The sequence below is a fragment of the Pseudomonas sp. Pse1 genome (assembly GCF_024519635.1).
GTDB lineage: Bacteria > Pseudomonadota > Gammaproteobacteria > Pseudomonadales > Pseudomonadaceae > Aquipseudomonas.
The window spans coordinates 170,750-285,083 of sequence record NZ_JALJRO010000006.1; the positions used below are offsets into that span (position 1 = coordinate 170,750).

The following is a 114,334-nucleotide window of genomic DNA, read 5'->3' on the forward strand; positions in this document are numbered from 1 at the left end:
CAACGCGATCAGCGGCGAAACGACCACCGCCAGGCCGTTGCGCAACAGCGCCGGCACCTGGAAGCACAGGGACTTGCCGCCGCCGGTAGGCATCAACACCAAGGCGTCGCCGCCGCTGGCCACGCGCTCAATGATGGCACCCTGGCGACCACGGAAACTGTCGTAGCCGAAGATGTCCTTGAGGACGCGTTGAGCCTGTTCGAGCATGAAAAACTCCCAATGGTGCTGAAAATCCCGGTGTGCAGGCTGGCTCAAAACCGCGCGATGTTCACGGCCAGATCCGTTAGCGGATTTGTCCGGGGCATGCGCCAAACCTGCCGGGCATAACAAAACGCGCGAGTATACCCGAGCGCTGCCCGGCAATGGACTTCACTGACGAATAGTCCCTGCTTGCCGGACAACCTGTGCAATTACCGGCAAATCCGCTGCGCGGCTGGCCTGGGCGCTCAAGAACGCCTAAACTTGCTCATCGTATATTCCCAAGGTAGCCCTCCCAATGTCCTTCGCTGAGCAATTAACCCGCCTGCAAGTCTTCCTCGACGCCGATGAACTGCATGACGAGGCGCTGGACTACGTGGCCGCCCATGGCTACCTCACCGCCCTGTCGATCTGTGCCGAAACCGTGCCGGAGCGCGAGTGGATCGACGCCCTGTTCGCGGAAGAGCCGCACTACACCAGCGACGCCCAGCGTGAGGAAATCGAAGCCACGCTGATCGGCCTCAAGGCCCACATCGCACGCCAACTGGCTTCCGATGAGGAATTCGAGTTGCCATGCGACCTCGACCTCGGCGATGACCCGGACGACTCCGAACTGCGCGGCTGGTGCATCGGCTTCATGGAGGGCGTGTTCCTGCGTGAAGAAGCCTGGTTCGAAACCGCCGAAGACGAAGTCAGCGAAATGCTGCTGCCGATCATGGTCGGTTCCGGCCTGTTCGACGAGCAACCGGAATTCTCCGACATCGCCTCGGACGCCAATCTGATGGACGACATGATCGTACAGATCCCGGAAGCCCTGACTGCGCTGTACCTGCTGTGCAACGCACCGGACGAAAAACCGGCGATTCTCAAGCCTCGTCACCACTGAGTTCCTGCCTGTGGCTGATCCCATAGGCAACCGCTCCCTGATGCTGCGCTACGCACTCCTGACCATTGGCTGGTTGAGCGTAGCGTTGGGAGTGATCGGCATCTTCCTGCCCGTCCTGCCTACTACCCCCTTCCTGCTGCTGGCCGCCGCCTGTTTTGCCCGCAGTTCGCCGCGCTTCTATCAATGGCTGGTGGAGCATCCGCGCCTCGGCCCGTGGATTCGCGACTACCTGGACGGCAACGGCATTCCGCTCAAGGGCAAGGTCTACGCCATTGGCCTGATGTGGGCGAGCATCCTGTTTTCCTGCTACCTGGTCCCCCTGCCCTGGGCTCGTGGCTTCATGTTGACCAGCGCAGTGCTGGTGACGGTCTACATCCTGCGCCAGAAGACCCTCGAAAAGCCCTGAGCCGACCACTCGATAATTGGCCCGGCCTTTTGCCCAACAACGCCTAGACTCCACAGATCTGCATGTGAGCCGCCCGGCATGCCTCGTCGCCCGCGAAGTCCAGGATGGTCAACGCCCCGACGCCGGCTCGGCGGATGGCTGCTTCTCGGGTTTTTCCTGCTGCCAGGGTTGGAGGCTGTTCGGGCGAACTGGAATTTCGCTGACATCCTGACCACTGCCGAACAACGCTATGGCCCATTGGGCAGTGCGCAGGGACGGATTGAGGCGTGGAACCAAATGCTGCAAAGCCAGGCCGGACTGCCCGAGCGCGACCAACTGACAGCGGTCAATCGCTTCTTCAACCAGCAACTGAGTTTTCGCGACGACAGCCGCGTCTGGCAGCAAATCGATTACTGGGCAACGCCAGTCGAAGCGCTGGTCAAGGGCGCCGGTGACTGCGAAGACTACGCCCTGGGCAAATACTTCAGCCTTCGCCAATTGGGCGTGCCCGCCGAAAAACTGCGCATCACCTACGTCAAGGCGCTGACCCGCAATCAGGCCCACATGGTCCTGACGTATTACCCGAGCCCCACAGCCGACCCGCTGGTCCTCGATAACCTGATCAGCGACATCCGCCCCGCCTCGCAACGCAAGGACCTGCTGCCGGTATACGCCTTCAATGCCGAAGGCCTGTACACGCCGGGGGCCAATGGCGGCCAGCGCAAGGGCGACGCTAAGCGCCTGTCACGCTGGCAGGACCTGCTGCGCAAGATGCAGGCAGAGGGTTTTGCCGTGGGCGATGGCTGAGACTGACGAGCAAAGGAGCGTCACATGTCCCTACTCAAACAATTATTCCTGGCCATCTGCCTGTTCCTCCTGGTGGCGTTCAGCGGCAGTTTTTTTGTCAGCCTGGAGAGCTCCCGTGAACAGATGCTCGGCCAGTTGCGCTCCCATGCCCAGGACGCTGCGACGGCCTTGGGCTTGTCATTGACCACGCAACTGGACGATCCGGCGATGGTTGAGTTAATGGTCAGCTCGATTTTCGACAGCGGCTACTTCTCCAGCATCCGGGTGATCGCTATCGAAGATGAGCGCCTGCTGGTGGAACGCAGCACACGGGCCACCGCTGAGGGCATTCCCGCCTGGTTCGTCAGACTGGTGAATCTGCGCCCGCAAGGTGGCGATGCGCTGATCATGCGCGGCTGGGAACAGGCGGCCCGGGTCGAGGTGCAGAGCAATCCCCAATTCGCCCTCGCCAAACTCTGGGACAGCAGCGTCGGCAGCCTGCTCTGGCTGCTGCTCTGCGGTCTGCTCAGCGCGGTGTTCGGCGGCTGGTTGCTGCGTCGCCAATTGCGCCCCCTCGACAGTCTGGTCAAGCAGGCCCAAGCCATCAGCCAACGAGAATTTCGCAGCGTGAAGAAACTGCCGAGGACGCCTGAGCTGAAACGGGTGGTGCTGGCAATGAACCAGATGGTCGAAAAGCTCAAGGCATTATTCGTCGAAGAGGCCGCGCGCAGCGAAACATTGCGCGCGGCGTCCTATCAGGATGAGCTGACCGGGCTGGCCAACCGACGCCTGCTCGACGAACAATTGACCGACCAACTGTTACCCGGCGAACAGAACAGCGCCGGGCATTTGCTGATGTTCCGGATCAATGACCTGAACGGCCTCAACCAGCGCCACGGCGGACAGGCCACTGACACCCTGATCAGCCAGATCGGCCAGTTGCTCAAGCGCCTGACCCAGCTACCCGAACGTCATGCCTGGCTGGCGGCACGCAACCGTGGCGGCGAGTTCAGCCTGCTGACCCCGGGCCTCGATATCCAGGAAGCGAGCCGTCTGGGCGCGGAGATCAGCGCCACCCTGGAGAACCTGCGCTTGACCGGCGCCAGCGACTGCATGCCGGTCGCCCATCTGGGCATAGTGCCCTACGTTCCCGGAGAAACCCCAAACCAGGTACTGATGCGCCTCGACCAGGCCCTGGCCCAGGCGCAACTGCAACCGGAGCGACCGTGGGTCTACCTCGATCAGTCACGATCCGCCCCCACGCAGACCGCCCACGACTGGCGCGCCTGGATCGACGATGCCCTGACCCACGGCAAGCTGCAGCTGTATTTTCAACCGGTGGTGCAATGCGCCGACACCGGGCGACTGCTACACCACAAGGTTCTGGCGCGCCTGCTAGACCCTCAGGGCGAGGCGATCGCCGCCGGGCATTTCCTGCCCTGGATCGAACGCCTGGGCTGGTCGGCGCGATTCGACCTGGCGATGCTCGAGCACACCCTCGACTACCTCGCCGAGCATCGCCAGCCGCTGGCCCTGAGCCTGTCCGGCAGCACCCTGCGCGACACCACGCAACGGCGGATCATCCTCGACACGCTGAACGCGCTGCCGGAACTGGCACCGCTACTGACCCTGGAAATCGATGAGCATCAATTACCGCCCCCCGAGGACCTGCGTCAGCTAAGCCTGAGCCTGCGCGACACCGGTTACCGCATCGGCCTGCAGCACTTCGGCGGCAGCTTCAGCCAGATCGGCAACTTTACCCAGCTCGGCCTGGCCTACCTGAAAATCGACGGCAGTTACATTCGCGGCATCGACACGCAAAGCCACAAGAGGCTGTTTATCGAAGCGATCTACCGCGCCACCCACAGCATCGACCTGCCGCTGATTGCGGAAATGGTCGAGACCGCCGGCGAGTTGGAGGCGCTCAAGGAGTTGGGGATTTTTGGCGCAATGGGACGCTTGATCGGTGCGCCGCAGCCGGTGCCTGGCGAGCAGTGAAGGTGTGGCGCGGGAGAAGTCTCCCGCGCCAGGGACTACTGATCCTCAGACCGTGTCCACCTTCAACGAATGATCATTGAGCATGCCGTTGATGATGGTCGCGGTGTCGTGACCGCCGGCGATCACCCCGCCCGCCCCCGGCGTCACACCGTAGTGATCGGCCAGGTTGACCCCCGCCAGGTCGATGGTCTGGGTCGACGGCGCGCCGACCGTGGCCTTGATATCGATGCTGGTGACCAGCGACGCGCCGCTGCCGCTGACGCTGAAGTGCAGGTAGTCGTCCAGCGAGGTTGACGAGGCATGCTCGCCCTGCAGCAGTTGCGACAGGTCGAGTTTGTCGGTGCCGGGGGTGAAGTCGGTGACCACATCATGCCCGCTGTTGCCGGCCAGCCACTTGAAGGTGTCGGAGCCACCACCGCCGGTCAGGGTGTTGTTGCCCAGGCCGCCGATGATCAGGTTGTCCTGGTCATTGCCGATCAACGTGTCGTTCCAGTTCGAGCCGGTCAGGTTCTCGATGCTGACCAGGGTATCGACACCCGCCCCCACCGTGTTCTGCCCCCCTTGCAGGCCGAGGTTGACGGTCACGCCGGCAGTCGCATGGGCATAGCTGGCGGTGTCAATGCCGTCGCCGCCGTCCAGCAGATCGCTGCCCAGGCCACTGAACAACAGGTCGTTGCCCGCGCCGCCATGCAGCTCGTTGTTACCGTTGCCCGCCGTCAGCACGTCGTTGCCGTCACCGCCGTTAAGCACGTTGTCACCATTGCCGGCCAACAGCACGTCGTCACCAGCGGTGCCGGTCAAGATCTGGCCTTGCTGGTAGCTGATGCTCACCGCTGCCGCGTCGCTGCCGCCGTGGTTGTCGTTGGCACTGTAGCTGCCGACAAAGTCCGGCGAGCTCTCGTGGGCGCCGGCGTAGTTGATGGTCATGCTCAACTGGTAGCTCTCGGCGGCATTCGGTTGGCTGCCGTCGGGGTTGTGCAGGTTGCTGATGTGGATCCGGTAAGTGCCGTCTTCGTTGGCGGTCAGGGTGCTGTCGTTGCCGATGTCGAGGAAGCCGCCACCGTTAAGCGAATACTCCATGCCGATATGACCGGCCGCCAGGTTGTGATCGAGGTTGAGGGTTTCGCCTTTTTTCAGGTTGACGGTAATCATGTCCTCGTCGTTGGCGCCGCTGTGGCTGACCTGGCCGAGGAATCCGCTGATCACCAACAGCGCAGTCATGGCGGCCGCATCGGCGGCAAAGGCGCCACGAACGTCCGCCAGATTGCGGTTGGCGGAAATGTTCTGAGGCGCACTGAAATCAATCGCGCCGCTGCCGGTGAAATCCGCGCCCTTAACGATCCAGCCGGTGTTGAAGGTAGTCGGGGTGGCTGTCAACGGATCGCCATTGGCATCGCTGTCGTTGGCCAGCAGCGCCGCACCCGGCACGCTGATATGGCTCGAGAGAATGTTGGTGATGACATGGTCATCCGCTGCCAGCGGCGCCGTATTCGGCACCACCTTGATGTTCAGGGTGCGGCTGGCCAGGTCACCGTCGTAGTCACTGGCAGTAAAAGCGATCTGTTCGGTCAGTTCGACCGCCGTGGCTTTCAACGAGGTGTAGGTGAACTCACCGGTGTCGAGGTTGATCACCAGCACGCCGCCCTTGAGGGTGCTGATGATCAGGCTGTTGTCGAGGGTGTTGAACACCCCGCGATTGAAGCCCTCGATGACCGACAGCGTGCCGTGATTATTGTCGCCATGGGGATCGAAGCTGTAGGTGGTGCCTTCGACGATGACGGTTTTGATAAAGCCGCCATCGGCGCCGAAACCACCGCCGTCGCCCATCAGCAAGCCGGTGATCGGCACGCCGACCACGGTACCGGTCAGCACCGAATTGAGCTGGTTGAGGTCGGTGACCAGATGGGCATCGGTGTCGACGTGGTTGCTGCCGTCGTAGGCCAGCGGATTGAGATGGGAGGCATCGACGCCACCGCCGAGGCCGATCGCGTAGTTCTTGATCCCGTTGGCAACGAGGAAGGCTTTCCACGCCGCCTCGTCCGCCGGGTCGATCTGCCCGCCCACGTTGGGCTTGCCGTCGGAGAAGAAGTAGCCGACGTTCTGCGCGCCGACCAGTTTGCCCTCAGTACCGAAGGCCAGCTTGGCCGCCGCCAAAGCGTCGTCGTAGTGGGTGCCGCCACCAGCGGTCAGCGAGGCGAGGATCGCCTTGGCCGTGGCCACGTCGACCCAGAATGCGCTCTGCCCGCTGGCATCGCCGTTGAACGTGACCAACTGCACTTTGACGTCGCCCAGTGCATCGTACTTGTCGAGCAAGGCGCTGATCGCTTGCTGGGCCAACTCAAGGCGCGACAGTGAGCCGACACCCGAGCAGTCGGCCATGCTGCCGGACACATCGATCACCAGCAGCAGGTTGGTATCAATTTCCCCCGCCGGGGCAAAGCGTTCGGAGTGCTGGGCTTGGGGTACGTCGTCGACGACGTTCACCACAATGCTGCTGGTGGTGCTGTTGCCCAAGGCATCGGTGACCTTGTAGTTGAAGGTCTCGGTGATGAGGTTGGCGCCGTCATTGCCGCCGGGCGCAGTTTTCGGCGCCGAGGTCAGGGTGTAAGTGTAAGTGCCGTCCGGGTTGAGCAGGATTTGCCCGTAAGCGCCGGTGGCGCTGCCGAGCAGGGTAAAGGTCAGCGGGCCACTGCCGCCGCCGACGGAACCGGCCAGGTTGCCGTGGGCGGTTTCGCTGGTGGAGGTTGGATCGCTGCCGATCACCGTGCCGGCGGCCAGATCCTGGCCGTCCTTGCTGAGGTCCAGGCCTTTCTCGAACACCGTCAGACAAGAGTCGACGCAGGCGTGCAGGCCGCTGTCGGTGACATTGATGGTGATGGTAGTGGTGCTCTCGTCACCGTCGCCGTCGCGGATGGTGTAGGTGAAGATATCGGTCGCCCCCGGCGGGCAAACGCCGTTGGCGGTGCTGTGATAGATCGCGTTGCCGGCGGCATCCAGGGTCAGGTAGCCGTAGGCGCCCTGGATCGGATCGCCGAGGCCGCCAATCACCGAAGTCGAGGTGTTACCACCGGCGCGCACGCCGACCACCGCGCCGCCCTCGGCAGCACCATCAGCGCCGTTGCTGTCATTGCCGAGCACCGCGATGTTTACGGTCGCGCCTTCGAATACCGTGGCGCAATCGGCGTTAGCGGTCGGCAGGTCGTCGATGATGTTGACGTCCAGCGAGTCGCTGGCGGTGCTGCCGTTGCTGTCGGTCACCGTGACCGCGAAGTGTTCGCTGAGGCTGTTGGCGCCGTTGGCGGTGGGGTGATTTTCGTTGTCATTGAGGGTGTAGCTGTAGCTGACCACGCCAGTCGCCGAGTCATAGCCGGTGATGGTCAGGGTGTTGCCGAGGAAGGTGGTCAGGGTTTGCGGGAAGCCAGCAGTCACGCCGGCTGTCACCACATTCAACCCGCCGACGCTCAGGTTCTGCACACCGTCGAGTGCGGTGACGGTGAAGGTGCCGCTCTGGGTCAACGCCGGAGTGCCCGGGGTCGAGCCATCACTCAAGGCGCGCTCGTAGACCGTCAGTTCGCCACCACAAACGTTCAGACCATCAATCAGCACCGGGTCGTCGTTATTGTGCACCGTCAGGGTCAGGGTGGCGCTGCTGCTGTCGCCGTCCGAGTCGGTGATGGTGTAGGTGAAGACTTCGTGGGCATCGGCCTTCAGTGTAAGGAACGCCGGATTGCTGGTGTCAACCGTGTAGGTGTAAGTACCGTCCGCCGCCAGCACCAAATGACCGTAGGTGCCCGTCAACGTGCCCGGAGTGACTGGGCCGTCGGTCACGCGGTCGGCGCCCAATTGATCGTTGTCGAGCACGTTGCCGACCAGGGTCAGTTGGTTTTCCGAGGCCACGCCTGGGTTGCTGTCGTCGGCCGCGCTGGGCAGATCATCGACCACGTTGACGTCCAGCGAGGCACTGTTGGTGCTGCCATCGACGTCGGTGGCGGTGACCGTGAAATGCTCGCTCAGGCTGTTGGCGCCGTTGGCATTCGGGTGGGCATCGTTGCCGTTGAGGGTGTAGCTGTAGCTGACTACGCCACTGGCAGAATCGTAGCCGGTGATGGTCAGGGTGTTGCCCAAGGCGGTGGTCAGGGTTTGCGGGAAGCCGGCAGTGATGCCGCCGGTCATCACGTTGAGCGTACCAACGCTCAGGCTGTGCAACCCGTCGAGGGCGGTGACGGTAAACGTACCGTTGACCGTCAGTGCGCTTGACGTGGGATCGCTGCCGGTGCCCAGGTGTTTTTCGTAGACGGTCAGTTCACCGCCTTCGATTGCCAAGCCGTTGAGGCTCACCGGATCGTCGTTGTTGTGAATGTTCAGCACCAGCTTGGCGCTGCTGCTGTCGCCGTCGGCATCGGTCAGGGTGTAGGTAAACGTCTCGCTGCCATTGCCACCGCCCTTGAGCCCGAGAAATGCCGGATCGCTACTGTGCAAGGTGTAGGTGTAGGAACCGTCGGCCGCCAGCACCAGGGTGCCGTAGGTGCCGGTGAAGGTACCGGGGGTGATCGGCCCGCTGGGCACCCGGTCGGCGCCTTGAGTGTCGTTGTCCAGCACGTTGCCGGTCAGGGTCAGGCGGGTTTCCGAGGCGACGCCATGGCTGTCGTCGTAGGCCTGGGGCACATCGTCAGTGATGTTGATATCCAGGGTATTGCTGGCCGAATCGCCATTGGTATCACTGGCGATCACGCTGAAGTGTTCGCTCAGGTTGTTCAGGCCATCGCCGGCGGCATGGCTTTCATTGCCAACCAGGGTGTAGCTGTAGCTGACGATGCCGGTGGCCGGATCGTAGCCGGTGATGATCAAGGTGTTGCCCAGACCGGTGGTGATCGACTGTGGCAAGCCGGTAGCGGTGCCGCCACTGACGATGTTCATCCCGCCGATACTCAAGTTGAGCAGACCGTCCGGCGCCGTCACCCTGAAGGTGCCGTTCTGGGTCAGGGCAGCGGCATTGCTCGCCGAACCGTTGGCCAGGTTGGCCTCGTTGAGAGTCAACTCACCACCTGCCACCGACAGGCCGGTCAGGGTGACCGGGTGATTTTCCGGGACGATCGGCGGGAATGGCGGGCCTGGAGGGTTGGGCGTTTCAGGAGACAGCGGGTTTACCGAAGGTGTCCCTGGAGTACCGGGAGCACCGGCGTTGTCACCGCCATCGCTATCCGGCGTGCCGTCGCGCCAGCCGAAGACGAACTCGGGAATACCATTAAACCCGGCCGTAGGGAAACCGATCACCGGATCCACCCGCCCCGCCGTCTCCTGCAGCAGCACGAATGAATGACCGCCACCGGCGTCGCCGGGTGCGCCGCTACCGTTGGGGCCAGCCGCGGTGGCTTCAGCGGTCTGGGTCGGATCGACGCCGGAGGCGATGGCTTTTTGCAGTTGCTCGACATCGGTCAACTGCGCCTGGCTGGGTGCCGTGTCTGCGGAGCTGTCGACATGGGCCGGCTGGCTGGCCAGCAATGAATCATTCATGTGCAGGCTGCTGCCACGCCCCAGCGTCAGGTCCTGGCCATTTTGCAGGTGCACGGCGACGGCACCGGCGGTGCCTGTCACCAGTTGCTCACCGGCGTACAACCGGTCCCCCTCGGTCAGGACGCGACGGGTGCCATTACCCGCCTCCGCGAACACCTGACCCACGACCTTGCTGACGATTCCGATGAGCCTTGCCATGTGAAGTCCTCCGCCGCCGACATCCATCGGCACCTGGGTTGCGCGCAGAAACTGGCAGGGCACTACCGGGTCGCCTCGCCGACCTTCGGCCTGGCAGCACTTGCGCTTCAAGGTGCAAGCCCTTGCCTGACGACGATCGGGTCGCGCGTGCCCTACGCAGACGGGGTCCTGATTGCGGGACAAACTTGAATGAAATCATTCACTCAGCGCAGTTCAGGTTGCCTGCGAGGGTGGCTGCCGGCGAGTGACAATATTTTGTCGCCCAAAAACCGCTCAGCCTCCTTCCCCTCCAACGTTTCTCCACCCTCTGTTGCAAAAGTGTTGGAACTTGTTCGGGCCTTGCAAAGCTCCCTAAAGCTCGTGAATACAAGGCTTGTGCACTGAACAATGTGCTGGATCGAGCGAAGCGCATAAGTTTTTTTCGGCATAACGCATATGAGAAATTCTTCTTAGCTTCTGCCTCAGATGTTCTTAGCTCTGTTGTTACAAGGCTGAAACGGTTTTAGCCAAAAATAACGCCAAATTATTGGCGACAGACAGGCACCATTGGTGAACAGGGAGATGTCCTTCATGCGCGTCCTTACCCCCCTCTGCAGCGCGGTTTTACTGGCCATCGCCTGTGTCCAGCAGGCTCAGGCCATGTCTCTGACCGAGGCCATTCAGAGCACGCTGGACTACCACCCGGAGCTGCTGGCCAGTGAGAACAACCGTCTGTCGGCGGATGAGGACGTGAAGGTCGCCAAGGGTGGTTACTACCCCGCCGTGGATTTGTTCGGCGGCTATGGCCGTGGCTACAGCGATAACTCCAGCACCCGCGCCCTGGGTAACCACAACACCCAGACGCAGTGGTACACCCAGTCGGAACTGCGCTTGCGGCAGATGCTCTTCGACGGCTTCAACACCGCCAACGAAGTCGGGCGCACCCAGGGGATCGTCAATTCGCGCGCGTACTTCACCCGCGGCACGGCCGAAAGCCTGGCCCTGCGCACCATTGAGGTGTACCTGGAAGTGCTCAAGCGCCGCGAGCTGGTGACCCTGGCCACCAACAACCTGCAAGCGCATTTACGAGTCAACGACCAGATCGGCCTGCGCACCGAGCGTGGAGTTGGCAGCAATGCCGACCTCGACCAGTCCAAGGCCCGCCGCGCCCTGGCGGAAAACAACCTGGACACCGCCCAGGTCGACCTCGCCGATGCCGAGGCGAATTTCTTCAGTGCCGTGGGGCGCATGCCCGATGAGCTGGAAACCCTGCCGTCGATTCGCGGGGAAGTTCCGCAGACCCTGGGCGAGGCCCGGCAGTCGATGATGGAAAACAACCCCTACCTGAAGTCCGCCCAGGCCGACGTGATGTCCGCCGAGAGTCAGTACGAAGTGGCCAAGTCGCCGTTCTACCCGCGCTTCGACGCCGAGGCCGCCGTCGGTGCCAACGACAACATCCAGGGCGATATCGGCCACGATAATCAATGGCGCGTGGGCATCGTGATGAACTACAACCTGTTCCGCGGCGGCAGCGACAAGGCGCGCCTGCAGTCCGACGCGCACAAGATCAACCAGGCCATGGACATCCGCAACAACGCCCTGCGCACCCTCAACGAGAACATCACCCTGGCCTGGAACGCCATGGTCAACGCGAAGAAACAAACCCCGACCGCCCGCGAATACGCCGACACCACCATGCGCGTACGTGCCGCCTATCAGGATCAGTTCGGCCTCGGCCAACGCACCCTGCTCGACGTGCTGGACAGTGAAAACGAGCTGTACAACGCCAATCGCCGCTACACCGAAGTGCGCTACACCGAGGAATTCTCGATGTACCGGATCCTGGCGAACATGGGCGAGTTGCTCAACAAATCGAAAGTCGTGGTACCGGCCGAAGCGATTGCCCAGAGCGAAGTGAAAAGCCAGGCGCGCCTGCCCGACATGCGCTAACCCACGAGGGAACTGCAGTTGACCAGCATGGCACCCGGCAACACTGGCGCCGATCCGCGCCTGAGCTTCGACGACCCGCTGCTCGATGGCCTGCTGATCCTGTGCAAGCTGCACGACTGCGCCGTCAGCCGGGCCAGCCTGAGTGCCGGTCTGCCGCTGGACAAGCAACGCCTGAGCCTCGACCTGCTGCCGCGCGCCGCCGCCCGGGCCAACCTGCAGGCGCGGGTGCTGCGCCGCGAACTGGAGTCGATTTCGGCGCTCAACCTGCCGCTGCTGTTGCTGCTGCACAACGGTCGCTGCGCGGTATTGCGGCGCTGGGGCGACGATGGCAAGGCACTGATCCTGCCCAGTGAAGCCGAGGGCGGCGAGCAATGGGTCAGCCGCGAAGAACTGGCCGCCGAGTACAGCGGCCAGGCGCTGTTCGCCCGGCCCCGGCACGAGCTCGAAGAACTGCGCGCGCCGCTGGTGCCTCGGGTCAAGGCGTGGTTTCGCGACACCGTCAAGCTGTCGCGCTGGCTGTACAGCGACGCGATCCTCGCCAGTCTGCTGATCAACCTGCTGGGCCTGATGGTGCCGCTGTTCGTCATGCAGACCTACGACCGGGTGGTGCCGAACCAGGCCACTTCGACCCTGTGGGTGCTGGCCATCGGGCTGTTGATCGGCACCGCCTTCGAGCTGGTGCTGCGGCTGGTGCGCGCGCACTTGCTGGACAGCGCCGGGCGCAAAACCGACGTGATCCTTTCCGCGACCCTGTTCGAACGCATCACCGGCATGTCGATGAAGGCCCGGCCCGCGACCGTCGGTGGCTTTGCCCAGAGCATCCATGACTTCCAGGGCCTGCGTGAATTCCTTACCGCAGTGACCCTGACCAGCCTGATCGACCTGCCGTTTGCCGCGCTGATGCTGCTGGTGATCGGCCTGCTCGGCGGCTGGCTGGTGGTGATCCCGCTGCTGGCGTTCCCGATCACCATTGCCTTCGCGTTGCTGATCCAGACACGCCTGCGCGACACCGTGCAGAAGAGCCTGGCCCTCGGCGCCGAACGCCAGGCGCTGTTGATCGAAACCCTCGGCGGCCTGGAAACCCTCAAGGCCTGCAGCGCCGAAAGCGAACGCCAGCATCGCTGGGAAAGCACCCACGGAGCCTTAACCCGCCTCGACAGCCATGCGCGCAACCTCTCGGCGCTGGCCAGCAACGGCACCCTGTTCATCCAGCAGTTCAGCGGCATGGCGACCATCGTCGCCGGGGTCTACAGCATCATCGCCGGCAACCTCAGCGTCGGCGCGCTGGTGGCGACGTACATGCTCGGCAGCCGCGTCCTCGCACCATTGGGGCAGATCGCCGGACTGATCACCCGCTACCAGCAAGCGCAACTGACGATGAAAAGCACCGACGCGCTGATGTCCCTGCCCCAGGAGCGCGAAACCGGGCAACGGCCACTGGAGCGCACGCAGTTACACGGCGCGCTGGATGTCAGCGGGGTGACCTTCCACTACCAGGGACAAAACGCACCGGCCCTGGCCAATGTCAGTTTCAGCCTCAAGGCCGGCGAGCGGATCGGCATCATCGGTCGCAGCGGATCTGGCAAAAGCACCCTGGCCCGATTGGTGATGGGCTTCTACGCGCCCGACGAAGGCCAATTGCTGCTCGACGGCCTCGACCTGCGGCAACTGGATGTCGCCGACCTGCGCCAGCAGATCGGCTACGTCGCCCATGACCTGCCGCTGCTGGCCGGTAGCCTGCGCGACAACCTGACCCTCGGCGCGCGCTACGTCAGCGATGCACGCATGCTCGAAGTGGCCGAACTGACCGGCGTCACCGAACTGGCGCGCCAGCACCCCCAGGGCTTCGACCGCCCGGTGGGTGAACGCGGCCAACTGCTCTCCGGCGGTCAGCGCCAGGCGGTGCTGCTGGCGCGAGCCTTGCTGCTCGACCCGCCGATCCTGGTGCTCGACGAGCCCACCAGCGCTATGGACAACAGCAGCGAAGACGTCCTGCGCCAGAAACTGCAGGGCTGGGTCCAGGGCAAGACCCTGCTGCTGGTCACTCACCGCACCTCCATGCTCAGCCTGGTCGACCGGCTGCTGGTGCTCGATAACGGGCGAATCGTCGCCGACGGCCCGAAAGAAGCGGTCATTGATGCATTGCGCAAGGGCCGGGTCGGCTCTGCGGCCGATTAGGAGTCGCTTATGTCCGGTCCAACAGGTGAGCGCGGCTACTTTGGCAGCTTCGGCAAAAGCGCGGAAAGCGAGTTCATGCCGGAAACCGCCAGCGCTTCGCTGCAGGATTCGCCGCGCTGGTCGCGGATCACCGTGTGGCTGGCCGCCGCGCTGATTGTCACGGCGGTGGTCTGGGCCAAGTTCGCGGTGCTGCAGGAAGTCACCATGGGCGAAGGCAAGGCGATTCCGTCGAGCAAGGTTCAGGTGATCCAGAACCTTGAAGGCGGGATCGTCACCGAGATTTTCGTCCGCGAAGGGCAGATGGTGAACAAGGGCGACACCCTGCTACGCCTTGATGACACGCGTTTTCTATCGAACAAGGGCGAAAGCGAGGCTGATCGCTACGCGCTGACCGCGCAGGTCGAGCGCCTGTCCGCCGAGGCCGAGGGGCGGCCGTTCAAGCTTTCCGACGAAGTCATCGCCAAGGCCCCGCAGGTGGCCGAAGACGAACGCGCGCTGTTTGACCAACGGCAGCGCCGATTGGCCAGCGAACAACGGACGCTGAGTGAACAACTTCGGCAAAAGACCCAGGAACTGGCGGAATTTCGTTCCAAGCAGGGGCAATACAGTTCCAGCCTGGCGCTGCTCAACCAGGAGATGAACATGTCGGCGCCATTGGTGGGCACCGGCGCGGTGTCACCGGTGGAAATCCTGCGGTTGAAACGCAGCGCCGTGGAAGTTCGCGGCTCGTTGAACGCGACGACATTGGCGATCCCACGAGCTGAATCGGCGATCGACGAGATCAAGAGCAAGCTCGACGAATCGGTGCAGAGCTTTCGCTCGGACGCCGCCAAGGAGCTCAACGAGAAGCGCACCGAACTGTCGAAAATCACCGCCACCAGCATTGCCATCGACGACCGGGTGACCCGCACCACCGTGGTCTCGCCGGTGCGCGGAATCATCAAGGTGCTCAAGGTCAACACCATCGGCGGCGTGGTCCAGCCCGGCAGCGATATGCTGGAGATCGTGCCGCTGGAAGACAACCTGCTGATCGAAGCCAAGGTCCGCCCGCAAGACGTGGCGTTCCTGCATCCCGGGCAGAAAGCCATGGTCAAATTCAGCGCCTACGACTACACCATCTACGGCGGCCTCAGCGCCAAGCTGGAGCTGATCGGCGCCGACACCATCACCGATGACAAGGGCAACAGCTTCTACCTGATCCAGGTCCGTACCGACAAAAACCACCTGGGCGGCGACATCAAACCGCTGCTGATCATCCCCGGCATGGTCGCCACCGTGGACATCATCACCGGCGAGAAAAGTGTGCTCGATTATTTGCTCAAGCCAGTGCTCAAGGCACGGACCGAGGCGATGCGCGAGCGCTGATCGCATACCCCCTGAAGGAGGGTGGTCATTTACAAATGATTCCTCTGATAAGTCTCCTGCCCCATCGCCGCAATCTGCCCCTCGATCAACGCCTCGAAGGGTTGCAGCAAGGCATCGAATGATTGCGGGGCTTCCAGCACCTGCAGCGCTTGGGCAATCGCCTCCACTGTCGACAACGCCCCCGGCCCTGGTGCCTTGCGCAGGCGATAGCGTGAAACCCCGCCATTGGCCAGGGTCACTCGTGGCAAGGCCGCCAACAGCGGGTTGAGGTGCAGCAGTTTGCGCGCCTTGCGCCAGGTGCCATCAGGTACCACCAGCAACATCGGTTGCTCACCGGGTGAGTAGGCTTGCAGCGGCTGGGCGTCATCCGCCGGAAACAGCAGGCGCGCGGTATAGCCCGGCGGGTTCAGTAATTCGGACAAATCCTCGAACACCTCCCCCACCACCAGTTGGCTGTTGCTCAGCCCCAATGCCGCCAGACGCGCGGTGTTCAGCGCGTGGTTGACCTCGCTGGGATGCTGCAACAGCAGCACTCGGGTGCGGCTATCGAGATCGGGGATCAGCGGGCACAAACAGTGGGTTTGTGGGCGCAGGCAGCGCGGGCATTGGATTCTCGACATGGTCTTCAAGCCTGGTTGAGTTGCGCTTTGAGCAAGTCGCGGAAGGTCTGGATCAGCGGTTCGCGGCTGCGTCCCCGGCGCACGATCATCGAGAACGGCGCCTGGTAGCCGAAGGTCGCCGGCAACAATACCCGCAAGTCGCCCTTGTCAGCCCAGGCCTGGGCGTAGTGCTCGGGCAGGTAGCCGATGTAGGCGCCTGACAGCACCAGGATCAGCTGCGCCTCCATACTGTCGACGGTCGCCGCGCTGTGCTTGAAGCCGTGGCGAGCCAGTTCGGCCTGGCTCCAGTAACCACGGCCGACCATGCGCTGCTGGGTGATCAATTGCTCGGGGATCCGCCGTTCGCTGAACAGCGGGTGGCGGTTACTGCAATACAGCCAGTGCTGCTCACGGTACAGCGGCATGTAGACCAGCCCGCTCATGCGGTTGGAGAAGGCGCCGATGGCCAGGTCCAGGCGGTTGTCCTGTACCCCGAGTTGCAGCTCGTAGGGGCTCATCACCGACAAATGCAAATGCACCGCCGGGTGCTCCAGGGTGTAGGCGCCGATGGCTTCGGCGAACGGCAGGGCCTTGTCGCTGACCGTGGAGTCGATCACCCCGAGGTTGAGGGTGCCGCGCAACTCGCCCTTGAGCGCAGCGGCGTATTGCTCGAAACCTTCCAGCTCGCCGAGCAGGCGCAAAGTCTCCTGATGGAACAACTCGCCCTTGCTGGTCAGGCTGAAACCACCGCGCCCGCGATGGCACAACACCAGGCCCAGGGCGGTTTCCAGCTGGCTCATGTAAGTGCTGATGGCCGAGGTGGAGAGGTTGAGCTCGTGCTGGGCATTGGCGAACCCCTGATGGCGCACCACGCTGACGAAGATGCGCAATAGTTTCAGGTCGGGTAACGGGTTGGCCATGAGGGTGTACTCGCTGGTGCCAGATGAATCTTCGCAGGCATTGCGGGCCGAAAGCGTCCGCCAACACACCACATCAACAAAGGCGAAGATTCTATCCCCCCCCCCCCCCTTAGTTTAGAAATTTCTGAACTAAGTATTTGCCCGTAGCGATTCTCCCCCGCCACTACATTTCGCAGAATCCGCCCAACAGGTGCCCGTGCATTCCCGATGCGCTGCGCAACCCCATAAATAAAACAAAGACGATGAGGCCCTACCCGTGGACAAAATTCTTCACCAACCACTGGGCGGCAACGAAATGCCGCGCTTCGGCGGCATCGCCACCATGATGCGACTCCCTCACCTGCCTACCGCTGCCGGCCTCGACGCTGCCTTCGTCGGCGTACCGCTGGACATTGGCACCTCGCTGCGCGCCGGCACCCGTTTCGGGCCCCGTGAAATCCGCGCCGAGTCGGTAATGATCCGCCCTTACAACATGGCCACCGGCGCCGCTCCGTTCGACTCGCTGTCGGTTGCCGACATCGGCGACGTGGCGATCAACACCTTCAACCTGCTGGACGCCGTGCGCATCATCGAAGAGTCCTACGACGAGATTCTCGAACACGACGTGATCCCGCTGACCCTCGGCGGCGACCACACCATCACTCTGCCGATCCTGCGCGCCATTCATAAGAAGCACGGCAAGGTCGGCCTGGTCCACATCGACGCCCACGCCGACGTCAACGACCACATGTTCGGCGAGAAAATCGCTCACGGCACCACCTTCCGCCGCGCTGTCGAAGAAGGCCTGCTGGATTGCGACCGCGTCGTGCAAATCGGCCTGCGCGCCCAGGGCTACACCGCCGAAGACTTCAACTGGAGCCGCAAACAGGGCTTCCGCGTGGTCCAGGCCGAGGAGTGCTGGCATAAATCCCTGGCGCCGCTGATGGCCGAAGTCCGCGAGAAAGTCGGCAACGGCCCGGTGTACCTGAGCTTCGACATCGACGGCATCGACCCGGCCTGGGCGCCTGGTACCGGCACCCCGGAAATCGGCGGCCTGACCACCATTCAAGCGATTGAAATCGTCCGTGGCTGCCAGGGCCTCGATCTGGTCGGTTGCGACCTGGTGGAAGTCTCGCCGCCGTACGACACCACCGGCAACACCTCGCTGCTGGGCGCCAACCTGCTGTACGAAATGCTCTGCGTACTGCCGGGCGTGGCCCACCGCTGAGGGCAGGACCATGAACCCACAGGATCAGGTCCTGCAAGCCGCCGCCGATTTGGTGGCGGCCTTTGCCCGCAACGACCGCGAAGCCTACTTCGGCGCCTTCAGTGCCGACGCCAGCTTTGTCTTTTACACCCTCGACAAGCCCTTGCTGAGCCGCGACGCCTACCAGGTGTTGTGGGACAACTGGCGCAATGAAGAAGGCTTCGAGGTGCTGTCGTGCGCCTCGAGCAACGCGTTCGTCAGCCTGCAGGGTGACGTCGCGGTGTTTGTGCATGACGTGGCGACACGGCTGCGCATGCAAGGGGAGCAACACTTTAGCCAGGAACGCGAAACCATTGTGTTTCGCAAACAACAAGAAGGCCACTGGCTGGCCTGCCACGAACATTTATCCGCGATGCCGGAAGGGCTGCCCTCCCCTTAGCCAAGACAGGTGACGCTCACGGACGATGAGCGCGCCTTTATGATCGGAGCAGATCATGAATAACAACAACAAAGAACACAGCCTTAGCATTGAAACCAACGGGGTCGAACAGATCCCCGACCACGAACGCACCGCCCGGCCCAGCGACCTGTTTCGCCTGATCTTCGGCGGCGCCAACACCTTTGCCACCGCCGTGCTCGGCAGTTTCCCGGTGCTGTTCGGTCTGTCGTTCCAGGCCGGCGTCTGGGCGATTGTCCTGGGCGTGCTGCTGGGTGCGCTGATTCTGGCGCCGATGGGCCTCTTCGGCCCGATCAACGGCACCAACAACGCTGTGTCTTCCGGTGCACACTTCGGCGTGCACGGGCGAATCGTCGGTTCGTTCCTGTCGCTGCTGACCGCCATCGCGTTTTTCTCGCTGTCGGTCTGGAGTTCCGGGGATGCGCTGATCGGTGGCGCCAAACGCCTGATCGACCTGCCGGAAACCGACCTGACCCTGGGCCTGGCCTACGGTCTGTTCGCGATCCTGGTGCTGACCGTGTGCATCTACGGCTTCCGCTTCATGCTGTGGGTCAACCGCATTGCCGTGTGGGCCGCGAGCCTGTTGTTCCTGCTGGGGATCTTCGCCTTCGCCCCGGCCTTCGACAGCCAGTACGCCGGCAGCGTCGGCCTCGGTCAGGCCGGGTTCTGGGCAGCCTTTATCGGTGCCGCACTGGTGGCCATGAGCAACCCGATTTCCTTCGGTGCGTTCCTCGGCGACTGGTCGCGTTACATCCCGCGTGAAACGCCGAAGGGCCGGATCATGCTGGCGGTGATCCTGGCGCAGATGGCGACGTTGATCCCGTTCCTGTTCGGCCTGGCCACCGCCACCATCGTGGCGATCAAGGCGCCGGACTACATCGCGGCGAACAACTACGTCGGCGGCCTGCTGGCCGTGTCACCGAGCTGGTTCTTCCTGCCGGTGTGCCTGATTGCGGTGATCGGCGGCATGTCCACCGGAACCACCTCGCTGTATGGCACCGGATTGGACATGTCCAGCGTGTTCCCACGGGTGCTGTCGCGGGTTAAGGCAACGCTGCTGATCGGCGTGATGTCGATCGCCTTCATCTTCATCGGGCGCTTTGCGGCGAACCTGGTGCAGAGCGTGTCGACCTTCGCGGTGCTGATCATCACCTGCACCACCCCGTGGATGGTGATCATGATCATCGGCCTACTCAAGCGCCGCGGCTTCTACTGCCCGGATGACCTGCAAGTGTTCACCCGCGGCGAACAAGGCGGTCGCTACTGGTTCAGCCACGGCTGGAACTGGCGCGGTCTCGGGGCCTGGATCCCCAGCGCACTGGTCGGCCTGTGTTTCGTCAACCTGCCGGGGCAATTCGTCGGCGTACTCGGCGAGCTGGCGGGCGGCATCGACATCAGCCTGCCAGTGACCCTGGGGTTGGCCTCGCTGGTGTACCTGGCGTTGCTCAGCCTGTTCCCGGAATCGGCCAGTGTCTACGAGCCCAAGGATTCACGCAGCAAGAGCACGGCAACACCGGTCATGCGCCAGATGGCATGACCCTGTAGGAGCGAGCCTGCTCGCGATGACGGCGGCACATTCAACCTTGATGTGACAAGCCAATCGCAATCGCGAGCAGGCTCGCTCCTACAAAAAAGCAGCACCCACAAAATCGCTTTGGCTTCACCATAAAAAAGACAATCGGAGACACGCCATCATGGCTTTAGATTTATTCGTCGTACTCATCTACGCCGCCGCAATGCTGCTACTCGGCTACTACGGCATGCGCAAAGCCAAGACCAACGAAGACTTCCTGGTGGCCGGTCGCAACCTCGGGCCAAGCCTGTACATGGGCACCATGGCCGCCACCGTCCTCGGCGGTGCGTCCACCGTCGGCACCGTGCGCCTGGGCTATGTGCATGGCATCTCCGGTTTCTGGCTGTGCGCCGCGCTGGGTTGCGGGATCGTCGCGCTGAACCTGTTCCTCGCCAAGCCGCTGCTGAAGCTGAAGATCTACACCGTTACTCAGGTCCTGGAAAAACGCTACAACCCGATGGCCCGCTCGGCGAGCGCGGTGATCATGCTGGCGTACGCGCTGATGATCGGCGTGACCTCTATCCTGGCAATCGGCACCGTGCTGCAAGTGCTGTTCGGCCTGCCGTTCTGGATCTCGGTATTGCTCGGTGGTGGCGTGGTGGTGGTCTATTCGGCCATTGGCGGCATGTGGTCACTGACCCTGACCGACATCGTCCAGTTCGTGATCAAGACCGTTGGCCTGATGTTTATCCTGTTGCCAATCTGCCTGTACCGCGTCGGAGGCTGGGATGAGCTGGTGAGCAAACTGCCGGCGTCGAACTTCAGCTTCACCACGATCGGCTGGGACACGATCATCACCTACTTCATGATCTACTTCTTCGGCATCCTGATCGGCCAGGACATCTGGCAGCGCGTATTCACCGTGCGCACACCCAAGATCGCCCAGTACGCCGGTACCCTGGCTGGCTTCTACTGCATCCTTTACGGCCTGGCCTGCGCCCTGATCGGCATGGCCGCCCATGTGCTGATTCCCGATCTGGACAACGTCAACAACGCCTTCGCCGCCATCGTCAAACTGTCTCTGCCTGACGGTATTCGTGGCCTGGTGATCGCCGCAGCCCTGGCCGCCATGATGTCCACCGCCAGCGCCGGCCTGTTGGCGGCTGCCACCACCCTGACCGAAGACCTGCTGCCGAAACTGCGCGGCGGCAAACCGTCGAGCCTGAAAATCAACCGCCTGTTCACCGCACTGACCGGCATCGCCGTACTGGGCATCGCCCTGGTGGTGAACGACGTGATCAGCGCCCTGACCCTGGCCTACAACCTGTTGGTGGGCGGCATGCTGATCCCGCTGATCGGTGCAATCTTCTGGAAACGCGCAACCACCGCCGGCGCCATCGCCAGCATGGGCCTGGGCTTTGTCACCGCGCTGGTGTTCATGTTCAAGGATGGGTTGGATGCGAATACGCCGATCTACTACAGCCTGGCGGTTGGCCTGGTGAGCTTCGTCGTGGTGAGTCTGGCGTCGCGTCGCCCGGCCATTGCGGCCAGCGCGATCTGATTTAGAGTCAGACGCCGTCTTACTTTCTTCGGCGGGTGCAGCGTCGGTTGCTGCACCCGTTTTTTTTCGCCTGCTGGAAAGTGCTTAGCGGCGGCGCTGCTGGCGTCGACGTTGCTCATCATCGGTGCGAATCGGCACCGGCTGCAGCGGCGGTTCAATCAAACCAAGCGCGACACCGAGGTCATGGAGCCAGTTTTGCAATTTCTCTTTCATGGTGCCCCCCTTCAGGGTAATGCCGAGCGACCGGGCTCATAAGAAGACGCTTCATACAGATAGTAGTCCTATCTCCTACGCAATGCTCGCCTCAGTACGCAAAGATCTGTTACCGGATTGATCTGAATCAAGGCCGTCGGTCCGGCCCGTAACGTCGGCGTCGCGCTGCAGTTGAATCCACGCCGTCAGGTTGGCGCCAACCATGCCTTTGCGCCACATCAGCCAGGTGGCGGTACTGGCGAACGGTTCAGCCAGGGGATGGACCGCCACACTCTCGCGTCCCGGCAAGCTCGCCAGCATCGACTCGGACATCAGCGCCACCCCGGAACCGGCTATCACACAGGCCAGCATGCCCTGATAGGACTCGATTTCCATCGCCCGGCCCATGGCCGCGTGGGAATGCGCGAACCAGGCCTCCAGGCGCATGCGATAGGAACAGCCCTGGCGAAACGTAAACACCGCCCTCCCCTGCACATCCAGCGCACTGCGCACCGGTGGGTGATCGGCCTCGCTGATCAGCACCAGTTTCTCGTCGCACAACGGCACACCGTCGAGCCCCGCCAACTGCAACGGACCGTCCACCAGTGCGGCGTCGAGGCGCCCGCTGAGCAAGCCTTCAAGCAACTCGCCACTGGGCGCCGACTGCACCTGCAGGTTCACCGCCGGGTAGCTGCGGTGATAACGCGCCAGCAACGGTGGCAATTGAATCGCGGCGGTGCTGTACATGGTGCCGAGGACAAAATTGCCCGCCGGCTGACCACCCTGCACCGCGGCCTCGGCCTCGTCATGCAGGGCGAATAGCCTAGCGCTGTAGTCCAGCAGCACTTTTCCGGCAGGAGAAAGCTGCAAGCGTTGCCGCTCGCGCAAGAACAACTCGACGCCCAGTTGCTCTTCCAACTGCTTGAGCCGGGTCGACAAATTGGAAGGCACCCGATGCAGACGCTCGGCGGCGCGCGTGATCGAACCTTCTTCGGCGACCGCACGAAAAATCCGCAGTTGACTCAGCTCCACAGCAATTCTCCAAAACTGAACAAGTTACTCACTATTATTCAATTTTAAAGAAAGTCAATCAGTCCTAGCCTGACGGTCATTGCTCCTTGCAGGAAATCTGACCATGTCGCCCTTCGTTCGCTTGTCCGCCTGTTTTATCGCCTTGATGATGGCCATGGGCATTGGCCGCTTCGCCCTCACCCCGCAACTGCCGCATTTGCTCAGCGAAGGCCAGATCGACCTGACGGCCGCCGGCCTGATTGCCGCCGCCAACTACCTGGGGTATTTCATCGGCGCCCTGGACGCGATGTTCGCCCGTCGTCCCGCCCAGGTGAAGCGCCGCCTGCTCGGCGGGCTGTGGCTGTGCGTGTTGCTGACCCTGGCCTCGTTCTGCGCCAACGGTTTCTGGGCCCATCTGCTGCTGCGTTTTGGCACTGGCGTGGCCAGTGCCTGGGTGCTGGTGATGATTACCACAGTGAGTCAGCCACTGGCCGTGGCCGCTAATCGGCCACGCTTGGGGGCGCTGGTATTTGCCGGACCCGGACTGGGGATTTTTCTCACCGGGCTGCTGGCACTCGGCGCCAACCTGCTGCAGCAGAGTTCTGCTGTCCTGTGGTTGATCTACGCGGCGGTCGGCCTGTTGATGCTCATGCTGATCCTGCCTTTTCTGCCGCAACCCTCACCGAGTGCAAGCGCCACCCAACCCGCGAATGGGTCAAGCAACGCTGGCATCGCCCGCCTGGGCTGGACCTACGCGTTGTACGGATTGGGCTACATCATCCCGGCGACTTTTCTCTCGCAGATGGCCAGCGCACGGTTTCATGGCCTGTGGCAGGCCGACCTGTTCTGGCCGTGCTTTGGTCTGGCGGCAGCACTTGGCGTGGTGTTGGTGAGCTTGCGTCGGCCAGGGCCGGACTCGTCACGCCGGTGGTTGATCGCCACCTTGTGGTTGCAGGCCGCCGGTGTATTTGCCTGCCTGCTGGGTAGCGGTTTCGGTCTGGCGCTGGGTGTGCTGCTCTGCGGCACGCCGTTTCTGGCCTGCATGCAACTGGTGATGCAGCGCTCGCGAGAGTTGGCCCCCGCGGCGACCCAACGCAACGCCGGCCTGTTGACCGCCTGCTTCGCCCTGGGTCAGCTCAGCGGGCCATTGCTGGCGGCAGTCAGCAGCCATTTCAGTGGAGGTTTGCAGCCGGCGCTGCTGGTGGCGGGCAGCGGCCTGATACTGGCCGGCGGGTTATTGCTGGGTCCGTTCAGCGCTGCCCCAGCAGTGTGCGCAAACGCCGGCGAACCCACTGTTCAGCGCTGACAAAGGTGATGCCGAGCAACACCAGCACGGCGCCGATGATGAAGTTCAGGGTCAGTTCTTCGCCCAGCAGCAACACGCCGAAGGTCACGCCGAACAGCGGCGTCATGAACGAGAACACCGCGAGGTTCGCCGCAAGGTAGCGTCTCAGTAACCAGAACCACACCAGATAGCTGATAAAGGACACCACCAATCCCTGGAACAGCACGCTGCCGATTGCCACCGGGGTCAGGCTGACATGGGACACCTGGCCACTGAAGATCGCAATCAGCAGCAGGCCGACAAAACCGACGATCAGCTGATAGAACAAGGTCAGGGTCACCGGCGCTTCCGACAGCCGCGATGCACGCACCACCACCGTGGTAGCCCCCCATGCCGCGCCGGCCAGTACGCCGAGGGCATCGCCGAGCAGCATGCGCCGGTCCAGGTTGTCCCACGACACGCCGCCGGCAAATGCGACGCCGATGCCGATGAAGGCCAGCAGGATGCCCAGCCATTGCACCGCCCGCAGTCGCTCGCTGGGCAGCAACCAGTGCACCCCCAGCGCGGTGAAAATCGGCGCGGTATAGAGGAACACCGACATGTGCGCGGCGGTGGTCAGTTGCAGGCCTTCGGAGATAAACAGGAATTCCAGGCCGAACAGCGCGCCCGCGAGCAAGCCGCCGCGCCAGGTGGTGCCAACCTGGGTCCAGCCACCCTTCCAGCAGATCAACAGCCCGACCAGCAGCGCAGAGATGCCGGAGCGTCCGGCGGCCTGCATCACCGGAGCGATGTCCGCCGCCGCCCACTTGATCATCACCTGCTGGATGCCCCAGACCAGGCACAGACCCACCATGATTTGCAAAGCAAAACCATCGACGCTGCGCCGGGTGGCGATCATCAGGAAACCTCGCGGACAGAGAACGACAAGACATTCAATCAGCAAAAAAACCAACGTCCCGGCACTCGGCCGGGGCGAAAAGCAATCAACTCAGTTCGATGCGATCGGCATGAATGACAATCTGGCCGTTCTTGTACAACGCGCCGATGGCCTTCTTGAAGTTGCCCTTGCTGACGCCGAACAGGCTGCTGATCAACGCCGGATCGCTCTTGTCGCTGACCGCCAGGGTGCCGTTGTTGTCGCGCAACTTGGCGAGAATCTTCGAGTTCAGGCTGGTGGCCGCTTCTTCGCCAACCGGCTGCAGGCTCAGGCTGATCTTGCCGTCGGCGCGCACTTCCTTGATGAAGCCCTTCTCTTGTTTGCCGGCGCGCATGAACTTGAAGATTTCGTTCTTGTGAATCAAACCCCAGTGCTTGTTGTTGATGATCGCCTTGAAACCCATGTCGGTCGCTTCGGCCACCAGCAAGTCGACTTCCTGGCCTGGCTTGTAGCTGTGCGGGGTTTTGTCCAGGTAGCGATCCAGGCGCGTGGTCGCGGTGATACGGCGGGTGTGCTTGTCGAGGTAGACGTGCACCACGCAGTATTCACCGGCGGCCATCTGGCGCTTTTCTTCGGAGAACGGCAGCAGCAGGTCCTTCGGCAGGCCCCAGTCGAGGAACACACCGATGCTGTTGACTTCAACAACTTTCAAACTGGCAAATTCACCGACTTGAACTTTCGGTTTTTCAGTAGTTGCGATGAGTTTGTCAGTGCTGTCGAGATAAACAAATACGTTCAGCCAATCTTCATCTTCACTGGGAATATCTTTCGGGATATAGCGGTTGGGCAAAAGAATTTCGCCATCCGCACCACCGTCCAGATATAAACCGAAGTTAGTGTGTTTAACCACTTGCAAACTGTTGTAGCGCCCGACTAAAGCCATTTCCAAATACCCTCATTGCGTGGGCGGCATTCTACCCGTTTTTGCTGCCGCCGTTGGGTGACTGCGGATTTTCCGCTGCAAGGCGCGAATTTTGCGGGTTTCACCATGACCGGCGTCCCGCTCGTCAGGCCGTTTGCAGCACCAGCGGCCCCCTCACTACGGCGGTCACCACCTTGGTCGATACCGAGGTTCTTAATTAAAACAGTAGCTTAGGTCGAATTCCGAAAGATGGGAAAAAATACCCAGGCCGTGGTTAAAGATAAACAGAGAGATATTTACCAAGCAATTGTCAAGCATTTCATGTACGATAGCTGGCCAAATTAATTTTCTACAGGTTAATGGCCGCCATGCGCGTAAAAGCATCCACCAGCAAAGCAAAGCCAGCTCCAGCCGTTGAAACCAGCGAATCGATCAACGACCAGATTGCTGCGTTCCTCAAGTCCGGCGGCGAGATCCAGCAAATTGCCAAAGGCGTCAGCGGCCAGACGTTCGCCCCGTCCAAACAGATTACCCTGGGCAAAAAGTAATACCCCCCGCAACACCCTGGTCCCCAAGCGCTTTGAGCATCAAAGCGCCAGGACTGGACACCTCCCGCGAACTCCGCGCCTGAACTTCCCCGCATGCTCAAACTGACAATTGCGCTGATCAGCCTGCTAGCCTGCACTGCCGCCCAAGGGCAAATCTTCCAGCGCGAACTGGGCGACTACGACCTCAAGCTGGGCACCAGCCCCAGTCGCAGCATGGCCCAAGGCCTGGTCAAACCTTCGAGCAGCGGCTCCTTCCATGGCGGCCTGGATCTCAGTCACGACAGCGGCTGGTACGCCGGACAGTGGGCGCCGAGCATGGGCCTGTCGCCTGACAGCAATCTGGAAGTCGATTCCTACCTCGGTTTCAAGCGCCCCTTCGACCAGACCCTCGGCTACGAAGTGGGCATGATCCACTACAGCTACCCGCAGCTGGAGACCCTCGACAGCCAGGAGTTCTTTGCCGGCCTGACCTTGCTCGGCAGTCGCTTCGGCGCCGCCTTCAGCCTTGATCCGGACCGTCAGAACAGCACCCTGTTCGCCAATCTCAGCGGCAACGAGCCGTTCGGCGTCGGCCTCAGCGTCAAATACACCACCTATCGCCTGAACACCCCGGCGGCAATCACCGACGGCGGCTATGTGTCCAGTTTCAATGATTGGTCGGTCAAGCTCTCGCGGCCGTGGATGGGCATCGACCTGAACCTGATCTACAGTGACTCCAACCTCAGCGGCAACGGGTGCAGCGCCTATTCCGGGCATAACAGCCAATGTGATGGCTCGCTGACCTTCCGCGCCGAGCGCTCGTTCTACTGACAAGCTGAACTGCCGGGCAGTTTCCGCGTTCAGATGGCAGACACCGTCTACGCAAGGACTCGCCCATGTCGCGCTGGTTGTATCACCTGAGCCTGACCCTGATCCTCAGCCTTGCTCTGACGGCCTGTAACCGCGTCGACCTGGCCTATCGCAACCTCGATGTGATCATTCCGTGGACGCTCAACGACTACCTGGACATGAACAGCGAGCAAAAGGACTGGCTCGACCAGCGCCTCCAGCAACACCTCAGTTGGCATTGCAGCACCCAGTTGCCCGGCTACCTCGACTGGCTCGACCGCCTGCAACAGATGGTCGCCAACAATCAGGTCGACGATGCCGCCTTGCAAGCCCGGACCGCTGAAGCGCGGCAGGCAATCGCCGTCAGCGCGCGGCAAATCACCCCATCCGCCGTCCAGCTGCTGCAAGGCATGAGCGATCAACAGGTGAGCGAGATGAATCAGGCCTTCGCCAAGGACTTGCGCGAACGCCAGGACAAATACCTGAAACCGCCGCTGGCGCAGCAGGTCAAACAACGGGCCGAGCGCATGGACAAGCGCCTGCGCGATTGGCTGGGGGCGCTGAATCAAACGCAGGAACAGCGAGTGACGGCCTGGTCCACGGCGCTCGGCGAGCAGAACCAGCAATGGATCGCCAACCGCGCGCACTGGCAGTCACAATTCAGCGCCGCCATGGCCCAACGCCAGGCGCCCGACTTCGGCAAGCGTATCGAAACCCTGCTGGTGGACCGCGAAAGCCTGTGGACCCCGGCCTACCGTCAGGCGTTCAGCGACACCGAGGCACAGGCTCGCAACCTGATCGTCGACCTGATGGCCGACAGCAGCGCCGACCAGCGCCAGCGCGTACTGCAGAAGATCGACAAGCTGCGCAGTAACTTCGAAAGTCTCAAGTGCCTGAAAACTGCCCGAGCGTCGTAAGTCTCAGGCAATCTGCGCCTTGGCCGCGACCTCTTCAAAGGTTATCGGGTCCAACCCATCGGCCTGCTCATCCAGCACCTGGCGCGGATGATCGTTTCCCGGGATGCTGCTATCGATCAGCGACAACAGGCGCGAACCGAGCGCCGTCAGAATGAAGTTCTCGCCGTTACCGCCCTGATCCTCCGGACGCGACTCGATATAGCCCCGATCCAGCAGCAGTTTTTCGTATTCCGTAGCGGTCACTTTCAGCTCGTCCAGATTGCCGGTCGGTTCACCCTGCGCCGCCTTGTCCGCCGCGTGTTGCTCGGCGTAAGGACGCGGAGTAAAGCTGTGTCCGGCACCGTTCTGCACTTCGTGCAACAGCCGTTCGATCAAATCCCAGTCGTAATAAGTAGTCATCCTGATTCAACCTCCAAAGCCTGCAAATGAGAGGGTCTACCCAAGGTGTGACCCCTGGCTTCGTGCTGTCGTTCAGCCGGGATGAGGTCATGCACTGACCAGCGGTATGTCGAAGATCAGACGTGCCGCACGACTAGTGTCTGTAAGAGCACACTCCACGCACGCAGGAGAACAGCACATGCAGATCGACAATCATCCGGTGGTGTCGCGCGAAGAATGGCTCGTCGCCCGCCGCCAACACCTGGACCACGAAAAAGCCTTCACCCGCGAGCGCGACAAGCTCAGCGCCGAGCGCCGCGCCCTGCCCTGGGTGAAAATCGACAAGGACTACCATTTCCAGGGCGCCAACGGCGAATTGAAGCTGGCCGACCTGTTCGGCGGACGCAGCCAGCTGATCATTTACCATTTCATGTTCGCCGTTGGCTGGGACGAAGGCTGCCCGGGCTGCTCGTTTATGTCGGACCACATCGACGGCGCCAACCAGCACCTGGCCCATCACGACGTGGCGCTGGTGGCGGTTTCCCACGCACCATTCGCCGAGTTCCAGACGTTCAAGCGGCGCATGGGCTGGAAATTTGAATGGGTATCGTCAGAAGGTTGCGACTTCAACTATGACTTTGGCGTCACCGCCCGAGCCGAAGACGTTGCGGCTGGCACCGCGACCTACAACTACGAAAAAACCGACGACGCCGAGCAGGAACTCCCCGGCCTCAGCGTGTTTTATCGCAATCAAGCCGGCGAGATTTTCCACACCTACTCCACTTACGCCCGTGGCCTGGACTTGCTGGTGGGCACCTATAACTACCTCGACCTGATGCCCAAGGGGCGCAACGAGGACCAGATCATGGAATGGGTGCGCCATCACGACCGTTATGAGGAAAAGGCTGCTGGCAGTTGCTGTCACTCCGGCTGAACTATTGTGCGTCTGTGGCCCTCAACCGGTTAACTCCGCCAACCGAGGCCACGCCCATGAACAGCCTATTGAAACTGACCCTCGTCGCCACCCTGTGCAGCGCCCTGCCCGCCTGGGCTTGCACGCCGGAGGAAGCCACCGGCAAACGTGAAGAACTGGCGCAACGGGTCGCCAAGCTCACCGAACAGAATCCGGTGAAGGCCAAGGAAATGAATGAGGAATTGCAGAAGATGGACCTGGGTACTGCGGCGGCAGATCTGCCGGACAAGTGCCAGTTGATCGATCAGCGGCTCAAGGAGCTGGATGCGGCGGAGCAGAAGGCCGAGGGTTGATCGTCGAGATCATTGTAGGAGCAGCCGGGCTGCTCCTACAAATTGCGAAGAGGTTTACTCAGCCGCTGGCGCTTCCGGCTTACGACGCTTGAGCGGCGCCATGCCGTCATTGCTGACCAGCGACGGAGCCTCGGCCTTCGGCCGGTTGGCGCTCTTGCGCTTGGTTGGGGTCTTGGCCACTGACTTCTTCTTGTCACCCTTGGCGTCGGTCTTTTTCTTCTTCACGCCAACGGCTTTACCCGAAGCCTTGACCTTTTTCGGTCCGCCATAGGTGCCTTTGACTTCCTTGATGGTGCGGCGCTCGAAGCTCTGCTTGAGGTAGCGCTCGATGCTCGACATCAGGTTCCAGTCGCCGTGGCAGATCAGCGAGATCGCCAGGCCATCGTTGCCGGCACGCCCGGTACGACCGATACGGTGTACGTACTCGTCGCCGCTGCGTGGCATGTCGAAGTTGATCACCAGGTCCAGGCCGTCGACGTCCAGGCCGCGGGCGGCAACGTCGGTGGCAACGAGGATTTTCACCCCGCCCTGCTTCAGGCGATCGATCGCCAGTTTGCGATCCTTCTGGTCTTTCTCGCCATGCAGCACGAACGCCTTGTATTCCTGCGCCACCAGGCGACCGTAGATGCGGTCAGCCATGGCTCGGGTGTTGGTGAAGACGATGGCCTTCTGGTAGGTCTCGTTGGCCAGCAGCCAGTTGACGATCTGCTCTTTGTGCTGGTTATGGTCGGCAGTGATGATCTGCTGACGCGTAGTGTCGTTCAGTTGGCTGACCGCGTTGAGCTGCAGGTGCTCGGGGTTGTTCAGCACCTTGGCGATCATCTCGCGCAGGCCCGAACCACCGGTGGTGGCGGAGAACAGCATGGTTTGCTGACGGTTCGGGCATTCGTCAACCAGACGCTGGACGTCTTCGGCAAAGCCCATGTCGAGCATGCGGTCGGCTTCGTCCAGCACCAGCACTTCAACTTCTTTCAGGTCGAGATTACCGGCGTTCAGTTGCTCGATCATCCGCCCCGGCGTGCCGATCAGGATGTCCGGCACCTTGCGCAGCATCGCGGCCTGGACCTTGAAGTCTTCGCCGCCAGTGATCAGGCCGGACTTGATGAAAGTGAACTGCGAAAAGCGCTCGACTTCCTTCAGAGTCTGCTGGGCCAGCTCGCGGGTCGGCAACAGGATCAGGGTCTTGATGCTGACGCGGATCTTCGCCGGACCGATCAGGCGATTGAGGATCGGCAGGACGAATGCAGCGGTCTTACCGCTACCGGTTTGCGCCGTCACCCGCAGGTCACGCCCTTGCAGCGCCAGCGGGATAGCCGCTGCTTGCACTGGCGTTGGCTCGACAAATTTAAGCTCGGCCACGGCTTTGAGCAGGCGTTCGTGCAGGGCGAATTGGGAAAACACGGGTGCTACCTCGAGGAAATACAAAAAATCAGCTGCATAGGGTAACAATTTCGAGCGCTCAGGCCGAGTTTCTTTGTGCAAACGGACACAAAGACTGGGTATTTTCTTCGCAGACTTGACCCAGGACCTGACCTGTCAGCCCGTAAATGCTCTAATCGAGCCCGCCCTGCCCTATAGAAGAATCGTTTTAGCTTATGGATCTCAAACAGCTTTGGCTCAACACCCAGGAACTCTGGACAACCCTGGAGCAGCACCCGCGTCTGTACTCCGCCCTGGCCCTGCTGGCCTTGCTGGCGGTGGCACTGATCGTTGGACGAGTGGCGCGCTACCTGATCCTGCAAGGCGTCAAGTTACTTGGCCGGCAGCCGACCCTGCACTGGGTCAATGACCTGTTGCACAACAAAGTCTTCCATCGCCTGGCACAGATGACGCCATCGCTGGTGGTGCAGTTCGGCCTGAACCTGATTCCCGAACTGAACAAAATCACCCTGAACTTCCTCGACAATCTCGCCCTGGCGTTCACCATCCTGTTCCTGACGCTGGCCATCAGCGCCCTGCTCAGCGCCCTGCTCGACATCTATGCCCGCACCGAACACGCGCGCACCCGCTCGATCAAGGGCTACGTGCAGCTGGCGAAGATGGTGTTGTTCGTGTTTGGCGCGATCATCATCGTCGCCACCCTGATCGACCGTTCGCCGCTATTACTGCTGTCCGGTCTCGGCGCCATGTCGGCGGTGATTCTGTTGGTCTACAAGGACACCCTGCTGTCCTTCGTCGCCAGCGTACAACTGACCAGCAACGACATGCTGCGGGTCGGCGACTGGATCGAAATGCCACAAGTCGGTGCCGATGGCGACGTGGTCGACATCACCCTGCACACGGTCAAAGTGCAGAATTTCGACAAGACCATCGTCTCGATCCCCACCTGGCGCCTGATGTCCGAATCCTTCAAGAACTGGCGCGGCATGCAGGCCTCCGGTGGTCGGCGGATCAAGCGCAGCCTGTTTATCGATGCCAGCGGCGTGCGTTTCATCACCGATGACGAAGAGCAGCGCCTGACCCAGGTGCGCCTGCTCACCGACTACATGGGCCGCAAACAAGCCGAGCTCAGGGCCTGGAACGAAGCCCAGGGCAATGTCGCGGCAATGTCCGCCAACCGCCGGCGCATGACCAACATCGGCACCTTCCGCGCCTACGCCCTGGCCTACCTGAAGAGCCACCCGGAAATCCAGCCGAACATGACCTGCATGGTCCGCCAGATGCAGACCACTGCCCAGGGCATCCCGCTGGAAATCTACTGCTTCACCCGCACCACCGCCTGGGCCGACTACGAACGTATTCAGGGCGACATTTTCGACTACCTGTTGGCGGTGCTGCCGGAGTTTGGCTTGAGCTTGTATCAGCAGCCGAGCGGTAATGATCTGCGCGCCGGGATTCTGCCGGCGGTGTTGGGGGCCAGCTCTGTAGCGCAGTTGGAGAAGCACACGGGCTGATCAGGCTGCATCACCGCGAAGCAATGCAAGATGGCCCCCTTGGAAAAACGCGACGCTTCAGTTGAGGACGAGCGTCGCGCAACCTTTGCGCAAAGGTGCTAACCCTGATGAAGGTCCATCTTGTAGCCAGCCCCGGGCGCCCCCTCGTGCAGTGCGGTTTGAATCCGCTGGTACACCGCATTGGCCTCGGCGGCGGTGATCGAGCGGGAACAATCGCGCAGAACCACCCGCAGCAAGAGGTTTTCCTGGCCCGGCAACAACCCCAATCGCTCGATGGCCTGCACAGGAAGTTGCGCTTCGCCCCAGCGCCCGATTATCTGCATCTCTTCGATCCAGCCTGAACACTCTCCAGCCGCCAGTAGCATTTTTTCCGTCAATAGTTCCTCGCTTTGCCCCGGGGTGACCGCCAGGGATATGTCCCGGGTAATCGACGGCAACCGTGAAACCGCGCGCCAGGGCAGCAGGTCATGCATCTGTGCTTGCACTCGCTCGTTGGTGTCGCGCAGCAAACGAATGTCAGGGATACCTTTGCGCAACATGGTCAGGCGATCCAGCCCCATGCCCAGGGCCAGTCCGCCATGGCGGGCGGGATCGATCTGCAACCGTTGCAACAACGACTTCGCGATGCAGCCGCACTCCAGCACCTCCACCGGTTGCCCATCGTTGAGCACATTGATTTCGATTCCACCCTCGGTGTAATGGTGCGGGCTATCGCTATGGACCCAGGCAGCGTCAGGCACCGCCAATTGGAGAATGTCGCCGACCAGCCGCAGCAAGTGCTCACGCGTCGCCAGTTCCGGCTCGCCCAGGACCCAGATGTCCATCTGATGGGGTTCGGCGCAATGCCACCGATCGCGACTGTCACGCCGGAACGTAATCCCGGGCGCCGCCAGCAGAACGATTTCACCCGCTCGACGCTGCTCCGCCGCCCGCTGCAGTGCCGCCGGGATCTGACTGGTGGTCTGGGTGCGCAGCAACGAACACTCGTCGACCCAACGGGTGTGTTCGCTGCCCAGGGTGATTTCAGCCGGGTCGTAGCCCAGTAGCCCATAGTTCTCCTGGGCGGAGACGATTCGTGGGCCGGTCTGGATTTGCGCAGTCGGCCAGCCTTTGCTGGCGAGCCCGTCGAGGATTTGCGTGAGCAACAGCCGAATGGCGTGATCGGGGGAAGAAGGCTCGGTCAGGTCAATCTGCGATAGGGCCTGTTGGACGGCGGGAGTTGCCAGGCAGGTTTTCGACGCATGCATTCGTAGGTTTTCCTCATGTGCAGACCTGACAAATTGCCAACCCTCATGAGGCCAAACCTACGTATACATTTTGGGCACTACAACCGATAAAGCGGCCGGTTTGAATTTTCAGAACAGGACTACAGAGCCCTCTTACGCCAGGGATTTTCGGCGCACGCCCAACCGACTGATCCACACCGCGCCGATGATCACCAAGCCCCCCAACAACAACCGGCCCAGCTCTTCATCCTCATTCCAGATCAGCAGGTTCAACAACAGCCCCACCGGCACATGCAGGTTGTTCATCACCGCCAGGGTGCCGCCGTTGACCAGGCACGCGCCTTTGTTCCACCAGTACAGGCCAAGGGCTGTCGAGACCAGCCCGAGGAACAGCAGCACGGCCCATTGCAGCGGCGCTTCGGGGAGGAAGTTGCTTTTGCCGAACAGCAGGAACGCCGGCAACACCACCAGCAAGGCGCCGAGGTAGAAGTAGCCAAAGCGCCGATAATGCGGCAGGTCGCTGGGGTGGCGGGCGACCAGGTGTTTGTACATGACTTGCCCGGCGGCGTAGGTGAAGTTGGCCAGTTGCAGCAGCAGGAAGCCCATCAGGAAGTCGGGGCTGATGCGGTCGTAGCGGATCACCGCGGCGCCGAGCACGGCGACCAATGCGGCGACCAGGGCCCAGGGATTGAAGCGGCGGTTCAGCGCGTCTTCGATCAGGGTCACGTGCAGCGGGGTGAGGATGGTGAACAACAGCACTTCCGGCACTGTCAGTACGCGGAAGCTCAGGTACAGGCAGACATAGGTCACGCCGAACTGCAGGGCGCCGATCACCAGCATGCCGCGCATGAACGAAGGCTCCACCGAGCGCCAGCGGGTCAGTGGGATGAACACCAACCCGGCCAGCAGCACCCGCACCAGCACCGCGAAGTAACTGTCGACATGACCCGCAAGGTATTCGCCGATCAAACTGAAGGAAAACGCCTGGATCAGCGTGACAACAAGTAGATAGCCCATATTCGCCTCATTTTCGATGGCGGCGACGATAACGGGTTTTGCCCTTGATCGCGAGGTCACGTCCTCTGTAGGAGCTGGCTTGCCAGCGAAAAACGCCAGGACACCGCGACTATTCAGACAGCCCACGTCATCGTTGACGACCATCGCTAGCAGGGCTAGCTCCCACGAGGATCCGGATCACTCAGAGAAATTGTGCGCACCGCAAAAACTATGTGGGAGCGAGCCTGCTCGCGATGGGGCCAGCCCAGTCGATACATTTGCTGGCTGATCCACCGCTATCGCCAGCAGGCTGGCTCCTACAAAGGAGGCATGGTCACTGACAAAAATCGAGGCAAAAAAAAGCCCGATCTCGCTAAAGCGTGCAATCGGGCTAGAGCACTCAGGAGCAACAAGTGCAAAGGGAGGTTCGATGCGCGTGGAACCTTGAAGGGGTGCGCCAGATCACTAGACCATCCAGGGATTATCTGGCGATTAACATATCAAGCCACCTGGGACAGCTGGGCGTTGGCCTGATTCAGGCCTTTTTCGTGGAAGTCGCCGCCCAGGTTCAGGCCTTCGGCATGGATGAAGGTCACGTCGTGGATGCCGATGAAGCCCATGACCTGACGCAGGTACGGTTCCTGGTGGTCGCTGTTACTGCCGGCGTAGATGCCGCCTCGAGCGGTCAGGACGTAGGCACGCTTGCCGCTGAGCAGGCCTTGCGGGCCGGTTGCGGTGTACTTGAAGGTCACACCGGCACGCAGCACGTGGTCGAGCCAGGCTTTAAGGGTGCTGGGGATCGCGAAGTTGTACATCGGCGCGGCCATCACCAGCACGTCGGCGGCGAGCAGTTCGTCAGTTAGCAGGTTGGAACGTTCCAGCGAAGCCTGTTCGATCTCGGTGCGCTGCTCGGCAGGCTTCATCCAGCCGCCCAACAGGTTAGCGTCGAGGTGCGGCACCGGCTGGGTGGCCAAGTCACGCACGGTGATCTGGTCGGCGGGGTGCGCGGCTTGCCATTGCGCAATGAAGGTCTGGGTCAGTTGACGAGAGACCGAGTCTTGCTGGCGGGCGCTGCTTTCGATGATCAGAACACGGGACATGGCTTGTAAGCTCCATCGGTGAATGCGGTAAGTCGATGGAGTGAAGATTAAACCGAGTCATATCGATGAAAAAGCGCAAATAACTGCTATAACCCATCAAGAAATTCGTTTATAAGCGAAGCAGGCTCAACGACGCGCTCCGCTTGAACTCATTTCGGACTGCAGTTCACCGTCAGGTACAGCTTGATGATCTTGCGACTGAACTTGGCCGACAGCTCGGCGTTTTTCCCCGGTTCCAGGCTGACTCGTCGGGTGCGCGGTGATTCCGGGCCGTTGCGAAAGACCACCTTGCAGTCGGCGGCCTTGTCCCCATAGTTGCTCAGGGTGATCGAACCCATGTCGTAGTCGGTGGCGTAGGTGGTGTAGTCGATTTTCAGGCCGTTAAGCTGCTTTTCGACATCGATGGGATAGGCAAACGCACTCAACGGCAAGATCGCCAGGACCAGACAACAGATTTTTTTCATTCGGCAGCCTCCAATGGGAGGCGCCAGCTTAGGACAAGAGGAGCCCCTCATGAAAGCGCCCCGCGTGACCCTTGATCAATGGCGCACGCTGCAAGCCGTGGTCGACCATGGCGGTTTCGCTCAGGCCGCCGAGGCACTGCACCGCTCGCAATCGTCGGTGAGCTACACCGTGGCGCGCATGCAGGACCAACTTGGCGTGCCGCTGTTGCGCATCGACGGGCGCAAGGCGGTGCTGACCGAAGCCGGTGGCGTGCTACTGCGGCGCTCGCGTCAACTGGTCAAACAAGCCAGCCAGTTGGAAGATCTGGCGCACCATATGGAACAGGGTTGGGAGGCTGAGGTGCGTCTGGTGGTCGACGCCGCCTACCCCAGCGCCCGCCTGGTCCGTGCCCTCACCGCCTTCATGCCGCAAAGCCGTGGCTGCAGGGTGCGCCTGCGCGAGGAAGTGCTGTCCGGGGTCGAAGAGGTACTGCACGAAGGGGTGGCGGACCTGGCCATCAGCAGTTTCAGCATCCCCGGCTACCTGGGCGCGGAACTCAGCGACGTCGAGTTCGTCGCGGTCGCCCATCCTGAACACGCGTTGCACCGGCTCAATCGCGAATTGAATTTCCAGGACCTGGAAAGCCAGTTGCAAGTGGTGATCCGCGACTCCGGCCGGCAGCAGCCACGCGACGTCGGCTGGCTCGGCGCCGAGCAACGCTGGACCGTCGGCAGCCTGGCCACCGCCGCGACATTCGTCGGCAGCGGCCTGGGCTTTGCCTGGCTGCCACGGCACATGATCGAGCGCGAATTGAAAGAAGGCGTGCTCAAGCCGCTGCCACTGGATCAGGGTGGCAGTCGAAATCCCAGCTTCTATCTTTACTCGAACAAGGACAAACCCCTGGGCCCGGCCACGCAGATTCTCGTCGAGCTGCTTCGCACTTTCGACACCGCTCCGCTGGACGCCCCGTTCGCCGCCCCCGAACAAGCCTGACAAGGAATTGCACCGTGGCCTACTTCGAGCATGAAGGTTGCACCCTGCATTACGAGGAATACGGCCACGGCACCCCGCTGCTGCTGGTCCACGGCCTGGGGTCAAGCACCCTGGATTGGGAAAAACAGATTGCCGAGTTGTCGGCGTACTACCGTGTGATCGTTCCCGACGTGCGCGGTCACGGCCGCTCCGACAAACCCCGAGAGCGCTATAGCATTGCCGGTTTCAGCGCCGATCTGGTGGCCCTGATCGAACACCTGAACCTCGGTCCGGCCCATCTGGTGGGGCTGTCCATGGGCGGGATGATCGGTTTCCAGTTGGCGGTGGATCAACCGGCCCTGCTCAAGAGCCTGACCATCGTCAACAGCGGGCCGCAGGTCAAGCTGCGCACGGTTGACGACTATTGGCAGTGGTTCAAGCGCTGGAGCCTGATGCATGTGCTCAGCCTCGGCGCTATCGGCAAGGCCCTCGGCGGCAAACTGTTCCCCCATCCGGATCAAGCCGAGTTGCGGCAGAAAATGGCCGAACGCTGGGCAAAAAACGACAAACGTGCTTATCTCGCCAGCTTCAATGCCATTGTTGGCTGGGGCGTTCAGGAACGACTGGCGAAAGTCACCTGTCCAACCCTGATCATTAGCGCCGACCGCGACTACACGCCGGTGGCGCTGAAAGAGGCCTATGTCAAACTGCTGCCCGATGCGCGGCTGGTGGTGATCGAGAACTCCCGTCACGCCACCCCACTGGACCAGCCGCAACGCTTCAACCAGACCTTGCTCGAATTTTTAACCACCATTGACACACCCAACCAGGATCACTGACCCATGCTGAAAAAAATCGCCCTTGTGGCCGGCTCCGTGCTGTTCGCCGCCAACCTGATGGCCGCCGAACCGGCCAAGGCACCCCACGTATTGATCGACACCACCAACGGCCAGATCGAAATCGAACTGGATCCGGTCAAGGCACCGATCAGTACCAAGAACTTCCTTGAGTACGTCGACAGCGGCTTCTACACCAACACCATTTTCCACCGGGTGATCCCGGGATTCATGGTCCAGGGCGGTGGCTTCACCCAGCAGATGTCGCAGAAAGACACCAAGGACCCGATCAAGAACGAAGCCAGCAACGGCCTGCATAACGTCCGTGGCACGCTGTCGATGGCCCGTACTTCCGATCCGAACTCGGCCACCAGCCAATTCTTCATCAACGTCGCCGACAATGATTTCCTGAACCCGGGTCGTGATGCCGGTTATGCGGTGTTCGCCAAAGTGGTCAAGGGCATGGACGTGGTCGACGTCATCGTCAACTCGCAAACCACCACCAAACAAGGCATGCAGAACGTGCCGGTTGACCCAGTCATCATCAAGTCCGCCAAGCGCATCAACTAAGCTGTACCAGGCGTCCTGAGCGGCAGCGACGGGTTGATCGCGCCGCTCGCATCAATGACAAGGAGAGCCCGCACGCGGGCGTTAGACTGATGCTTTATCGCCGCTTCGAACGACTCATCGATATTTTCCGTGAAGCCCCGACAGCGGCCCCGCCGAATCGGGTCCTGCCTTTCTATATTTACTACCTGCGCCAGGTCTGGCCGAGTTTCGTCGCGTTGCTGGTGGTCGGCCTGTTCGCCGCACTGGTCGAAGTGGCGCTGTTCAGTTACCTGAGCCGGATCATCGACCTCGCCCAGGGCACACCCAATCCGGATTTTTTCGCGCAGCATGGCTGGGAGCTGGCGTGGATGGCGGTGGTGGCGCTGATCTTGCGCCCGGTGTTCGTCGGCCTGCATGACCTGCTGGTGCACCAGACCCTGAGCCCGGGCATGACCAGCCTGATCCGCTGGCAGAACCACAGCTACGTGCTCAAGCAGAGCCTGAATTTCTTCCAGAACGATTTCGCCGGACGCATCGCCCAACGCATCATGCAGACCGGCAACTCCCTGCGCGACTCCGCCGTGCAGGCGGTGGACGCGCTATGGCATGTGCTGATCTACGCGATCAGCTCGCTGGTGCTGTTCGCCGAGGCCGACTGGCGCCTGATGATCCCGCTGCTGAGCTGGATCGCCGCCTACATCGCCGCCCTCTGCTACTTCGTACCCCGGGTCAAGGAACGCTCGGTGGTGTCCTCCGATGCCCGCTCGAAACTGATGGGGCGGATCGTCGACGGCTACACCAACATCACCACCCTCAAGCTGTTCGCCCATACCAACTTCGAGCAGCAGTACGCCCGCGAAGCGATTGCCGAGCAGACCGAGAAATCCCAGCTGGCCGGGCGCGTGGTCACCAGCATGGACGTGGTCATCACCAGCATGAACGGCCTGCTGATCGTCGGCACCACCGGCCTGGCGCTGTGGCTGTGGACCCAGTCGCTGATCTCGGTGGGGGCGATTGCCCTGGCCACCGGCCTGGTGATCCGCATCGTCAACATGTCGGGCTGGATCATGTGGGTGGTCAACGGCATCTTCGAAAATATCGGCATGGTTCAGGACGGCCTGCAGACCATCGCCCAGCCCATCAGCGTCACCGACCACGAAGCGGCGCCGCGTCTGGAAGTCAGCCGTGGCGAGGTGCGTTTCGAACACGTGGCCTTCCATTACGGCAAGCGCAGCGGGGTCATCAGCGACCTCAACCTGACCATCAAGCCCGGCGAAAAGATTGGCTTGATCGGTCCGTCCGGCGCCGGCAAATCGACCCTGGTGAATCTGCTACTGCGCCTGTACGACGTGCAGGAAGGGCAGATTCTGATCGACGGCCAGAACATTGCCCACGTCGCCCAGGAAAGCCTGCGCGAACGCATCGGCATGATCACTCAGGACACTTCACTGCTGCACCGCTCGATCCGCGACAACCTGCTGTACGGCAAACCCGACGCCAGCGACGCCGAACTCTGGGAAGCGGTACACAAAGCCCGTGCCGATGAGTTCATCCCGCAGCTGTCGGACGCCGAAGGCCGAACCGGTTTCGATGCCCATGTCGGTGAGCGCGGGGTGAAACTCTCCGGCGGCCAGCGGCAACGCATCGCGATTGCCCGGGTGCTGCTCAAGGACGCGCCGATCCTGATCATGGACGAAGCGACCTCGGCGCTGGATTCGGAAGTCGAAGCAGCGATCCAGGAAAGCCTGGAAACCCTGATGCAAGGCAAGACCGTGATCGCCATCGCCCACCGCCTGTCGACCATTGCGCGCATGGACCGGCTGGTGGTGCTGGAGCACGGACGGATCGCCGAAAGCGGCACCCATGCCGAACTGCTGGCCCACGGCGGCTTGTATGCGCGACTGTGGCAGCATCAGACAGGCGGGTTCGTCGGCATCGATTGACCCCGCACGCGCCCCGCCATCAAGCGCCAGAGCCCGGACACAGGGGCTCTGGCGTTTTTTTGTGCGAGTGGAATTTCGCAAAAAGCCTGCTGTACTCAGCACAATGTTTTCAGTGGAGGCTTGTGTAGGAGCGAGCCTGCTCGCTCCTACACGATCATCGTATTGGCTGAAAGCAGCACAGGTTCTGGAGATGGTTCTGTAGTACATCTACGCAGGCACACGGCAGCGTTAACTCGAAAGGGTACTCTCAAATGTCTCTGTTAAAACGTTCGGCTACAGAGTTGGTAGGTACGTTCTGGCTGGTGTTGGGTGGTTGCGGTAGCGCGGTGCTGGCGGCCGCGTTTCCGGAGGTGGGAATCGGCCTACTGGGGGTCGCCCTGGCATTTGGCTTGACGGTGCTGACCATGGCCTTTGCCATCGGCCATATTTCCGGCTGTCACCTGAACCCGGCGGTGTCGTTGGGACTGGTGGTCGGCGGGCGCTTTCCGGCCAGTGAGCTACCGGCCTACATCATTGCCCAGGTGCTCGGCGGGGTCATTGCCGCAGCCCTGCTGTACTTCATTGCCAGCGGCAAGCCCGGTTTCGAATTGGCCAGCGGCCTGGCGTCGAACGGCTATGGCGATCACTCCCCCGGCGGTTACTCGATGGCTTCGGGCTTTGTCACCGAACTGGTGATGACCGCGATGTTCATCCTGATCATCCTCGGTGCCACCGACAAACGCGCCCCGGCCGGCTTTGCACCGATTGCCATTGGCCTGGCGCTGACCCTGATTCACCTGATCTCGATTCCCGTCACCAACACCTCGGTCAACCCGGCGCGCAGCACCGGGCCGGCGCTGATTGTCGGCGGCTGGGCGATCCAGCAGTTGTGGCTATTCTGGGTCGCACCCCTGCTCGGCGCAGTGGTCGGTGGCGTGCTGTATCGCTGGTTGGGCAAAGAGTCCGACTGAATTGCAGTATGGGGATCAGCCTTGCCGATAAGGCAAGGCGTTCCTCGCTTCCTGCGCATAACCCAACACGCCCTCGCGCTCACGCTGCAAAAAGTCGCTGACCGCCGCTTTCAGCCCGGGATGGCGCAGGTAATGCCAAGAATGAGTGATCACCGGTTCGAAACCGCGAATCAGTTTGTGCTCGCCTTGGGCGCCAGCGTCGAAGCGTTGGAAACCATGAGCGATCGCATAATCCATGCCCTGATAAAAACAGGTCTCGAAATGCAGCCGATCGAACTCCGCCAGGCAACCCCAATAACGCCCATAGAAGCTGTCACCGCCCACCAGGCTGAACGCCATGGCCACCGGCCGCGTGCCCTGGCGAGCCAGCACCACACGAATCGCCTCTGGCATGCGCTCGGCCAGCAGGCTGAAAAACTCCCGCGTCAGATAGGGTGACTGCCGACGCACCGCATAGGTATTGGCGTAGCAGGCATAGACGAAATCCCACTGCGCCTGATCCAGTTGCTCACCGCTCAGCCACTCGAACTCGATGCCCTGCCCCGCCACCTGCTCGCGCTCCTTGCGCATCTGTTTGCGCTTGCGCGAACTGAGGGCGTCGAGAAAGTCCTGGAAGTCCCGATAGCCACGGTTCTGCCAGTGATATTGGCAGCCAATGCGTTGCAGCCAACCGGCTTGCCCAGCCAGCGCGGCATCGGTGAAGGGGTCGGTGAAGTTGATATGGGCACTGGAAAGCTCTTCGATCTCCAGGTATCCGGGCAGGCTATTGAGCAGTTCAAAACCGTTCTCGATACTTGCGGCCAGCAAACGCGGTCCACTGACCGGACTGAACGGCACGGCGCTGAGCAACTTTGGGTAGTAGACAATGCCGGCCCGCTCGCAGGCGTCAGCCCAGCCATGGTCGAACACGTACTCGCCGTAGGAATGCCATTTTCGGTAGCTGGGCAATGCCGCCAACAGGCGGCCGTCTTCGATGTGCAGCAGGTGCTCCGGCTGCCAGCCGCTGTGGGCAGCGAGGCTGCCACTGTCTTCCAGGGCGCTGAGGAAGGCATGGCGCAGGAACGGTTGCGAGTCGGGCACCAGGGCATCCCACTCGTGCGCGGCAATGGCGGACAAACTGTCCAAAACGTGTAACGGCATGCTGTTCCCCGCGGGTGCAACCTCAAGACCCGCCGAGTATCGCCCATCCCTGACGCTTGCCGAAATAAAAAAAACCCCGCCGAGGCGGGGTGAAACGAAAGGAGCTTTAACGGATGAAGAAAGAGCTCTTGCAACGGGTTACTGCGTTTTAGAACACGTATTGCGCGCGAACCACGAAACCGTCGCCGCTGTCGTCGCCGGTACGCTGGGCCGGGGTGCCGCCACTGGCTGCGGTGGCGTTGGTGACTTTTTCGGTCTTGGCGTTCAGGTAGGCGGCGGAAATCTTCACCGCTTCGTTGGCGTACCAGTTGACGCCCAGGGTGTGCACCTTGGCTTCGGCATCGCCGACGTCACGGGTCAGGGTCGGAGCGGTGATGTTGTCGTCTTCGACAGTCAGGCTGTCGTAGCGATAGAACACTTCCCACGCGCCGATCGACTTGTTCTGCGGCTTGATCGCGTCAAATTTGCCGACCTTGTAGCCACGGGATTCGCCGGTCAGGGTGTAGGCGCCCTGGACATAGAAGCCGTGACCCTTGATGTCGTCGAACGCGTTGTCGTCAGCCTTGGTCTTGCGGGTGATGTATTCACCCTGGATCGACGCCGGGCCCATGGCGAAGGCGGCTTCCAGGCCGAACGCGGTGTCGGTGTCATAGGAACCGGCCGGCGATGCCGAGTTGCCACCCAGTACCGGACGGTTGCCGTTGCTGCCGGCATCGTTGCCGCCCAGGGTTTCCACGCCGCGCATGCCCATACGGGTGCGGTAGCGGGAGTCGAAGGTGGTGTCGGAAACGTCACGGGAAGCGACGTTCACACCGAAGTGCAGCACGTTGCCAGCTTCGTGCATCGGGGCGAAGACGAAGCGACCGTTGACCTGCTTGACGCTGTTGCCGTCGGTGTCGTCGGTGTCCTTGCTGAACACGCCGGCGGAGGCGTAGAACGACTCGGCGAAGGTGCTCGAGGCTTGCAGGCCCAGGCCGTTCTGGTGGCCGTTGGCCCAGTCGACCATGTCGTAGGCCATGTTGCGCTCAGGCGCGGTGACCCACTTGGAGCTGGTGGCTTTTTCCAGGCCGAAATCCGGGTCGAAACGACCGACTTTGATCGATACCGGTTTGAACCCGTTGTAGGCCAGCGACGCTTCGTCGAAGTAGCCGTTATCGGAGTCGCCGGTGTTGTGCGAGAAATCGTAGTTGATGGTGTAGGCCCAGTCGGTGTAGAGCACGCCGGACAACTCGAGGAACGCACGACGGAAGTAAGCTGCGTCTGCCGTGTCACCGTTCTTGGTGTAGATGCCGTCGAACTGGCTGTAGTCAGCCTGCAGACGACCGCCGAGCTTGAAGCTGAATTCTTTATCGGTGGTTGCGACCTCAAGGCCGCCCTTGGTCTTGACTACGATATCGGCGCCATCGGATGTGACGGTGCCTGCGAAAGCCTGGGCGGTCACTGCCATGGCCAGTGCGCTGGCAGCAAAACCGGCGAAGTGCTTACGGATCATCGAAGAGTTCCCCTAATTGGTGGTCTTAAGCTGAAACACGCGGTTCAGGCCCGCTTGTGTTGGGAGGGAATCTTGGCGAGGGGGTATTGCAGGCAAGTTGCCATTAGATAAAGATTTGATGACAACGGAACTTTTTTACTTCGATTCGAAATAAATCTGCTACGCGTCGGGGGATGGGCTGGGAGGGGCGAGATAGAGGGGTTTTACGGGGTGTCAGAGGAATCGTAGGAGCTGGCTTGCCAGCGAAGACGTCCGCAATGGCGCTAAATGATTGGAGGCTGTCTTCGCTGGCACGTCGCAAGCGAAGACAGCCCCGGCAAGTCGATCAACGCTTGCGCAAAATCACACTACCAATCGAATACCCAGCGCCAAACGAGCTGAGCACCGCCAGAGAACCGGCCGGCAGGTCGTCCTGGTATTTGTGGAAGGCAATCACCGAACCGGCCGAGCTGGTGTTGGCGTAGGTGTCGAGGATCACCGGCGCTTCTTCTTCGCTGGCTTCGCGACCCAGCAGTTTCTTGACGATCAGGTGGTTCATGCTCAGGTTGGCCTGGTGCAACCAGAAGCGTTTCACGTCACTGACATTCAGGCTGTTTTCTTCCAGGTGGGCGCCAACCAGTTCTGCAACCATCGGGCAGACGTCACGGAACACCTTGCGCCCTTCCTGCACGAACAACTTGTCGCGAGCACCGATGCCCTCTTCCGCCGCACGGTTGAGGAAGCCGAAGTTGTTGCGGATGTTGTTGGAGAACTTGGTCAGCAGCTTGGTGCTGACCACGTCGAACTGGTACGCGGACGTCGCCAGGTCGGCGCGCTCGATGATGACCGCCGTGGCGGCGTCGCCGAAGATGAAGTGGCTGTCACGGTCACGAAAGTTCAGGTGGCCGGTGCAGACTTCCGGGTTGACCATCAGGATCGCCCGGGCCTGGCCCAGTTGCACGCTGTTGGCGGCGGCCTGGATGCCGAAGGTGGCCGAGGAACAGGCGACGTTCATGTCGAAACCGAAACCCTGGATGCCCATGGCCTCCTGGACTTCGATGGCAATGGCCGGGTAGGCGCGTTGCAGGTTGGAGCAGGCGACGATCACCCCGTCGATGTCCGCAGCCGTCTTGCCGGCGCGTTGCAGGGCCTGTTCGGCAGCGCCGACGGCCATCTGGCAGAGCACAGACCATTCGTCGTTGGAACGCTCCGGCAGGCGCGGCGCCATGCGCGTCGGGTCGAGGATGCCTTCTTTGTCCATGACGAAGCGGCTCTTGATCCCGGAAGCTTTTTCGATGAACGCCGCACTGGATTCGGTCAGCGCCTCGACTTCACCACGGGCGATGGCCTCGGCGTTGTCGGCATTGAACTGCGCGACGTAGGTATTGAAAGACTGCACCAGCTCTTCGTTGGAGATGCTGTTGGCCGGGGTGTACAGGCCGGTGCCGCTGATGACGACGTTATGCATGGTCGCTTCTCTAATCTGTTCAGGCAGAAAGTATTGGCACCGACGTACCAACACGTAAAGGGTCCAAGCCCATCCAGGGACGCAGACCGGGGCGTCGCTTTATTCCGCGTTTCGACCCGAGCGCAGGCTCTGGGTCGCGAAAACGGCATTTATGGTGGCGAAGTTTGCCATAAAGCGCGGGAGTTGGCGTGGTTTGCTGGATAACACCGCCTGGAAGCCACCACGCCCCCTGTAGGAGCGAGCCTGCTCGCGATGGCGATCTATCAATCAACATTAATGCTGAATCAAAGGGCCCCATCGCGAGCAGGCTCGCTCCTACAGGTATTGCGCAAGCCTTGGCTTTACGGCTCTACCTGCGCCCACTGCTTATTCAGACGCTTGTCCGAGATCGGCACCTTGGTCCCCAACTGCTGGGCGAACAGCGACACCCGGTATTCCTCCAGCCACCAGCGATACAGCTCCAGCTGCGGATCGCGCTTGCCTTCTTGGGCATGTTTGTTGGCGCGGGTCTGGTATTGCGTCCACAGGCCAGACAATTCGCCGCTCCACACCCGGTCGCGCTGGACCTGGGCACCGATTTTCTCGAAACGTTGCTCGACCGCCTTCAAATACCGTGGCAGTTCCTTGAGCCATTGCATCGGCGTCTCGCGGACAAAGCCCGGGTATACCAGATGGCTGAGTTGCTGCTTGATGTCATTGAGGGCCACGGCTTGCGCCAGATCGATCTTGCCCTTGAAGCGTTTTTGCAGACCGTGCCAGAGCTTGAGGATTTCCAGGGTCAGCTTCGCCACCCGCTCGGCGTGCTCGGTCCAGGCACCGCGCTTGCGCTCGGCCAGCGAAGCCAACCCGGCACCGTCGCGGGGCAATGGGTCTTCGCCGTCGAGAATGCAGCTGTCGAGGCTGGCCAGCAGGATGTCTTCGACCAACGCATCGACTCGGCCCAGATCGCGGTACAACAAGCCCAGCTCGGTCAGGCCCGGCAACTTGCCCCGGAGAAACTTCGCCGGCTCCGCCAGTTGTTGCAGCAACAAGCGCTGCAAGGCCCGACGATGCTGAAACTCGGCTTCGGCCGGCGTTGAGAAGCGCCCCTCCTTGACCGTCCCCGCCTCTTCCACCAGTGCCGGATACACCGTCATCGACAGCCCGGCGATTTTCTGTTGGGTTTTCTCGGCGACGGGGGCGAAGGCTTTCGGCTGCACCGGCTCCTGGCTTTTCGCGGTTTGCGGCACCGCCAATGCAGCCTGGCTGGCTTCGGCAAAACGTGCCGTGAGCTCGGCCAGATCACGGCCTTCACCGAGGAACTTGCCCTGAGCGTCGACGATTTCCAGGTTCATCCGCAGGTGGTTTTCAACCTGCTGCGCGGCCTCACTCCAGGCTTCATCGCTGACCCGAGCACCGGTCATGCGCAACAACTCACGGCCCAGCGCCTGGGGCAGCGAGCCCTCGGCGAAGGTCATGCGCTGCAGGGCGGCCTTGACGAAGTCCGGCACCGGCACGAAGTTCTTGCGCAGTGCCTTGGGCAGGTTACGCACCAGGGCAATGCACTTGGCCTCGATCACTCCCGGCACCAGCCATTCCAGGCGCTCCGGTGGCAGCATCGGCAACAACGGCGCCGGCACCCGTAGCGTCACGCCGTCCCGCGGATGATTGGGTTCGAAGTGGTAACTCAGGGCCAATTCCAGATCACCGATGTGCAAGGTGTCCGGGTAATGCTGCGCAGTGATTTCACTGGCTTCACGGGCCAGCACATCCTCTTCGCGCATGATCAGCAACTGCGGATTCTTCTGGCTGTTGACCTTGTACCAACTGTCGAACGTCGCGGTCTGGTGAATCTCCGCCGGCAGCCGCGCGTCGTAGAAGGCGAACAGGGTTTCTTCGTCGGCAAGAATGTCGCGACGGCGGGCCTTGGCCTCCAGCTCATCGAGCTGCTCGAGCAACTGTGCATTGGCGGTCAGGCACTTGGCCCGGGACTGGATTTCGCCGCGCACCAGCGCTTCACGGATAAACAGCTCACGGGACACCAGCGGGTCGACCGGACCGTAATGCACCGGCCGACGCCCGACCACGATCAGCCCGAACAAGGTGATCTGCTCGTAGGCCACCACCTGCCCGCGCTTCTTCTCCCAATGCGGTTCGAAGTGATTTTTCTTGATCAGGTGCCCGGCCAGCGGCTCGATCCAGTCGGCATCGATCTTCGCCACCATGCGCGCGTAGAGCTTGGTGGTTTCCACCAGTTCGGCGGTCATCAGCCACTGCGGGCGCTTCTTGCCCAGGCCCGATGACGGGTGAATCCAGAAGCGTCGCTGACGCGCACCGAGGTAGTCGCCGTCCTCGGTCTTCTGCCCGATCTGGCTGAGCAGCCCCACCAACACCGCCTTGTGCAGTTTCGGGTAATCCGCTGGCTCTTTGTTCAAGCTCAACTGCATGTCGCGGCAGATCAGGCTCAACTGGCGATGGGAGTCACGCCACTCGCGCAGGCGCAGGTAATTGAGGAAATGCTTCCGGCACCAGTTGCGCAGCGGGCTGGCGGTCAACGCCTGGCGCTGCTCCTCGAAGCCCCGCCACAGATTGACCAGCGCGGCGAAATCAGAGTCGACGTCTTTCCATTGCGCGTGGGCCTGATCGGCGGCTTGCTGGCGTTCCGGTGGGCGTTCCCGAGGGTCCTGGATCGACATCGCACTGGCGACGATCAGCACTTCCTGGAGGCTGCCGAGCTTGGCCGCTTCGAGCAGCATGCGGCCCATGCGCGGGTCGACTGGCAAGCGCGCCAACTGCCGACCGAGCGGCGTCAGCTGGCTGTTGCGGTCCACCGCCGACAGCTCTTGCAGCAGGTTGAAGCCGTCGCTGATGGCCTTGCCGTCCGGCGGCTCGATAAACGGGAAGTCGGTAATTTCACCCAGTCGCAGATGGAGCATCTGCAGGATCACCGCCGCCAGGTTGGTACGCAGGATTTCCGGATCGGTAAATTCCGGGCGGCCAATAAAGTCTTCTTCGCTGTACAAGCGAATGCAGATCCCCGGCTCGACCCGTCCGCAACGGCCCTTGCGCTGGTTGGCGCTGGCCTGGGAAATGGCTTCGATCGGCAAGCGCTGGACCTTGGCCCGGTAGCTGTAGCGACTGATGCGCGCGGTGCCGCTGTCGATCACGTAGCGAATGCCCGGCACGGTCAGCGAGGTTTCCGCGACGTTGGTTGCCAGCACCACGCGCCGTCCAGGGTGCGACTGGAAAATCCGCTGCTGTTCGGCCGGTGACAGGCGCGCGTACAACGGCAGGATTTCAGTGTGCTTGAGCTGGGCCTTGCGCAACAGTTCGGCGGCGTCGCGAATCTCGCGCTCGCCGGGCAAGAACACCAGCACGTCACCGGGGCTGCGGCGCTCGCTGCGCTCGTGGGCGGCGATTTCGTCGAGGGCGGCGAGAATCGCCTGGTCCACCGTCAAGTCGTCCTCGACGCGGTTGCCCTCCTCGTCCTGCTCCAGGGTCAGCGGGCGATACCAGGTGTCCACCGGGAAGGTCCGGCCGGAGACCTCGACAATCGGCGCATCGTCGAAGTGCTTGGAGAAGCGCTCCAGGTCGATGGTCGCCGAGGTGATGATCACCTTCAGGTCGGGACGCCGTGGCAGCAGGGTTTTCAGGTAGCCCAGCAGAAAGTCGATGTTGAGGCTGCGCTCGTGGGCTTCGTCGACGATGATCGTGTCGTAACGCTCGAGGTAGCGGTCGTTCTGGGTTTCCGCCAGCAGGATGCCGTCGGTCATCAGTTTGATCAGGGTGTTGGAATCGCTCTGGTCCTCGAACCGCACCTGATAGCCGACCAGTGCCCCCAGCGGCGTGGCCAACTCTTCGGCAACCCGGCTGGCAACGCTGCGCGCGGCAATTCGGCGTGGCTGGGTGTGGCCAATCAGGCCGTGTTGGCCGCGACCGATTTCCAGGCAGATTTTCGGCAACTGGGTGGTTTTACCAGAACCGGTTTCGCCGGCGATGATCAGCACCTGATGCTGTTCCAGCGCCTTCTTGATCTCGTCACGCTTGGCCGCGATCGGCAGGCTGTCGTCGTAACGGATCAGCGGCAGGCTGGCTTTACGCGCCAGCACCTGATCACAGGACGCCTGCATCCGCGCCACCCATTGGGCCAGCTTGGCCTCATCGGGTTTCTTGCGCAGCTCAAGCAACTGCCGCCGCAGCCGGTGGCGGTCGGCGAGCATGGCGTGATCGAGGTTTTTCAGCAGTTTGTCGATGGAGGGCGATTCGTCGGTCATCGGGTACGCAATTCAGTCGTCTAGTGGCGCAGGTCGGCGATTGTCGCAGATTTACAGGGTGAACGAGATCCCTTGTAGGAGCCGGCTTGCCGGCTCCTACAGAGGTTCGTGTCGGATGGACGACTATTCGTTGTCCAACCCCTTGCGCCGATACGGAAACACATCAATCACCTTCCCCGCCCGAATCGCCTCCTGCAGGCTCTTCCAGTAATCGGCGTTGTACAACTCGCCATGCAGTTGATCGAACAACTTGCGCTGCCCGGCATCGGCGAACAGAAACGGCGGGAACTCCTCGGGAAACACATCCAGCGGGCCGATCGAATACCAGGGCTCGGAGGCCATTTCGTCCTCTGGGGTACGCGGTTCAGGAATGTGGCGGAAGTTGGCTTCGGTGAGGAAGCAGATCTCGTCGTAGTCGTAGAACACCACACGACCATGGCGGGTGACGCCGAAGTTTTTCAGCAGCATGTCGCCGGGAAAAATGTTCGCCGCTGCCAGTTGCTTGATCGCCAGCCCGTAGTCTTCCAGCGCCTCATGCACCTGGGCGTCGTTGGCGTTTTCCAGGTATAGGTTCAGCGGCGTCATCCGCCGTTCGGTCCAACAGTGGCGGATCAGCACCGTGTCGCCTTCGACGGCCACGGTCGACGGCGCCACTTCCAGCAGTTCGGCAAGGCAGGCTGGGTCGAACTTGCTCAGTGGAAAACGGAAGTCGGCGAATTCCTGGGTATCGGCCATGCGCCCGACCCGGTCGACGCTTTTCACCAATCGGTACTTCTCGATCACCGTGGCGCGGTCGACGTTTTTCGACGGCGAGAAGCGGTCCTTAATGATCTTGAACACGGTATTGAAGCCCGGCAGGGTAAACACGCTCATGACCATGCCGCGCACGCCGGGGGCCATGATGAACGGGTCGTTGGTGTTGGCCAGGTGGTTGATCAGCGCGCGGTAGAACTCCGACTTGCCGTGTTTGTAAAAGCCGATCGAGGTGTACAGCTCGGCGATGTGCTTGCCCGGCAGGATCCGCCGCAGGAAACCGATGAACTCGGCGGGCACCGGCACATCCACCATGAAATACGAACGGGTGAAGGAGAAGATGATCGACACTTCGGCTTCGTCGGTGATCAACGCATCGATCTGGATCCCCCGGCCTTCGCGGTGCAGCAGCGGGATCACCAGCGGCCATTGCTCGTCGGCGGTGTAAATGCGCCCCACCAGGTAAGCGCCCTTGTTGCGGTACAGCACCGAGGAAAACAGTTCGACCGCCAGGTTCGGGTCCTTGCAAACCCAGTCCGGCAGGTTCTCGCGCAGTTGCGCTTCGAGCCGGCGCAGGTCACCGGCCAGGTCCGCGTAGTCTTCGCTGAAACGGAAGTCGGCAAAGATGCTCGCGAGCATCCCCGGCAACTGGCCTTGCGGCTTGTAGGTGCGAGTCTGCGCCGCCCGCGCCCGGCGCAGGCTCGGGCGGGTGGTGTGGATGAACATGCAGCCGTCGCTGATCAGGTCGTGGCTGAACAGGCCGCAGAAAATCGAGTTGTACCAGGTCTCGGACAGCTCATCGTCGAAGCGCAGGTCGATCAGGCTGATGTACGCGCTTTTGACCAGCGGCCAGCAACTGACATCCAGGGTCTGCTCGTCGAAGGCGATGCGCAGCCGACCCACGGTTTCACTGACTTTCTCTTCGTAGAGGTTGATCCTCGCCGCCGAGGCGACCTGGGTTTCCTGCCACTGCGCCTGTTCGAAGCGCGCGCGGGCGCCATCGGTGATCTGGCGGAAATGCTCGCGGTAGTCGTCGAAACCGTCGAGGACCATACGGGCGATGTCGGCGGCGGGCCAGGGCTGCGGCATGGGAAGACCTCTGCGGGAAGATTCTTGTCGTTGGAGGCTGAGCTTAGAGGTCAATTGTTACGCAACGCAACCATTGCCTTGACCGGGACGGACGGCGACACTGGCGCGCTGATTAAGGAAGGAACGCGCTGTGAACCCCGTCGATATTCTGCGTTTGTTGTCGCTTGCCGCCATCTGGGGCGCGAGCTTTCTGTTCATGCGCATCGTCGCTCCGGAGATTGGCACTATTCCCACCGCGTTCTTCCGGGTCTCGATTGCCGCCGCCGGCCTGCTGGTGATCCTGGTGCTGATGCGCACCTCGTGGGATTTTCGCGGCAAGTTCAAAACCGTGCTGTTGCTCGGGGTGATCAACTCGGGGATACCCGCGACCATGTATTCAGTGGCCGCCCAGGTGCTGCCCGCCGGTTACTCGGCGATTTTCAACGCGACCACCCCATTGATGGGGGTACTGATCGGTGGCCTGTTTTTCCATGAACGGCTGAGCCTGTCGAAACTCGCCGGGCTCGCTCTCGGCCTGTTTGGCGTGGCGATCCTCACCCGTGCCGGGCCGGTGGCCTTCGACGCAGAACTGTTGATGGGTGCCCTCGCCTGCCTGCTGGCGACCACCTGCTATGGCTTTGCCGGCTTCCTCGCACGGCGCTGGCTCGACCAGCAAGGCGGTCTCGACAGCCGCCTCTCGGCCCTGGGCAGCATGCTCGGCGCCACCTTGTTGCTGCTGCCGTTGTTCACCTACAGCGCCATCATTCAGCCGCCCGCCAGCTGGGGTGGCTGGCAGGTCTGGCTGTCGTTGCTGGGACTGGGCCTGGGCTGCACGGCGTTTGCCTACATCCTTTACTTCCGCCTGCTGAGCGCCATCGGCCCAGTCAAATCGATGACTGTGACCTTCATGATCCCGCCGTTCGGCGTGCTGTGGGGCGCGCTGTTTCTCGGCGAGCCACTGTCGCTGGCGCATCTGTATGGCGGGGTGTTGATCGGCGCAGCGTTGTGGCTGGTGTTGCGTCCGGCGCGGGGGGCGATTCGTCCCTGAATCGCCGGGCTCACCAGGCCTGCTCACTCATCTCGCCATCCACCAGGCGCCGAATCCCCAGCGGATTGGCGTTTTGCAGGGCTTCAGGCAGTAAGGCATCCGGGTAGTTCTGGAAACACACCGGACGCAGGAAGCGCTCGATGGCCAGGGTCCCGACCGATGTCCCGCGTGCATCCGAAGTGGCCGGATAAGGTCCACCATGGACCATCGCCTCGCAGACTTCGACGCCGGTTGGGTAGCCATTGAGCAGGATCCGGCCGACCTTCTCCTGCAACGACTCAGCGAGCCAACGGTACGCCAACAACTCTTCGGCTTCGCCAATCAAGGTCGCGGTCAATTGCCCGCGCAAACCCTGCAAGGCAGCAGCCAACTGCGTTGCGTCTTCAACTTCGATGACGATGGTGGCAGGGCCAAAGACCTCTTCCTGCAACAGCGCTTCGCCATTGAGCAGCAGGCTCACGTCCGCCTTGAACAGTTGCGGCTGGGCCTGGCTGCCCTGTTGCGGCTGGCCCGCCAGATGCGTCAGGCCGGGATGGCCGTGCAACTCGCCAAGGCCATGGCGATAGCTGTCCAGTGCGCCGGCATTGAGCATGGTCTGCGCCGGCTGTTGCTGCATGTTGGCGCTGAACTGTTGGAGGAACGCGCTGAACTGTGGGGAACGCAGGCCGATAATCAGCCCTGGATTGGTACAGAACTGGCCGCAGCCCAGGGTCACTGAACCGGCCAATTGCGCGGCAATCTGCTCGCCACGCACCTGGAGCGCCTCGGGCAACAGGAACACCGGGTTGATGCTCGACATTTCAGCGAACACCGGGATCGGTTGCGCCCGGCTCGCCGCCATCTGGCCCAGGGCATTGCCCCCCTTGAGCGATCCGGTGAAACCGACGGCCTGAATCGCCGGATGCTTGACCAGCCACTCACCGACGCCCCCGCCGTAGATCATATTGAACACGCCGGCCGGCATGTCGCAGCGCTCAGCGGCGCGGATAATCGCATCTGCCACCCACTCGGCAGTCGCCATGTGTCCGCTGTGGGCCTTGAACACTACCGGGCAACCTGCCGCCAGGGCCGAGGCGGTATCGCCGCCGGCGGTCGAAAACGCCAGCGGGAAGTTACTCGCGCCGAACACCGCCACCGGGCCGAGCGCGATGCGGTACTGCCGTAGGTCCGGACGCGGCAACGGCTGACGCTCCGGCAGCGCACGATCGATGCGCGCGCCGTAAAAGTCGCCCCTGCGCAAGACCTTGGCGAACAGGCGCATCTGGCCACTGGTGCGGCCCCGTTCCCCCTGGATGCGTGCAGCCGGCAAGGCGGTCTCGCGGCACACGGTGGCAACGAATTCATCGCCCAGGGCATCGATCTCATCGGCAATTGCATCGAGAAATTGTGCGCGGCGCTCCGCGCTCAGGTTGCGGTACAGCGGGTACGCGGCAGCCGCAGCCCGAGCCGCGGCATCCACTTCATTGGCACTGGCCTGGTGGAAGTCGCCCGGCAACGGCTCGCCGGTGCTGGCGTCGAGGCTTTGCAGGCGCACGTTGCCTTCGCCGCTGCGTCGGCCGCCGATGTAGTTGTGTCCCAGTTGCGAGGTCATGACAGATTCCTTGGCCGGCGCCAGGCGCCGGAAGTTGAAGACTCAGAGTGCGCGCACCTGACCGATGGCCAGCGGCTGAGCGCTTTCACCGATACCGTTTTCCAGCGGCGCGCCGAAGGCATCGAGGCTGACCAGGAAGCGATCGCCGGGCTGGGTTCTGACCCCGTCGGCGAACGACAGGGTAGCGGTGCCGAAGTAATGCACATGGACATCCCCCGGCCGCAGGAACTGCGCGTACTTGAAGTGGTGGTATTCGAGGTTGGCCAGGCTGTGGCACATGTTGTCCTCGCCACTGAGAAACTCTTTCTCCCACAACACTTCGCCATTGCGGGTAATGCGACTGGTGCCTGCCAGGTGCCGAGGCAACTCGCCGACCCGCAGTTCCGGACCGTAGGCGCAGTACCGCAGTTTCGAATGGGCGAGATACAGGTAGTTGCGGCGTTCCATGACGTGATCGGAGAACTCATTGCCCAGGGCATAGCCGAGGCGATACGGCAGACCGTCGTCGCCGATCACGTACAGGCCGGTCAGCTCCGGCTCTTCACCGGCATCCTCGGCGAACGGCGGCACCGGGAAGTCCGCCCCCGGACGCACGACAATGCTGCCGTCGCCCTTGTAGAACCACTCCGGTTGCGCACCGACTTGGCCGGCCGCCGGCTTACCGCCTTCCAGGCCCCAATTGAAGATGCGCATGGTGTCAGTCATGCCGGCTTCGACCGCGCCTTCCTGCTGGTGCATCTTGTCTCGCGCCGAAGCGCTGCCCAGGTGCGTCAGGCCAGTGCCGCTGATCAGGCAGTGGGCCGGGTCCTCATGGTCGAGCGGTGGCAAGACCTGGCCGTCACGCAGCAACTGCGCATAGTCCGGCCCGGGCTCGGTGCCCCGCCGCGCAACCTCGTCCTGCAGGCTGCGTTGCGCGCGGATGGCCGCGAGTGCCAGTTCACGGGTGCTGCGGGTGTTATTGAGTACCTGAACCCGGTTGCCGTCGACGAGGCCGACCTGGCGTTCGCCGGCACTATTTTCGAATTGAATCAGGCGCATGTCGGCCCTCCAGTAAGTCGTGGTCAGCGCCGCCCGAAAGCGGCGCCGCAAGATCATTCGATGATGTTGAAGTCGCTCAGGTATTCATCGGAGATTTCCAGGCCCAGGCCCGGTTTGTTGTCGTCGAGCTGGATGTAACCGTTGACCGGCTGCGGCTCGCCCTTGAACACGTAATAGAAGAGTTCGTTGCCGACCTCGACGTCGAACACCGGAAAGAACTCGGCCATCGGCGAAGCGGTGGTGGACATGGTCAGGTGATAGTTGTGCATCTGCCCGGCGTGAGGGATCACCGGCACCGACCAGGCTTCCGCCATGGCGTTGATCTTGCGCGCCGCGGTGATGCCGCCGACCCGGTTGGTGTCGTACTGAATCACGTCGACAGCACGACGCTCCAGCAGGTCCTTGAAACCGTAGGAGGTGAATTCGTGCTCGCCGCCGGAGATCGGCATGATGCCCATCTTCTTCAGCTCGATATAACCCTCGATGTCGTCGGCGATCACTGGTTCTTCGAGCCAGCGCGGTTCGAATTCGGCGAGTTTCGGCAGCATCCGGCGTGCGTATTCCAGGGTCCAGCCCATGTAGCATTCGAGCATGATGTCGACGTCCGGCCCGGCCAGCTTACGCAGGGCGCGCACCTGTTCGATGTTCTTGCGCATGCCTGCCGGGCCGTCTTTCGGGCCGTAGCCGAAGCGCATTTTCAGCGCCGTGAAACCCTGGTTCAGATAGCCCTGGGCTTCTTCCAGGAACAGGTCGAGGTTGTCGTTGGCGTAGAGCTTGGAGGCGTAGGTCCAGATCTTTTCCTTGGTGCGTCCGCCGAGCAGCTTGAATACCGGCTTGTTCACCGCCTTGCCCATGATGTCCCAGATCGCGATATCGATCGCCGAGATCGCCGCCATGCCAATGCCCTTGCGACCCCAGGCATGGCTTTGACGGTACATCTTCTGCCAGATGTACTCGTTGTCGAACGGGTCTTCGCCGATGGCGATCGGGGCCAGGTAGGTGTCGATGATTTCCTTGGCCACACGCGGCGCCAGGGCGCAGTTACCGATGCCAACGATGCCGCTGTCTGTCTCGACTTCCACCACCAGCCAGCCGTGGAAACGGAAGGAGCCCATGGCATCGCCACGCTCGAACAGGATGTCGCTGGCGTTGGTGCAGAAATGCGCTTGCGGTGGCACGACCTTGCCTTTCCATTCGAAGACACGGGTACGGATCGCTTTGATTTTCATGAATTCAGTTCCTTGCTGGCGCTTTTTTGTAATTGTTGAGTCGCATACACGGAACCCCTCAAGGGCGGCTTCCAGGCATTCGATGGGCCGACTTTAGCCAGCGCCCGAGGGCCACGGATAATCACTTATGCGTATCCGGCGATAACCAGGAGTGATAGGAACAGGGGGTTACTTTTCACATCGGGTTATCACTTGATGCGAAAAAAATGGGAGCAGGCTTGCCCGCGATCAGGCTGCGTCAGTCGACAACACTATCGACTGACAGAGCGCAATCGCGGGCAAGCCCGCTCCCACAGGGTTTATGCTTTTCGAGGTTCGGCGATCAGTGCCGATGGGCACCCATTCGACAGGCGATTTCAAAGGCCTGGCGGATTGCACCGGGGTTGGCCTTGCCCTGGCCGGCGATGTCGAAGGCGGTGCCATGGGCCGGGGTGGTGATCGGTATCGGCAAGCCGCCCTGCACGGTCACTCCACGGGAGAAGCCCATCAGTTTGATCGCGATCTGGCCCTGATCGTGGTACATGGTCACCACCGCGTCGAAGGCACTGGCATCGCCCTGGACCTTGAGAAAGATCGTGTCGCCGGGATAAGGACCGTCGGCGGCAATGCCCAGGGCCTGTGCCGTTTTCACCGCCGGGCCGATGATGTCCAGTTCCTCACGGCCGAAGGAGCCGTTGTCACCATTGTGCGGGTTGAGTCCGCACACGCCGATGCGCGGGCGTTGCAGACCGTTGCGCTTGAGCGCGGTGTCGATCAGTTGGATGGCTTCCAGCACGCGCTCCTGACTGAGCATGCCCGGCACCTCGGAGAGGGCGACGTGGGAAGTCACGCGCGAGGTCCAGAGATTGTCCAGCACATTGAACTCGCAGAACGGCCCATGGAAATCCAGCAGCTCGGCAAACCAATGCAGCTCGTCGTTGTGAGCCATGCCGGCCATGTGCAGCGACGTCTTGTTCAACGGCCCGAACAGCACCGCATCGGTGGTCCCGGCCTGGGTCAGGCGCAGCGCCACTTCCAGGGTATCGAGGCTGTAGCGGCCGCCGATCACACTGGCCTCACTGCGCGGAAACTCGCCCACCGCCGCACCGCGAAAATCATAGAACAGCGGTGTGTCATCGGTGAACGACATCTGCTCCAGCGCGTCGATGCGCCGATAGGGAAACTCGACCCCGGCGATGCGCATACCTCGGCGCATCTCGGCCTCGTCGGCAATCAGGATCACATTGGCCTGACCGCGCACTTGCGCGTCGGCCAGCAGCCGGGCGATCAATTCCGGACCGATCCCGGCGGGGTCGCCCAGGACCATGGCAATGGTCGATTTACTCATGCTTCACTCCTCAGTGGTTCGGGCCGTGTCAGGTCAATGGCGTTGGATTCACAGCGGTAGACACGCTGCGCATTGCTGTAGAACAAGTGCTGCTGATCGCTCGCTGACCGATCACGCACGATGTGTTTGAAACCGCTGTAGATGCCGTCGAATGAGCCGCACAGGCTGTCCACCGGAAAGTTGCTGGCAAACATCGCACGTTCGGCGCCGAACATGGCGATCACCTCGTTGACGATCCAGGCGTTGTCCTCGACGCGCCAGGGTTTGCCGCCCTGCCCCAAGCCGGAAATCTTCACCTGCACGTTCGGCCATTGCGCCAGGCTCGACATTGCCCGGTGCCAGGCCTGCAAGCCGTGCTCGCTGCGATCGCTGGGCAGGCCGGCGTGGTTGAGGATCAGCGTGGTTGCGGGAAAATCCCGCGCCAGGTGCTCGGCTTCCAGCAGGTTCCACCAGGGTGTCTGCAAGTCGAAATGCAGGCCCAGCCCTTCGAGCGCGGCATAGCTGCGACGCCAGTGCTCATCACTCATCAGGCTGCGCGACTGGCCCACCTGCTGCGGCGTCGACGGCCCGCCAGGTTTGTGTCGGACACTGCGCACGCAGGGGAACGATGCCTGTTCGCTGAGCAGAGCGATGGCGTCTGGATGGTCGAGCCAGGCTTGCGCGACGACGGCATTGGGCACGCCGTAGCGGGCGGCCAGTTGCTCGACGAAACGGGTCTCGCCAATCGGGTCGGTGGGATCCCATTCGGTCTCGACGTACACGGTCTGCACCACCCGGTGCGGGGCTGCATCGGCGAAGTAGTCCTCGGGAAAATAGCGCCGCTTGATCGCGCTGTAGTCGCCGTAGCGAAAGGCAATGTTGGCCTGCGGCGTGAGCCACGGGTGGTGGTTGATCGAGGGGTCCCAGAAGTGATGATGGGCGTCAATGATCGGACCGTCCCACAGGCTGGTGGATTGCTCAGGCATGGCGCACCTCGTCAAGGCTGATGAACAGAGTGGCGAAGACAAAGATCGCCGAGCACGCCGCGAAGAACCCCAGTACCGGCGCAAAACCACCGGACAGTTGCAGGATCACCCCCACCAGGATCGGCACCGCGATACCGCCGGTGCTGCCGGCCATGTTCATGACCCCGCCAATCAGCCCGACCCGCGCCGGTGCCGCGAGTAGCGCTGGGAAACTCCAGTAGAGGCTGCCCCACATCAGGAAAAACGCGGTCATGGCCAGTAACGCGACGGCGGCAAACGGGTTGCTCAGGGTCGGCAGCAAAAGGAACGCGCCCAGCGCCACCAGCCCGGAAAATGCCAGCAGGCTCTTGACCGCCACACCGCGGCTAACGCCCTTGCGGATCAGCCCATCGCAGAGAAACCCACCGGTCAGCGAGCCCAGCGCGCCGCAGACAAAAATCACGAATGTCGCCGCGCCAATGCCCTTGATATCGAAACCGCGAGCCTGTGCCAGGTAACTCGGGCCCCAGGTCAGCAGGCCGAAGTAGACCATCGCCCAACTGGCGCGGCCAATCAGCAGACCACTCAGGGAACGGGCGGCAATCCCCAGGCCCTTGACCGGTGCCCGCGCTGCTTCTGCCGCCGGTGTAGCGCGCCCGGCATTGATCTTGTCCAGCTCCGCGGCATTGACCTGGGCGTGGCTGGCCGGGTCGTCACGCAGGTAGCGACGCGCCAGCCAGGCCAGTACCAGGGTGGCAATCCCGGCAATCACGAATGCCAGCCGCCAGGAATCCAGGGAAGCAATCAGGTAGGCAATGATCAGCCCGCCCAGCGCCACGCCCAATGGACTGCCACTGTCCATCAGTACCGCGCCGCGGCTGCGTTCGCTGGGTGCCAGCCACAGGGAAATCAGTTTGCCGCCGGAGGGAAACAACGGCGCCTCGGCCGCGCCCAGGGCCACCCGGGCGAACAGCAATGACAGCCCGCCGGTGGCAAAGGCCGCCAACACCTGGAAGGTGCCCCACAAGCCGGTCGACCAACTGATGACCTTGTGCGGTCCGAAGCGGTCGATCAACCAGCCACCGGGAATCTGCAACAGCGCGTAGGCCCAGAAGAAACTGCTGAGGATCAGCCCCTGCATGCTCGGCGACAGCGAGAATTCTTCGGCGATGGTGGGCATGGCGATGGACAGCGACACACGGTCGATCAGGTTGACCATGGTCAGGGCAAAGATGATCGCGAAAATCCGCCAGCGCACGCTGCTGGCGCGCGCCGTGCTGGGCGTAAACGCTGACGGGGTTGCGGCATCTGCGTCAGGCAGGTGCAGGGATGCACTGGGACGAGCCATGGTGCGTACCTCTTTTATTATTGTTGTGAGCGCTGGGCGCCACCGTTGTCAGTTACGCCTGATGAGCACTATCGAAGGCTTACCGATAACCGTCTAATCAAAACTTGAAATACGGCGATACCCTCAGGTTATGGCATGCCGGACTTTCGTCAGCCTTTCAGCGCGCCGGGAACCTTGCGACTGTCCAACAAATTGTGTCTGACCCGCCACTCTTGGCGCTCTGCGGCGCTCCCCCTCCGGGCGACCGATAACTCCAGGCTATCGGTGTATGTATTGTTTTGAGTAGACGTGGGCGGCGCTCGTTCCCACACTCGGGCCAGGCTTGCGGCTCCTGGCCACTGACAAGCCACTCATAACAACTACAAGAAAGAGGCATTCTCCATGCGCACAACGTTCGTTCGTCGCACGTCACGCCTGTTGCTCGGTTGCACCCTGCTGTGCGCCGGTGCTCTTCCCACCCTCGCCCACGCCTGGCAACCGGACAAAAACGTGGAAATCGTCGTCGCCGGCGGCCCCGGTGGCGGCACTGACCAGTTGGGGCGGTTGATCCAGTCGATCATCACCACCCACAAGTTCCTCGACGTCAACACCATTGTCCTGAACAAGGGCGGCGGCAACGGTGCCGAAGCCTTCCTCGACCTGAAAATGGCCAAGGGCGACCCCGACAAACTGGTGATCGGCACCAATAACATCTACTTGCTGCCGCTGGTCTCCAAGCTCGGCTATCAATGGCAGGAACTGACCCCGGTGGCCGCTCTCGCCGAGGACGATTTCATTCTCTGGAGCTACAAGGGCGCGCCATGGAGCGATGCCAAGGGCTTCTATGAAGCGGTGAAAAGCGATCCTTCAAAACTGCGCATGGGTGGCAGCCAGTCCAAGGACGTCGACCAGACCCTGACCCTGCTGCTGAACCAGACCAACAACAGCAAACTGGTGTACATCCCGTTCAAGAGCGGCAGCGAAGCCGCGACTCAACTGGCCGGCAAGCACATCGCCGCGAACGTCAACAACCCCGCCGAAAGCATCAGCCAATGGCGCGGAGACCAGGTCGAACCGCTCTGTGTGTTCAGCAAGGAGCGCATGGGCTACACCGAGAAAGTCGCCGGTGGCAAAGCCTGGGCCGACATCCCGACATGCCACGAGCAAGGCTTGGGCATCGATCAATATCGCTTCCCGCGCACCGTGTTCATGCCCGGCGAAGTCACCGCCGAACAGCAGGCGTTTTATGTCGAACTGATGCGCAAAGTTACGCAAACCCCCGAGTTCAAGGCCTACATCACGCAAAACGCACTGGTGCCGACCTTCCTCGAAGGTGAGCCATTGACCGCCTATATCGAGAAAGACACCGCCCGCGTCACCCCGGTGTTCAAAGAGGCCGGCTGGCTGCGTAACTGAGTGATCCACGGTCGTGCCCTGCCGCGCAGCGCATGACCGTCACCCGTTGGAGGTGTTTGCATGTCCCATTCTTCGGATTCATCGTCGCTGGTCGGCACTCGCTGGGTCGAGCTTGGCCTGGCCGTTTTCACCGCACTGATTGGCGTGGTCGTGATGTTCGGCAGCGTCGAACAGGGTATCGGCTGGGGCGACGCCGGCCCTGAGCCCGGCTACTTCCCGTTCTACATTGGCCTGTTGCTGACCGCCGCCAGCGTCGCCAATGCGGTACTGACCCGCGTGCGCTGGCAGGCGCTAAGCGTGGCATTCGTCAGCCGCAGCGCGTTCAAGCAAGTGCTGTCGGTGTTCGTGCCTATTGCCCTGTTTGTCTTCGCCATGCCGTTCACCGGCATCTATCTGGCCTCGGCGTGCTTCATCGCCTGGTTCATGTGGCGCGATAAGGTTCGCGTCAAACCCTACGGCAAATGGGTGATTGGCAGCGTGTCGCTCGGCGCGGTGCTGGCCAGCTACCTGATTTTCGCATTGTGGTTCAAGGTGCCGCTGGATGCCGGCCCCATGGGCGACTGGATTGCCCTGGCCGGGAGAAATTTCAAATGAGCGAGTTCGATTCCCTGCTGCAAGGCATGAACCTGATCCTCACCCCGGGCCACATCGGCCTTATGGTGGTCGGCGTGCTGCTGGGCATCCTGGTCGGCGTGTTGCCCGGTCTCGGCGCCCCCAATGGCGTGGCACTGTTGCTGCCACTGACCTTCACCATGTCGCCGGTGTCGGCGATCATTCTGTTGTCGTGCATGTACTGGGGGGCGTTGTTCGGCGGTTCGATCACCTCGATCCTGTTCAACATACCCGGCGAGCCCTCATCGGTGGCGACCACCTTCGACGGCTACCCGATGGCCCGCGAAGGTCGTGCCGCCGAAGCCCTCACTGCCGCTTTCAGTTCGGCGTTGATCGGTGCGCTGGCGGGGGTGTTGCTACTGACCTTCCTGTCGACCCGGATCGCCGAGTTCGCCATGTCCTTCAGTTCTCCGGAGTTCTTCGCGGTGTACCTTTTGGCGTTCTGCACCTTTATTGGCATGAGCAAGAATCCGCCACTGAAAACCGTGGTGGCCATGATGATCGGCTTCGCCATGGCTGCCGTCGGCATGGACACCGTTTCCGGCAACCTGCGCCTGACCTTCGACCAGCCAATGCTGATGACCGGCATCAGTTTCGAGGTGGCGGTGATCGGCCTGTTCGGCATCGGCGAAATCCTCTGCACCGTGGAAGAAGGCCTGGTGTTCCGTGGCGAACATGCACGCATCACGCCGATGGTAATCCTGCGCACCTGGGCACGCCTGCCGCGCTATTGGTGGACCATCCTGCGCAGTACCCTGGTGGGTTGCTGGATGGGCATTACGCCGGGTGGCCCCACCGCCGCTTCGTTCATGAGTTACAGCCTGGCGCGGCGTTTCTCGAAGAACCGCGACAACTTCGGCAAGGGCGAACTCGAAGGCGTGATTGCCCCGGAAACCGCCGACCACGCCGCAGGGACCAGCGCCCTGCTGCCGATGCTGACCCTCGGTATTCCCGGTTCGGCGACCGCCGCGGTAATGCTCGGTGGCCTGATGATCTGGGGCCTGCACCCGGGGCCGACGCTGTTCGTCGAGCAACACGATTTTGTCTGGGGCCTGATTGCCAGCATGTACCTGGGTAACGTGGTCAGCCTGCTGGTGGTGTTGGCCACAGTGCCGCTGTTCGCCTCGATCCTGCGCATCCCATTCTCGATCATCGCGCCGATTATCATCATGGTCTGCGCCATTGGCGCCTACTCGGTGCACAACTCGTTCTTCGACGTGGTGTTGATGCTGGGCTTCGGCGCACTCGGCTACCTGTTCAAGAAGCTTGGCTACCCGATCGCCCCGCTGGTGCTGGCCGCCGTGCTGGGAGACAAGGCCGAGGATGCGTTCCGCCAGTCGATGCTGTTTTCCGACGGGCAACTGGGGATCTTCTGGTCCAATCCGCTGGTCGGCAGCCTGACTACCGCCGCCCTGCTGATGCTGTTCTGGCCGCTGATTTCCAAAGCGCTGCAGAGCGTCCTCGGCTTGCGTAAAGCGCACGTGGCCAAGCGCACTAAATCGGCGCTGTGACACCGCAAGACTGGCAACGCCTGGCATTTGTTGTCAGGCTTGCCGCAGTCTTTTCTGCGAGCACGGCCCATGACCCGAATTCCTGATGCCAACGTGATCCACAGTCGCCTGCGCCTGCGTCAACTGCGCCTGATGCTGGCCCTGCAGGAATTCGGTTCTTTGCGCCGCGCTGCCGACCATATCGGCATGACCCAGCCGGCCGCCACCAAGATGCTTCACGAAGCCGAGGATCTGCTCGGCGTCGAGCTGTTCGAACGCCTGCCGCGGGGCATGCGTGCTACGCCGTTCGGCGAGACGGTGATCTACTACGCGCGCATGGTCTTCGCCGAACTCAGCGGTATGCGAGAAGAATTGGTGGCGCTGGAGTCGGGCAACCTCGGACGAGTCGCGGTGGGGGCGATCCCGGCCCTGGCCTCGGGCCTGCTGACCCGCACCATCGCCACCTTGAAGCAAAGCCATCCACGGCTATCCATGAGCATCCAGGTCGACACCAGCGACGTGCTGGTGCAGGCCCTGCTGCAGGACCAACTGGACATCGTGCTGGGTCGGATTCCCGCCGGGGCACGGGCCGAAGAATTGCTCTTCGACAGCCTCGGCGAGGAAGCCTTGTGCGTCATCGCCGGTGCGCAGAATCCGCTGGCGCAAGCCACGCACCTGAGTTGGGCCGAACTGCAAAACATGACCTGGGTCCTGCAACAGCAACCCAGCCCGATGCGTTCGATCATCAACCAGGTATTCCACAATGCCCGGGTCGACATCCCCAGCAGCATCGTCGAAACCACCTCGATCATGACCCTGTTGTCGCTGATCCAGCAGACCGACATGCTCGGCGTCACCCCGGTGTCGGTGGTCGAAGACTACGCCGGCCGCGATTTGCTGGCAGTGTTGCCCATCAAATTCGAAGCCCGCCTGCCACCGTTCGGCCTCATCACCCGGCGCCACCGCATCCAGTCCTCGGCCATGCAGGCCTTCATGAATTCGGTACGCGCCGAGCATGGGACGAGCCCGGCCTGAAACCGGGCCCGGCCGGCCTCAGCTCGGTCTACGGAACACAAACACCAAACCGACGATAATCAGCGCCATGCCCAACAGGCTCAACAGCGCCAGGCGATTGCCGAAGATCAGGTAGTCCATCACCGCCGTCACCGCCGGCACCAGATAGAACAGGCTGGTGACATTGACCAGATTGCCGCGAGCGATCAGCCGGTACAACAGCAGGGTCGCCCCCACCGACACCACCAGGCCCATCCACAACACCGGCAGGAAAAACCCTGCGCTGTGCTCGAAGTGGAATGGCTGGAACGGCACGAATACCCCGCATAGCAACAGCCCGGCCAGGTACTGCACCGGCAGCGTGCCAAGGGGATCGCGGGTGATGTTTTTCTGCATGATCGAACCGGCGGTCATGCTCAGCAGCGCCAGCAGCCCGAACAACATCCCGGCCAGGGACATGCCGGCCAGGCCGATGCTCTGGTACACCACCATGATCAACCCGGCCAGACCCAGCGCCAGGCCGAACATCCGACTCCAGGAACGCTGACGCTCCATCAGCACCACGGTGAGGATCGGTTGGACCCCCATGATCGTCGCCATGACCCCCGGGGTGACCTTGAGGTCCAGTGCCAGCAGGTAAAAGATCTGATAAGCGCCCAGAAGCACCAGGCCGGTCGCCGCCGCATAGAGCATCGGCTTGCGTCCTTGCGGCAACTTGAGTTTGAGCAACGGCACCAACAGCACCAGGCCGCACAGGGCGATGGCGAAGCGGATCAACAGAAAGGCAAAGGGCGAAGCGTGGGCCAGGCCCCACTTGGAGAAGATCGCCCCACTGCTCCAGAGCAAAACGAACAGGCTCGTGGAGGCCGCCGCAAGCGCGGATTTTTTCGAAATGTGCAACATGAAAACCACCTGTCATCAGGCAATAAGCCAACTCAGCCGTAGCTGAAATTCAGTTTTTTTGGTTCAGGCAGGCACAGGAATCAGCAAGGAGCGCTGATCAGCCCGAGACGCCAACACCCGGTGGGGACACCACCGCGCACACTGGAGTGCGACTGACAGGAGGGGGGTAGTGACTGATCTGCGCAGGCTGCTGATTCCCGCACGGCACGACGCCAGCGTTGACCGCTGAATCGACTACCGCGTTGAGAGGGGATGCTGGCATGGGCTGATCTTTTGATGAGGGTGGACACAAGAGCGCTGACTATAACCAGCGCTGGATAGGTTTTGCAATGATTGCGATGGGTGCTATTGAAATGGGCTTGGTGCTCACCACCCTACTTGTAGGAGCTGGGGCTTTTACCCAAACAACCAATATCCCAACACCGTCAACACCACCACCGCCAACACCGGGCGCAGGACGCGGTAGAGCTTGGGATTGCGGCGTTTCCATTGTTTGAACGCGGCGCTGAACTTGTCGCTGGAGTTCTTGCTCCAGGCATAGGCCCGGTTGATTCCGCCGACGCGCTCATCGTCCAGGTTCTGCGGCGCGGTGGCGCGTCCCAGCAGGCCGCTGACCCAGCGATTGAGGCGAGTCATCAGGCGATTGCTCAGGGGCCGCTCAATGTCGCAGAACAGGATCACCCGGGTCTGCTCGGTTTCGTTCTTGACCCAGTGCACGTAAGTTTCGTCGAACATCACGTCTTCGCCATCGCGCCAGGCGTATTCCTGACCGTCGACAAAGATCCGGCAGTCATCCGAGTTCGGCGTCGACAATCCCAGGTGATAACGCAGGGAGCCCGCGAAGGGGTCACGGTGCGGGTTGAGGTGGCTGCCGCCGGGCAATAGGGCGAACATTGCGCCTTTGACATTGGGAATGCTGTTGACCAGTTCGACCGTGCGCGGGCACAGGGTCTCGGCCGATGGCAGGGCCTTGTCGTACCACTTCAGGTAGAAACGCTTCCAGCCCTTCTTGAAGAACGAACCGAAGCCGGCGTCGTTGTTTTTTTCGGCGGCGCGAATATAGCCCTCGTCGAACAGGTGCATGGCCTCTTCGCGAATGACCTGCCAGTTGTCCTTGAGGACGTCCAGTTCGGGAAACTTGCTGCGGTCCAGGTACGGCTTGGACGGCACTGCGGAAAACAGGTACATCAGCGCGTTATAGGGGGCGAACAACGCCGAGTGGTTGACGAATTGCCGAAGCACCGGCAACCGCGCCTTGCCACGCAAGTGCACATAAAGCGTGCTGCCGATAAACAGCAGCAACAGTGAGGCCTTGGCGGCAAAAGAAAAGCTCATGCAACACTCCTTGAGAAAAAACTTCACTGCGCATCGCCATTTACCCGACGTGGCAGGCGGCCATAATCCACATTAGTAGCCGAAAGATAAACCGCACATCTGTACATTCAGTATTGAGGGCTGCGCAACAAAAAGCTTGTTAACACAAGCCTGCTGAACGCCTGCTGACGCCACCCCCAAACCCATCAACCTTGGATTACTGCTGATTCTCCTGCTCGGTGAACAGGTCACTGAACAACATGCTCGACAGGTAGCGCTCACCCGAGTCCGGCAGGATCACCACAATGGTCTTGCCCTGCATTTCCGGGGTCTCGGCCAGACGTACCGCCACGGCCATCGCTGCGCCGGAAGAAATCCCGCAGAGAATGCCTTCTTCCTGCATCAGGCGCAGGGCCATGGCTTTGGATTCGTCGTCACTGACCAGTTCCACCCGATCGACCATCGCCACATCAAGGTTCTTCGGCACGAACCCGGCACCGATGCCTTGGATCTTGTGCGGGCTCGGCTTGATTTCCTCATTGGCCATAAATTGACTGATCACTGGCGAAGCCACAGGTTCCACTGCAACCGACAGAATCGGCTTGCCCTGGGTCAACTTGATATAACGCGAGACGCCGGAGATGGTACCGCCGGTGCCCACGCCGGCCACCAGTACATCCACCGCGCCGTCGGTATCGTTCCAGATTTCCGGACCGGTGGTTTTCTCGTGAATGGCCGGGTTGGCCGGGTTCTCGAACTGTTGCGGCATAAAGTAGCGCGACGGATCGCTGGCGAGGATTTGCGCGGCCTTGTCGATCGCGCCCTTCATGCCCTTGGCCGGTTCAGTCAGAACCAGTTCTGCGCCCAGCGCCTTGAGGACCTTGCGCCGTTCGATGCTCATCGAGGCCGGCATGGTCAGCATCAGCTTGTAGCCACGCGCTGCCGCGACGAAAGCCAGGCCGATACCGGTGTTGCCCGAGGTCGGTTCGACAATGGTCATGCCCGGCTTGAGTTTGCCGCTGCTTTCAGCGTCCCAGATCATGTTTGCGCCGATCCGGCACTTCACCGAGTAACCCGGGTTGCGCCCCTCGGTCTTGGCCAGGATGGTCACGCCACGCGGCGCGATGCGGTTGATCTGCACCAGCGGCGTATTGCCGATGGAGTGGGCGTTGTCAGCAAAAATACGGCTCATGGCTGGGTCCTTGTACAGCGTTGAAGAAGCGTCCAAGGGTATGCCTCGCACTCCTGTGCGTCCAGTCGGGACGAACGTCTGCGCCGGCGTGTAGTCCACCGTTTTAGACATTCCCGAGGGAGACGCCATGAAACGTCGATACCGCTGGCCGCTCTGGACGCTGGCTGCCATCGTGCTCTTGCTGGTGACCCTGCACATTGCCCTGCCCTACCTGGTGCGCGACTACCTGAACGACAAACTCGCCGACATGGGCGACTATCGCGGCCAGATTACCGACGTTGACCTGGCGTGGTGGCGTGGCGCCTACCGGATCAACGGGCTGCAGATCGTCAAGGTCCAGGGCAAAGTACCGGTGCCGTTCCTCAAGGCGCCGCTGATCGAACTCGCCGTCAGTTGGCATTCGCTGTGGTACGACCACGCCGTGGTGGCGCGTGCACAATTCGTCAACCCGGAGCTGAATTTCGTCGACGGCGGTAACAAAGCGTCGTCGCAGACCGGTCAGGGCACCGACTGGCGCGCGCAGTTGAGCAAGTTGCTGCCGATCACCCTTGATGAAGTGCGTATCAACGACGGCAAAATCAGCTTCCACAACTTCAACTCCAAGCCACCGGTGAATATGCAGGCCACCCAGGTCAACGCCAGCCTCTATAACCTGACCAACGTGGTCGACCTCAAGGGCCGGCGCGACGCGCGCTTCGAGGGCAAGGCGCAACTGCTGGGGCATGCGCCGCTGGAAAGCACCGCGACCTTTGACCCGCTGAGTAATTTCGAGGAGTTCGAGTTCCGCCTGCGGGTCAAGGACATCGAACTCAAGCGCCTCAATGACTTCGCCTCCGCCTACGGCAAGTTCGACTTCAATGCCGGCCACGGCGATGTGGTGATCGAGGCCCAGGCCAACAAAGGCCAGCTCAAGGGTTACATCAAGCCATTGCTGCGCGATGTCGAGGTGTTCAACTGGCAACAGGACGTGCAGAACGAGAAGAAAAGCATCTTCCGCTCGGTCTGGGAGGCGCTGGTGGGCACCAGCGAAAATCTGCTGAAGAACCAGCCGAAAAACCAGTTTGCCACCCGCGTCGAACTCAGTGGCAGCGTGCACAACCAGGAGGTCAGCGCCTTTCAGGCTTTTCTGCAGATCCTGCGTAACGGTTTCATCCAGGCCTTTAACGCCCGCTACGAGCAGCCCAAGCCGACGCCTGACTGAGTCATCATGTGACGCTCCATTCAGAGACTGAATAAGCCGTCTGCGTTCCCACTCGACCAGGCGCCGCGTTATAGTCGGCTATTGCATTTACTTGTCCCGCCCTGCCCGGCGCAGGTCGGCGTTACCGTTCGAGGAATTACCGATGAAGTTCGAAGGCACCCGCGCGTACGTCGCCACCGATGACCTGAAGCTGGCTGTCAACGCCGCCATCACCCTGGAGCGGCCGTTGCTGGTCAAGGGCGAGCCGGGCACCGGCAAGACCATGCTCGCCGAGCAACTGGCCGAATCCTTTGGCGCCCGCCTGATCACCTGGCACATCAAGTCCACCACCAAGGCCCACCAGGGCTTGTACGAGTATGACGCGGTGAGCCGTCTGCGCGACTCGCAACTGGGCGTGGACAAGGTGCATGACATCCGCAATTACTTGAAAAAAGGCAAGCTGTGGGAGGCCTTCGAGTCCGAGGAGCGGGTGATCCTGCTGATCGACGAAATCGACAAGGCCGACATCGAGTTCCCCAACGACCTGCTGCAAGAACTCGACAAGATGGAGTTCTACGTCTACGAAATCGACGAGACCATCAAGGCCAAGCAGCGCCCGATCATCATCATTACTTCCAACAACGAGAAAGAGCTGCCGGACGCCTTCCTGCGCCGCTGCTTCTTCCACTACATCGCCTTTCCGGACCGCCCGACCCTGCAGAAGATCGTCGACGTGCACTACCCGGACATCAAGAAAGACCTGGTCAGCGAAGCGCTGGATGTGTTCTTCGACGTGCGCAAGGTGCCCGGTCTGAAGAAAAAACCTTCGACCTCGGAGTTGGTGGACTGGCTGAAGCTGCTGATGGCCGACAACATCGGCGAAGCGGTGCTGCGCGAGCGCGACCCGACCAAGGCCATTCCGCCGCTGGCCGGTGCCCTGGTGAAAAACGAACAGGACGTGCAACTGCTCGAGCGCCTGGCGTTCATGAGCCGTCGCGGCACCCGTTAAGAGACTGATGCCATGTTGCTCAACCTGTTCAATGAAATGCGCGCCGCCAAGGTGCCAGTCTCGGTGCGCGAGCTGCTGGACCTGATCAACGCGTTGAAACAGCGCGTGACCTTCGCCGACATGGACGAGTTCTATTACTTGTCGCGGGCGATTCTGGTCAAGGACGAGCGGCATTACGACAAGTTCGACCGGGCGTTCGGCGCGTACTTCAACGGCCTGGAAAAACTCGACGATCACCTGCAGGCATTAATTCCCGAAGACTGGTTGCGCAAGGAATTCGAGCGCTCGCTGACGGATGAAGAGCGGGCGCAGATCCAGTCCCTCGGCGGCCTCGACAAGCTGATCGAAGAGTTCAAGAAGCGTCTCGAAGAACAGAAAGAACGCCACGCCGGCGGCAACAAGTGGATCGGCACCGGCGGCACCAGCCCGTTCGGCTCCGGCGGTTTCAACCCGGAAGGCATTCGCGTCGGCGATGCCGGCAAGCGCCAGGGCAAGGCGGTCAAGGTCTGGGATCAGCGCGAGTACAAGAACCTCGATGACCAGGTCGAACTGGGCACGCGCAACATCAAGGTGGCCCTGCGTCGCCTGCGCAAATTCGCTCGCCAGGGCGCGGCGGAAGAGCTGGACATCGACGGCACCATCGACCACACCGCCCGCGATGCCGGCCTGCTGAACATCCAGATGCGCCCGGAGCGGCGCAACACCATCAAGTTGCTGCTGCTGTTCGACATCGGCGGCTCGATGGACGCCCACGTGAAGATCTGCGAGGAATTGTTCTCGGCCTGCAAGACCGAGTTCAAGCACCTGGAGTACTTCTACTTCCACAACTTCATTTATGAATCGGTGTGGAAGAACAATATGCGTCGCGGCTCAGAGCGCACCTCGACCATGGACCTGCTGCACAAGTACGGCGCCGACTACAAAGTGATCTTCGTCGGCGACGCCGCCATGGCCCCCTACGAAATCACCCAGGCCGGCGGCAGCGTCGAGCACTGGAACGAAGAACCCGGCTATGTCTGGATGCAGCGCTTCATGGAGAAATACAAGAAGCTCATCTGGATCAACCCCTACCCGAAAGACACCTGGAACTACACCTCCTCGACCGGCATCGTCCGCGATCTGATCGAAGACCAGATGTTCCCCCTGACCTTGCGCGGGTTGGAGGAAGGGATGCGGTTTTTGTCCAAGTAAGCGGCGCAGCCATCGCCAGCAGGCTGGCTCCCACAGGGTTTTCTGGTGGACCAAAAGATCAGTTGAGCTCAGTCGACTGTGGGAGCTGGCCTGCCAGCGATGAGGGTTGTTCAGTCAACATCGATGTCGACTGATACACCGCCATCGCCAGCAGGCTGGCTCCTACAGGGTTTCTGGTGGACCACAAGATCAGCATCCACCCAGGCCCATTGTGGAACAGTGGCACCGCCGCGACTTTAGCGTCGGCCCAACCGCTGCAAATACTCCACATGCTGCCGATGCGCCGTGTCCTGTAACACCGGCGCCAGACGCACCACTTGTCCCGATTGGCATTGCGCCAGGCGGGCCAGGGACAGTGGGGTCAGCGCGCCCAAGCGCGGATAGCCGCCGATGGTCTGGCGATCGTTGAGCAGTACGATCGGCTGGCCGTCCGGAGGTACTTGCACGGCACCTAAGGGGATGCCTTCGGAGATCATCGGTTTGCCCTGGTACTGCAAGGCCGGACCCAGCAGGCGGATGCCCATGCGGTCGGCGCGGCTGTCCAGGGTCCAGGTGCTGTTGAAGGTGTCGAACAGGCTTTGCCCGCTGAATTCGCCATGTTGCGCGCCCAACACCAGGTCCAGCCCTTGCGTGTCGCTGAAGTCCGGGCGTAGCGCCTCTGGCACTTCGCGCAGGCTCGGCGCAGTCCCCGAATAACTCAGCTCGGCACCACGGGCCAAGGGTCGACCCATGCCGTCCAGGCCGCCCAGTTCTTCGCGCACCACCGTCGCGCAACTGCCCAACACCGCTGGCGCATTGAAGCCGCCGGGCGCTGCCAAGTAGGCGCGCACACCGAGGCGTGGCTGGCTGAACTGCAGGCGTTGGCCCTTGCGCACAATAAAGCTGCGCCACGGCATCAACGGCTGGCCGTCAAGCAACGCGCCAAGATCGGCACCGGTCAGGGCCAGGCAACAATCGTCACGCGCTTCGAGGGTCAGGCCGCCGAGGGTCACTTCAATCACCGCCGCTCCCGACGGATTGCCCAGCAGGTTGTTGGCCCAGGCCATCGACAACCAGTCCGCCGCGCCGCCCTGGGTCACGCCCAGGTGCCGCACGCCAAAGCGTCCGCCGTCCTGCAACAGGCACAGCGCGGTGCTGGCCTCAACGCTTAAGCGGCTCATGTCGATACCTCCAAAGGTGTGTCGTCGCCGCCCAGGCGCATGAACTCGGCGCGGCTGACTGCCTCATAGCGCACGCTGTCGCCGGGTTGCAGCAGGCTGTAGCCGTCCCGCGTGCGGTCGAACAGTTTCGCTGGGGTACGCCCTATAAGATTCCAGCCACCGGGCGAGACCAACGGATAAGCCGCCGTCTGCCGCTCGGCAATGCCCACGCTGCCCGCCGCCACGCGCTTGCGGGGAGTATCAAGGCGTGGCGCGGCCAGCGCTTCTTCCACCAGCCCCATAAAGGCAAAACCCGGCGCAAAACCCAGGGCGAATACCTGGTACTCGCGGCCGCTGTGGCGGGCAATCACTTCGTCGACACTGAGGCCGCTGCGTTGCGCCAGCAAGTGAAGTTCAGGCCCGACACTCGGGTCATACCAGACCGGCAGTACATGCCGGCGCCCTCGGGCCTGGGCATCAGCGTGCAGCCCTTCCAGCGCTTGGCCGATCAACTCCCGCGCCTGCATCGGATTCAGCGCCAGCAGATCGTAATGAACCATCAACGTGGTGTAGGACGGCACCAGATCGATCAAGTGCCCGGCAAATGATTCACGCAGTCGAGCGCCGGCCGCGAGCATCCACGGCATGTTGCTTTCAGCAATTTCATCGAACAGACGCACCATCAGGCAATCGAGGGCCACCACTTCAATCCGTGGCTTCATGAGGCATCCTGCTGCTTCAAGGCTTCGCGGATGCGCTGCACGGCCGCCACCGAACTGGCGTTATCGCCGTGTACGCAAAGCGTGTTGGCGTGCAACTGCAAAGCGCTGCCATCGCTGGCGACCAGCTCACCGCCACGGGCAATGGTCAGGGCCTGGGCGACGATAGTGGCGGGGTCGTGATGCACGGCGCCGGGCAGGTTGCGCGACACCAGGCGGCCAGCGGCGTCATAGGCACGGTCGGCGAAAGCTTCGAACCACAGCGTCACGCCGTACTCATCGCCCAGTGCCTGGGCCGCGCTGTTGTCACGGGTGGCCATCAGCATCAGCGGCAGTTGCGGGTCATAGGCGGCCACCGCCTGGATCACTGCGCGCAGCTGCGCCGGGTTGGCCATCATGTCGTTGTACAGCGCGCCGTGGGGTTTGACGTAGCTCACCCGAGCGCCCTGCGCCCGGCAAATGCCATCCAGCGCGCCGATCTGATAATGCAGCAGGTCGCGGATTTCCTCGGCGCTGTAGGCCATCGAACGCCGACCGAAGCCCTGCAAATCCTGATAAGCCGGATGGGCGCCGATCTGCACGCCGTGGCTGAGTGCCAGGGCAACGGTCTTGCGCATGGTGCTCGGGTCGCCGGCATGGAACCCGCAGGCGATGTTGGCGCAATCGATGAACGGCATCACCTCGGCATCCAGACCCATGGTCCAGTTGCCAAAGCTCTCGCCAATGTCGCAGTTCAATAACAGGCGGCTCACGTTGAGTGCTCCTGTGAATTTTTATTGTGTGGCCCGAAGATCTCGCAGACTAACAGCTACTGCGCGTCGAGTTGCTTGCCACGGGTTTCCGGCAGGCTCAGGGCGGCGAGAATCACCACGCCGTAGGACACCGCGGCAAACGCGCCAATCCCTACACTCAATGGCACCTTCTGGCTCAACAGGCCGATCAGCAACGGGAACAGTGCCGCCAACGCCCGGCCGACGTTGTAGCAGAAGCCCTGGCCCGAGCCGCGAATCCGCGTCGGGAACAGCTCGGTCAGAAACGCACCCATGCCACTGAAGATCCCCGAGGCAAAGAACCCCAGAGGAAAGCCCAGCCACAGCATCACGCCATTGCTCACCGGCAGTTGGGTGTAAAGCAGGACGATGGCGAACGAGCCCACCGCGAACAAGATGAAGTTCTTTTTGCGCCCCAGCAGGTCGGTCAAGTAGGCGCTGATCACGTAGCCGACATAAGAACCGACGATCACCATCGCCAGGTAGCCGCCCGTGCCCAGCACGCTCAAGCCGCGTTCGTTTTTCAGGAAGGTCGGCAACCAGGAGGTGATCGCGTAGTAACCGCCGAGGGCGCCGGTGGTCAGCAACGAGGCGCGAATAGTGGTGCTGAGCATGCCGGGGGCGAAGATCTCGTAGAACTTCGATGGGTTGCTCGGTTCCTGTTTGGCCTTGGCTTCGCGGTAGATCTCCGGGTCCTTGACCAGGCGACGGACGAAGATCACAAAAATCGCCGGCACGATGCCCAACAGGAACAGCGCGCGCCAGGCGTCCTCCGGTGGCAGCAGGGAAAACAGCACGGCATACAGAATCGCCGTCAGTCCCCAACCCAGCGCCCAGCCCGACTGCACCATGCCCACCGCCTTGCCACGGTCCTTGGCGCGGATCACTTCGCCGATCAGCACGGCGCCGGCGGTCCATTCGCCACCGAAGCCGAAGCCCATCAGGGTCCGCGCAATCAGCAGTTGTTCGTAGTTCTGGGCGAAGCCGCAGAGGAAGGTGAAGAAGGCAAACCACAGCACGGTCAGTTGCAGGGTGCGCACGCGGCCGATGCGGTCCGAGAGAATGCCGGCGACCCAGCCGCCGATGGCCGAGGCGATCAAGGTGCTGGTGTGGATCAAGCCGGCTTCACCGGTGGTGATGCCCCACATGGCGATCAGGGTTGGCACCACGAAGCTGAGCATCTGGGTGTCCATGCCATCCAGGCCGTAGCCGATCTTGCAGCTCCAGAAGGTCCGGCGCTCTTGCTGGTTGATATTGCGATACCAGTCAAAGGGACCGGGGCGGCTGCCAACCGCGGGCTGGATGGCGTCGGTCGTGTCGGGCGCACTCATGGCGATTCTCCGCAGATTTTTTATTGGTATTGTTCTGGACCGCTACGACGCATATCGTGGGTCCTGGCACATTTTTCGATGGCACCGCCCTGCCCGTCCAACTAATAAAACCCGCGCCAAGGCATAAGAAAAAGTTGATCACATGAACCTCAAGTTCCTCGAAACCTTCGTCTGGGTCGCCCGGTTGAAAAGTTTCCGCCTGACCGCCGACAAGCTCTTCACCACCCAGGCTTCGATTTCCAGCCGCATCGCGGTGCTCGAAGGCGAGCTCGGGGTGAAGCTGTTCTTGCGCGATTCGCGGGGCGTGAAACTGACCCCCGAAGGGCTCAAGGTGCTCGACTATGCCGAGCGCATGCTCGACACCATGCAGGCGCTCAAGCAGTCGCTGGAAACCCGTTCGAGCAAGGCCGGTCGGATCCGCATCGGGGTAATGGACACGGTGATTCACACTTGGCTCAGTCCGTTGGTGGCGCAGATCACCGATCACTACCCGCTGCTGGAAATCGAGCTGGTGGCGGACACCTCGCTCAACCTCTGCGATCAGCTGCAAAAAGGGTTTCTCGACCTGGCCCTGCAGACCGACCTGCTGCGACAGGAAAACGTCCGCAGCCTGGAACTGGCCAGTCACCCGATCGGCTGGATCGTCGCCAGCCAGTCGATCTACAACCGCGACTACGCCGACCTCGCCGAACTGGCCCGGGAGCGGATCATCACCTACTCGAAAAACTCCCACCCGCACCAGGAAGTCCTCAGCCTGATGCAGGCCAACGGCGTGCTAACGCCACGACTCAACTGCGTGAACTCGGTGTCGGCGATCACCCGCCTGCTGCGTGACGGTTTCGGCATCGGCGCACTGCCACCGGCGCTGGTCAGCGAGGAACTGGCGCGGGGCGAACTGGTGCTGCTGGACATCGCCCAGCGTCCGCCCAACCTGCAGGTGGTGGTGTCATGGCGGGTGGGGGCGGAGTGGGTCGAGGAGATTGTCGAGCTGTGCCAACAGGCGCTGCAGGACTACGGACGCAAGGTCGGCGAAGACTATATTGTCCTCGCCAAACCCTGAACGGCTGGACGCGGGTTACAGACCGCGCAAGTCGCGCTCTTCGATCGGACGGCTCTGGCGCAGGCGCTTGCCGCCCAGCACCACCCAGTCGATCAGGCGGAACAGGCACTCCAGGCCGAACGACAGCAACATCGCTCCGCCCAGGCCCCAGCCCATGGCTTCGGGGGTCAGCAGCAACTGGTAGCTGTAGCCGTTCCAGGTTTCCTTGCGGATGTCCGGATCGGCGGCCAGCACCACCTGCAGGAAGCGGATGTACCACGGGCCCTGCATGGCCTGGAACTGTTTGTCCAAGGCCACCTGGCGCACCAGCAGGGTGTTCAGGCTGTCGGCATCGCTGCGAAATATCGGGTCTTCGCTGGCGCGGTAATGAGCCACCAGCGCTTGCAGGTCGCCCTTGAAGAATTGCTCGGCGGTGCCCTGGAAGCCGCGCAGGCTGGTCTGCGCCTCGATCAGATGGGCTTCGACACGCTTGGCGTAGTCGTTGATGAACCCCGGCACCTGAACGCCCACCAACAGACCGACGGCAAACAGCACCAGACGCAAATAACTGAGCAGCATCGCGAGTTTCCCTATTCGGTCTGGCCGTGGCTGACGCATTCACCGCGCCGCCACAGGCTCCATTGGCCCGGCTCGTAGCGCGTCCAGGTTTCGTTTTCGGTCAACGGCTCGGTGGCGATCACCGTCACCACGTCGTTGGGCGTGGTCTCGGCCTGGAAGTCGACGATCACATCAACATCCTTCAAGCGCGCCGGACCGAAGGGTGCGCGCCGGGTGATCTGCGCCAGCTTGGTCGAGCAATAGCAGAACAGCCAGTCGCCATCGCTCAACAGGCAATTGAACACGCCTTTGCTGCGGTATTCGGCGCAAGCCTCGACCAGGATAGGCAACAGTTGCTCAATCTCCACCGGCTCCGGGAAAGCCTCGCGGACCCGGTTCAGCAGATCGCAAAACGCCGCTTCGCTGTCGGTGTCGCCCACCGGCCGGTAGAAGCTGGCCGTGGGCTGGAAATCCGCCAATTGGCCGTTGTGCGCGAAACACCAGTTGCGACCCCAAAGTTCACGGACGAACGGGTGGGTGTTAGACAGGCAGACCTTGCCGACGTTGGCCTGGCGAATGTGGCCGATCACCACTTCGCTTTTGATCGGATACCGTTGCACCAGTTGCGCGACTTGCGAATCGCAGCTGGCCGCCGGGTCCTGAAACAGGCGCAAGCCTCGCCCCTCGTAGAAGCCGATGCCCCAGCCATCGCGATGCGGACCGGTGCGTCCGCCACGCTGCATCAGCCCGGTGAAGCTGAAGACGATATCGGTCGGGACATTGGCGCTCATGCCCAATAACTCACACATGGCAGAACTCTCGGATCAATGCAGGACGGTCAGAGACGGGGTTCGACACGCGAACGCTGGGGGTTGCTCGGCACCGGTGGACGACCGTAACGGTCATCGCCGGCACCACCGAAGGGCTGGTCATCCTCGATATCAGCGGCACGGGCGGCGGCCTGGGCAGCGGCGGCCTGTTGTCGACGGGCATTGGCGGCGCGCTCGATCGGCAGGCGGATCGCCACGAACACCAGGTACAGGCCCAGGGCGATGATGCCGTACATGAACAGGTCGGAAATCGCCCGCCAGGCGTTGTTGCCGACCTTGAACAGCAGGTCGAGGGCGGTGATGGCGATGGCCGGGGCGAATTTTTCCTTCACCGGGTCGATGATGGTCGGGCTGAACAGCAGCACGGCGACGATCACCCGCAGCGGCTCGCGCAGGTAGCGCCACATCCAGCGGGTCATGCGCATCCACACCAGCAGGCAGCCCAAAGCGGCAAAGGCGTAAAGGCCCCAGGCGATCAGATAGTCGTTCTCGGTCATGGTGTCCATGGCATGGCAGGCAAAGAGGCGCTTATGATAACGGCTTTTCACCGATCAGGCTGCCCCGCCGTCCGTGAAGCCTTTTTTGCATCCTTGCCGAGAGCTGCCCATGCCCCAGTCCGCCCACGTCCCCAGCGCCCCGATTGCCCGCCAGGCCGCCGGCGATGACCCGTACGCCTGGCTGCAGGAACGGGACACGGCGCCGGTGCTCGATTACCTCAAGGCAGAAAATGCCTACCAGGAAGCCATGCTTGCCGACCAGGCCGAGCTGCGGGAAAACCTGTTCAACGAAATCAAGGGCCGGATCCTCGAGACCGACCTGTCGCTGCCCTCCCCGTGGGGCCCGTATCTGTATTACACGCGTACCACCGCCGGCGACGAATACGCCCGGCACTACCGTTGCCCGCGCCCGGCCGACGACAGCCAGCTGGTCGATGAAAGTGCCGAAGAGCTGTTGCTCGATCCCAACGCCCTGGCCAACGGCGGATTTTTCTCCCTCGGCGCGTTCAGCGTCAGCCCCGACCACCAGCGCCTGGCCTACAGCCTCGACACCAGTGGCGATGAGATCTACACCCTGTTCGTCAAGGAACTGTCCAACGGCAAGGTCAGCGAACTGAGTTTCGAGGACTGCGACGGCAGCATGACCTGGGCCAACGACAGCCTGACGCTGTTTTTCGCCGAACTGGACGACACCCATCGCCCGCACAAGCTGTATCGCTATCGCCTGGACGGCACCGCCGCCGAGGAGGTGTTCCATGAGCCGGACGGACGTTTCTTCCTGCATTGCTATCGTTCCAGCTCCGAGCGCCAGTTGCTGCTGGCGCTTGGCAGCAAGACCACCAGCGAAGTCTGGGCTCTCGACGCATCACAGCCACAGCTGGCCTTCACCTGCCTGGCGCCACGGGTCGAAGACCACGAGTACGAGGTCGATCACGGCAAGCTCGACGACCAGTGGTGCTGGTTTATTCGCAGCAACCGCGACGGAATCAACTTTGCCCTGTACCAGGCCGCCGACACCGGCGTGGTGCCTACCGAAAGCGACTGGCAGAACCTGATTCCCCACAGCGACAGCGTGATGCTCGACGGCGTCACCCTGAACGCCACGGCCATGACCTTGAGCCTGCGCATTGGCGGCTTGCCGATCATCGAAGTGCATCCTCAGAGCTTGCCGGCCTATCGCGTGCAACTGCCGGACGCGGCCTACAGCCTGTATGTGCAAAACAGTCTGGAATTTGTCAGCGACAAGATCCGCCTGCGCTACGAGGCGCTGAATCGTCCGGCCCAAGTGCGCCAGCTGGAACTGGCCAGCGGCGAGCAGAAAGTACTGAAAGAAACTCCGGTGCTCGGCCCGTTCGATGCCGATGCCTACGTCAGCCAGCGCCTGTGGGCCACCGCGCCGGACGGCACGCAAGTGCCGATCAGCCTGGTGGTCAAGCGCGAACACCTCGGCCAGCCGACACCGTTGTATCTATACGGCTACGGAGCCTATGGCGAAAGCCTTGATCCGTGGTTCTCCCACGCGCGCCTGAGCCTGCTCGAGCGCGGCGTGGCCTTTGCCATCGCCCACGTGCGCGGCGGCGGCGAACTGGGCGAGGCCTGGTATCGCGCCGGCAAGCAGGAACACAAGCAGAACACCTTCAACGACTTCATTGCCTGCGCCGAACACTTGATCGCTGAGGGCTACACCGAATCGTCGAAACTGGCGATCAGCGGTGGCAGCGCCGGCGGTTTGCTGATCGGTGCGGTGCTCAATCAGCGCCCGGAGCTGTTCGCCGTGGCGATTGCCGAAGTGCCGTTCGTCGACGTGCTTAACACCATGCTCGACCCGGACCTGCCGCTGACCGTCACCGAATACGATGAGTGGGGCAACCCCCAGGAACCCGAGGTCTATGCACGGATCAAGGCCTATGCGCCTTACGAAAACGTCACGCCTCAGGCCTATCCAGCGACCCTGGTGATCGCCGGCTATAACGACAGCCGCGTGCAGTACTGGGAAGCCGCCAAGTGGGTGGCCAAGCTGCGGGTGACCAAAACCGACGACCACCTGCTGCTGCTCAAGACCGAGTTGGGTGCCGGTCATGGCGGCATGAGTGGCCGCTATCAGGGTTTGCGTGACGTGGCCCTGGAATACGCTTTTGTCTTCAAGCAACTGGGAATCGCCTGAAACCATGTCTGATCCGACTTCACTGAACCGGGAAATCCGCGACTGGCTGATGGATTGCGGCCTGTTCCCGCAACTGCAAGCGGCGGACTTCACTGCGGCTGCGGGTTATTTCAGCATCAGCAGCATTGCCGCCGGCGAAGAAATCTTCCAGGAAGGCGATGCCGGCAGCTTCATGTGCATCATCCACAGCGGTCAGGTCTCGGTGCAGAAAACCAACAGCGATGGCCAACGCGTGACCGTCGCCACCCTGCGCAAAGGCGCGTTCGGCGAAATGGCGGTGCTCGACGGCGAACGGCGTTCGGCCAGTTGTGTGGCGGCGAGTCATTGCCAGTTGCTCAACCTGGGCAAGGACTCGCTGGAGAAAATGCTCAACGATGCGCCGAAGGTTGCCGCGAAGATCATCCGCGCGCTGGCGGTGTCGTTGTCGCGGCGTCTGCGAATGGTCGACGGGCAATTACTCGCGCAGCAGGATTAACCGCCCGGCGACTTGGCCTTGGGCGCTGGCAGGTCAAGGCCGGGCAACGTCTGGTCCTTGGGCGGGTTGGGCTTGATGATCGGCGGCAACGGCAACTTGCTCGCCGAACCGCTGCCGCTCTTGGGCGCGGCGGTGGGGGTGATTTGCGGGTACGGCGTGGGAGTGGCGGTGCCAGGTGAACCGGGAACCGCCGAAGGCGTGATCGGGATCGCTTGCAGCTCCTGTGCCTGTGCCGCACTTATCGAGAGCGCGGCCAACACAATGACCGTTAGAATGGTGCGCTTCATCAATGGCTCCGTTGCCCTTGCTGGATACTTCAAGGCTACTCCCAACCGCGCAAGAATGCCCTTCTCAATGCGCTTTTGCGTTTAAAAAGCAGTTTTCCGGATGAGAGTTACATGAAACGTTTTGTTCTGCTCGACACCACCCCGATCCCTGACAACGGCGGTGCCCTGTGCCTGTTCGAATATGGCGAGGATTTCGTCATCAAGATCCAGGGCGGGGACGGCGGGCAACTGATGAATACCCGCATGCATGGCTCCGAAGATGCCCTGGCCGAGATCCCCTGCCGCAAGGTTGCCGGGCGCCCGGACTCTCGGGTATTGATCGGCGGCCTGGGCATGGGCTTCACCCTCGCCTCGGCGCTCAAGCATTTGGGCAAGGGCGCGCAAGTGGTGGTCGCCGAGCTGGTGCCCGGCGTCGTTGAATGGAACCGTGGCCCGCTGGGGGAGAAAGCCGGCATGCCGCTGCTCGACCCGCGCACGGTGATCCGCCAGGAGGACGTGGCCAAGGTCCTGCAGGCCGAGCCCCAGGGGTTCGATGCGATCATGCTCGACGTCGACAATGGCCCCGAAGGCTTGACCCAGAAAGCCAACAGTTGGCTGTATTCGGCGGCGGGCCTGGCAGCCTGCGCCAAGGCCTTGCGCCCCAAAGGCGTGTTGGCTGTCTGGTCGGCCAGCGCCGACAGGCAGTTTTCCGACAAACTGAAAAAAGCCGGCTTCAAGGCCGAAGAGGTGCAGGTGTTCGCCCACGGTAACCGGGGCACCCGCCACACCATCTGGATTGCCGAGAAGCTCAAGGGCTGAGCTAAACTGCCTGTATAACCGTCATTAGTCTTTTTCTACAAAGGTGAACCCATGAGTTCGTCCACCCCCACCAACACCGCCAAGCTCGACCGCATCCTCGCCGACGCCCAGCGCGACCGGGAAATGGGTTACCGCGACAAGGCCCTGAAGATGTACCCGCACGTCTGCGGCCGCTGCGCCCGTGAGTTCTCCGGCAAGCGCCTGAGCGAGTTGACCGTGCACCACCGTGACCACAACCACGACAACAACCCCCAGGACGGCTCGAACTGGGAATTGCTGTGCCTGTACTGCCACGACAACGAACACTCGCGCTACACCGACCAGCAGTACTTCGGCGACGGCTCCCTGAGCACCCCGAAAATCGCCAAGGCCACCCACAACCCGTTTGCCGCCCTGGCCGGATTGATGAAGAAAGACGACGAATAAGGCCGCAGGGTAAGGGCCTCCTGTACTGGAGGCCTGAACCGGCGAACCTACACCAGAAAGCCCTCCACCAACGCTATCCAGCACTTGGCGCCCAAGCCAATCAACGCGTCGTTGAAGTCATAGTGGGGGTTGTGCACCGAGCAGCCGTGGAATTCGCCCTCTCCGTTGCCCAGCATGAAGTAACACCCCGGCACTTCGCCGAGCATCCAGGCAAAGTCCTCGGTGCCCATCACTTTCGGTCCGCGATGATGGATCTGGCCAGGCTCGAACAGCGGCGCCAGGCTCGCACGCACCCGCTGTGCTTCTTCCGGATCATTGATCAGCGCCGGCGCCAGCTGGGTGATCTGCAAGTCGATGCGCACGCCGAATGACTGCTCGTGGCCACGGACGATTTGCTCGAGGCGCTGGTTGATCTTTTGCTGGGTCTGCGGGGTATCGGTGCGCACACTGATAAGCATGCTCGCCTCATCAGGAATGATGTTGTAGACGCTACCGGCCTGAAGCATGCCAATGCTGATGACAGCGTATTCCTCAGGGCCCAGGTTGCGCGACTTGATGGTCTGAATGGCGTTGATCAGGCTGGCTACCACCGGCACCGGATCGACCGCCAGCTCGGGCATGGCGCCGTGTCCGCCCTTGCCACCAATCGTCAGGCTGACCCGTTCGGAAGAAGCCATGGTCGGTCCGGCCTGGACCACGACCGACCCCACCGGCGCACCGGGCATATTGTGCAAGGCGAATATCGCATCACAGGGAAACCGCTGGAACAGGCCGTCATCGATCATCGCCTTGGCACCGCACAACCCCTCCTCGTCCGGCTGGAAAATCAGGTTCAGGGTGCCGTTGAAGTCGCTGTTGGCCAAGCGGTAAGCAGCGGCGAGCAAGATTGCAGTATGTCCGTCATGGCCACAGGCGTGCATACGGCCAGCAATCTTGCTGGCGTGGGCGAAGGGGTTTTTTTCCTGCATCGGCAACGCGTCCATGTCGGCACGCAAGCCAATGCAACGGCTGCCCTGGCCTTTTTTCAAGACCCCGACCAGGCCATGCCCGCCGATGCCGACATGGACGTGATAACCCCACTGTTCAAGCCTGGCGGCGACCAGCTCGGCGGTGTGTGGCGTCTCGGCGCCCAATTCCGGTGCGGCGTGAATCTGCCGGCGCACATCAATGAAGGTTTGCAGCTCGCTGTCGCTGAAGGCCGTGCAATTTTTTTGAGTCGTCATGGGTCAGTCTCTTCCGATGTTTTCCGGCAACAGCTTCAGGCAGATCAGGCTGATCACCCCGCCGGCCAGTAAGTAAAAAGCCGGGGCCACCGGATTTTCGAGGGTGGATGTCAGCCAGGTGGCGATGAGCGGCGAGAAGCCACCGAACAGCGTGACGCCGAAGCTGTAGCTGACTGAGGTGCCGAGGGCTCGGTGCGGCTTGGCGAAGGCTTCCATGATCATGGCAAAGAAGGCCCCCGACCCGACGCACCCCGGCAACACCAGCAGCGCCACGATCAGCATCGCCACATAGAGGTCGGTGGTCTGCGACAACAGCCACAGCGCCGGCCATGCGGCAATCACCGGCAAGGCGACGGTCCACACCAGCAGCTTCTTGCGCAAGCCGTGGCGATCGGCAAAACGTCCGGCGATCGGTGTGATGATTGCCAGGCAGGCGGCGGCCACACAGGCAATCGCCAGTGCGCTGCGTTGTGGATAGTGAAGCGTGGTGACCAGGTACGAGGGCATGTAGAAGATAAACAGGTACATGCCGATGGTGGCGCTGGCCATCAAGCCCGTCGCCAGGAGGGTGTTGCGCAGGTCAATCACCTCGCGCCAGTGCGGCTTTTGGCGGATCGACGGCGTTGGGCTAGCAGCTTCCTGCTCCAGGGTTTCCGGCAGGCAGCGGCGGATGTACCAACCGACGGGTCCGATCAACAGACCTATCACGAAGGGGATGCGCCAGCCCCAGCTCTCAAGGTCAGGCGTGCTCAGGACATTGCTCAACAGCAGCCCGATGCCCGCCCCCACCAGGGCCGCATAACCTTGACTGGCAGCCTGCCAGCTGACGCTGCTGCAGCGGTTCGAGGTGGCTGCCGACTCCATCATCAACACCGAGGCGGTGCCGATTTCCCCGCCGGCGGAGAACCCCTGGGTGAGACGACCGATCACCAACAGCACCGTACCGATGACCCCGGCCTGCTGAAAGGTGGGGGCAAATGCAATCAATGCCGTGCCCAGCGTCATCAGGAAAATAGTCAGGGTCAGCGCGGCCTTGCGACCTTTTCGATCCGCATAGCGGCCGATCACCATCGCCCCGACCGGGCGCATCAGAAAGCCCACACCGAATGCGGTCAACGACATCAGCAACGACGCTATCGGTGACGCCGCCGGAAAAAAGTTTTTGGCAATCACCACCGCAAAAAAGCTGTAGATGGTGAAGTCGTACATTTCCAGAGCGTTGCCCAGAGCACAGGCCACAGTGGCTTTGCGAGAACCGACCGCAATCTCCTGGGGTCGTATCGAGCCGCTGGTCAAGTGAGTGTCCGAGTGCAATGTGGTCATGGGAGCTCTCTCCGAGTCGTTGTTGTCCTGGACCCACTATCGGGCAACTCCTCGAGTGAATCACTTGCACTTTATGCAGGCAGTTAACCAATAGTTAATTCATCTGCATTCAAGACCGCGTTTCGGCGCTACAACAGTGCACCTGGTACGCCGCTTTGCGCTTTTGCCGCACAAAAGCCCGAGAACCCTTACCCGTTCTCACCCACCGAGGAGTTTGATTGGGCCAAGTTTTCGACGATTCACGCCAAGGGCTGAACCCTGAGCGCTTGAATTCGCGACGGGAAATTATCATTCAGGCATAGCCATACGAAATTCATCATTTCCGCAGCGTTTTTATTTCGCAGAGTCTGCAGCTCCTCAGCCGTCAAACACATGGAGCGTCTGCAATGAGTCATACCCCCGCGTGCAATTCCGTCCTGGCCGCCCTGTTGCTGGGCCTCGGCTTTCCGGTCGCCGGCCTGGCCGAGGGCTTCCCTTCAATAGCCCGGGTGGCATCCGGGTTTGGCTACTACAACATCGACAAAGGCTACGATGACAAACTCAAGGTGTACGGCACCGTCGATGCCTTTGCGAACTATCAGGACTCGGGGCATTACTCGGGGTTCAAGGTCGCTGGCGGCGCGGCCTGGACCAACAAACTCGGGCTGTACATGCGCAAGGCGCTGGACCCCGACACGGTGTTGGAAGTGGATGTCGAGGAAGGATTCAACCTCAATGGCCAAGCCTTCGACGAGCACTGGAAGCAGGTGGGGACATTGCGCCTGGCGGTTGCCGCGTTACGCTCGAAAACCTACGGCAAGCTGGAGTTCGGCAAGACCTACGGCATGGCCACGCCAACCTTTGCCGATCCATTCCTCGCCACCTACGGCTCGCCCTACACCTACTTGAGCGGCCCCCCGGCCGGACGTGGTTCTTACTACCTGGATATGCGGCCCAAGCATACGCTGGCCTACACCACGCCCAAGTACGCGGGCTGGAGCCTGGGCAGTGCCTTGAGTTTCGGTCTGAACGACACCGCCAGTTCCGGCAAGATGCTGCGTGGCAAAGGCTTGAGCGTGCAGTACGGTGATGCCCGGTGGATATGGGTCGGATCATTCAACGACTATCTGAGCGACCCTTGGGAAGATGGCGGTCGACAGCGCCAGACCCACAACTATTTCAAAAGCGCCCTGGCGCTCTACGACTTCGGGCCACTGGCCGCCAGCTTTAACTGGCAGCGTCAGGACGTCGACTATTCCGAGACACCGAGCATGACCGCCTGGACCCTCGGCATTTCCGCGCCCGTGGGAAAAGCCGACGTGGCACGCCTGAGCCTGATCAAGCGCGACATCGATGCCGGCGACAAGGACGCCTTCGGCATGATGCTCGGTTATGACCACTTCCTGCGCCCGAACTGGGCGGTGTACGCCCGTGTTGCCCTGATCGATAACCGCCCCGAGTCGTCCGTCAGCTATGCCGGGATACCGGTCGAGCAAGCCGGTGACAATCCGCAAAACGTGGCCATCGGCATGTACTACCACTTTTAGAGATCGGCCTCAGCGAGCGCCTGTGCCGCCAGTTTCGACTTGAGGCCGTAGAACAGGTCCCTGGCGGGCGATGTCAGCGAGTGCCGATCGATGCAGACCAGGTAAATCGGGTATTCCGGAATGATTTCTTCGACCTCGACCCACACCAGGTCGGAGGCACGCCCCGGTGGCAGCGAGTCCCTGACCGAGAGCTTGCTCAGGGTCATGAACGCGTCGGCATTCTCCACCAGGCGCAGGGCCAACAGCAGCGAGGAACACTCGATCACCTTCTGCGGCGGGTGAATGTCGTTGACTTCGAACATCTGGTAGAACTGCGATGAGCGGTCATCGATTTCATCCATGCTGATCCAGTTGGCGTACTGCAACTGGCGCAGCGACCGGGAATGCCGCAGGGGATTGTCAGGGCAGCAGATGACCGTCCCCTGAATGCGATTCACCGCTTCCCAATCCAGATTCAGCCGTTGGGTGTTCTGCTGCGAGGTCAGGGCGAAATCCAGGGTGCCGTCACGCAGCAACTGCACCAGGTGGCTGGGACGTTGCTCGCTGATTTTTATCCGCACCCGTTGGTTTTTCGCCTGGAAATCACTGATGCACTGATCGAAACCCGGAAGCATGGCGGTCAGCGAGGTGACGCCAATCGTCACCTCGCCGACGGCTGTCTCATGAATATTGTCGGCCTCGATTTGCAGGCGCCGCATACTCTCAACCGCCATCTGCGCATGCCGAATCACCCGACGCCCTTCATCGGTGAGCGACATGCCCTTGTATGAGCGCTGCAACAAGGTCAGGCCCAGTTCGCGTTCCAGGTCCTTGATCGAGCGGCTCAATGCGGGCTGGGTAACATGCAGGATCTGCGATGCCTCAATGATGCTGCCGCACTGGTTGATGGCGACCAAGGCTCTGATTTGATGGAATTTCACGGCGTCCCACTCGTTATTATTTATCCCCTAACGATAAAGCAAGATGCCGGCCAGCAACCGATATTCCCCGTATAATCGCCCTCTTTTACCCGAAGGCACCCCGCTCGTGGCAGATAAACGGTACAGCTGCATTGGTTTGTATAACCCCAAATCACCGGAAAACGTCGGCTCGGTGATGCGCGCCGCTGGCTGCTACGGCGTGGCGTCGGTGTTCTACACCGGCAAGCGTTATGAACGCGCCGCCGATTTCGTCACCGACACCAAGCGCGTGCACTACGACATCCCGCTGATCGGCATCGACGACCTGAAGAAAATCCTGCCGCTGGGCTGCGTGCCAGTGGCGGTCGAGCTGGTCGAGGGCGCCCGCGCGTTGCCGGAATACACCCATCCGGACCGGGCGCTGTATATCTTTGGCCCGGAAGACGGTTCGCTGGATAAAGAGATCCGCGACTGGTGCGAAGACGTGGTCTACATCCCGACCACCGGTTGCATGAACCTCGCGGCCACGGTCAACGTGGTGCTCTACGACCGCATGGCCAAGGGCCTGAATACCCGCTCAGGGCCTAAATTTCGCTGATTCCCGCCACGCTCGATTGAACGACTCGAACAGCCGCGCAGTCAGTCTTATATCCATTGCCCCTCGAGGAGACAGATGATGCACGAACTCAAACGCGTAGAACGAATCGACTCCACGCCATTCCAGAGCCAACCGAGCCAGAACGTGCACGGCTGGGAGCGCATCGGCTCGCTGGCCGGCGGCGTGATGATGGTCGGCAAGGGCCTGCGCCGGGGTGGCGTATTCGGCCTGATCCAGGTGGCATTGGGTGGCGTCGCGCTGGCGCGGGGCATCACCGGTCACAGCTCGGCGAAGAGTTTCCTGGAGAAAAGCCGTCAGGACATGAACAACGTGCGGGCGAAAATCGAGCGCGCTGGCGAAGAGCTGGCAGCCCTCAAGGCCAATGCCGAAGCGGCGACCAAGACGGCCACCGTCACCGGCAATGACTCCCTGAAATCGCCGAAGGCCGGCGTCTGATCGCGGCCCCCTTGCCAGCAGCAAGGGGGCCGGCTCACTTGAGCAGGTCGCTCTGCAACACTTTCGACGGCTCACCGATGATGCTTTCAGCCAGCGTCACGAATTCCTTGGTGCTGACCTTGTCCAGGCGCATGACGCTGTGCAGCAAGTCGTCCAGTGAGCGTTTGTTGCGAGTTTGCAGGCGAATCTCGCGATCCAGTTCCTGCAACAACACCACCGCCCGAGCGACCTGGGCGGCGCTGGCCTGTTCGCCGCGCAGGCTGCTGACTTTCCCACCGACCTTGAGCAGGTTGTCGTGCAGCACCTGATACCGCTCATCGCTCATGCCACCGGCACGGCGCAGCAGCTCGACCGCGTAAAAATCGGCAAACCCTTCACTGATCCAGTCACTGCGGTCGTCATCGCTGATCCGCCCGAACATCTGCGCCAGTTCGCGCAGCAGCGGACTGCTGCCGCTTTCGCTGACCAGCGGCAGGCGGCTGTGCAGATAGATCGATTCATAACCCGCCGTGCTGCCGCGCCACATCGGGTCACCAGCGCCGACAATCAGCACCTTGCCCGGATGGCGCGGATACACCGCCTGTACCTGCGGCCAGACAAAGGTCAGCAAGGTCAGCACGTCCATGCGCCGCATGCCCTGCCCGCGTGGCGACGCGACCGTGACTTCGGTTTCGCCCAAGCGGGTGCGACGGGTGCCGAGGTTGCCAGCGAGCATCCAGCCGGTGGGCCGGTCGAACAGGCGGGAAACGTTGTCGACGCGAAAGCGGTTTTTGCCGATGCGCGGCCAGGCGGTCTCGACGCTTTTCCAGCCGCTGGGCAACTCGAATGCCAGGCGCGACACCAACTCGATGCCGTCCTGCTGATCGAGGCGCGCCGCCGGCACCAGATCGTCACCGCGCAGCAAGGCCCAGCTTGGGGTCATGCGCGCTTCGAAGGTGTTGTTCTTGCGTGGCTGGCTGATGCGCACCTTGTAGGTCAGGCTGGCCTTGTCCGCCGCCGGGCGCCACAGCCCACGGGTGACCTTGCCCGGCGTCAGTTGCCATTGGCCATCGGCCTTGAAATCGCTGTAGCGACTGCCGTCGGCCAGATCGAAATCCAGGCTGCGCACCGCCGAACCCTGGGCCAGGGTCAGGCGCACTTCGGCCTGATCGCTCTGCGGCAACAGGCGCACGTGATAATCCAGATCGACTTTCTTCGCCGCCCACACCCAAGGGCTCAGCACCAGCAGCGACAGCGCCAACGGCAAGCGCACAGCCATACACACTCCTTCGTGACTCATTGGTACAACGCGCGGGACTTAGCCTGCGCGAAAAATCAGATGATCTTCCCAATCATCTTCAGGCACGCTGCCCTCGGCGAGCATGCGCCCGGACTGCGAGATACGCTCGTGGTGCACGGCATCGCGGTCGCCGCAGACCAAGTGATGCCAGAGCGGCAAGTCCTTGCCTTCACTGACCAGGCGGTAGCCACAGGTCGGCGGCAACCATTTGAACTCATCGGCCTTGCCCGGCGTCAGTTGGATGCAGTCCGGCACCGAGTCCCGACGATTAGGATAGTCGCTGCACTGGCAGGTCTTCATATCCAGCAGTTTGCAGGCGATGCGCGTGTAATAGACGCTGTTGTCCTCTTCATCCTCGAGCTTTTGCAGGCAGCACAGGCCACAGCCGTCGCACAACGACTCCCACTCCTGCGGGTCGAGTTGCTCGAGGGTCTTGCGTATCCAGAAGGGTTCAACTTTGGCGGCCATGGTTCAAACATCTGCATCAGGTGGAGAAAAGGCCGCCAGTCTAGTGCCCAAGGCCGCTCGGGCCAAGCGCTGGCGACTGCCGGTACGCCGGCACTTGTCAGTTGCCATCGGGCCAAGTAGCTTTGCCAGTCACCACGACCCATGCCCCTATGCCATTAACGCCCGACCGCGTCGCATTGCGGTGACGTTTCAGGGGTCGGCAAACCCCACTGCCCAGCCAACTGGTGCACCGCGGTTTTTGCTCGTTTATCCCTTCATCCACCTCAGGAATTTCCTCCATGAGCGCTAACCCACGTGTTGCCGATTACGCCATTGACCCGCAGTTCACCGAGCGCTGGTCGCCACGCGCCTTCACCGGCGAAAGCATCCCCGAAGAAACCCTGCTGAGCTTTTTCGAAGCCGCGCGTTGGGCGCCATCGGCCTACAACTCGCAACCCTGGCGCTTTCTCTACGCGCGTCGAGACACGCCAAACTGGCAGCGCTACCTGGGTCTGCTCAACGAATTCAACCGTAGCTGGGCCCAGCACGCCTCGGCCCTGGTGATTGTGATTTCCAAGACCACCTTCACCGCGCCGGGCGCCGACGCTGAAACCCCGGCCCTGTGGCACACCTTCGACACCGGTTCGGCCTGGGGCCACCTTGCTCTGCAGGCGTCCATCAGCGGCTGGCACACCCACGGCATGGCCGGCTTCGACCAGAAGCTGACCCGCAGCGAGCTGAATATTCCAGAAGGTTATGCGCTGCACGCCGCGGTGGCGATTGGCAAGCTGGGCGATAAGGCGTCGCTGGCCGAGTACCTGCAGGCCCGTGAAGTACCAAGCCCGCGCAAACCGCTGAGCGAGCTGGCCGCCGAAGGCGATTTCAGCCTGTAAGGAATGAGGCGCGCGAGCCTGCTCGCGCGCCCGTCACACTAGTAGCCGCGATCGAAATCCACGGCACCGCGCAACGTCTCGCCCGCTTTGTAGGCGCGCAGGTTTTCCAGGAACAGCTTGACCATCAGCGTCGGTGAAGTCGGTGCCGAGCTGTGGCCGGTCAGCAACAGGCCCCAGGCGGTCCAGAACGGATGACGCTGCGGCAAAGGTTCCTGACGACATACGTCGATGACCGCGCCCGCCAGATGGCCCTCTTTCAAGGCTGTCACCAGATCTGCGTCAACCACCGCGACACCGCGTCCGGCATTGATGAACAAGGCGCTGGGCTTGAATCGCTGGAACAGCGCCGCGTCGTACAGATCGTGGGTGCTCGGCGTGTTGGGCAGCAGGTTGACCACGTAATCGACCTCGCCCACCAGCCGACCGAGGTCTGCCAGTCCTGCCACTTCAATGAACGGTGCCTGCTCACGCGGCGCGCTGGCGACCCCGTACAACTCGACGCCGAACGGCTGGAGGAATTGCGCGACGCTCTGGCCGATATCGCCGGTGCCGACAATCAGCACCTTGCGTCCGCTCAGGCTCACGCCCTGGCGGTTGTCCCATTTGCGTTCGACCTGGCTGACCAGGCGTGCCAGCACTTCGCGCTCGTGACCCAGCATGTAAGTCAGCACGTATTCGGCCATGACCTGGCCGAAAATCCCCACCGCCCGAGTCAGGCGGTAGTTGCGTGGCAAGCCTTCGGCGAGCAGCGGCGTAATGCCGGCCCAGGTCGACTGCATCCACTGCGGGGCATGGCCCTGGCGCAGCAGGTTCGCCAGCAAGTCCGGCTGACCCAGCCACACCGGGCAGTCGGCGGCCAGGTTGGCCAGTTCTGCGGAGTCGCCACTGGTCAGCACCTGCAATTCGGGAGCCTGCTGGCTCAGCAGTTGGGCGTAGACCGCATGGTCGTGTTCGGCAATCAGAACGCGCATGGTTCAAACCTTTAAAAACAGTACACAAGGCCGCCACCGGAGTGTGCTCCCCGGTTCGCGGCCTCTGCCAGGATAATCGGTGCCATGGGTGCATCCGGCCCTGGACAGGGCCGGTGCATGTTCCCGTCAAACCGGATCGTTACGTCGCAGCAACTCTTCAGGCAGGTGCTCGATGTATTCGTCTTCGGCGGGCGGCATTTGCAGGTGGTAGCCCTTGGTTTCAAGGTTTTCCAGGACCACCTCGATGTCTTCACGCGAGAGCTTGCGCTCGGGGCTCAGCACCAGGTCAAAAGCATGCGACGGTTTGCCGAACGCTAACAGCAGGGTTTCCGGCACGCGCTCAAGGGCATCGCTCTTGAGCACATAAAGGTACATTTCGTTTCTCTTCGGGCTGCGGTAAATCGAGCAGATACGTTTCAAGGCTGTTCTCCTGCAGTGGCCAGGCTGTCGAGCAGGGCCTGGCCCATCAATTCGCGGCGCCAGCCACGCAGCGATTCGGGCAATTGGTAAGGACCCTCGGGGAAACCGCTCTTGAGCAGGGCCTCGAGGGTTTTCTTGCGCAGCATCAGTTCCGGGGCGACGTTCAAGCGCTCCGCCTCGGCCTGACCCAGGGCGCGCAGGCGCTTGATCAGGGCCGCGGCCTCGATAGGCAGCGGCTCGGGGATCGCGGGCGGCCATTGATCGGGCGAAACACTGCCGGCCCGCTTGATCAAGTCCAGCAGGAACTCACCGTCCTGACGCACGGTGCGCGGGTGCATGTCTTCGATTTTGCCCAGCGCCGAGAGATTGTCCGGCTGGGTGCGAGCCAGCGGCCACAAGGCGTTCTCACGCACGATGCGGTTGCGCGGCAGGTCGCGGGCACGGGCCTCGCGCTCGCGCCAGGCGCAGAGTTCACGCAGCACCGCAAGTTGCGCACGGGACAGTTTCCAGGCCAGCTTGGCCTCGCGGTAGACCTCGTAGGGATCGGTTTCCCGGCGCAGGTTGGCCACCAGCTCGGCGCCGTCTTCCAGGACCCAGGCGAACTTTTCGTCCGAGAGTTTCGGCCGCAGTTGCACAAACACCTGCGCCAAGTGCAGGGCATCTTCGGCGGCGTAGCTGATCTGGGTCTCGGACAGCGGGCGTTGCAGCCAGTCGGAACGGGTCTCACCCTTGGGCAGGTCGATGCCCAGGACTTCCGAGACCAGGCGCGAATAGCCCATGGAAAAACCGAGGTTGAGGTAAGCCGCCGCCAGTTGCGTGTCGAACAGTGGCGCGGGCAGGCTGCCGGTCAGGCGCAGCAGGACTTCGAGGTCCTCGCTGCAGGCATGCAGCACCTTGAGCACCGCCGGGTTTTCCAGCAAGGCCGCCAGCGGCTGCCAGTTGTCGATGGTCAACGGGTCGATCAGGTAGGCGCGCACGCCGTCACCGATCTGCAGCAGCCCTGCAATCGGGTAGAACGTGTCGACCCGCATGAATTCTGTATCGAGGGCGACGAACGGCAGTTGCTGCCATTGGGCGCAAAACTGACCGAGGCTATCGTTGTCGCGAATCCAGTGAATATCGATGGCCACACGGCTCTCCCTTGATGAATGGCGCGCAGTATATATCGCCCCCGACGATTTCCGCGCATCCACTGAGCGCGAGCGTGCAGGAAATCAACGGTTGAGGGGTAAGCGTAGTTCGCCCCATCAGTCCTGACTGACTTTGCGCAGGACGTAGACCCGTGGCGCGGCAATGCCTGGAAACATGTCCTGATGGGACTGGATCTCGAAGCCTGCCGCCCTGAACTCGGCCTCCAGGGTGTGTTTATCCACCTGGGCCCGCGGCTGAGTCGCCGTCAGCCCGGCCGCCGCCGATTGATCGCCCACCCATTGCAGGCGTCCTTCGATGCGCACACTGACAATCAGGGTATCGCGACTGACCCGGTAAAACTCTTGAAGCAGGGCCAGCCGGTGCTGGGCACCAGGCAAGTATTGCAGCAGCGTCGAACAGACAATGCAGTCCACCGCATTGGCTGGCAGGCCAATGGCAAACGCCGAACTCTGGAACGTGCGGATGCGCGCCAGCAGGCTCGCTGAATGATGGGTGCGGGCATGGTTGAGGCGCTCGTTCGATTGGTCGGCGGCGAGGATCACCCGATTACCGTGCTCCGCCAGCACCGGCCAAAAACGCCCCGCCCCACAGGCGACATCGAGCACCAGCCCTGGCTCGCCCGCTTCATCCAGGGCATTGCGCAGCAACTGCTTGCTGCGCCAGCGAGCCAGGCGCTGGCGCCAACCCTGGGGCTGCGGCTCCACGCAGGCACAGCTGTACTGCTGGCCATGACGCTCGGCGAATTCACGCTCGATGTAGGATGGGGGGTGGGCGGACATGACAGGCGACTCTTGTAAGGTATCTACCAAGACCAGCTGCGTAGCTGGCCTGCGAGCAACGCTGTAGCACTCAATCCTTGGCCAGGACACCATCGACCACCGTGCCACGGCATCGGGCAAACATATCCAGATCAGGGTTGTAGACCTTGCTGCTCACTTCCAGCAGCCCCAGCATCGAGTGGAACAGGTTGTCCTGGCTCAAGGGTTTTTCCCGACTCTGCTGCAGGCAATGGGTGTCGACCGAGAACGACTTCTGGTAGCTGTCGGAAAACCAGGCGAGCATCGCCACATGCTTTTGCTGCTCGGGGGCCAACATATAAGGCGTGCCGTGCAGGAACAGGTTGTACTCGCCCAGCGACTCGCCGTGATCGGACAGATAGAGCATGGCGGTGTCGACTTTCTCCTGATTGCTGCGCAGCACGTCTATCAGACTTGAGAGCACATGGTCGGTATAGACCAGAGTGTTGTCGTAACCGTTCACGATACTTTCCCGGCTGCAATTGTTCAGTGCATTGCTTTCGCACACAGGCGTGAAGCGTTCGTACTCCTTCGGATAACGCTTGAAGTATTCAGGACCGTGGCTGCCCATCTGATGCAGGACCAACACTGTGTCCTTGTCGAGATTGTCGATGAATTGCTGCAAGCCCTGCAGAAGGATTTCATCGCGGCATTCACTGTTGGCACACAGGGCCGGATCCTTGAGGTTGCTGACATTCTCCACGGTGACGCGGTCGCAGGTGCCCTTGCAGCCGGACTGATTATCCCGCCAGATGACGTCCAGCCCGGCGCGTTTAAGCACATCCAGCAGACCTTCTTCATTCTTCGCGGTGCTCGCGTCGTAGTTCTTGCGCCCCATGTTGGAGAACATGCAGGGCACCGAGACTGCGGTTTCAGTACCGCAGGAATGCACATCGGTGAAGGCGATCAGGCCGGCTTCCTTATTCAGTTTCGGCGTGGTGTCACGCTCATAACCGAGGACACCGAAGTTCTCGGCGCGGGCACTTTCGCCCACCACCAGCACGGTCAGGGACTTGAGTCCGTGAGTCTGCCAGACGGGATTGCGCTGGGCATCTTCACCGACTTTGACGAAGGGTTGGCTGGCCGACTTCACCTGTTCGCGCAGGTAACCGACGGACGCGCCGATGTAGTTACTGGGCACCACCATTAAGCGCAACTCGTGGTGATTGCGAAACAATGACGACAGCCCTTGATAGTTCACCAACGCGACTGCGCCAATCACCGCAGCGGACGCCACACCGGCCAGCACTTTACTGAGTAACTCGCGGTGCCAGCGACGATAAATAATGGGGGTTTTCCATAACAGCCAAGAAGGCAATACGCCGAGGAATAAAATGTAAGCCAGCAACTTCAGCGACAATAAGTCCCGGACTTCGGTGGCATTGGTTTCGGCGAAGTTGCGCAACATGCCGGCATCGATCAAGACCCCATACTGACCCATGAAATACGCCACCCCGGCACTGATCAGGAACATCAGGGTCAACAGCGGTTTGAACAGCGGACGCACGGCCAGCAAGGTCAGGGCGATGTTGAATGCGCAGAGAATCATCACGCCGAACGCCACCCGCATGCCAATGCCCTGGGCATCGCTGCTGGTGATTTCGAACAGGTGTTGCCAGAGCACGGAATTGAATCCCGCCAACAATAACGCGCTGGCAATCAACGTCACCCATTCCGGGCGCACGGCTTTGACTTTAAACATGAGAGGTCTGCAGATTCCTGAAGTAAGTAACGCCCGCCAGGAACGAATTATTCTTTGCTGACGACAGCACAAACTTTAAGCAGACCGGTATCAATTTTTCGTGAAAAAGAAGCCAACAAATAGTTGGCTTCAAGGTCTTGCCGTGGCTCAGGCCTGGTGCAGGTACCAGCGCCAGTCCTGCTCGCCAACTTCACCCATGAACTGGCGGTATTCGGCACGCTTGACCGCCAGGTACACGCCGAGGAATTCGGGGCCAAAGGCATCGCGCGCCCAGGACGAGTTTTCCAGCGCGCGCAGGGTGGTCAGCCAATCGGTGGGCAGCAATTCCTTGGCCTGGGCGTAGCCATTGCCTTCGACTGGAGCGCCGGGGTCGCACTGTTCGCGAATACCGCGATGGATCCCGGCCAGAATCGCCGCTGCCGCTAGATACGGGTTGGCATCGGCGCCGCAAATGCGGTGCTCGATGTGCCGGGAAAACGCCGGGCCACCGGGCACCCGCAGGCTCACGGTGCGGTTGTCGACGCCCCAGGTGGCTGCCAGCGGCGCGTAGCTGTTGCTCTGGAAACGACGATAGGAGTTGGCGTTGGGGCAGAACAGCAGCAGCGAGTCGAGCAAGGTGCTGAGCATGCCGCCCACAGCGTGACGCAGCAACGGCGTGCCATCCGCGGCTTCGCTGGCGAACAGGTTGTTGCCGTGCTCATCGGCAATGCTCACGTGCATGTGCATGCCGGTGCCGGCCAGGTCGTCAAATGGCTTGGCCATAAAGCACGCGCTCATCCCGTGCTTGTGCGCCACGCCCTTGACCAGGCGCTTGTAACGCACCGCCTCATCCATCGCCTGCAGTGCATCGCTGCGGTGCTCGAGGGTGATTTCCACCTGGCCCGGGGCGTACTCGGAAATCGCCGTGCGTGCTGGAATCCCCTGGAGTTTGCAGGCGCTGTAGAGGTCGGCGAGGAAAGGTTCGATCTGCTCCAGCTCACGCAGGCCGTAGACCTGGGTCGAGCGCGGTCGACCCCCGTCGACGTCCCGCGCCGGTTGGGGTCGGCCGTGGCTGTCGCGTTGTTGATCGAGCAGGTAGAACTCCAGCTCGGCCGCCATCACCGGGTAATAGCCGTCGGCCTTGAGCCCGTCGATGACCTTGACCAGCAACTGCCGGGGATCGGCGATGGTCGCCGGCATACCTTCTTCGGGGTGCATGCTGACCTGCACCGCCGCCGTCGGAATCTGCCGCCACGGCATGCGCTGCAAGCTGCCGCTGAGGGGGTAGGCGCGACAATCGATGTCACCTACCTCCCAGACCAGCCCGGAGTTTTCCACGTCGTCGCCATTGATGGTCAGGCCGAGAATGGTGCTGGGCAACGGCCGCCCGCTTTGATAGACCGCCAGCAGTTCATCGCGGTGCAACAACTTGCCCCGGGGCACGCCGTTGTTGTCGAGGATGAACAACTCGAACATCTCGATATCGGGGTTGGCTTGCAGAAAATCAGTGGCTTCTTGCAGGGAGGCAAAGGGACTCATGGGAACGCTCGTATTTCCAGGTCAGGCAGGCGCACAGGCACCGCCAGTCAGGCCCCGGCGCAATACCGGGACCGCTTGAAGTGAATCAACGGGAAATACGAACATCCGGTGGGCGCGCATGGCGACAATGCCACAGCGCCCAGAAGGCCAGTTGCGAAGGCAGGGCTGACAGGTCCATAAGCTCAATCGCGGAACACAGAGGCTGAGCAGCGTCACATGTGAGGAAGCGTCGTTAAATTCAGGTTTGAAGGAGTTTGGTTGTGGATGAACTAAACATTGCCCGGCGCCGCTTCTTCTCAGACTTGAAATCCCCCCTGCGGGAGCGGGCCTGCCCGCGATGCGATCTCCCGGACATAGCAAGCCAGTTAACGATTCCCCCGATTTAATTTCTAAATCCCGCCCCGGACTTTCTGATTTGCTGTCCCCTCCTCCGAACGGCCTAATCCAGACTTCGTTGATCAAGGCCCGTTTATGGAAAATGTACGCTCCACCTCCCGCCCCGCCGTCTGGCTCATGCTCGCCGTGGTTCTGGTCGCGCTGAACCTGCGTCCGTCGATGGCCGCCGTCGGTCCGTTGCTCTCGGGTATCCGCACTGACATTCCCCTGAGTTTCAGCCTCGCTTCGCTGCTGACCATGCTGCCGGTGATGGCGATGGGGCTGGCGATGTTTTTGGGTCTGGCGGTCAGTCGGCGCCTGGGTGAGCATCGCACGGTGGTCTGGTCGCTGTTGATCATCGCTGTGGCCACTGCATCAAGGCTGTTTCTCGATTCGGCCATGGAGCTGATTCTCAGCGCGGTACTGGCCGGCATCGGCATTGCGTTGATTCAGGCGCTGATGCCGGCGCTGATCAAGTCGCGCTTTCGCGACAACGTCTCGCTGTTCATGGGCCTGTACGTCACCTCGATCATGGGGGGTGCGGCCATTGCCGCTTCGTTTGCGCCGCTGGTGATGGCGCGCACTGGAAGCTGGCGCATTGGCCTGGCGATCTGGGCGGCGCTGGCGGTGGCGGCGTTGCTGTTCTGGTACGCGCAGCGCTCAGCCCTGCCGACGCCTGCAGCCAGCTCGCAGGTCAAGAGCACCTTCGCCGGCAATGCCCGCGCCTGGCTGCTGGCAATCTTCTTCGGCCTCGGCACGGCGTCCTACACCTGCGTACTGGCCTGGCTGGCGCCCTATTATGTGGAGCAAGGCTGGAGCGAACAGGACGCCGGCCTGCTCCTGGGTTTCCTCACCGCCATGGAAGTGGTCTCCGGGTTGCTAACCCCGGCCCTGGCCAACCGCAGCCGCGACAAACGCCTGGTGCTGGTGATTCTGCTGAGCCTGATCGTCGTCGGCTTCGTTGGCCTGATACTCAGCCCACACGCCCTCAGCCTGTTGTGGACAAGCCTGTTGGGCCTGGGCATCGGCGGTCTGTTCCCAATGAGCCTGATCGTCAGCCTCGACCACCTCGACAACCCGCAGCGTGCCGGCGGCCTGACCGCGTTCGTGCAAGGCATCGGTTACCTGATCGCCGGGATTTCGCCGCTGCTCGCCGGAATGATCCGTGACCTGTCGGGCAGCTTCGAATGGGCCTGGTGGTCGCTGACGGCGGTGATGCTGGTGATGATCCTGATGGCCTTGCGCCTCAATCCACGGTATTACGCCCGGCACATCACCTGAGCGCCCCCACCCAAAATCCCGACCACATGCGTTAGCATCGCCGGTTCAGGTCTGCGCCGTTCATGGGCAGACCGCTGAACGAGACGGTGTGAATGCTCAACAGTAACGTGCTGCGCAAACTCGACATGCAAGACCTGATGGTCTTCGTTGCGGTGTACCGACAAGGCAACCTGACCGAGGTCGCCGAGGCACTCAGTGTCAGTCAGTCGACGGCGAGTTATTGCCTGAAGAAGTTGCGCAACAGTTTCGCCGACGAGTTGTTCATCACCACCCGCACCGGCATGCAAGCGACGCCCAGAGCCGCCGACATGTACCCCCATGTGCTGCAAATCATCGAAAGCCTCAACCGTTGCCATGCCGGGGTCCAGGCCTTCGATCCGACGCGCCAGGCGGTGACCTTCAACCTGTGTGCACCGGAGTATTTCGAGCACCTGTTGTTGCCGCGCCTGCTGCAGTACTTCGCCGCGCTCGACTGGCCGGTGACCATTAATGTGCACAAGCTCGAAGCCGACATCCCCGCCGACGCATTGCGCGATGGCAGCATCGACCTGGTGATCGGCTTCGGCCCGAACTTTCACCCAAGCCATGGCGAGTTCCGATCGCAGGTACTGCTCGAAGACGAACTGGTCTGTGTGGTCGACAAAGGCACCCTGCCCGCGACTTCGCCCATGAGCCTGAAGGACTTTGCCGAGCGCCGGCACGTGTACCCCACGCCCTGGACCTCCAGCACCAACATGGTCGATGGCTGGCTCGCGCAGCGGGACCACAAGCGTCAGGTGGTGGCCCGCGCCAATAGCTATGGCGCAGCGTTGAAGCTGATCGCCGGCACCGACTACATCCTCGCCATGCCGCGACGCATCCAGCAAGCAATCGCCACAGCACCGATGTTCGGCCACTGCGCCGCGCCGCAGGGTTTGCCGGGTTTCAGCCTGGACATGCTATGGAGCCCAACCCGCGAGTCGGACAGCGCCAACCGCTGGTTACGCGAACAGGTGATCAAGGCCTGCACCGCGCAGGAGCAGGCCTGAGGAGGAATCAGCGGCCGATGGCGACCTTGTTGTAAGTCTCGCGATCGTTGTCGAGCACTTCCACGGACAACTGCACCTCGACCCCGACCGGCCATGGGCCCAGGTCCTGAAGAATCGCCAGCAGGCTTTGCGACAGCTGGTTTTTGACTTCCGTCGAACGACCACTGAGCATCGACAGGTACAGCGCGACAAATCCGCGCTCACCGATACCGGTGCCGACCCGGTAAGTATCCAGCTTGATTGCCCGGCTCTTGATGTCGAACTCATCGCCGAAATGCCCCGAGGCAACCAGCGCCTGGTTGAAACGCAGCAACGCTACATCGACGTTGAGCTCTGGCAGATTGGCGGTGTATTCCATGTGCAGGTGGGGCATTGCAGTCTTCCTTGTGGTGACGCTCAAAGGGCGCTAGATATACCACGCTGCCACCTCCCGTTCCATGCGGGAAATCCTTAGGCTGCGGGTTTGTCGCGATCGCTCATGAAGGCTTCCAGACGCGAGCGCAGCCAGCGTTCGGCCGGGTCGGTGTCGACGTGGCTGAGCCAGACCATCGACAGGTCGAGGGTCGGGGTCTTGAATGGGAACGGTTCCTTGAACAGTTGCCCAGAAGCGGCCATGGCAGTCGCGGTGTAATCCGGCAGGCTGGCGATCAGGTCAGTGCCGGCGAGCAAGGCCGGCAAGGCGCTGTATTGCGGCACCGAGAGCACTACCTGGCGCGTGCGGCCGATCTCCGCCAGCCACTCATCAGCAAAGCCGCTGACGTTGGCCGTGTGCGACACCAGCACGTGCGGGCGGGCGCAATATTCATCGAGGGTCAGCGGGGTATCGGAAGCATCGGCGCGTAGGATGCTCGGCTGGATATGCCGCAGCAACTTGCGCTTGGCATTGGCCGGCAGGCCACGAGTCTGGCTGATGCCGACGGTAATATCGCCGGACGCCAACAGGTCGGGGATGCGCCAATAGTCGACATGCTGGACCACGAACACCACCTGCGGCGCCTCCTTGCGCAAGGCACTCAGGAGCGGCGGCAGCAAACCGAATTCAACGTCATCGGACAGGCCGATGCGGAAGGTCATGGTGCTGCTCAACGGATCGAAATCGCGAGTCAGGCTCAGGGCCGAGGACAGAGCGTCGAGCGCCGGGGACAGGTGCTGGATCAACTCTTCAGCGCGGGCCGTCGGCTCCATGCGGTGGCCGACGCGAATGAACAGCGGATCGTTGAGCATGGTCCGCAGGCGATTGAGCGCCGAGCTGATGGTGGGCTGGCCGAGAAAGAGTTTTTCCGCCGCTCGGGTGACGTTGCGCTCGAGCATCAGCGTTTCGAACACCACCATTAGATTGATGTCGGCCTTGCGCAGTTCATTGCGATTCATCTACCGCCCCCACTCTCCATGACTGGCGCCAGTTTAGGGAGCCACGAGGCGCGGCGTCCATCGACAATGGCGCTGGATCAGGTCGGCGCGTTTAAAAAAACGCTTCGATGACAGCCGCGTCGTACAGGCTTTTCCTTTTTTTCCGCAGCGTCTGGCGCGCGCAAAAATCGTCGTTACCCTGAGTCCGATTTCGTCGCATTTGCCCGAAACAAACACGACTCAAGGAGCCCTACCATGGCCAGAGACAAAGCCAAAGATGACCTGCATTTCAACTGCAGCCAGAAGCACGAGACCGACTATGTGGCCGGTCTGTACCCGGAAAAACACAAGCAGGATGTCAAGGACCTGCTGAGCAAGGCGTGCAAGGAGAACACCCTGAAAAACTCCACCCACAAACAGGTGTATGCGCTGATTGAGCTGGAGTTGGGGCATAAGCTGGCTTAAAAAAACGACGCCACACCATTGTGGGAGCGGGCTTGCCCGCGAAGAACGTCAACGATAACGCGGACATTCAGGATGTCCGCGGTGTCCTTGAATTCTTCGCGAGCAGGCTCGCTCCTACAGGGGGGAAGTGTGAGGTTCAGACGCGGGCTTTAAGCCCATCGATGAACCCGGCAATCCGCCCACAGGCATCACTCAGCGCCGCATCGGAGACGGTGAACGAGATCCGCACAAAGCCCGTGGTACTGGCGCCAAAGGCACTGGCATCAAGCACCGAGACGCCGGTGGCGCGGAACAGCTGCCAGGCAAAATCAGTACTCGACAGCCCGGTCTCACGCACATCCACCAGCATGAACATGCCAGCCTCAGGCACCTTGCACTTGAGCAGCGGCACGTTGCGCAAACCTTCGACCACCAGATCCCGACGCCGGCGATACAGCTCGCGGGCGTGACCCACGACCTGCTCGTCCAGTTCCAGCGCCTTCAAAGCCGCCGCCTGAATAAACCCCGGCAAGCCGTAGAGCATGCACAGCAGCAGGTTATCCAGATGGCCGATCAACTCTTTCGGGCCGACCACCCAGCCCACGCGCCAGCCGGTCATGGCGTGGGATTTCGACAGGCTGTTAAGCACCACCGTGCGTTCGGTCATGCCTTCCAGGGTCGCCACGCTCTGGTGTGGACGGTCGTAGGTCAACTGGCCGTAGACTTCGTCACTGATCACCCACAGGTTATGGCGCTGGGCGACCAAGGCCACGGCTTCCAGCTCTTCGCGGGTGTAAACGTTGCCGGTGGGGTTGTTCGGCGTTGCCAGGGCGATGCCACGGGTCTTGTCAGTGATCACCGCTTCGATCGCCGCCAGGGTCAGGCGGAAATCGTTTTCCGCCGGCTGGGCAATCGGCACCAGACGTGCGCCGCTGGCCTGGATGCTCGCTTCGTACGTCAGGTACATCGGCGCCGGCACCAGCACTTCATCGCCAGCCTCGAACAGGCACATGGCGACCGAGTACAAGCCGTTCTGCGCACCCGCCACCAACGCCACGTTCTCGGCGGACACCGGCTGCTCGAGTAACACGCTCTGCTTGGCGGCAATCGCCTCGCGCAGGGCCGGGCGGCCGATCACGTGGCAGTAGTGGGTATCGCCCTCGTTCAAGGCCTGCACCGCCGCCGCGCAAATCTCGTCGGCGGTGGCGAAATCCGGATCGCCAATGCTCAGCACGATCGCATCTTCACCACGCTCCTGCGCATCGCAGGCGGCGTAGTGAATGTCCCAGGCGGTGACGGTTTCACCGCTGATGCGCTGGACCATGGACGAATATTTCATGTGAAACTCCTTGTGAGCCCTCGGGCCGAGGTTTCAATAACCTTGAAGTCAGGCCTGACGTTGGGGCGTCTTGCCGATACGGGCAAAGCCTTGTTCGATCACGATCGCCAGAATGATGTAGATCACCGCGACCACCAGCAGCGGTTCATAGACCCGCAACGTTTGCGCACGTACCAGGTTCGCCGCGCCGAGCAGGTCGGTCACCGCGACCGTCGAGGCCAGCGCCGTGGCCTTGAGCAACATCACGCTTTCGCCTGCGAGGGTCGGCCGCAACATCTGCAACGCCCGTGGCATCCACACCCGCCGCAGCACCAGCCACGGGCGCATGCCATAGGCCCGCCCCGCTTCCAGCTCGCCACGCGGCACCGCGCGCAAACCGCCACGCAGCACTTCGCCGACGTAGGCCGACACACTCAGGGTCAGGGCAAACGCAACGTACCAGAAACCTTCACGCAAGTAAGGCCAGAACATACTGCCGCGAATCAACGGGAAGGTGGCGAACAGGCTGCCCACGCCGTAGTAAAGCACGTAGATCTGCACCAGCAAGGGCGTGCCACGCAGGACACTGGTGTAGAACCGCAGGCCGTTGGCCAGGAACGGATTCTTCGACAAACGCCCCAGGGCCACGCCAATCGCCATCAGGAAACCGAAGAACCCCGAGATCAACAGCAACTGGAGCGTCAGCCCCAGGCCCCTGACCAATTCATTGTAAAAACTGCTTATCCATTGAAAGTCCATCACCGCCCTTCCCTATGAGTGCCGTGGCATCCAGCGTTCGAAGCGCACTTCGACCTGCCGGAAGACCGAACTGGAGACCAGCGTGATCAGGTAATAGAACGCCGCGACCGCCAGGTAAAACAGCAAGTAGTGCTTGGTCGAGGCCGCTGCCTGGCGGCCGGCGGTCAGCAGTTCGCTGTAGCCGACCACGCTGATCAGCGCGCTTTCCTTGACCAGCACCAGCCACAGGTTGGACAGCCCGGCGATAGCGAACGGCAGCATGCTCGGCAGGATCACCCGGCGCACCAGCATCAACCGGTTGATGCCATAAGCGCGTGCCGCCTCGATCTGGCCATGGGGAATCGACTCGATGGCGCCACGGATGATTTCACCCGAATAGGCGCCCTGAACGATGCCAAGCACCACCACCGCCGCCATGAAACCGTTGATCTCGACCGCCGGTTGGCCGAGCGCGGCCATGGTCAGGTTGATCAGGTCGGCGCCGGCGTAATACAGCAACAGGATCAACAGCAATTCCGGCACCGCGCGGTACAGGGTGGTGTACCAATTGGCACAGACCACCATCCAGCGCGGCCCCTTGAGCTTGACCATGGCCACGATCAAACCGATCGACAATCCCAGGACGAAGGCGCCCAGGGAAATACCCAGGGTTTTCACCATGCCCTCGGCCAGGGCCTGCAGCCAACCGTCAGCAAAAAACAGCCGGGAGATTTCAGTAACAGTCATGCGCACACCTTCGCTGGGTTTGCTTGATACAGCGGATCACTCAAGGGCCGAGATATCGGTCTTGAAGTAGCGCTGTTGAATCTTCTGGTAGGTGCCGTCGTCACGCAGCGCTTGCAGCGCCACGTTCAAACGCTCACGCAGGGCGTCGTTGCCCTTGCGCACGCCAGCGCCGACGCCTTCACCGAACAACGGATCGAGGGGCGCCACACCCTTGCTGGCGAGCATGGAGTTTTCCGGCTGGTCGAGCAGCGGTTCGACCACCAACTGGTCGCCGAGCATGATGTCGATACGGCCGCTGCGCAGGTCGGAGAGGATGTCGTCCTGATCGTTGTAGTAACGAATGGTCGAGGTCGCGCCGTAGTACTTCTTGACGAACGCCGAGTGAGTGGTCGAGCCCTGCACGCCGATGATCTTGCCCTTCAGGCCTTCCGGGGTGGCTTCCAGCGGCAGCGCGCTTTCGCCGATCCACAGGGCGCGAGTGAAGAAATACGGCTGGGTGAAATCGATCACCTGCTGGCGCTCGGGGGTGATCGACAGCGAGTTGAGGACCACGTCCACCTGCTGCGATTTAAGGGCTGGAATCAGACCGTCCCAGGACATTTCATTGAGGGTGCAATCGGCCTGCATACGTGCACAGACGGCGGTGATCATCTCCGGCTCGAAACCGCTCCAGTCGCCCTTGCCGCTCTTGAACGAGAACGGCGGATAGGGTTCCAGGGCGATGCCGAACACCAGTTTGTCAGCGGCCACGGCGCTGCTCGCGATAGCGGCCAGGACGCAGGCTTGCAGGGTAACCAATAGAGTTTTTTTCATGCAGGGGTGCCTCTTTCAGGTTGTTGTTATCGAGGTTGAAAAAACCGGCGCGATTACCCGCGGTTATCCTGGGCCATCACAAACTGCCGGCAGCGCTCGCTGCGCGGATCCAGCAACACCTGCTGCGGCGTCCCCTCTTCCTCGACCCGGCCCTGGTGCAGGTAAATCACCTTGCTCGACACGTCACGGGCGAAAGCCATTTCGTGGGTCACCAGGATCATGGTCCGGCCTTCTTCGGCGATGCCCTGGATCACTCGCAACACTTCGCCCACCAGCTCAGGATCGAGGGCTGAGGTCGGCTCGTCGAACAGCATCACTTGCGGACGCATGGCCAGGGCGCGGGCAATCGCCACGCGCTGTTGCTGGCCGCCGGAAAGGAACGCCGGATAGACATTGCGCTTGTCGACCAGGCCGACTTTTTCCAGCAAGTGTTCGGCATGGGCGGTGGCCTCTTTGCGGTCCTCACCGAGCACATACACCGGTGCCTCGATGACGTTCTCCAGCACCGTGCGATGGGGCCACAGGTTGAAACTCTGGAACACCATGCTCAGCCGCGTGCGCAGGCGCTCGACCTGACGCGGGTCGGCGACCTGCGCCTCGCCGTGGCGCCCGGTCTTCAGCTTTACCTGTTCACCATTAATCCGCAGGCTGCCGCTGCAGGGGATTTCCAGCAGGTTGATGCAACGCAGCAAAGTACTTTTGCCCGAGCCGCTGGAGCCGATCAGCGAGACCACCTCGCCCTCTTTGGCGCGCATCGAAATGCCCTTGAGCACGTGGTGATCGGCGTAGCTTTTATGCAGGTCGTCGATGGCGACGACGGCGGTGTCCGCCTCGGGCTGCGGGATGTTGACGTTGGTCAGTGCTTGCACGTCTGGTTCCTCGAATTCTTGTTGTTTCGGTACGCAGGGCTGACGCTGGGATCACTCGTCCTCGCGCGCCGGGATCCACCATTCCTCACCGCGCGCGGTGCTGATGTATTCCGGCCAGCGGTAACGGTGCGGAGCCTGGAAGTCGCTGGGCAGCAACGGTGCCTGCCAGTGTTCGCCGCCGATGCCACCGCCGGTGCGCTGGTCGAATTCGGCCTTGGCGGCGGCCAGCAGATCCTCGTTGCAGAACAGATCGAGCAACGTGGTGGCGATGGTTTTCGAGGCGACGTCAATCATTGGGTCGATGGTCTGCGCAATGCCGCCGAGGGCATTCGAGACCCAGTCCGGGTAGACGTGACCGGCCGGCGCAGCAAGCATCGGCCGCGCCACCAGCAAGCGCACGGTCGGGCAATGCCAGGTGTATTCCGGGTAGTCGTCGGAGGTCAGGTATTTCTGCCAGGCCGGCATTTGCAGGCGCATCTGCCGTTCGCACTCCTGCGGATCGATCAGTTGTTCGATGGCTGGCAGAAAGGGTTCGGCCATCGGTTCCAGGCCCAGGTTGACCTGGATTTCCCGGGCGATTTCACAGGCTTCCAGACCCCACTGCGGCGCGCCGATGGCGGCCAGATTGTCGTAGGTGGACTGGGCCAGGACGTGGTTGGCCAGGCCGCCACGGGACTTGCAGACCCAGGTCTTTTTCCACTGGCAACCGGTGGCCATCGCCGCAGCGGCGGCGTTGTTGTCCATCACCGAAGAAATGGTCTCGGCCTGCTCGATCGAGTCGCAGCGCAGCAGGTACTGGATCTGCGACAAGTGTGGCGGCAGGTTGTCGGCCGTGGCCTGGCCGGCGGTGAGGATGGCTTCGTTGTAGCTCCACAGCCCGGTGAACGGCAGGGTCGAACGGCGCAGGCTTTCGTTGAGGTTGTAGAAGTGCATCAGCGCATCGTTGGCCCCCGGCGCGCGGGCGGCCAGGTGATTCTGCGGGATCGGGCTGTAGCGGTCGGCGGCGATCCAGTTCTCCGGGTCTTCGCAGGTGAAGCTATAGATGTAGGCGTAGGCGATCCCGCAATGGGTGTCCCAGGTGGTGGTGTTGTTCAGCGGCAGCATGTAGGTCGGGTGGAAGCTGATCGCCGCGTCGAGGTTGTCGTAGTAACCCTTGGCGGCGTGGACCGGCTTCGACGCCCGAAGTTTTTCCGCCGGCTCGCCGAAGAAGCGGATGGTGCCCTGGATACCGAATTCGAGCATCGCCGCCTTGGCCGCCAGCACCCCGCCGAGGGCACTGATGCCCAGCGCCGAATGCGGGTCGGTATGACCCGGGGCGAAGCGTGACAGGCCATCGCGCGGCATTTTGCGGGTGGTCGCGGCCTGACAGTTGCCGGGCACCGCGTCGTATTCGGCGTAGGTCGCCAGCACCGGACCGTCGCCATTGCTGAAGGTGGCGCAGAAGGCCGTCGGCATGCCGCCGCTGCCTTCTTCAACGGTGAAACCTTCCTTGCGCAGCCGTTCGACGTACCAGGCGCAGGATTTGTATTCACGAAACGCCGGCTCCGCGTAGTGCCAGATAATCTGGTGCCAGTCGGACAATTGCTGGCGATGCTGGTCGATCCATTTGCGGGCAAATCTTTTCTGCAATTCCATGCGACTTTTTCCCAAGGGTTCGGCGGAGGCTGCTCAGGCAGACAGGAAGGCGGCGGCGTCGAGTTCCAGCAGCACCGGCTGACGGGTGTCGACGAGACCCGCGAGCACTTCACGCAACTGCTCGCGGCTGTTGATAGACAGGTGCTGCACGTGGCAGGACTTGGCCAGCGCTGCGAAGTCCGGTGGCAGGATGTCGACGCCCAATGGCGGGATATCGCGCGCGGTCATGTAGTCGCGAATCTCGGCGTAGCAGTGGTTGTTCCACAGCACCACGATCACCCCGGCCTGGGCTTCACGGGCGGCGATCAGTTCGGCACTGGAGAACTGCACGCCACCGTCGCCAACCACCGCCAGCACCGGACGCTCCGGCATCGCCAATTTGGCGCCAATCGCCGCCGGCAAGCCGTAGCCGAGGGTGCCGAAACCGGTGCCGGCGTTGAACCAGCTATTGGCTTGCGGCGCCCGGTAGCCGAGTGCGCCCTGATACACCGGCTGCGTCGAGTCGCCGACCACAATCGGCGCCGGCAGGCTGTCGCGCAGGGTGTCGAGCATCTGCTGCATGACGTTCTGTTTGTGGCTCCAACTGCTGCGCTCGGCGGCATTGGTGCGGGCTACGCTGAGGCTCGGCCAGTCGCTGACCTGAGTGTCGGGCAGGCCATTCAACAGCGCCTGCAAGCCCAGTCCGGCATCGCCCAGCAGGCCAACGTCGGCACGGGTGGCGCCGAGGATTTGCAGCGGATCGATGTCCAGGCGAATAAGCGGCGCGTTCAACGCCAATGGCCCGAGGCCGAAAAAGTCGTAGTCGGTTTCACCCAGCTCGGTGCCCACCGCGAGGACCACATCGGCTTCGCCGAACAGTGCCCGGCCGTGTGCCGACGATTGCACACCGTCGAGCAACAAAGGGTGTTCCGGCGCCAGCAAGCCACGGGCATTGGTGGTCAGCGCGACGGGGGCCTGCAGACGCTCGGCCAGTGCCTGCAACGCCTGGCCCGCACGCCGCGCACCGCCACCGGCGAGGATCAGCGGCTTGCGGGCCGCTGCCAGCAATTGCAACGCCGCGTCGATGTTCGCGGCGGCCGGCGCCGGGGCTTGCGGCAAGTTGCGTGGACGCAAATCGAGACCATCGGCCGGCATCTCGAGTACGTCGAGGGGAATTTCGATGTGCACCGGACGTGGACGCGCGCAGTTGAACAACGCGAAGGCACGGGCCAGCACTTCCGGCAGCTCCTGTGGCCGCTGCAGGGTATGGCTGAAGGCGCAGACCCCGGCGACTACTGCACGTTGATCGGGCATTTCGTGCAGGTAGCCATGACCCAGGCGCTGATGCTCGCGGCGGCTGGTGGTGGAGATCACCAGCATCGGGATCGAGTCGGCGTAGGCCTGACCCATGGCGGTGAGAATGTTGGTCATGCCAGGGCCGGTGATGATGAAGCACACCCCCGGTTTGCCGCTGGCGCGGGCATAGCCGTCGGCCATGAAACCGGCGCCCTGCTCATGGCGTGGGCTGATGTGGCGCAGCGAACTGCCGTGCAGTCCGCGATACAGTTCAACGGTGTGCACGCCGGGAATGCCGAACACCGACTCCACACCGTAGCCTTCGAGTAACTGGACGAGCGCCTGGGCACAGCTGGTCATGCGAGCACCTCTTTATTCTTATGATGAGGCAGGCGTATCCCTGCCTGTTTCGAGGGCTCTAGTATTGGTGACAAAACAATTACATCAATCGAAATAAATTTGCGCCTTTGTCCAATTTAATTGAACAAAAGCCACCCCTCACGCGAGGGCGAAAGGATCATCTGGCTCACCAGTGACGGGCAAATTATTCGATTGTGGGGGGCGTGAATTTTCATAAAGATGCAACGCTCGACCTGACAAGGAGCGCCCCATGCGCGTGCACCATCACCCCTTGCTGACCCGCACGCCCTGCACCCGGCGTGAATTGATCAGCCTGCATTACGGTCAGGCCGGTGGCGCCGGCAAGGTCTACCTGCAAGCCAGCCTGCACGCCGACGAACTGCCAGGCATGCTGGCGTTGCATCACTTGCGGCAACTGCTCGACGCCGCCGAATCCCGTGGTGAGATCCTTGGGGAGATCGTGCTGGTGCCGATCGCCAATCCGATCGGCCTGGAACAGACCCTGATGCACGACGCCATGGGCCGTTTCGATTTCAACAGTGGCGAGAACTTCAACCGGCGATACCCGGACCTGGCCTCGTTGATCGTCGAAAGCATCAACGACGAGTTGGGCAGCGATGCGCTGGAGAACCGCCGGATCATTCGCCAAGCGATGGTCGAAGCCCTGCAATGCCTGCAGCCGGGCAGCGAAATCGACTCCCTGCGCCAGGCACAACTACTGCTGGCGGTGGATGCCGATTTTGTCCTCGACCTGCATTGCGATGCCCAGGCAGTAGTCCATCTGTACGGCGAGACGCCCTACCGGGACGAGCTCGCCCCCCTCGCCCGCTACATCGGCGCCCAGGCCACGTTGCTGGCTAGCGGGACCGGCGCCGGATCATTCGACGAAGCCTGCGGCCAGCCCTGGTGGCGCCTCGCAGAACAGTTCGGCGCGAGCTTCCCAATCCCCTCCGGCTGCGTCGCTGCCACCGTCGAATTGCGCGGCGAAGCCGACGTCGAACACGCCCTGGCCGCCACGGACGCCGCCGCCCTCTACGCCTTCCTGCAACACCGAGGCATCCTCGCCGGCACACCTCCCCCACTGCCCGAACTGCTGCAACCGATCACCCCGTTCGAAGGCTCCCTCACGCTCCACGCGCCCTGCGCCGGGCTGGTGGTGTTCCTGCATAAACCGGGTGCCTGGATTGAACGTGATCAGCCGGTCGTCCACATCATTGATCCCATCAGCGGGCATACCGAGATGGTGCGCAGTTCCGTCAGCGGCGTGATGTACATGCGCTGTGCGATCCGGTTTGCAGCGGCGGGGGTGGAGTTGTGCAAGGTGGCGGGGGCGGAGATTTTGGTGGGTGGGGTTAGGGTTTCGGCGTGAGGAATCACGAACCTAAACACATTAAGTAACTCCCTACAGCCGCCTCGGAATCCCCTTCCAAAGCAATCTCTTGCACCCGCTTTGCCCTGCGGCTTATAGTCCGCCCGTCGCCCCATGGCGACCGGGTTTGGCGACCCGTTGTGGAATGCAGAAGCGTTTGCTTGGTTGCAGGCGTTTTTGCATTCGCAGAGTTGTCGTTATGGCAGCTGTGCGCGGGAGACCTTCGGGTCTGCCGGCCTCCACACCGGTTCGCCAACCTGCGTACAGTTGCCACCCTTTCGTTTGGCGACGACAGGGCTGGTAAATCTCTCACCTGTGGAGCTTTACTCATGCACGACTACATGGCCCTCACCAGCAACGCCGACGAACACCCCACCCTATTCGTCAAAACCTCCCAGCCCCTGCACGCCCTCCTCGACACTGCCGGCTACCGCATCATCGATACTAGGTGCGGATGTCGCAATAAAGCCGGCTTCGGCGCTCAAGGTTCCTCACTACATCAAGGAGTCGTACCAACTGGTCAATCTGGTCGTCTCGCTTGGCGGCGTATCAAAGGCATCTCGCCTATCGATGATTGCGCTGCTACCGGTCAACGACCCGTACCCGGGCGTCGTTACCCTCGGCAAACACCTCGCCCAGGTACGAAAAGTCACCGACGAAGTGATCGTGTACGCGTGCAGGTCGCTCTCGGTGTCGGAACGGTGAAGCCTGATCGCCAGCCAGATCAACTTTATCCAGCCCGGCTACCAGCTGTTTATCCCTGAACTGGCGATGGACCTGCGCGAGAGGATTCGCGTGCGACGAAGCGAGCAGGCGGTGTCGGCGCTTTTTCCTGCCTCCCAAGCCATGCTGCTGGCACGTCTGTACGAGGGCTGGCACAGCGAAAAGACCTTCAGTTCCAACGCCATTATGGAGGGGTTCAAGTACAGCCGGGTCACCCTTGGCAAAGTCATCGATCAATTGACGGCTCTCGAAATCGTCCATCCCGCTGAAAACCCTGGATTCAAAAAACTCTATTCATTTACCGCGACTCCCGCAGCGGTCTATGCCAAGGCCCGCCACTGCCTGCGCTCGCCGGTTAAACGCAAAGTCGCAATTGACCGCTTGCTTCAGCCGGGCAACGGCGTATTTCTAAGCGGCGAAAGCGCCCTGGCCACACTCACGATGCTTGCAGATCCTGCACACCCGGTTTTTGGCATGAGCAAAAATCAGTTCGACCGCATGCGCGGGGAGCAGGCATTCAAGCTCGCCGAATCGCTTGATATGACCAAGGCCTGGATAGAAATCTGGGCCTATCCCAGCCTCAAGGAAGACCGGCACATCGCCGACGAAGCGTCGTTGCTGCTGAGCCTGCAAGACAACCCGGATGAGCGTGTACAGCAGGCTCTGGATGAACTCAGGGAGAACGTGACATGGCTCAAATCCGAGGATTAGACGTTTTCGGGCACTACTTCCGCGCATTCCAACATCAATACGTCCTCATAGGCGGCGTTGCCTCCTGGCTCACCATGGACGCATCTGGCCAAGCATTTCGAGCCACCAAGGATCTTGATATTGTCCTGGTTATAAAGACCCTTTGAAGTAGCCCAACACCAGAAACGAAAAAGCCCCCGCGCTTTTCAGCGACGGGGGCTTTTTCTGTGTAATGGCGGAGAGATAGGGATTCGAACCCTAGGTACCGGTGAAGGTACAACGGATTTCGAATCCGTCCCATTCGGCCACTCTGGCATCTCTCCAACGGCGCGAATCATAACAGCACGGTCACCGAAAGCAAGCCCTCTGGTGAATTTTTTTCCGTGCTATCAGATGCTTGCGTCGATTACAGCGGTACGCCAAGGCGGTTGGCGACTTCTTCGTAGGCTTCGATGACGTCACCCAGGCCCTGGCGGAAGCGGTCCTTGTCCATCTTCTTGCCGGTGGCCTTGTCCCACAGGCGGCAGCCGTCCGGGCTGAACTCGTCGCCCAGGACGATGGAGCCGTCGTGGAATACGCCGAATTCAAGTTTGAAGTCGACCAGCAGCAGGCCGGCGTCGTCGAACAGTTTGCTCAGGACTTCATTGACCTTGAGCGACAGTTCTTTCATGCGCACCAGTTGCTCGGCAGTGCCCCAACCGAACGCCACAACGTGGGATTCGTTGATGAACGGGTCGCCCTTGGCGTCGTCCTTGAGGAACAGTTCGAAGGTGTAAGGGTTGAGCTTCATGCCCTCCTCCACACCCAGGCGCTTGACCAGGCTGCCGGCGGCGTAGTTACGCACGACGCATTCAACCGGGATCATGTCCAGCTTTTTGACCAGGCACTCGTTGTCGCCCAGCAGTTTGTCGAATTGGGTCGGTACGCCGGCCGCTTCGAGTTTCTGCATGATGAAGGCGTTGAACTTGTTGTTCACCATGCCTTTGCGATCGAGTTGTTCGATGCGCTTGCCGTCGAACGCCGAAGTGTCGTTGCGAAACAGCAGGATCAAGCGGTTGGCGTCGTCGGTCTGGTAAACCGACTTGGCTTTGCCGCGGTAGAGTTCTTCACGTTTTTCCATGATGGGCTCCGCTTGCTAAGTAGATGGGCTAGGCGATGTGTCGCCAGTCGAGCCCTGAATCTTGATCGGCCAGTTGCAGCCAGTCCGGGTCGCACCCGAGGGTGTCGACAAAACATTGCCGGGCCAGCTGCGGCAGGTTGTTCTTGCTGCTCAGATGGGCCAGTACCAGGTGTTGCA

General features: G+C 61.8%; 104 protein-coding genes, 1 tRNA gene and 1 pseudogene (2 of these 106 cut by a window edge). 47 read left to right on the forward strand and 59 right to left on the reverse strand.

Annotation, left to right across the window (positions count from 1 at the left end; translation table 11 throughout):
• Positions 1–207, reverse strand: partial view of a DNA helicase RecQ gene (gene recQ, locus NR126_RS11685; RefSeq protein ID WP_027619153.1) — the 5' portion only. The gene continues 1,920 nt to the left of window position 1, outside the view; only the first 207 of its 2,127 coding nucleotides appear in the window; it begins with the start codon at positions 205–207; the stop codon falls past the left edge of the window.
• A 289-nt stretch (positions 208–496) separates the two neighbouring features.
• Here recQ and NR126_RS11690 point away from each other — a divergent pair, with 289 nt between their 5' ends.
• The 4 genes from NR126_RS11690 to lapD all read left to right on the forward strand — a co-directional run bounded on the left by NR126_RS11690 (position 497) and on the right by lapD (position 4,253).
• Positions 497–1,084, forward strand: coding sequence for a YecA family protein (locus tag NR126_RS11690; protein ID WP_027619154.1), 588 nt, complete (start codon positions 497–499; stop codon positions 1,082–1,084).
• A gap of 40 nt (positions 1,085–1,124) precedes the next feature.
• Positions 1,125–1,490: a YbaN family protein gene (locus NR126_RS11695; RefSeq protein WP_177327254.1), complete on the forward strand. Its 366-nt coding sequence runs from the start codon at positions 1,125–1,127 to the stop codon at positions 1,488–1,490.
• Between the two features lie 78 nt (positions 1,491–1,568).
• A complete protein-coding gene (gene lapG / locus NR126_RS11700; RefSeq protein WP_105754337.1) occupies positions 1,569–2,276 on the forward strand; it encodes a cysteine protease LapG in 708 nt (235 codons plus the stop codon).
• A gap of 24 nt (positions 2,277–2,300) precedes the next feature.
• Positions 2,301–4,253: a cyclic di-GMP receptor LapD gene (lapD, locus tag NR126_RS11705; protein WP_256830265.1), complete on the forward strand. Its 1,953-nt coding sequence runs from the start codon at positions 2,301–2,303 to the stop codon at positions 4,251–4,253.
• A 45-nt stretch (positions 4,254–4,298) separates the two neighbouring features.
• Here lapD and NR126_RS11710 read toward each other — a convergent pair whose 3' ends face one another.
• Positions 4,299–9,965: a retention module-containing protein gene (locus NR126_RS11710; protein WP_256830266.1), complete on the reverse strand. Its 5,667-nt coding sequence runs from the start codon at positions 9,963–9,965 to the stop codon at positions 4,299–4,301.
• A gap of 570 nt (positions 9,966–10,535) precedes the next feature.
• Here NR126_RS11710 and NR126_RS11715 point away from each other — a divergent pair.
• The 3 genes from NR126_RS11715 to NR126_RS11725 are packed head-to-tail and all read left to right on the forward strand — an operon-like array spanning position 10,536 to position 15,437.
• Positions 10,536–11,894 (forward strand): TolC family outer membrane protein, encoded by a 1,359-nt coding sequence (locus tag NR126_RS11715; protein WP_105754334.1) that lies wholly within the window; start codon positions 10,536–10,538, stop codon positions 11,892–11,894.
• A gap of 18 nt (positions 11,895–11,912) precedes the next feature.
• Complete coding sequence (locus tag NR126_RS11720; RefSeq protein WP_027619160.1) at positions 11,913–14,072, forward strand: type I secretion system permease/ATPase; 2,160 nt, start codon at positions 11,913–11,915, stop codon at positions 14,070–14,072.
• A 9-nt stretch (positions 14,073–14,081) separates the two neighbouring features.
• Positions 14,082–15,437: an HlyD family type I secretion periplasmic adaptor subunit gene (locus tag NR126_RS11725; RefSeq protein WP_027619161.1), complete on the forward strand. Its 1,356-nt coding sequence runs from the start codon at positions 14,082–14,084 to the stop codon at positions 15,435–15,437.
• 29 nt (positions 15,438–15,466) lie between these two features.
• On the opposite strand, the gene NR126_RS11730 is transcribed toward NR126_RS11725, so the two are convergent.
• Positions 15,467–16,057 carry a tRNA-uridine aminocarboxypropyltransferase gene (locus tag NR126_RS11730; protein WP_105754333.1) on the reverse strand — a complete coding sequence of 197 codons (591 nt, stop codon included), beginning with the start codon at positions 16,055–16,057 and terminating at the stop codon, positions 15,467–15,469.
• A gap of 5 nt (positions 16,058–16,062) precedes the next feature.
• On the reverse strand, positions 16,063–16,956 hold the full coding sequence (locus tag NR126_RS11735; RefSeq protein WP_027619163.1) for a LysR family transcriptional regulator: 894 nt from the start codon (positions 16,954–16,956) through the stop codon (positions 16,063–16,065).
• A 256-nt stretch (positions 16,957–17,212) separates the two neighbouring features.
• Between NR126_RS11735 and speB the strand changes: the two genes are divergently transcribed.
• From speB to NR126_RS11755, 4 genes are all read left to right on the forward strand, one after another.
• On the forward strand, positions 17,213–18,163 hold the full coding sequence (speB, locus tag NR126_RS11740) for an agmatinase (protein ID WP_027619164.1): 951 nt from the start codon (positions 17,213–17,215) through the stop codon (positions 18,161–18,163).
• 10 nt (positions 18,164–18,173) lie between these two features.
• Positions 18,174–18,581 (forward strand): nuclear transport factor 2 family protein, encoded by a 408-nt coding sequence (locus NR126_RS11745; protein ID WP_027619165.1) that lies wholly within the window; start codon positions 18,174–18,176, stop codon positions 18,579–18,581.
• Positions 18,582–18,636: 55 nt separating this feature from the next.
• Complete coding sequence (locus NR126_RS11750; protein ID WP_256830267.1) at positions 18,637–20,136, forward strand: cytosine permease; 1,500 nt, start codon at positions 18,637–18,639, stop codon at positions 20,134–20,136.
• 157 nt (positions 20,137–20,293) lie between these two features.
• On the forward strand, positions 20,294–21,673 hold the full coding sequence (locus NR126_RS11755; protein ID WP_027619167.1) for a sodium:solute symporter: 1,380 nt from the start codon (positions 20,294–20,296) through the stop codon (positions 21,671–21,673).
• Positions 21,674–21,757: 84 nt separating this feature from the next.
• Here NR126_RS11755 and NR126_RS11760 read toward each other — a convergent pair whose 3' ends face one another.
• Together NR126_RS11760 and NR126_RS11765 are read right to left on the reverse strand one after the other, a co-directional pair.
• A complete protein-coding gene (locus NR126_RS11760) occupies positions 21,758–21,886 on the reverse strand; it encodes a PA1414 family protein (protein ID WP_009042667.1) in 129 nt (42 codons plus the stop codon).
• A 75-nt stretch (positions 21,887–21,961) separates the two neighbouring features.
• Positions 21,962–22,897, reverse strand: coding sequence for a LysR family transcriptional regulator (locus NR126_RS11765; protein WP_256350900.1), 936 nt, complete (start codon positions 22,895–22,897; stop codon positions 21,962–21,964).
• Positions 22,898–23,000: 103 nt separating this feature from the next.
• Between NR126_RS11765 and NR126_RS11770 the strand changes: the two genes are divergently transcribed.
• On the forward strand, positions 23,001–24,182 hold the full coding sequence (locus tag NR126_RS11770; protein WP_027619168.1) for an MFS transporter: 1,182 nt from the start codon (positions 23,001–23,003) through the stop codon (positions 24,180–24,182).
• Here NR126_RS11770 and NR126_RS11775 read toward each other — a convergent pair.
• A complete protein-coding gene (locus NR126_RS11775; RefSeq protein WP_027619169.1) occupies positions 24,127–25,059 on the reverse strand; it encodes a DMT family transporter in 933 nt (310 codons plus the stop codon). The two genes, NR126_RS11770 and NR126_RS11775, sit on opposite strands and share 56 nt — an antisense overlap.
• An 85-nt stretch (positions 25,060–25,144) precedes the next feature.
• Positions 25,145–25,981, reverse strand: a complete 837-nt coding sequence (locus NR126_RS11780; RefSeq protein ID WP_027619170.1) for a S1 RNA-binding domain-containing protein — start codon at positions 25,979–25,981, stop codon at positions 25,145–25,147.
• A 338-nt stretch (positions 25,982–26,319) separates the two neighbouring features.
• Here NR126_RS11780 and NR126_RS11785 point away from each other — a divergent pair, with 338 nt between their 5' ends.
• From NR126_RS11785 to NR126_RS11795, 3 genes are all read left to right on the forward strand, one after another.
• Positions 26,320–26,508, forward strand: coding sequence for a hypothetical protein (locus NR126_RS11785; protein ID WP_027619171.1), 189 nt, complete (start codon positions 26,320–26,322; stop codon positions 26,506–26,508).
• A gap of 93 nt (positions 26,509–26,601) precedes the next feature.
• A complete protein-coding gene (locus tag NR126_RS11790) occupies positions 26,602–27,318 on the forward strand; it encodes a TorF family putative porin (protein ID WP_256830268.1) in 717 nt (238 codons plus the stop codon).
• A gap of 65 nt (positions 27,319–27,383) precedes the next feature.
• Positions 27,384–28,253, forward strand: a complete 870-nt coding sequence (locus tag NR126_RS11795) for a DUF6279 family lipoprotein (protein WP_105754329.1) — start codon at positions 27,384–27,386, stop codon at positions 28,251–28,253.
• Between the two features lie 3 nt (positions 28,254–28,256).
• Here NR126_RS11795 and NR126_RS11800 read toward each other — a convergent pair whose 3' ends face one another.
• Positions 28,257–28,652, reverse strand: coding sequence for a transcriptional regulator (locus NR126_RS11800; RefSeq protein ID WP_105754328.1), 396 nt, complete (start codon positions 28,650–28,652; stop codon positions 28,257–28,259).
• Positions 28,653–28,830: 178 nt separating this feature from the next.
• Between NR126_RS11800 and NR126_RS11805 the strand changes: the two genes are divergently transcribed.
• Entirely contained in the window at positions 28,831–29,565 is a 735-nt protein-coding gene (locus NR126_RS11805; RefSeq protein ID WP_256830270.1) for a thioredoxin family protein, read from the forward strand.
• A 56-nt stretch (positions 29,566–29,621) separates the two neighbouring features.
• A complete protein-coding gene (locus NR126_RS11810) occupies positions 29,622–29,897 on the forward strand; it encodes a hypothetical protein (RefSeq protein WP_027619176.1) in 276 nt (91 codons plus the stop codon).
• A gap of 54 nt (positions 29,898–29,951) precedes the next feature.
• On the opposite strand, the gene NR126_RS11815 is transcribed toward NR126_RS11810, so the two are convergent.
• Positions 29,952–31,298, reverse strand: a complete 1,347-nt coding sequence (locus tag NR126_RS11815) for a DEAD/DEAH box helicase (protein WP_027619177.1) — start codon at positions 31,296–31,298, stop codon at positions 29,952–29,954.
• Positions 31,299–31,492: 194 nt separating this feature from the next.
• On the opposite strand from NR126_RS11815, the gene NR126_RS11820 reads away from it, so the two are divergent.
• Positions 31,493–32,791: a mechanosensitive ion channel family protein gene (locus tag NR126_RS11820; RefSeq protein WP_027619178.1), complete on the forward strand. Its 1,299-nt coding sequence runs from the start codon at positions 31,493–31,495 to the stop codon at positions 32,789–32,791.
• A gap of 98 nt (positions 32,792–32,889) precedes the next feature.
• Here the strand turns inward: NR126_RS11820 and NR126_RS11825 are convergent, their stop codons facing one another.
• The 4 genes from NR126_RS11825 to NR126_RS11840 form a co-directional block, all read right to left on the reverse strand.
• A complete protein-coding gene (locus tag NR126_RS11825) occupies positions 32,890–34,038 on the reverse strand; it encodes a hypothetical protein (protein WP_256830271.1) in 1,149 nt (382 codons plus the stop codon).
• Between the two features lie 132 nt (positions 34,039–34,170).
• A complete protein-coding gene (locus NR126_RS11830) occupies positions 34,171–35,034 on the reverse strand; it encodes a carboxylate/amino acid/amine transporter (RefSeq protein ID WP_256830272.1) in 864 nt (287 codons plus the stop codon).
• 479 nt (positions 35,035–35,513) lie between these two features.
• Positions 35,514–36,113, reverse strand: a complete 600-nt coding sequence (locus tag NR126_RS11835; RefSeq protein ID WP_027619181.1) for an FMN-dependent NADH-azoreductase — start codon at positions 36,111–36,113, stop codon at positions 35,514–35,516.
• Positions 36,114–36,262: 149 nt separating this feature from the next.
• On the reverse strand, positions 36,263–36,577 hold the full coding sequence (locus NR126_RS11840; protein ID WP_027619182.1) for a hypothetical protein: 315 nt from the start codon (positions 36,575–36,577) through the stop codon (positions 36,263–36,265).
• Positions 36,578–36,626: 49 nt separating this feature from the next.
• Between NR126_RS11840 and NR126_RS11845 the strand changes: the two genes are divergently transcribed.
• The 5 genes from NR126_RS11845 to aqpZ all read left to right on the forward strand — a co-directional run bounded on the left by NR126_RS11845 (position 36,627) and on the right by aqpZ (position 41,807).
• Positions 36,627–37,550: a LysR family transcriptional regulator gene (locus NR126_RS11845; RefSeq protein WP_027619183.1), complete on the forward strand. Its 924-nt coding sequence runs from the start codon at positions 36,627–36,629 to the stop codon at positions 37,548–37,550.
• Between the two features lie 14 nt (positions 37,551–37,564).
• Entirely contained in the window at positions 37,565–38,368 is an 804-nt protein-coding gene (locus NR126_RS11850; RefSeq protein ID WP_256830273.1) for an alpha/beta fold hydrolase, read from the forward strand.
• Between the two features lie 3 nt (positions 38,369–38,371).
• A complete protein-coding gene (locus tag NR126_RS11855) occupies positions 38,372–38,935 on the forward strand; it encodes a peptidylprolyl isomerase (RefSeq protein WP_256830274.1) in 564 nt (187 codons plus the stop codon).
• 89 nt (positions 38,936–39,024) lie between these two features.
• Complete coding sequence (locus tag NR126_RS11860) at positions 39,025–40,857, forward strand: ABC transporter ATP-binding protein (RefSeq protein ID WP_027619186.1); 1,833 nt, start codon at positions 39,025–39,027, stop codon at positions 40,855–40,857.
• A 251-nt stretch (positions 40,858–41,108) separates the two neighbouring features.
• Positions 41,109–41,807 carry an aquaporin Z gene (gene aqpZ, locus NR126_RS11865; protein ID WP_027619187.1) on the forward strand — a complete coding sequence of 233 codons (699 nt, stop codon included), beginning with the start codon at positions 41,109–41,111 and terminating at the stop codon, positions 41,805–41,807.
• A gap of 15 nt (positions 41,808–41,822) precedes the next feature.
• Here aqpZ and NR126_RS11870 read toward each other — a convergent pair whose 3' ends face one another.
• The 5 genes from NR126_RS11870 to aceK all read right to left on the reverse strand — a co-directional run bounded on the left by NR126_RS11870 (position 41,823) and on the right by aceK (position 51,981).
• Complete coding sequence (locus NR126_RS11870) at positions 41,823–42,947, reverse strand: GNAT family N-acetyltransferase (protein ID WP_105754320.1); 1,125 nt, start codon at positions 42,945–42,947, stop codon at positions 41,823–41,825.
• 148 nt (positions 42,948–43,095) lie between these two features.
• Positions 43,096–44,439 carry an OprO/OprP family phosphate-selective porin gene (locus tag NR126_RS11875; protein WP_256830275.1) on the reverse strand — a complete coding sequence of 448 codons (1,344 nt, stop codon included), beginning with the start codon at positions 44,437–44,439 and terminating at the stop codon, positions 43,096–43,098.
• Between the two features lie 325 nt (positions 44,440–44,764).
• A complete protein-coding gene (locus NR126_RS11880; RefSeq protein ID WP_105754319.1) occupies positions 44,765–45,886 on the reverse strand; it encodes a beta-ketoacyl-ACP synthase III in 1,122 nt (373 codons plus the stop codon).
• Positions 45,887–46,227: 341 nt separating this feature from the next.
• On the reverse strand, positions 46,228–50,139 hold the full coding sequence (gene hrpA, locus NR126_RS11885) for an ATP-dependent RNA helicase HrpA (RefSeq protein WP_256830276.1): 3,912 nt from the start codon (positions 50,137–50,139) through the stop codon (positions 46,228–46,230).
• Between the two features lie 123 nt (positions 50,140–50,262).
• Positions 50,263–51,981 (reverse strand): bifunctional isocitrate dehydrogenase kinase/phosphatase, encoded by a 1,719-nt coding sequence (aceK, locus tag NR126_RS11890; RefSeq protein WP_256830277.1) that lies wholly within the window; start codon positions 51,979–51,981, stop codon positions 50,263–50,265.
• A 130-nt stretch (positions 51,982–52,111) separates the two neighbouring features.
• On the opposite strand from aceK, the gene NR126_RS11895 reads away from it, so the two are divergent.
• Positions 52,112–53,008: a DMT family transporter gene (locus NR126_RS11895; protein ID WP_256830278.1), complete on the forward strand. Its 897-nt coding sequence runs from the start codon at positions 52,112–52,114 to the stop codon at positions 53,006–53,008.
• A 10-nt stretch (positions 53,009–53,018) separates the two neighbouring features.
• Here the strand turns inward: NR126_RS11895 and NR126_RS11900 are convergent, their stop codons facing one another.
• From NR126_RS11900 to NR126_RS11925, 6 genes are all read right to left on the reverse strand, one after another.
• Positions 53,019–54,599, reverse strand: coding sequence for an aldehyde dehydrogenase (NADP(+)) (locus NR126_RS11900; RefSeq protein ID WP_027619194.1), 1,581 nt, complete (start codon positions 54,597–54,599; stop codon positions 53,019–53,021).
• A 42-nt stretch (positions 54,600–54,641) separates the two neighbouring features.
• A complete protein-coding gene (gene araD1, locus NR126_RS11905; RefSeq protein ID WP_256830279.1) occupies positions 54,642–55,637 on the reverse strand; it encodes an AraD1 family protein in 996 nt (331 codons plus the stop codon).
• A gap of 53 nt (positions 55,638–55,690) precedes the next feature.
• Positions 55,691–56,866, reverse strand: a complete 1,176-nt coding sequence (locus NR126_RS11910) for an L-rhamnonate dehydratase (protein ID WP_027619196.1) — start codon at positions 56,864–56,866, stop codon at positions 55,691–55,693.
• Positions 56,867–57,188: 322 nt separating this feature from the next.
• Positions 57,189–58,193, reverse strand: a complete 1,005-nt coding sequence (locus NR126_RS11915; protein WP_027619198.1) for a 4-hydroxythreonine-4-phosphate dehydrogenase PdxA — start codon at positions 58,191–58,193, stop codon at positions 57,189–57,191.
• Positions 58,190–59,158 (reverse strand): amidohydrolase, encoded by a 969-nt coding sequence (locus tag NR126_RS11920; protein WP_027619199.1) that lies wholly within the window; start codon positions 59,156–59,158, stop codon positions 58,190–58,192. The genes NR126_RS11915 and NR126_RS11920 overlap by 4 nt, the downstream gene beginning before the upstream one ends.
• Positions 59,151–60,485 (reverse strand): MFS transporter, encoded by a 1,335-nt coding sequence (locus NR126_RS11925; RefSeq protein WP_105754314.1) that lies wholly within the window; start codon positions 60,483–60,485, stop codon positions 59,151–59,153. Before NR126_RS11925 ends, NR126_RS11920 begins: the two co-directional genes overlap by 8 nt.
• Before the next feature lie 381 nt (positions 60,486–60,866).
• Between NR126_RS11925 and NR126_RS11930 the strand changes: the two genes are divergently transcribed.
• From NR126_RS11930 to NR126_RS11945, 4 genes are all read left to right on the forward strand, one after another.
• Positions 60,867–61,880 carry a tripartite tricarboxylate transporter substrate binding protein gene (locus tag NR126_RS11930; protein WP_027619201.1) on the forward strand — a complete coding sequence of 338 codons (1,014 nt, stop codon included), beginning with the start codon at positions 60,867–60,869 and terminating at the stop codon, positions 61,878–61,880.
• 60 nt (positions 61,881–61,940) lie between these two features.
• Positions 61,941–62,474, forward strand: a complete 534-nt coding sequence (locus tag NR126_RS11935) for a tripartite tricarboxylate transporter TctB family protein (protein WP_027619202.1) — start codon at positions 61,941–61,943, stop codon at positions 62,472–62,474.
• Positions 62,471–64,003, forward strand: a complete 1,533-nt coding sequence (locus tag NR126_RS11940) for a tripartite tricarboxylate transporter permease (RefSeq protein ID WP_027619203.1) — start codon at positions 62,471–62,473, stop codon at positions 64,001–64,003. Before NR126_RS11935 ends, NR126_RS11940 begins: the two co-directional genes overlap by 4 nt.
• 69 nt (positions 64,004–64,072) lie before the next feature.
• Positions 64,073–65,017, forward strand: coding sequence for a LysR family transcriptional regulator (locus NR126_RS11945; RefSeq protein ID WP_027619204.1), 945 nt, complete (start codon positions 64,073–64,075; stop codon positions 65,015–65,017).
• A gap of 18 nt (positions 65,018–65,035) precedes the next feature.
• On the opposite strand, the gene NR126_RS11950 is transcribed toward NR126_RS11945, so the two are convergent.
• The 3 genes from NR126_RS11950 to cysK form a co-directional block, all read right to left on the reverse strand.
• On the reverse strand, positions 65,036–65,899 hold the full coding sequence (locus tag NR126_RS11950) for a DMT family transporter (RefSeq protein ID WP_256830280.1): 864 nt from the start codon (positions 65,897–65,899) through the stop codon (positions 65,036–65,038).
• 396 nt (positions 65,900–66,295) lie between these two features.
• Positions 66,296–67,234, reverse strand: coding sequence for an aspartyl/asparaginyl beta-hydroxylase domain-containing protein (locus tag NR126_RS11955; RefSeq protein WP_027619206.1), 939 nt, complete (start codon positions 67,232–67,234; stop codon positions 66,296–66,298).
• Positions 67,235–67,430: 196 nt separating this feature from the next.
• Positions 67,431–68,405: a cysteine synthase A gene (cysK, locus tag NR126_RS11960; protein ID WP_027619207.1), complete on the reverse strand. Its 975-nt coding sequence runs from the start codon at positions 68,403–68,405 to the stop codon at positions 67,431–67,433.
• A 127-nt stretch (positions 68,406–68,532) separates the two neighbouring features.
• Here cysK and NR126_RS11965 point away from each other — a divergent pair, with 127 nt between their 5' ends.
• The 3 genes from NR126_RS11965 to NR126_RS11975 all read left to right on the forward strand — a co-directional run bounded on the left by NR126_RS11965 (position 68,533) and on the right by NR126_RS11975 (position 71,785).
• Positions 68,533–69,606, forward strand: a complete 1,074-nt coding sequence (locus tag NR126_RS11965) for a DUF748 domain-containing protein (RefSeq protein WP_027619208.1) — start codon at positions 68,533–68,535, stop codon at positions 69,604–69,606.
• 142 nt (positions 69,607–69,748) lie between these two features.
• A complete protein-coding gene (locus NR126_RS11970; protein ID WP_027619209.1) occupies positions 69,749–70,594 on the forward strand; it encodes a MoxR family ATPase in 846 nt (281 codons plus the stop codon).
• Positions 70,595–70,606: 12 nt separating this feature from the next.
• Complete coding sequence (locus tag NR126_RS11975; RefSeq protein WP_027619210.1) at positions 70,607–71,785, forward strand: VWA domain-containing protein; 1,179 nt, start codon at positions 70,607–70,609, stop codon at positions 71,783–71,785.
• A gap of 236 nt (positions 71,786–72,021) precedes the next feature.
• Here NR126_RS11975 and NR126_RS11980 read toward each other — a convergent pair whose 3' ends face one another.
• From NR126_RS11980 to NR126_RS11995, 4 genes are read right to left on the reverse strand one after another with little or no spacing between them, the layout of a single operon-like run.
• Complete coding sequence (locus NR126_RS11980) at positions 72,022–72,945, reverse strand: biotin-dependent carboxyltransferase family protein (protein WP_256830281.1); 924 nt, start codon at positions 72,943–72,945, stop codon at positions 72,022–72,024.
• The gene (gene pxpB, locus NR126_RS11985) at positions 72,942–73,646 is read right to left on the reverse strand and encodes a 5-oxoprolinase subunit PxpB (RefSeq protein WP_105754310.1); all 705 of its coding nucleotides are present in this window, start codon (positions 73,644–73,646) and stop codon (positions 72,942–72,944) included. Before pxpB ends, NR126_RS11980 begins: the two co-directional genes overlap by 4 nt.
• Positions 73,643–74,395: a 5-oxoprolinase subunit PxpA gene (locus tag NR126_RS11990; protein WP_027619213.1), complete on the reverse strand. Its 753-nt coding sequence runs from the start codon at positions 74,393–74,395 to the stop codon at positions 73,643–73,645. Before NR126_RS11990 ends, pxpB begins: the two co-directional genes overlap by 4 nt.
• 56 nt (positions 74,396–74,451) lie before the next feature.
• Positions 74,452–75,744, reverse strand: a complete 1,293-nt coding sequence (locus NR126_RS11995) for an MFS transporter (RefSeq protein ID WP_027619214.1) — start codon at positions 75,742–75,744, stop codon at positions 74,452–74,454.
• Between the two features lie 142 nt (positions 75,745–75,886).
• Here NR126_RS11995 and NR126_RS12000 point away from each other — a divergent pair, with 142 nt between their 5' ends.
• Entirely contained in the window at positions 75,887–76,804 is a 918-nt protein-coding gene (locus NR126_RS12000) for a LysR family transcriptional regulator (protein WP_256830283.1), read from the forward strand.
• A gap of 15 nt (positions 76,805–76,819) precedes the next feature.
• Here the strand turns inward: NR126_RS12000 and NR126_RS12005 are convergent, their stop codons facing one another.
• The 3 genes from NR126_RS12005 to NR126_RS12015 are packed head-to-tail and all read right to left on the reverse strand — an operon-like array spanning position 76,820 to position 78,677.
• Positions 76,820–77,362 carry a DUF2937 family protein gene (locus tag NR126_RS12005; RefSeq protein WP_256830284.1) on the reverse strand — a complete coding sequence of 181 codons (543 nt, stop codon included), beginning with the start codon at positions 77,360–77,362 and terminating at the stop codon, positions 76,820–76,822.
• 11 nt (positions 77,363–77,373) lie between these two features.
• Positions 77,374–78,150, reverse strand: a complete 777-nt coding sequence (locus NR126_RS12010) for a class II glutamine amidotransferase (protein WP_027619217.1) — start codon at positions 78,148–78,150, stop codon at positions 77,374–77,376.
• Positions 78,151–78,179: 29 nt separating this feature from the next.
• Positions 78,180–78,677 (reverse strand): hypothetical protein, encoded by a 498-nt coding sequence (locus tag NR126_RS12015; protein ID WP_027619218.1) that lies wholly within the window; start codon positions 78,675–78,677, stop codon positions 78,180–78,182.
• Between the two features lie 100 nt (positions 78,678–78,777).
• On the opposite strand from NR126_RS12015, the gene NR126_RS12020 reads away from it, so the two are divergent.
• On the forward strand, positions 78,778–80,832 hold the full coding sequence (locus NR126_RS12020) for a S9 family peptidase (RefSeq protein WP_256830285.1): 2,055 nt from the start codon (positions 78,778–78,780) through the stop codon (positions 80,830–80,832).
• Positions 80,833–80,836: 4 nt separating this feature from the next.
• A complete protein-coding gene (locus tag NR126_RS12025) occupies positions 80,837–81,307 on the forward strand; it encodes a cyclic nucleotide-binding domain-containing protein (RefSeq protein ID WP_027619220.1) in 471 nt (156 codons plus the stop codon).
• Here NR126_RS12025 and NR126_RS12030 read toward each other — a convergent pair.
• Positions 81,304–81,594, reverse strand: a complete 291-nt coding sequence (locus NR126_RS12030) for a hypothetical protein (protein WP_027619221.1) — start codon at positions 81,592–81,594, stop codon at positions 81,304–81,306. The genes NR126_RS12025 and NR126_RS12030 overlap by 4 nt on opposite strands.
• A 111-nt stretch (positions 81,595–81,705) precedes the next feature.
• Here NR126_RS12030 and NR126_RS12035 point away from each other — a divergent pair, with 111 nt between their 5' ends.
• Entirely contained in the window at positions 81,706–82,392 is a 687-nt protein-coding gene (locus NR126_RS12035) for a hypothetical protein (RefSeq protein ID WP_027619222.1), read from the forward strand.
• A 51-nt stretch (positions 82,393–82,443) separates the two neighbouring features.
• Positions 82,444–82,818, forward strand: a complete 375-nt coding sequence (locus NR126_RS12040; protein WP_027619223.1) for a YajD family HNH nuclease — start codon at positions 82,444–82,446, stop codon at positions 82,816–82,818.
• Between the two features lie 47 nt (positions 82,819–82,865).
• Here the strand turns inward: NR126_RS12040 and NR126_RS12045 are convergent, their stop codons facing one another.
• Together NR126_RS12045 and NR126_RS12050 are read right to left on the reverse strand one after the other, a co-directional pair.
• Positions 82,866–84,041, reverse strand: a complete 1,176-nt coding sequence (locus NR126_RS12045; RefSeq protein ID WP_256830286.1) for a M20 aminoacylase family protein — start codon at positions 84,039–84,041, stop codon at positions 82,866–82,868.
• Positions 84,042–84,044: 3 nt separating this feature from the next.
• On the reverse strand, positions 84,045–85,364 hold the full coding sequence (locus NR126_RS12050; RefSeq protein WP_033866227.1) for an MFS transporter: 1,320 nt from the start codon (positions 85,362–85,364) through the stop codon (positions 84,045–84,047).
• Positions 85,365–85,750: 386 nt separating this feature from the next.
• Here NR126_RS12050 and NR126_RS12055 point away from each other — a divergent pair, with 386 nt between their 5' ends.
• Positions 85,751–86,890, forward strand: a complete 1,140-nt coding sequence (locus NR126_RS12055; RefSeq protein ID WP_256830288.1) for a porin — start codon at positions 85,751–85,753, stop codon at positions 86,888–86,890.
• Here NR126_RS12055 and NR126_RS12060 read toward each other — a convergent pair.
• A complete protein-coding gene (locus tag NR126_RS12060) occupies positions 86,887–87,810 on the reverse strand; it encodes a LysR family transcriptional regulator (protein WP_256830290.1) in 924 nt (307 codons plus the stop codon). The two genes, NR126_RS12055 and NR126_RS12060, sit on opposite strands and share 4 nt — an antisense overlap.
• A gap of 106 nt (positions 87,811–87,916) precedes the next feature.
• Between NR126_RS12060 and NR126_RS12065 the strand changes: the two genes are divergently transcribed.
• A complete protein-coding gene (locus tag NR126_RS12065) occupies positions 87,917–88,387 on the forward strand; it encodes an RNA methyltransferase (protein ID WP_027619228.1) in 471 nt (156 codons plus the stop codon).
• A gap of 78 nt (positions 88,388–88,465) precedes the next feature.
• Positions 88,466–88,843: a DUF2892 domain-containing protein gene (locus NR126_RS12070; RefSeq protein WP_027619229.1), complete on the forward strand. Its 378-nt coding sequence runs from the start codon at positions 88,466–88,468 to the stop codon at positions 88,841–88,843.
• Positions 88,844–88,877: 34 nt separating this feature from the next.
• Here NR126_RS12070 and NR126_RS12075 read toward each other — a convergent pair whose 3' ends face one another.
• Positions 88,878–90,101, reverse strand: coding sequence for a hypothetical protein (locus tag NR126_RS12075; RefSeq protein WP_027619230.1), 1,224 nt, complete (start codon positions 90,099–90,101; stop codon positions 88,878–88,880).
• Between the two features lie 39 nt (positions 90,102–90,140).
• Positions 90,141–90,590 (reverse strand): YcgN family cysteine cluster protein, encoded by a 450-nt coding sequence (locus tag NR126_RS12080; protein ID WP_256830292.1) that lies wholly within the window; start codon positions 90,588–90,590, stop codon positions 90,141–90,143.
• Between the two features lie 278 nt (positions 90,591–90,868).
• Between NR126_RS12080 and NR126_RS12085 the strand changes: the two genes are divergently transcribed.
• The gene (locus NR126_RS12085) at positions 90,869–91,462 is read left to right on the forward strand and encodes a nitroreductase family protein (RefSeq protein ID WP_256830293.1); all 594 of its coding nucleotides are present in this window, start codon (positions 90,869–90,871) and stop codon (positions 91,460–91,462) included.
• A gap of 38 nt (positions 91,463–91,500) precedes the next feature.
• Here the strand turns inward: NR126_RS12085 and NR126_RS12090 are convergent, their stop codons facing one another.
• The 6 genes from NR126_RS12090 to NR126_RS12115 all read right to left on the reverse strand — a co-directional run bounded on the left by NR126_RS12090 (position 91,501) and on the right by NR126_RS12115 (position 98,022).
• Positions 91,501–92,433: a D-2-hydroxyacid dehydrogenase gene (locus tag NR126_RS12090; protein ID WP_027619233.1), complete on the reverse strand. Its 933-nt coding sequence runs from the start codon at positions 92,431–92,433 to the stop codon at positions 91,501–91,503.
• A 126-nt stretch (positions 92,434–92,559) separates the two neighbouring features.
• Positions 92,560–92,853 (reverse strand): YcgL domain-containing protein, encoded by a 294-nt coding sequence (locus tag NR126_RS12095; protein WP_256830294.1) that lies wholly within the window; start codon positions 92,851–92,853, stop codon positions 92,560–92,562.
• Entirely contained in the window at positions 92,850–93,983 is a 1,134-nt protein-coding gene (gene rnd, locus NR126_RS12100; RefSeq protein ID WP_027619235.1) for a ribonuclease D, read from the reverse strand. Before rnd ends, NR126_RS12095 begins: the two co-directional genes overlap by 4 nt.
• A 117-nt stretch (positions 93,984–94,100) precedes the next feature.
• Positions 94,101–94,784, reverse strand: coding sequence for a class I SAM-dependent methyltransferase (locus tag NR126_RS12105; protein ID WP_256830295.1), 684 nt, complete (start codon positions 94,782–94,784; stop codon positions 94,101–94,103).
• A 70-nt stretch (positions 94,785–94,854) separates the two neighbouring features.
• Positions 94,855–96,504, reverse strand: coding sequence for a phosphoethanolamine transferase (locus tag NR126_RS12110; RefSeq protein WP_256830296.1), 1,650 nt, complete (start codon positions 96,502–96,504; stop codon positions 94,855–94,857).
• Positions 96,505–96,651: 147 nt separating this feature from the next.
• A complete protein-coding gene (locus NR126_RS12115) occupies positions 96,652–98,022 on the reverse strand; it encodes a glutamine synthetase family protein (protein ID WP_256830297.1) in 1,371 nt (456 codons plus the stop codon).
• A 471-nt stretch (positions 98,023–98,493) separates the two neighbouring features.
• Between NR126_RS12115 and NR126_RS12120 the strand changes: the two genes are divergently transcribed.
• Entirely contained in the window at positions 98,494–99,678 is a 1,185-nt protein-coding gene (locus NR126_RS12120; protein WP_027619239.1) for a cyanate transporter, read from the forward strand.
• A 92-nt stretch (positions 99,679–99,770) separates the two neighbouring features.
• Positions 99,771–100,706, forward strand: coding sequence for a LysR family transcriptional regulator (locus NR126_RS12125; RefSeq protein WP_105754301.1), 936 nt, complete (start codon positions 99,771–99,773; stop codon positions 100,704–100,706).
• Between the two features lie 7 nt (positions 100,707–100,713).
• Here the strand turns inward: NR126_RS12125 and NR126_RS12130 are convergent, their stop codons facing one another.
• A complete protein-coding gene (locus tag NR126_RS12130) occupies positions 100,714–101,079 on the reverse strand; it encodes a 5-carboxymethyl-2-hydroxymuconate Delta-isomerase (protein ID WP_256830298.1) in 366 nt (121 codons plus the stop codon).
• A 77-nt stretch (positions 101,080–101,156) separates the two neighbouring features.
• Positions 101,157–102,077 (reverse strand): LysR substrate-binding domain-containing protein, encoded by a 921-nt coding sequence (locus tag NR126_RS12135; RefSeq protein WP_027619242.1) that lies wholly within the window; start codon positions 102,075–102,077, stop codon positions 101,157–101,159.
• Between the two features lie 234 nt (positions 102,078–102,311).
• On the opposite strand from NR126_RS12135, the gene NR126_RS12140 reads away from it, so the two are divergent.
• Positions 102,312–102,521 carry a hypothetical protein gene (locus tag NR126_RS12140; RefSeq protein ID WP_105754300.1) on the forward strand — a complete coding sequence of 70 codons (210 nt, stop codon included), beginning with the start codon at positions 102,312–102,314 and terminating at the stop codon, positions 102,519–102,521.
• A 136-nt stretch (positions 102,522–102,657) separates the two neighbouring features.
• On the opposite strand, the gene NR126_RS12145 is transcribed toward NR126_RS12140, so the two are convergent.
• Genes NR126_RS12145 through NR126_RS12175 form a run of 7 tightly spaced genes read right to left on the reverse strand, consistent with a single transcriptional unit; the run spans position 102,658 to position 110,255 of the window.
• On the reverse strand, positions 102,658–103,839 hold the full coding sequence (locus tag NR126_RS12145; protein WP_027619244.1) for a pyridoxal phosphate-dependent aminotransferase: 1,182 nt from the start codon (positions 103,837–103,839) through the stop codon (positions 102,658–102,660).
• Between the two features lie 48 nt (positions 103,840–103,887).
• On the reverse strand, positions 103,888–104,577 hold the full coding sequence (locus tag NR126_RS12150) for an ABC transporter permease (RefSeq protein ID WP_027619245.1): 690 nt from the start codon (positions 104,575–104,577) through the stop codon (positions 103,888–103,890).
• 12 nt (positions 104,578–104,589) lie between these two features.
• Positions 104,590–105,303 carry an ABC transporter permease gene (locus NR126_RS12155; protein ID WP_051550545.1) on the reverse strand — a complete coding sequence of 238 codons (714 nt, stop codon included), beginning with the start codon at positions 105,301–105,303 and terminating at the stop codon, positions 104,590–104,592.
• Positions 105,304–105,339: 36 nt separating this feature from the next.
• On the reverse strand, positions 105,340–106,116 hold the full coding sequence (locus tag NR126_RS12160; RefSeq protein WP_027619247.1) for a transporter substrate-binding domain-containing protein: 777 nt from the start codon (positions 106,114–106,116) through the stop codon (positions 105,340–105,342).
• Positions 106,117–106,169: 53 nt separating this feature from the next.
• Positions 106,170–106,985, reverse strand: coding sequence for an ABC transporter ATP-binding protein (locus tag NR126_RS12165; RefSeq protein ID WP_372826334.1), 816 nt, complete (start codon positions 106,983–106,985; stop codon positions 106,170–106,172).
• A gap of 51 nt (positions 106,986–107,036) precedes the next feature.
• Positions 107,037–108,620: an amidohydrolase gene (locus NR126_RS12170; protein WP_256830301.1), complete on the reverse strand. Its 1,584-nt coding sequence runs from the start codon at positions 108,618–108,620 to the stop codon at positions 107,037–107,039.
• A 33-nt stretch (positions 108,621–108,653) separates the two neighbouring features.
• Complete coding sequence (locus tag NR126_RS12175; protein WP_256830302.1) at positions 108,654–110,255, reverse strand: 5-guanidino-2-oxopentanoate decarboxylase; 1,602 nt, start codon at positions 110,253–110,255, stop codon at positions 108,654–108,656.
• 250 nt (positions 110,256–110,505) lie between these two features.
• Between NR126_RS12175 and NR126_RS12180 the strand changes: the two genes are divergently transcribed.
• The 4 genes and pseudogenes from NR126_RS12180 (at position 110,506) to NR126_RS12195 (ending at position 113,058) form a co-directional block, all read left to right on the forward strand.
• Positions 110,506–111,624, forward strand: a complete 1,119-nt coding sequence (locus NR126_RS12180) for a succinylglutamate desuccinylase/aspartoacylase family protein (protein WP_256830303.1) — start codon at positions 110,506–110,508, stop codon at positions 111,622–111,624.
• Between the two features lie 329 nt (positions 111,625–111,953).
• Positions 111,954–112,061 (forward strand): annotated as a pseudogene (locus tag NR126_RS12185) (short-chain dehydrogenase); the annotation flags it as partial.
• A gap of 133 nt (positions 112,062–112,194) precedes the next feature.
• Complete coding sequence (locus NR126_RS12190; protein ID WP_256830312.1) at positions 112,195–112,329, forward strand: hypothetical protein; 135 nt, start codon at positions 112,195–112,197, stop codon at positions 112,327–112,329.
• Positions 112,330–112,395: 66 nt separating this feature from the next.
• Positions 112,396–113,058, forward strand: a complete 663-nt coding sequence (locus tag NR126_RS12195) for a hypothetical protein (protein ID WP_256830304.1) — start codon at positions 112,396–112,398, stop codon at positions 113,056–113,058.
• 212 nt (positions 113,059–113,270) lie between these two features.
• Here the strand turns inward: NR126_RS12195 and NR126_RS12200 are convergent.
• The 3 genes from NR126_RS12200 to NR126_RS12210 all read right to left on the reverse strand — a co-directional run.
• Positions 113,271–113,360, reverse strand: a tRNA-Ser gene (locus tag NR126_RS12200).
• An 83-nt stretch (positions 113,361–113,443) separates the two neighbouring features.
• Positions 113,444–114,157: a phosphoribosylaminoimidazolesuccinocarboxamide synthase gene (purC, locus tag NR126_RS12205; protein ID WP_095171833.1), complete on the reverse strand. Its 714-nt coding sequence runs from the start codon at positions 114,155–114,157 to the stop codon at positions 113,444–113,446.
• A gap of 28 nt (positions 114,158–114,185) precedes the next feature.
• On the reverse strand, positions 114,186–114,334 hold the 3' end of the coding sequence (locus NR126_RS12210) for an MBL fold metallo-hydrolase (RefSeq protein ID WP_027619253.1). It continues 610 nt past the right edge of the window; 149 of the gene's 759 nt are visible here — the last part of the coding sequence; its start codon lies off the right edge, out of view — the gene reads right to left on this strand; it ends in the stop codon at positions 114,186–114,188.

Coding starts and splice junctions, on each gene's coding strand:
- NR126_RS11690 (WP_027619154.1), top strand. CDS start 497: ATGTCCTTCGCTGAGCAATTAACCCGCCTGCAAGTCTTCCTCGACGCC.
- NR126_RS11695 (WP_177327254.1), top strand. CDS start 1,125: ATGCTGCGCTACGCACTCCTGACCATTGGCTGGTTGAGCGTAGCGTTG.
- lapG (WP_105754337.1), top strand. CDS start 1,569: ATGCCTCGTCGCCCGCGAAGTCCAGGATGGTCAACGCCCCGACGCCGG.
- lapD (WP_256830265.1), top strand. CDS start 2,301: ATGTCCCTACTCAAACAATTATTCCTGGCCATCTGCCTGTTCCTCCTG.
- NR126_RS11710 (WP_256830266.1), bottom strand. CDS start 9,965: ATGGCAAGGCTCATCGGAATCGTCAGCAAGGTCGTGGGTCAGGTGTTC.
- NR126_RS11715 (WP_105754334.1), top strand. CDS start 10,536: ATGCGCGTCCTTACCCCCCTCTGCAGCGCGGTTTTACTGGCCATCGCC.
- NR126_RS11725 (WP_027619161.1), top strand. CDS start 14,082: ATGTCCGGTCCAACAGGTGAGCGCGGCTACTTTGGCAGCTTCGGCAAA.
- NR126_RS11730 (WP_105754333.1), bottom strand. CDS start 16,057: ATGTCGAGAATCCAATGCCCGCGCTGCCTGCGCCCACAAACCCACTGT.
- NR126_RS11735 (WP_027619163.1), bottom strand. CDS start 16,956: ATGGCCAACCCGTTACCCGACCTGAAACTATTGCGCATCTTCGTCAGC.
- NR126_RS11745 (WP_027619165.1), top strand. CDS start 18,174: ATGAACCCACAGGATCAGGTCCTGCAAGCCGCCGCCGATTTGGTGGCG.
- NR126_RS11750 (WP_256830267.1), top strand. CDS start 18,637: ATGAATAACAACAACAAAGAACACAGCCTTAGCATTGAAACCAACGGG.
- NR126_RS11755 (WP_027619167.1), top strand. CDS start 20,294: ATGGCTTTAGATTTATTCGTCGTACTCATCTACGCCGCCGCAATGCTG.
- NR126_RS11760 (WP_009042667.1), bottom strand. CDS start 21,886: ATGAAAGAGAAATTGCAAAACTGGCTCCATGACCTCGGTGTCGCGCTT.
- NR126_RS11770 (WP_027619168.1), top strand. CDS start 23,001: ATGTCGCCCTTCGTTCGCTTGTCCGCCTGTTTTATCGCCTTGATGATG.
- NR126_RS11775 (WP_027619169.1), bottom strand. CDS start 25,059: ATGATCGCCACCCGGCGCAGCGTCGATGGTTTTGCTTTGCAAATCATG.
- NR126_RS11780 (WP_027619170.1), bottom strand. CDS start 25,981: ATGGCTTTAGTCGGGCGCTACAACAGTTTGCAAGTGGTTAAACACACT.
- NR126_RS11785 (WP_027619171.1), top strand. CDS start 26,320: ATGGCCGCCATGCGCGTAAAAGCATCCACCAGCAAAGCAAAGCCAGCT.
- NR126_RS11790 (WP_256830268.1), top strand. CDS start 26,602: ATGCTCAAACTGACAATTGCGCTGATCAGCCTGCTAGCCTGCACTGCC.
- NR126_RS11795 (WP_105754329.1), top strand. CDS start 27,384: ATGTCGCGCTGGTTGTATCACCTGAGCCTGACCCTGATCCTCAGCCTT.
- NR126_RS11800 (WP_105754328.1), bottom strand. CDS start 28,652: ATGACTACTTATTACGACTGGGATTTGATCGAACGGCTGTTGCACGAA.
- NR126_RS11805 (WP_256830270.1), top strand. CDS start 28,831: ATGCAGATCGACAATCATCCGGTGGTGTCGCGCGAAGAATGGCTCGTC.
- NR126_RS11810 (WP_027619176.1), top strand. CDS start 29,622: ATGAACAGCCTATTGAAACTGACCCTCGTCGCCACCCTGTGCAGCGCC.
- NR126_RS11820 (WP_027619178.1), top strand. CDS start 31,493: ATGGATCTCAAACAGCTTTGGCTCAACACCCAGGAACTCTGGACAACC.
- NR126_RS11825 (WP_256830271.1), bottom strand. CDS start 34,038: ATGCATGCGTCGAAAACCTGCCTGGCAACTCCCGCCGTCCAACAGGCC.
- NR126_RS11830 (WP_256830272.1), bottom strand. CDS start 35,034: ATGGGCTATCTACTTGTTGTCACGCTGATCCAGGCGTTTTCCTTCAGT.
- NR126_RS11835 (WP_027619181.1), bottom strand. CDS start 36,113: ATGTCCCGTGTTCTGATCATCGAAAGCAGCGCCCGCCAGCAAGACTCG.
- NR126_RS11840 (WP_027619182.1), bottom strand. CDS start 36,577: ATGAAAAAAATCTGTTGTCTGGTCCTGGCGATCTTGCCGTTGAGTGCG.
- NR126_RS11845 (WP_027619183.1), top strand. CDS start 36,627: ATGAAAGCGCCCCGCGTGACCCTTGATCAATGGCGCACGCTGCAAGCC.
- NR126_RS11855 (WP_256830274.1), top strand. CDS start 38,372: ATGCTGAAAAAAATCGCCCTTGTGGCCGGCTCCGTGCTGTTCGCCGCC.
- NR126_RS11860 (WP_027619186.1), top strand. CDS start 39,025: ATGCTTTATCGCCGCTTCGAACGACTCATCGATATTTTCCGTGAAGCC.
- aqpZ (WP_027619187.1), top strand. CDS start 41,109: ATGTCTCTGTTAAAACGTTCGGCTACAGAGTTGGTAGGTACGTTCTGG.
- NR126_RS11870 (WP_105754320.1), bottom strand. CDS start 42,947: ATGCCGTTACACGTTTTGGACAGTTTGTCCGCCATTGCCGCGCACGAG.
- NR126_RS11875 (WP_256830275.1), bottom strand. CDS start 44,439: ATGATCCGTAAGCACTTCGCCGGTTTTGCTGCCAGCGCACTGGCCATG.
- NR126_RS11880 (WP_105754319.1), bottom strand. CDS start 45,886: ATGCATAACGTCGTCATCAGCGGCACCGGCCTGTACACCCCGGCCAAC.
- hrpA (WP_256830276.1), bottom strand. CDS start 50,139: ATGACCGACGAATCGCCCTCCATCGACAAACTGCTGAAAAACCTCGAT.
- aceK (WP_256830277.1), bottom strand. CDS start 51,981: ATGCCGCAGCCCTGGCCCGCCGCCGACATCGCCCGTATGGTCCTCGAC.
- NR126_RS11900 (WP_027619194.1), bottom strand. CDS start 54,599: ATGACCTCGCAACTGGGACACAACTACATCGGCGGCCGACGCAGCGGC.
- araD1 (WP_256830279.1), bottom strand. CDS start 55,637: ATGCGCCTGATTCAATTCGAAAATAGTGCCGGCGAACGCCAGGTCGGC.
- NR126_RS11910 (WP_027619196.1), bottom strand. CDS start 56,866: ATGAAAATCAAAGCGATCCGTACCCGTGTCTTCGAATGGAAAGGCAAG.
- NR126_RS11915 (WP_027619198.1), bottom strand. CDS start 58,193: ATGAGTAAATCGACCATTGCCATGGTCCTGGGCGACCCCGCCGGGATC.
- NR126_RS11920 (WP_027619199.1), bottom strand. CDS start 59,158: ATGCCTGAGCAATCCACCAGCCTGTGGGACGGTCCGATCATTGACGCC.
- NR126_RS11925 (WP_105754314.1), bottom strand. CDS start 60,485: ATGGCTCGTCCCAGTGCATCCCTGCACCTGCCTGACGCAGATGCCGCA.
- NR126_RS11930 (WP_027619201.1), top strand. CDS start 60,867: ATGCGCACAACGTTCGTTCGTCGCACGTCACGCCTGTTGCTCGGTTGC.
- NR126_RS11935 (WP_027619202.1), top strand. CDS start 61,941: ATGTCCCATTCTTCGGATTCATCGTCGCTGGTCGGCACTCGCTGGGTC.
- NR126_RS11940 (WP_027619203.1), top strand. CDS start 62,471: ATGAGCGAGTTCGATTCCCTGCTGCAAGGCATGAACCTGATCCTCACC.
- NR126_RS11945 (WP_027619204.1), top strand. CDS start 64,073: ATGACCCGAATTCCTGATGCCAACGTGATCCACAGTCGCCTGCGCCTG.
- NR126_RS11950 (WP_256830280.1), bottom strand. CDS start 65,899: ATGTTGCACATTTCGAAAAAATCCGCGCTTGCGGCGGCCTCCACGAGC.
- NR126_RS11955 (WP_027619206.1), bottom strand. CDS start 67,234: ATGAGCTTTTCTTTTGCCGCCAAGGCCTCACTGTTGCTGCTGTTTATC.
- cysK (WP_027619207.1), bottom strand. CDS start 68,405: ATGAGCCGTATTTTTGCTGACAACGCCCACTCCATCGGCAATACGCCG.
- NR126_RS11965 (WP_027619208.1), top strand. CDS start 68,533: ATGAAACGTCGATACCGCTGGCCGCTCTGGACGCTGGCTGCCATCGTG.
- NR126_RS11970 (WP_027619209.1), top strand. CDS start 69,749: ATGAAGTTCGAAGGCACCCGCGCGTACGTCGCCACCGATGACCTGAAG.
- NR126_RS11975 (WP_027619210.1), top strand. CDS start 70,607: ATGTTGCTCAACCTGTTCAATGAAATGCGCGCCGCCAAGGTGCCAGTC.
- NR126_RS11980 (WP_256830281.1), bottom strand. CDS start 72,945: ATGAGCCGCTTAAGCGTTGAGGCCAGCACCGCGCTGTGCCTGTTGCAG.
- pxpB (WP_105754310.1), bottom strand. CDS start 73,646: ATGAAGCCACGGATTGAAGTGGTGGCCCTCGATTGCCTGATGGTGCGT.
- NR126_RS11995 (WP_027619214.1), bottom strand. CDS start 75,744: ATGAGTGCGCCCGACACGACCGACGCCATCCAGCCCGCGGTTGGCAGC.
- NR126_RS12000 (WP_256830283.1), top strand. CDS start 75,887: ATGAACCTCAAGTTCCTCGAAACCTTCGTCTGGGTCGCCCGGTTGAAA.
- NR126_RS12005 (WP_256830284.1), bottom strand. CDS start 77,362: ATGCTGCTCAGTTATTTGCGTCTGGTGCTGTTTGCCGTCGGTCTGTTG.
- NR126_RS12010 (WP_027619217.1), bottom strand. CDS start 78,150: ATGTGTGAGTTATTGGGCATGAGCGCCAATGTCCCGACCGATATCGTC.
- NR126_RS12015 (WP_027619218.1), bottom strand. CDS start 78,677: ATGGACACCATGACCGAGAACGACTATCTGATCGCCTGGGGCCTTTAC.
- NR126_RS12020 (WP_256830285.1), top strand. CDS start 78,778: ATGCCCCAGTCCGCCCACGTCCCCAGCGCCCCGATTGCCCGCCAGGCC.
- NR126_RS12025 (WP_027619220.1), top strand. CDS start 80,837: ATGTCTGATCCGACTTCACTGAACCGGGAAATCCGCGACTGGCTGATG.
- NR126_RS12030 (WP_027619221.1), bottom strand. CDS start 81,594: ATGAAGCGCACCATTCTAACGGTCATTGTGTTGGCCGCGCTCTCGATA.
- NR126_RS12035 (WP_027619222.1), top strand. CDS start 81,706: ATGAAACGTTTTGTTCTGCTCGACACCACCCCGATCCCTGACAACGGC.
- NR126_RS12040 (WP_027619223.1), top strand. CDS start 82,444: ATGAGTTCGTCCACCCCCACCAACACCGCCAAGCTCGACCGCATCCTC.
- NR126_RS12045 (WP_256830286.1), bottom strand. CDS start 84,041: ATGACGACTCAAAAAAATTGCACGGCCTTCAGCGACAGCGAGCTGCAA.
- NR126_RS12050 (WP_033866227.1), bottom strand. CDS start 85,364: ATGACCACATTGCACTCGGACACTCACTTGACCAGCGGCTCGATACGA.
- NR126_RS12055 (WP_256830288.1), top strand. CDS start 85,751: ATGAGTCATACCCCCGCGTGCAATTCCGTCCTGGCCGCCCTGTTGCTG.
- NR126_RS12070 (WP_027619229.1), top strand. CDS start 88,466: ATGCACGAACTCAAACGCGTAGAACGAATCGACTCCACGCCATTCCAG.
- NR126_RS12075 (WP_027619230.1), bottom strand. CDS start 90,101: ATGGCTGTGCGCTTGCCGTTGGCGCTGTCGCTGCTGGTGCTGAGCCCT.
- NR126_RS12080 (WP_256830292.1), bottom strand. CDS start 90,590: ATGGCCGCCAAAGTTGAACCCTTCTGGATACGCAAGACCCTCGAGCAA.
- NR126_RS12085 (WP_256830293.1), top strand. CDS start 90,869: ATGAGCGCTAACCCACGTGTTGCCGATTACGCCATTGACCCGCAGTTC.
- NR126_RS12090 (WP_027619233.1), bottom strand. CDS start 92,433: ATGCGCGTTCTGATTGCCGAACACGACCATGCGGTCTACGCCCAACTG.
- NR126_RS12105 (WP_256830295.1), bottom strand. CDS start 94,784: ATGTCCGCCCACCCCCCATCCTACATCGAGCGTGAATTCGCCGAGCGT.
- NR126_RS12110 (WP_256830296.1), bottom strand. CDS start 96,504: ATGTTTAAAGTCAAAGCCGTGCGCCCGGAATGGGTGACGTTGATTGCC.
- NR126_RS12115 (WP_256830297.1), bottom strand. CDS start 98,022: ATGAGTCCCTTTGCCTCCCTGCAAGAAGCCACTGATTTTCTGCAAGCC.
- NR126_RS12120 (WP_027619239.1), top strand. CDS start 98,494: ATGGAAAATGTACGCTCCACCTCCCGCCCCGCCGTCTGGCTCATGCTC.
- NR126_RS12125 (WP_105754301.1), top strand. CDS start 99,771: ATGCTCAACAGTAACGTGCTGCGCAAACTCGACATGCAAGACCTGATG.
- NR126_RS12130 (WP_256830298.1), bottom strand. CDS start 101,079: ATGCCCCACCTGCACATGGAATACACCGCCAATCTGCCAGAGCTCAAC.
- NR126_RS12135 (WP_027619242.1), bottom strand. CDS start 102,077: ATGAATCGCAATGAACTGCGCAAGGCCGACATCAATCTAATGGTGGTG.
- NR126_RS12140 (WP_105754300.1), top strand. CDS start 102,312: ATGGCCAGAGACAAAGCCAAAGATGACCTGCATTTCAACTGCAGCCAG.
- NR126_RS12145 (WP_027619244.1), bottom strand. CDS start 103,839: ATGAAATATTCGTCCATGGTCCAGCGCATCAGCGGTGAAACCGTCACC.
- NR126_RS12150 (WP_027619245.1), bottom strand. CDS start 104,577: ATGGACTTTCAATGGATAAGCAGTTTTTACAATGAATTGGTCAGGGGC.
- NR126_RS12155 (WP_051550545.1), bottom strand. CDS start 105,303: ATGACTGTTACTGAAATCTCCCGGCTGTTTTTTGCTGACGGTTGGCTG.
- NR126_RS12160 (WP_027619247.1), bottom strand. CDS start 106,116: ATGAAAAAAACTCTATTGGTTACCCTGCAAGCCTGCGTCCTGGCCGCT.
- NR126_RS12170 (WP_256830301.1), bottom strand. CDS start 108,620: ATGGAATTGCAGAAAAGATTTGCCCGCAAATGGATCGACCAGCATCGC.
- NR126_RS12175 (WP_256830302.1), bottom strand. CDS start 110,255: ATGACCAGCTGTGCCCAGGCGCTCGTCCAGTTACTCGAAGGCTACGGT.
- NR126_RS12180 (WP_256830303.1), top strand. CDS start 110,506: ATGCGCGTGCACCATCACCCCTTGCTGACCCGCACGCCCTGCACCCGG.
- NR126_RS12190 (WP_256830312.1), top strand. CDS start 112,195: ATGATTGCGCTGCTACCGGTCAACGACCCGTACCCGGGCGTCGTTACC.
- NR126_RS12195 (WP_256830304.1), top strand. CDS start 112,396: ATGGACCTGCGCGAGAGGATTCGCGTGCGACGAAGCGAGCAGGCGGTG.
- purC (WP_095171833.1), bottom strand. CDS start 114,157: ATGGAAAAACGTGAAGAACTCTACCGCGGCAAAGCCAAGTCGGTTTAC.